Source organism: Pseudoalteromonas distincta (genome assembly GCF_000814675.1).
GTDB lineage: Bacteria > Pseudomonadota > Gammaproteobacteria > Enterobacterales > Alteromonadaceae > Pseudoalteromonas > Pseudoalteromonas distincta.
Genome location: NZ_JWIG01000022.1, coordinates 1 through 115343, shown reverse-complemented (window position 1 = coordinate 115343; position 115343 = coordinate 1). Strand labels below are relative to the sequence as shown.

Below are 115343 nucleotides of genomic sequence, written 5' to 3'. Positions count from 1 at the left end.
GGTATGCCTAGTAACTTAGCGCAAAAGTGATCCTCAAGTCCTGCTCGGGTAATTTCTTTACCATCAAACAAATATTCAGGGCCAATAAACCCCACCACGGTATTTACCAGTAACGGGTTAAACTTACGCGCAACGGCATAAGCGCGAGCTTCACACGTTTGCTGATCAAGCTCATGATGCGCATTTGCTGAAAGCGAACTGCCTTGCCCAGTTTCAAAATACATCACATTATTGCCAACAGTGCCACGCTTTAAACTCAAAGCGGCATCTTGCGCTTCAGCCAAGGTATTTAAATTAAAACCAAAACTTGAATTAGTAGCCTCTGTGCCACCAATCGACTGAAATACTAAATCAACTGGTGCGCCAGCTTCTATACATTCAATGGTGTTAGTAACATGGGTGAGTACGCAACTTTGGGTTGGTATGGCGTACTTTTGAATAACATCATCCATTAACGTCATTAATTTAATGGCTTGGGCAACGTTATCGGTTGCAGGGTTTATACCTATTACTGCATCGCCATTACCGTATAGCAAACCATCAAGCATGCACGCAGCAATACCATTAATATCGTCAGTTGGGTGATTTGGTTGTAAACGTGTAGATAAATGCCCGGGGAGGCCAATAGTATTTCTAAAAGCACTCGTAACATGGCACTTTTTAGCAATTAATATGAGATCTTGATTGCGCATTATTTTGCTAACTGCAGCAGCCATTTCCGGCGTAATACCTTGCCTTATACTTGCAAGTACAGCAGGTGTTGCAAAGTCACTTAAAAGCCAATTACGAAAATCGCCTACGGTTAAATGTGCAATAGCCATAAAGGCATTTGCATCGTGCTCGTCAATAATTAAGCGTGTAATTTCGTCATCTTCGTAGGGAATAAGTACCTCATTTAAAAATGTTTTAAGAGGAATATCCGCCAATGTCATTTGTGCCACAGCACGTTCTTGTGCTGATTGTGCAATTACGCCCGCTAAGCGATCACCCGAACGCTGCGGTGTAGCTTTAGCCATTAACTGGGCTAAGTTCTTGAATTTATAAGTATGTGTACCTAAAGTGTAACTGTACGCTTGCCCCATGATTTACTCCACATAACTAATATGATCAACCTTGGTATAGGTTTTGCTGCATCTTTAGCTATAAATCAATATTGAATAGTTACAAGACAGCTTATTTTGTACCAAGTAACTATCGAATTTCGGCAAAAGATTATTTATTAATCCAATTCAATTGGTTACACACGCAAAGCGGTGTTAACTTAAGCATAATGAAAGTGTAACGAAAAAGAGCATCCCCGATATGGCGCAGCAAACTAGCTTCAGCGCACCACTAAAGAGCAAGGTGCAAACACACGATATAGACGAGCAAGCGCATAGCCTTACTCAATGGCAGCAAAAATACGATCAAATGAGCGACGGCAGCTTTTATGGTTGTATTGAAGAAACGGATTACGCCAATATTCATGTGTTTAAAGAATACACTGAGCGAGCGCTTCGTCAGCAATGTAACATAGCCCCTAATTCGGTTTGGCTTGGCATTCCTTGTCAGTCACAGCAAAGTAAAATTAATGGTTTAAGTGTGGCAAGTAATCAATTTATGTGCCGTACAAGTGATAACGACTTTGAGCTGATAACCCCTGAGCAATTTAATATTTATGGTTTGGTAATCGATTGGAACTCAATTGAATATATGGCGCAGCTTCAAGGCGTAACATTGAAAAACCTGGCATCTGCACAATCAGCTCGTTTATCGGTGAGCAACTCATCTTTGCAAACGGCAAGACAAATAATTAATAGCATGGTTATAGGCAAGGGCTTTGGACTTAGAACCGAATCACAACAAGATATGCTAAACATGTTGGCACTACACTTATTACAAGCAGACAATCCGCAGCAAAATATTGCGCCAAGTTATAAACACCGCAAAGCCGTAGTAGATAAAGTAAAAGATTACGTGGCCACAAATCCACAAAACCCAATAACCATAACCGAGCTGTGCGAGCTTTCCTTTGTAAGTAGGCGCACACTTCAGTATAGCTTTGAGAGTATTTTAGGAATTAACCCTTTGCGGTTTTTACGTTTAACACGCTTAAATAATGTAAGGCGGGAACTAAAAAAACCAAACCAAGATAAGCCCATTTCAGTAATAGCAGCCAATTGGGGATTTTGGCACGCGGGACAATTTGCTAAAGATTACACGCAACTATTTGGTGAAAACCCATCACAAACAGTTAAAAATAATAGTTTTAAAGGTTAAAAACTACACTTCTAACTTGAGTATAAGCACCTGTAGACGCGCAGCTTGCTGGCGTTTAAAAGCACCGCTTTTACATTTAGTCGGATGCATTAGTAAATAAGTCACCTTCTACAGACCATACTCTAACTTGAGTATAAGCACCTGCAGACGCGCAGCTTGCTGGCGTTTAAAAGCACCGCTTTTGCATTTAGTCGGATGCATTAGTAAATAAGTTACTTTCTACAGACAATACTCTAACTTGAGTATAAGCACCTGTAGACGCGCAGCTTGCTAGCGTTTAAAAGCTAACATTACTCGTGTTTTCTCATTTACTCCTCTTTTTCTTCTCTTTGTGCATTCATATTTTAAGGGCTGTTATTCACAAAGAGGTTTAGAGGCGCTGCGCTTTTAGAGGGTAGCTAGGGAGTTAAAATAATAAAGAACTAAAAGTAACAGCGAGGTATAAAATCTCACCTATATTGTGCAAACCCATCACAAACAGTTAAAACACCTGTAGACGCGCAGCTTGCTGGCGTTTAAAAGCACCGCTTTTACCTTTAGTCGGATGCATTAGCAAACAAGTAATTAAATCACCACCGAGAAGTGAAGGAGAAAACAAGGAGCAGTGACTAACCATTACTCGTGTTTTCTCTGTGTAGCGCACAGCGCCTCGGTGGTGAAATATCATATAACTTAAACAAATGGACTTTGTCTGCTCATTTACTCCTCTTTTTCTTCTCTTTGTGCATTCATATTTTTAAGGGCTGTTATTCACAAAGAGGTTTAGAGTCGCTGCGCTTTTAGAGGATTGCTTGGGAGTTAAAATAATAAAGAACTAAAAGTGAAAGCGAGGTATAAAACCTCACCTACATCGTGCAAACCCATCACAAACAGTTAAAACACCTGTAGACGCGCAGCTTGCTGGCGTTTAAAAGCATCGCTTTTGCATTTAGTCGCATGCATTATTAAACAAGTAACCTTCTACAGACCATACTCTAACTTGAGTATAAGCACCTGTAGACGCGCAGCTTGCTGGCGTTTAAAAGCATCGCTTTTGCATTTAGTCGCATGCATTATTAAACAAGTAACCTTCTACAGACCATACTCTAACTTGAGTATAAGCACCTGTAGACGCGCAGCTTGCTAGCGTTTAAAAGCTAACATTACTCGTGTTTTCTCATTTACTCCTCTTTTTCTTCTCTTTGTGCATTCATATTTTTAAGGGCTGTTATTCACAAAGAGGTTTAGAGGCGCTGCGCTTTTAGAGGGTAGCTAGGGAGTTAAAATAATAAAGAGCTAAAAGTAAAAGCGAGGTATAAAACCTCACCTACATCGTGCAAACACCAAACCGGTAGGTGCGAATTTATTTCGCGCTCATGTAACAAACAGTTAAAAATAATAGTTTTAAAGGTTAAAAACTACACTTCTAACTTGAGTATAAACACCTGTAGACGCGCAGCTTGCTGGCGTTTAAAAACACCGCTTTTACATTTAGTCGGATGCATTAGTAAACAAGTAATTAAATCATCACCGAGAAATGAAGGAGAAAGCAAGGACCAGTGACTAACCATTACTCGTGTTTTCTCTGTGTAGCGCACAGCGCCTCGGTGGTGAAATATCATATAACTTAAACAAATGGACTTTGTCTGTTCATTTACTCCTCTTTTTCTTCTCTTTGTGCGTTCATATTTTAAGGGCTGTTATTCACAAAGAGGTTTAGAGGCGCTGCGCTTTTAGAGGGTAGTTTGGGAGTTAAAATAATAAAGAACTGAAAGTGAAAGCGAAGTATAAAACCTCACCTACATCGTGCAAACACCAAACTCGTAGGTGCGAATTTATTTCGCGCTCATGTAACATGGCTTCAATGCTTTAAAAGTAAAAGCGAGCTATAAAACCTCACCTACATCGTGCAAACACCAAACCCGTAGGTGCGAATTTATTTCGCGCTCATGTAACATGGCTTGTATTCTTTAAAAGTAAAAGCGAGGTATAAAACCTCGCTTATTATATTCAAAAGCCCTATTTGATCGGTGCTAATTAAGCCGCGATTAAATAGGACTCTTGTCCTGAATGTTTGTTGCTACGTTTAAACGAGCCTTTGCCTTTTTTAGCTTTAACCACTTGTGGTTTAAATAATTTAGAGGTGACCATTGCCGCTAGTGCATTGTGGTTTATAACGCCTCGTCCTGTGTCTACCGCGCTGGTGTTTGCGGTTTTTGCTTTAGATTTTTTAGTCATATATTTCCTATCAACTAAAGTTAAATAATAAAGAGGCTTTTATATTGGCCTATTTAAGAGATGGCGATTGTAGGCTTAATTTTCAACCGCGCAAGTATTTTTAACATCCATTTGGTAGTTTTTTAATAATAAAAAAGCGCAGTTAATAACTGCGCTTAATATTACTTAGTTTGCTTTACTTTTTTATAAGATAATTAAAAACTAAAGCTTACTTTTGCATAGTACGTTCTGCCGTCAAAACCGTATGGCAATGCACGTACTGGATATTTAAATGCGCCGTTGGTGATAAAATTAAGTACTTCGTCATCACCTAATTCGTCTGGTGTTTCGTCAAATACGTTATCGGCACCTACCGAAAGCGCAAACATGTCATTAATTTGGTAGCTAACATTTAAATCAACTAACACAGCAGACTCAACCGTACTTGTTGGTTTAAATGAACCCGTAGGCGAAAGCTCACCTGGTAATGAAATATGGTCGTTACCAAAGTATTTTACATCTGTTTCGCCAAAGTAGTTAAAGCGAATGGTTGATGTGTAGGCATCGCGTTCGTAGTCAAACGTAAGCGTTGCACGTTCGCTCGGTTGTCCGTCGGTAAAAAAGCTGCGTTGTAAATCGTCAAAAGCAACCGCTTCAGGAATACCGTCTTCTGCGTTTACGCTGTCAATTTTAGTATCGTTTAGGTTACCTGCAAAGGTTACTCCTAAATTACCGCCTTCAACTTCAGTGCGGTACGATGCAATAATATCAACACCTTGCGTAGTAGAATCAACCGAATTTGAGAAGTAGTTAGCTTGCACAGCTCCCGTTGCTTGTAGCGCTGCAACTGCTTCCGAGCTAAACGATACGTCGTCAGCCGAAAGCAAGCTGCCAAGTGTAATACGGTCTTCAATTTCTACACGGTAAAAATCAACCGTTAACGAAAGCTCGCTTGTTACATCGTAAACAAAACCTGCGCTGTAGTTTGTTGATGTTTCAAGCTCTAAGCTATCTACGCCTAACGCACTTGGGAAAGCGGTCCCTGTGTTTGCTGTGAACGACTGCGTTAATGTGCCGTCTGAGCCTAAGTTAGTTGTAAAAGCTGTATAACCACTTTGTTGAAGTGATGGCGCTCTAAAACCAGTAGACAGTGCACCACGTACTGCAAAGTCATCTGAAAATTCATAACGTGTTGCTAATTTACCAATTAAATCATCCCCAGCATCTGAGAAATCTTCATAGCGTAGTGCACCACTTACGTTCCATGCGTCGGTGATCATAGTTTCTACGTCTACATAAACTGCGTAGCTGTTACGGTCGCTGTCGTTAGCCGCTTCAGGGCGAAGGCCGTTATAAGCCTGAAAACCACACTGTGCAAATTGATCCGGATCGTTTACTGATGGGTACGAGGTATCCATATTTGCTAGTCCACAGGCGTATGATGCTTCATCGCCAGGCACTATCTCGTAGTTTTCTTTACGGTATTCGGCGCCTACTGTTACATATAAAGGCTCACTACGGCCAATATCTACAATACCGTTTACATCAAGGTTAACCGTTGTTTGATCGAATCTAAAACCACCTGAGTAACCGCCAGTAGGGCCTGAGTTTGCTGCAATGTCGGCATCGCTTGCATCTGGGTTATTAAATAAATATTCAGCCGCGTAAGAAGCATTTAATGTATTGCGTGATGTAAAATCGTATTGGTTTTCACCATAAACAGCCGATACATCGTAAGTCCAGTCTGTGTTTATATCGCCTTTAAACCCAAGCGCTACTGAAATATCTTGTGCTTCGTTATATATGCGCGGTAAAAAACCATCGCTGTATACTTGTGTTACGTTTTTAGACGCTTCGTTAAAGTTACGGTAAAAACCATTACCCAGCGCCGTGCGCTCAGAGTAGCCACCAAACGAGTAAAGCTCGCCGTCGCCCACTGGTAATGCCATGTTGTAAAATAACGACGTAAATTCACTTTCTGAGTTACCTTGGCCCCAGCGTACATCTTCACTTAGCGTACCTGGTTCAACATTAAGTGAACCACCCGTATCGCGCTCGGCGCGGTTAGTGCCGTCGGCATCACGGTACTCAAGCGATAGGTTAATAAAGCCGCCTTCGTTACCTAATTCAAAACCACGGTTTAAACCTGCTGAAATAGTGTCGCCGTCACCTTCACTTGTGCCGCCGTATTGTACAAAACCCGTTGTAATACCGGTTGAGTTATTAAGAGATAAGTTAATAACACCTGCAATCGCGTCAGAGCCATACTGCGCCGCTGCGCCGTCGCGTAATACTTCAACGCCTTTAAGCGCCGTTAGCGGAATGGCATTCATATCAGTACCCGCAGCGCCTGCGCCTACTGTACCGTTAAGGCCAAAAATTGATTGGTTATGACGACGTTTACCATTTACTAATACAAGGGTTTGATCTGGTTGTAAGCCACGAAGCGTTGCGGGTCTAAATAAATCAGAACCGTCTGATACTTGTGTACGCGAAAAGTTAAATGAAGGCGCTGTCGCTTGAAGGCTTTGGCCTAACTCGGTAAAACCACCTTTAGTTAAATCATCCGCGTCAATTAAATCAATAGGAGAAGAAGACTCTGTAGAGGTACGGTTAGATACACGCGATCCTAATACAGATATTTGCTCAATGTTTTTAGCAGCTTGTACAGGTGCTTCTTCTGCGTTAACAATGCTTGGTGCGCTAAACGCGAAAGCAACGGCTACAGCAAGTGTGTTTAAACGGTATGTTGACATAGTGACGACCCTGTTTTTTTGTATTCTTAATAATATGTGTGTGGTTATGATGCTCATAACCTGTTGCAAACATCCTAGCAACATATGCAAACAAAAAGAAATGAAAAAAACTAAATATTTGGTCTAAGTATGCAAATAAACTTCAAGATAAGAAAAAACCACATCAAATCGGTTAAAATGCATGCTAATAAAGGATTAAACATCAAGAAATAGAATGTTTAACACTTTATTTACAATGTGGTTTTGCTCGTTATTTTACCCTTTTAAAGGTAATAGGCAGCGAATGGTCGTACCTGTGCCTAATGTACTGTTAACTTCTATTTTTCCACCGTGATCGCTCACCATAGCGTATACAAGTGTCATACCCATACCGGTGCCTTTTCCGACTTCTTTTGTTGTATAAAAAGGGTCAAACATATGCGCTATTGTGTCTTCATTCATGCCACAACCGTTATCTTTTATTTCAATACAAATATTTGTGTGTAGTACAAAAATATTGACTTCAATAATGCAGCCTTTTTCTAAATCTAACTCGCAAGCTTGCCAAGCATTCATTAAAAGGTTTACAAAAATCTGATTAATTGACGATAAATTGCACCAAATGAGTGGTAGGGGTTCAAACCGCGTTTTTATTTCGCATAATTTAAGTTTGCTACTTAGTAATCTTAAAGCATTATTAGCACCCGTTGTTACATCGGCTAATTGTTTATCTTGCGAAGAGGTGGGGTGGGCAAAGTTTAATAAGTCATGCACTATTTGTTTTATACGTTTAAGTCCTTCAACGCTGTCGTTAATTTGCCCCTGCAAATTGTTATAAATCCACGCGTACGGATACTGTAAATTGAGTATGTCGATTTCGTGTTTAAAACGGCTCTCTTTAATTTCGTTATTTAAATATTGTTCGTTAAGTTTTAGCAGCGCTACAAGTAAAGGGCTTGCGTTTTGTAGGCTCTCTACGTTACTCATTGCATAGGCAAGCGGGGTATTTATTTCGTGGGCAACGCCTGCGCTCAGTGTACCTAAGGTCGCCATTTTTTCTGTTTGCACAAACAGCATTTGTTGGTGTTCTAAGTCGGCTACTTTTTTTTGTAGTTCATTATTTATGGCAACTAAAACGCTACTTTTATCTTTAAGTAATTGCTCTGCAGCTAAGCGCAGCTTTTGTTCGTTTAAAAAAGCACGTTCAAAATTACCATCTGATCCATCCATTCCCTTCATCCATATAGATAACTTTATACATAACGTTTAGTCGTCTGTATGCAAATTTGCAACTTTAGTGCAGCCAAGGCCTAATATTTTGCATAAGTAATTATCCACTTATTGCTAATAACTCCATTATGTAAATACCACTTAATATAAAAGGTAGGCACAAACACACCATAGAGTATTTTTTTAAGCTATTATTTAACCAGAAGTAATTTAAAGGCGACTCAATGACTCAAGTAACACCAAGCACACCAATAAATCAGGTTGATGTACTTTGCATTGATGATGATGAAATAGTACTACGCACGTTAACACGGCTACTTGAAGTAAATGGCCTTTCGGTTATTGTTTGCGATAACCCGCAAAGTGCACTAACGCTTTTTAAAAATCATGAGTTTGGTTTAATTATTAGCGATATGCGTATGCCGGTAATGAACGGTGCCGAGTTTTTAGAAAAAGCACGTGCGCTGGCACCCGACACCCAACGCATTTTATTAACCGGCTACGCCGACATACAAACCACCTTAGCGGCTGTTAACCAAGGCCAAATAAATGGTTATATTCAAAAGCCTTGGCAAAACGATTTATTACTTCGTAGCATTAGAGATAGCCTAGAAAAATTTGCACTAAAAAAACAAAATCAAAAATTAGAGGCACAAGTTAAAGCGCAAAACCAAGAGTTGCTAGAGCTTAATAATTCGCTTGAACAACGAGTAGAAAAACGCACCTTACAAATAAAACAGGTTTTAAAAAAGCTTGAAGACGCCAACGAGCGCGAAAAACAAGAGCATAAATCGACCGTAGAGCTGCTATATAATTTTGTTAACGCAAACCCTTACCTAGATGGCAACAAAGCACAAAATATTGCTAATACCTGCACACAAATAGCACTTTACTTAAACTTGTCGCAAAAAAGCATTGATCTTGCCCCTATGGCTGGTTACTTGGCGCAAATAGGCTTGCTTGCTATGGATCCTGATCTTTATAAAAAACCAGTTAACCGCTTAAGCGAGCAACAACGTAAAACCTTTTATACTCACCCAAGTACCGCACAATTAATGTTAATGCCAGCAATACATTTACATGACTTATCGGATGCTATTTATTATCAGTTTGAGCGCTTTAACGGAAACGGAATGCCCAAAGGCCTTGCCGGAAACGACATCCCTATAGGCGCTATGGTGCTAGGTTTAGCGCGCGACTATTGGGACGCGTTTGAGCAGAGCAATGCAAGTGATGAAAAGCAGCGCCACGATGACGCACTCGAAAGTGTAAAACTTTATAGTGGATCGTTTTATCATCCTAAAATTGTACGTGCACTTGAAGCAAGCCATGCAAAACTACACGAACAAAAAAGTTCAGCAGGATCAGTGCTAATTTGTAATGCCCATGAACTCAAAGAGCAAATGGTACTGGGCCATGCTCTACACAGCCATACGGGCATAATGTTGCTGCCCAAAGGTCATGTATTTGGCAGTAAATCGATAGAAAAACTCCAACAGCTAGAATCGAAAAAACCAACTCCGTTCAGAATAATGGTGAAAACTGCTAAATGATTGATCTAAACCGCAGTTTTTTTCGTTACAATGTGCATAAAATAGATTATTGAATTTGCTTGAAGGAGCACTCTGTGTCGCGATTTTCTGCGGTTACTGACAACCCCCATGATGGGCGTTTTAACCAAAAAACGGGAATACTGCTAACTAACTTAGGCAGCCCTGATGCACCAACAGCGGCTGCGCTTCGTACATATTTACGCGAATTTTTATCAGATCCACGCATTGTAGAAATACCACGCTTGGTATGGATGATAATTTTACATGGCATTATTTTACGCGTACGCCCTAAACGTTCGGCTAAATTATACGAGAGTATATGGACCGAAAACGGCTCACCACTTACCCACATTACTCGCCAGCAAAGTGTAAAGTTAAATACCTTATTAAAAGAGCAAGGTTATACCAATACAGAAGTAGTAATGGCAATGCGTTATGGCAACCCTTCAATAGAGGCAGGCCTTGAAGAGCTTCGTGATAAAGGCTTAACGCGTATAATTATTTTACCAATGTACCCGCAATATTCTAGCCCAACTACGGGTTCTACGTTTGATGCTGTATCGAGCGTACTGCGAAAATGGCGCTGGGTGCCAGAGCTTCATTTTATAAATGGCTATCATAAAAACACCCGTTATATTGAGTCACTTGCTAATAGTATTAGTGAGGATTTAGAAGCGAATGGTATGCCACAAAAAATTGTTTTTTCGTATCACGGTATGCCTAAATTGTTTTTAGATCGCGGCGATCCGTACCATTGCCTATGTTTACAAACCACGCGTTTAGTTGTTGAAAAACTAGGCCTTGATAAAGACAAAGTAATTAGTACTTTTCAAAGTCGATTTGGTAAAGCAGAGTGGTTAAAGCCTTATACCGACGCAACCCTTGCAGCCTTACCTGATGAAGGTATTACTGATGTAGCTATTATAAGTCCTGCTTTTAGCGCCGACTGCCTAGAAACACTTGAAGAGCTAGAAGGTGAAAACCGTGAAATATTCGAAAACGCAGGCGGCGAAAAATACCGTTACATAGCGGCACTAAACGACAGAGACGACCATATAGAAGCTGTGTTTGATGTTATAAAACCTATGTTGTAACCCAAGCTTACTAAAGCTAAATATATTACGCATTAAGCGGTGTTAAAATTAACACCGCTTTTTTGTTTTTAGGGCTTTTAAAATATTTAGTTAATTAATTCACAAAGAGGTTAAGAGGCGCTGCGCTTTTAGAGTGAGTGATAAAACATAAAAATACTGTTTTTGGCTTTTCTCATTTTCCCCTCTTTTACTTCTCATTGTGCAAATAGAAGCTTTTAAAGGGCGAATTATTCACAAAGAGGTTAAGAGGCGCTGCGCTTTTAGAGTAGTGATAAAACATAAAAATACTGGTTTTGGCTTTTCTCATTTACTCCTCTTTTACTTCTCATTGTGCAAATAAAGGCTTTTAAAGAGCTAATTATTCACAAAGAGGTTAAGAGGCGCTGCGCTTTTAGAGTGAGTGATAAAACATAACAATACTGTTTTTGTTTCGGGGTTTTTGGCTTCCCCTTTTACTTCTCATTGTGCAAATAAAAGCTTTTAAAGGGCGAATTATTCACAAAGAGGTTAAGAGGCGCTGCGCTTTTAGAGTGAGTTATAAAACATAACAATACTGTTTTCTTTTGGCTTCCTCATTTACTCCTCTTTTACTTCTCATTGTGCAAATAAAGGCTTTTAAAGAGCGGATTATTCACAAAGAGATTAAGAGGCGCTGCGCTTTTAGAGTAGTGATACATATTGGCTGGACTGGTTTTTCTCAGTTATTACTGATTACCTTATCTTTGTGAAAGAAATTACTTATATTATTTAATAGTAATTAAAATAAATAAAAATGTACGTTTGAGGGGAGGCAATATCTAAGCAACAGCAATTAAACGCTATCGCTTAAAGTATAAATCAATCGCTTTTGTGAGGAGCTCGTCGAGTTGTTCTTCAAATTCTTCAATATTAATATCAAAGTGCTTTAAGTAAGCCCGAGCCTGAGCAAGTGATAAATTACGGCTGTTAACGCTGTATTGTCGCTCGTCTATGGTTTTATCGTAACGTGGTAAAAATACAAATTGGCCATAAAAGGGGGATTTAATATGCTTGTTTGCAAAACGACAAAAATCTTCAATATGCTCAGCACCCTTAGGTCCAAGGCAACCTGGCTCAATGCGATACATTAAGCGAATTTTCTTGTCGTCATTTATTTGCATTTAAAGCCTTTATCTAAAAAACAGTACGCGTACTATTTTCCCATCTTTAATTTGATAACTCGAAATAAGTTCTGAGCGTTTATCAACTACGTTTTCGTCAGTTGAACAAGTTTCTGAAAGTTCGTGATCAATCACTATATCACCGTGCACTATGCGCTTAATTGGTGATGAGTGAATACACTTTAACTTTTTAAACATTAGCCCATAACGTTCTATTAGTTTTTCTTTACCTTTAAATAATAGCTCATTAGGGAAAATATAAAACTCAACATCTTCGGCATATACACGAAGAAACTCTTCAATGTTACGTGCGTTATATGCTTTAACTAGCTGCTCTACCACAGCAAGTGATTCGCGCGATTGTTTAGCTTTAGTTTGCTGCTTAACTGTAAGTGCTTCTTTTGCTTGCGTTACTGCTTTCTCAGCTTCGGCTACAGCCACTGCTTTTTCTATTTTATTTTTAGGCTTTTCAGCAGGTTTAATTTGCTCGTTACCTAATACTTTTGAATCGTCTGGTTTAGTCGCATCAATTGTTGGCTTTTTAAGCTCTGGCGCTTTGTATTCAAGCGTATTTACTTTGTCGTCAGTGTTGGTTTGAGTTACTGATTGCTCATTTTCAACTTTTGGCTTTTCAACGCTTGTTTGAGCTTCAACTTGCGGCTCTTTTTGCTCAGGCTCGCTTTGCTCTGCGGCATAAGTAATTAGCGCAACGGTAGTGACTAATGAGGCTAAAATAATAGATAACGGTTTCATAACTTTCCTAAAATGAACACTAAATACGTGTAATACCAATTACATTAAATAGGCGATCTATTATAGCGCTAAAAAATAGCACAATAACAACGCGAAAATTGTGACATATAGTTGTTCTATATGAATAATTTTTAACGCAGTTAGTGAGTTATTTAATGCGATAGAATGATCATATTTTTGATAAAATAGGCATAAGGGTGCAACATAGCAAATTTTAACGTTATCGGGTAGTTAATACCACCACTGAAGCCTACCAGTACTGCTCTACGGTAATATTGCCGGGGTTTTTACGGCGGTTACGCGTAAAGTTTTTATCGAGAAGTAGCGCGGTTGTGTCTTTTACCATTTGTGGATTTCCGCAAATCATAAATTGTGCATTACTGGGCTTTGGGTCTAACTTTACATATTCAAACAAGCGGTTGCTCTCAATTGCGTTAGTAATTCGCCCACTTAAGCCTTGTAATGGCTCCTCTCTACTTACAACAGGAATATAGTTGAGTTGTGCTGGGTATACTCTTAATAGCTCGTTAATAAGTGCCTGATAGCTTAAGTCGTTATTAAAACGTACGCCATGCACTAAATTTATAGTTTTGTATTTTTTCCATACATCGGGCTGTTGTAATATCGATAAAAAAGGCCCTATGGCAGTGCCAGTCCCTAACATCCAAAGCTGATCACTTTGTGGTATTTCATCAAGGGTAAAAAAGCCGGTTGCGTGTTGTTCTATTAATACTGTGTCGCCAGGTTGTAAGGTAGCTAAACGAGGAGAGAGCAAACCGTCAATAACGTTAATAAGGTAAAATTCGAGATCGGGGTTTTCAGGGGCATTCACATATGAATAAGCCCGAGCAATACGTTTGTCGCCATCCATTATTGAAAGCTTTGTAAATTGACCAGCTTTAAACGGCTCTACGTTTGCATTAACGGTTAAGCTAAAGAGTGTTTCGCTCCACCACGTGACATTTTTTACTGTTGCTTCAACCCAATTAGACATAGTTACCTCTTGGTTTAGCTATTAAAGTTTTAAATAATTCACTCCATCAACATTAGCATTAAGTGACAAAGACTTACAGGAGAATATGACTAGATTTAAAGCAGTGAGGTATGCAGAATTTACCAATAAAATAATGTGAATAATTAGCATCTGCGATGCTGTACACGTAGAGCTTGGTCACGCGAGAAGCGCAGCTTCTAATTACTTAACTCATGATCACAAAGATAAACACAATCCCAAAATGGATATTCACCAACATCATTTACAAGCTCAGCGCGTAACGGATTTGAAATGATATAGCGTGCTTGGTTAATTAAATCATCTTCTGCTCTAAGCTGGTGCTCAAAATAGTTTTGTTGCCAAACTGGCCCTGTAGAGCAATTGAGCTTATTTATTTTCACAGTGGTAATGCTTTTATACTGCTTCATAACATCAGCAAGCGGTAAATCTTTCAATTGAAATAACCAATGAAGATGATCTGGCATTAAGGTATAACAAATTGTATGCACCTTATTTTGCATATAAACCAAGCCTCTTGTCGCAGTACATGCATTTTCAAAGTTCTTAAATAACGGAATTCTTTGTTTTGTGCATATTGTTACAGAGTAAAATTTATTTTTAGAAGAGTGGCGCCCAACTAATAATTTTTTAGAGGAGTACATAAAGGTTTTAATTTATTGGTTTTTATAAATATAGATAAAAAAGGGTGTTCAACAAGTTAAATTAAACCACAGCGTTAAGTTTCACGGTGGGCGTAAAGCTTGCTCACGCGAGAAGCGCAGCTTCTAATTACTCAATCACCCATTTTAAAAACTGCGTTTTTAAACGCCAGCAAGCTGCACGTCTACAAGTTAAATCAAACCGCAGTGTTAAATTTTGTGGTAGGCGTAAAGCTTGCTCACGCGAGAAGCGCAGCTTCTAATTACTCAATCACCCATTGTAAAAACTGCGTTTTTAAACGCCAGCAAGCTGCGCGTCTACAAGTTAAATCAAACCGCAGTGTTAAATTTTGTTGTAGGCGTAGAGCTTGCTCACGCGAGAAGCGCAGCTTCTAACTACTCAACCACCTATTGTAAAAACTGCGTTTTTAAACGCTAGCAAGCTGCGCGTCTACAGGGGTTATGGCCTCTAAAAATTTAACTATTCACCACACATAAAAAACGGCGCTAAATTTAGCACCGCTTTATAAGCAATAAGAAAAAGTTTACGCTTTTTTCTCTTCACAACTTGCTAGGTATTCGTCAAACGTACCTTGGAAGTCGATTACTTTTTTATCTTTAATATCAATGATACGTGTAGCTAATGACGAAACAAACTCACGGTCATGGCTTACAAAAATAAGCGTACCTTGGAAATCTTTTAACGCGTTATTAAGCGCTTCAATGGCTTCCATATCCATGTGGTTAGTTGGTTCGTCCATAACAAGCACGTTAACGTCTTGCATCATTAACTTACCAAATAACAGGCGGTTTTTTTCACCACCAGAACAGTTACGCGCTTTTTTGTTTGAATCGTCAGCTGTAAACAACAAACGGCCTAACATGCCACGAACCATTAAATCGTTGTGCTTAGCTGTACGCCATTGCGACATCCAATCAAACAACGTTAAATCGTTATCAAAATCTTTAGTGCTGTCTTGCGGGCAATAACCAAAGCTCGCATTTTCAGACCATTTAATTTCGCCTTCATTACTTTTAAGCTCGTCTACTAAACAGCGTAAAAATGTAGTTTTACCCACACCGTTTTCGCCAATTACAGCAAGCTTAGCGCCAGCTTCAAGTAAAAAGTCGCCGCCGCTAAATAACGTTTCGCCATCAAAACCATGGCCAAGCTTATTAACTTCAAGTGCCTGACGGTACATTTTTTTACCTTCGTCAAACGAAAGCGATGGGCTCATACGGCTTGAAGATTTAACTTCATCAAGCTTAATTTTATCCATTTTTTTAGCGCGCGAACTTGCTTGCTTAGCTTTTGAAGCGTTAGCACCAAAACGGTTAACAAAGTCTTGTAGCTCGTCAATTTCAGCGCTCTTTTTAGCGTTTTCAGCTAAAAGTTGCTCGCGTTGTAAGCCCGCAGCTTCTAAAAATTTCTCATAGTTACCAGGGTAAATACGCAGCTCACCGTAATCAATATCGGCCATGTGTGTACATACCGAGTTTAAAAAGTGACGGTCATGCGAAATAATAATCATCGTACATTTACGTTTGTTAAGCTCGTTAGCAAGCCACGTAATTGTATGAATATCCAAGTTATTGGTAGGCTCATCAAGTAGCAAAATGTCAGGGTTTGCAAATAACGCCTGTGCTAAAAGCACACGTAGTTTCCAACCTGGGGCAACGTTTGCCATTAAACCGTAATGGAATTCTTTATCGATACCCGCTTCAAGCAAAATTTCTTCAGCGCGGCTTTCTGCCGTGTAACCATCCATTTCAGCAAATACACTTTCAAGATCGGCAACTTTCATACCGTCTTCTTCGCTCATTTCTGGTAACGAGTAAATACGTTCGCGTTCTTGCTTTACTTTCCAAAGCTCCACGTCGCCCATAATTACCGCGTCTACAACGCTGTATTGCTCAAAAGCAAACTGGTCTTGGCTTAGGTTACCTACTTTTAACCCTGGAGTAATAGACACATTACCCGCACTTGGAACAAGCGCACCGCTTAAAATTTTCATGAAAGTCGACTTGCCGCAGCCGTTAGCGCCAATTAAACCGTAACGGTTACCGTTACCAAATTTAGCTGAAATGTTTTCAAACAACGGCTCTGCGCCAAACTGCATCGTAATATTTGCGGTGGAGATCAAAAAAGGTAATCCTAGATTAGTACTGACAGGAGTACGCTGCAGCAAAACGCCACAAACAAGAACCAGACAATAGGGTAAATTAGCTGGCGAATTATACAGATCAGCCACAACGAATGAAAGATAAAAGGCAGCTAATTTATAACCAAGTAAAAATAACGGCAATTCTCGGTTTTAAGTTACTATTTTTAGCGTATGTAGTGTTGAATGTGCTTACAGCCACAATGTAAATAATTACTAATGCCAAGCAATACTAAAGAGGGGGCGCCAAATAGCTAAGTTATTAGCCATGCTTTAATGCACAGGTTGATAAATTGACTTTATAGCCGCCTCATTTTTGGTAATTAACTGATTAACAGTCGCCACGTCATCGAGTGTTAGCGACTCCTTGCTTAGCATAAAATGCACATTGTTAACGTTAATCGGTGTAATAGTTTTTACCTGCGAAATTGAGGAGTGTTTTTTCACAAAGTACTGCGCAACCACAGAATCTTCAATAACATAGTCGATTCGTTTTTTATCTAACATGCTAAATCGATTATTTGCTTGAGCAGTAAGCACGACCTGTTTTGAATATTTGGTTTTGAGTTGTTCAAGTTCATCACCAAAAAAGCTTCCTCGGTTAATACCTGCTGTAAAATCTTGACTAAAAAGATCAGCCAAGCTGGTTACATCAGCCGAATCTTTGTGTTTATAAAGCAGCATTATTTCTTCGCGATAAGGCAAACTAAAGTGCGCGTATTGAGCGCGTTGCTCTGTATAACTTGCTGCGTAGGTTATATCTACTCGACCATTTTTAAGCTCAGCTTGAACACGCGAAAAACTCGGAAAATAAGTCCATTTAATACAAAATTTTGAATCTTTAAAAATAGCCCTAACAGCATCCACTTCTGTGCCTAAAAATGTATCACCTTGTTTTACAAGATAAGGCGGCCAATTAGTTTCGTTAGTGCCCATTGCCAATGTTTTAGTGCACGCAAGGGCGTTAAACTGAGTAAATAGCAGCGTTGTAAACGCTAAAAATAAAGTTTTCATTACGCTCCTACTATTCAAACAGCGCTTTTAGTGCTGTTTTGTTTTTATTTATGTGCTCATTAATTATTGCAAGCTCAGTAACCGACACCGTTTGTTTGCTAAACATTAAATAAATATCGTCTTTATTTACATGCTCAATGTCGGTTACTAATTTGATATTTGAGCCTTTTTTGCCAAAATAAGCCCCCACTAACTCATCTTCAATAGCAAAATCAATACGTTGTTTATTAAGCATTTCAAAGCGTTTACTGGTTGCACTGGTGTATTCAATCTGCTTTTTATATTTAGTTTTATATTGCTCAAACTCCTCACCGTAATAGCTTCCAAAGTTAGCGCCAACAATAAAGCCTTGTTTAAAAATGTCTTCGAGGTTTTTAACGCTATGCTGATTATTTTTGTTTTCGTATAAGCGCATAACCTCAGTTCGGTAGTTATCACTAAAGTGCACATATTTAGCGCGTTCATCTGTATAACTTGCAGCCCACCCTAAATCAATACGGCCGTATTTAAGCTCAATAAAAGCCCGCTTAGAATTTGGCAGTAACTTAACTTCAAAACAAAAAGGGGAGTCAGCAAATATAATGTTGAGTGCATCAACCTCAGAGCCTTGCAGCTTACCGTTAATGCCCATTACATAAGGCGGCCAAAAAGCATCGTGCGATGCCACGCTAAAGGTTCTTTCACAAGCAAATACATTAAATGGAGCCGTAAACAGCAAACATAAAAATACGGTAATTAGTTTATTCATTACGCCTCATAGTTATTATTTTGCTCATTATTACAACAGTATAAACCAGCTTTTGTATTTTAGCGGCACGGGTTTGTTTAAATTTGTAAATATTTCGTTAAAAATTGATTTTAGGATAAAACAACCAAACTAGCGTTGTTGGTAACCTTATCTGTGGGTACACTAATAATAAATTTATACATAGCAGGGCACGTTATGTCGCCAACTAAAATTCGCAACAATGTTATAAAACTCAGTGAATTAAGCACTAAACAACCAAACTACTATTTTATACAAGGTTATTTAATGGGGTTAGGTGTATTACCTCAACTGCTTCCCCCAAGCGAGTGGCAACCTGATTTATTTGGAGATATTAACCTTCAAAAAGAGAGCGAGATAAAATACCTCGAAAGCTTAATGGCGTTGTATAACCAAAGCATGGATAAAGTAATTCAAAACGAATTAAAAATGCCAGCAAAATGCAGCCTATCTAAGCAAGACTATCGGGATTCGCTAAAGCCGAACATGCCCCTACCAAGTTACTGTAAAGGGGTTTTACAGGCGCTTAAAAATATAAATAAACGTATGCTTGATACAGGGCAAAAGCAGGCTCTTAATAACCTAAGCAGCGTTTTAAAAGCATTTTCTAATGAAAAAGCAGCAACAAAAGAATTTGGTGAATTTGCCCAATACAACGCCCAAGAATATAAACGTAATTATGTGTATTTTATGGCCGACGCTATTTTTGAACTTCGATTTAGTAACGACCTAACTTTAAGTGATGAAGATGAGGCTGAATTTAACAACAGCTTTTTAGACGAAGAACCGGATGAATTAGATGAGCTTGATGAATTACTTGAACTGGTACTTGCCGACACCGAGCTAAAAGCACTTGAGCCAATACAAATGTTGCTAGACATAATGGAAAGTGGGCTCATAACAAAGCAATTTATTAAAGACAACACTGGGCACTTTTGGGGCTTGCACGAAACCCGCCCTTATATGATGCTTCGCGCGCATCGAGCAAAAATACATGCGCTGCATGGTTATACCCAAAAAGCGCAGTCAGAACTCGAAGCGTTATTAACGCTAAACCCAAACGACAATCAAGCAAACCGCTTTTTATTAATGAACTGCCTAATCATCAATAAACAATGGGACAAGTTGGATGCTCTATTGGCCGACTTTGATTTTCAAGAACTACATGCAACAGCCAGCCGAGCGCTAAGTGCTTTTGTAAAGCATGGTGATTCAAAACCCGCTAACGATTACAAAAAAATGCTCCAGCAGCAAAATAAACACTTTACCAAAATACTCACCGGCCAAGAAAAACTAAAAGAACAACAATCGCCATACTTCAGCCCAGGCAGTAAAGAAGAAGTCGCTGTTTATCTTGATTCGTTAGGTAAGCAGGCGTGGATTTCGGTGCCTGCGAGTCTTTTTTGGCTAAGAAAAAAGTAATAACTAAAAGCGTAACTCAAAAAATGCTAAGCGCGATTTTATATCGCGCTCAGTGCTCAACATCAGCACTTAATAACAACGGCGTATTAATTTAAAAATTTCTACTTATTAAGCCTATATTTAATGCGCTTGTTCCTGTAGATTAAACAAATAATGAATGCAGTATTAACAGTGCCTTAGCTGTTAAACGATTAGCCAAGGAGCGGTGAGTCTCGTGTCAAACACCACACTTACTTATTACAACCAAAATGCCAAAGCCTTTAGCGACTCAACACTAAACGTTGATATGTCGGCGCTTTATGCTGAGTTTTTACCGCACGTTGCACAGCACGGGAGTATTTTAGATGCCGGTTGTGGCAGTGCGCGCGATGCCGCTTTTTTTAAAGCGCAGGGTTTTACTGTAAGTGCGTTTGACGCAAGCCCAGAGCTGGCAGAGTTGGCAAGCAGTTACTTACAGCAACCTGTGGCGGTTAAAACATTCCAAGAGCTAAATAGTGTAAATCAATACGACGGGATTTGGTGCTGCGCTAGTTTATTGCACGTTCCAAAGGCTGAGTTACCGCAGGTGTTTTTAAACCTACAAAATGCGCTTAAACCGAATGGCGTTTTGTATGTATCGTTTAAATATGGCGATACAGAGCGTGTGCATAATGGCCGTGAATTTACCGATTTAACCGAGCAATTATTAAGTGATTTAATCAATCAGCACACGCAATTGAGCATAATGAAGCACTGGCAAAGTGTTGATCAGCGGCCAGGGCGCGAAAGCGAAGTATGGTTGAATGCGTTAATGCAACGCGCTATCTGTAAAGGCTAATAACTGTAATGAATATGAGTATTAGAAATCAGTTTGAATATTGTGACCAAGTGCTTTTGGAGTATGGTTATAAGCTACATGACCAAAACACAGTAGGTAGGTTGTATACGAAAAATGATAGTCCTGCTGTATTTATTGATACTACTCTTTTTCACCTAGAGTTACCCAACTATCAATATGTTGATTACACTAGTTATCAAAATCAACTGATGCATAAGTACCAAGGTTTATATCGTTTTGTTTATGATTCACGTACTTCCTTATCAATTGAGACACAAGCGCAATTTAAAAACGATCTTGATGTTTTTCTTGGCTCAGAAGAACAACAATCAGATAAAATAAAAAAATTTGGAGCTGATCGCAACGAAACCCACACTGATCCAACACCACCTGAATATAATTTTACCTGCTTATTTGAAGACGTCTTTGGCGCTCAATATTTACACGCACTTGAAGCTGAAAGTAAATACATTGATAGTGCAGGGCACATTCGCTATATAGACTTTGTTCTAACAAGAAGTAACGATGTTAAAAACCAAAGTAATATAGCTATAGAGCTTAATGGAGAGCGTTATCATCACCCGCTTATAATTGGTTTAAAAAAATATCGTTCGCAATTATTTAAGCAAAACTCATTAGTTTACGATGGCTATTTAGTTTTTCGATGGTCAAGCAGAGGTATGAGCGATCATTACAAGTTTAGTGATCAAATGCGTGATTATTTTGGTGATCCTAAAAACTTTAGTGCCGCACCTAAATACTTAGCACAGCGTGATTTATCATTTCAGCTTTTAGCACATCAAGATCAAGCCGTAAATAGTATTTCAAATCAACGCATAAAAGGTAAAAGCACCTTTTTAGTTGTCCTACCCACTGGTACAGGTAAAACAGAAGTATTTATAGAAGATTTAAAAACTCAAATAGATGCGGGTATATGCAAAAAAGCATTGGCAGTAGTACCTAGCACAGCTTTAAAAAAGCAATTAAAAGAGCGATTAAATTTAAGACATCCCTTATTAAAAGTGGGTGAGTTATTAACAGACTCAACGCTTAATGTTGTAGTGCAAACCAGCGCTTATATGATGCGCCATTACAGCACCATGCAATCACAATCTTTTGATTATATTCTGATAGATGAAGCTCACCATGCAGTTGCAACAGGATTAAGAAAAGTAATTGAATACTTTAAACCTAAAACGTTATTAGGGCTCACTGCTACAGACGAAAGGCCCGATGCCCAAAAGCTGCAAGACATATTTGGTCGCTATAAAGTTGATTTAACTTTAGAACAAGCAATTAAAAAAGGACTTGCTCCGCAAATAAGAGCATACCGACTTGAGTCAAATATAGACTTATCGCAAGTGCGCTTTAACGGTAAAGATTATGTAAAGGCTGATTTAAATAAAACCGTACTTATACCCTCGCGCGATCAATTAATTGTAGATTTGATCAATAAATATTTTGCAGAACCTTTAATTGAGGGGCAATTATTAAAGCAAGGTGTTGTGTTTTGTACTGATATTAAACATGCCCAAAGAATGGCGCAGTTATTTAATAAACACGGAATTAGTGCGCAAGCAGTACATGGTTCAGACCGCAAAGGGCTTGAAGAATATCAAAAAGGAAACATACGCTTTTTATGTGCTTGCGACCTACTAAACGAAGGATGGGATGCTCCACAAACTGAAATTTTAGTTATGGCAAGACCCACAATGTCTAAAGTGCTTTATACCCAGCAGTTAGGGCGTGGGACGCGAAATTATAGAGACAAAGAAGCGCTTATTGTAATCGATGTTGTAGACAGCTATGGCGCAGCATTACAGCCAATGTCGGTACACGGCTTATTTAACTTTTCTACTTACAAGCCATTTGAAAATATAATAAAAACAGAAGTACCAACACCTGAAAACGAAGCGATTGAATTAGATCGTTTATACGAAGGTGAACGCCGTATTGAAAAGATAGACATATTTACTTTTGAACATGAATTCGGCGGTTTATTAAATGAAGAGCAGCTTGCTCGCGAGTTGTTTATTTCAACTGGCACGGTAAAAAGTTGGGTTAAAAAAGGAGATATTACCCCAGCAAAAACACACCCATTTGGTAAACACACATTAAACTATTTTAATGAATCACAATTAAAGCAAATCAAAATAGATAAAAATATTAAAGAGCGTACAGAAGATTCAAGGCGAGATGATTTTTTTGAGTTTTTACAGAGTCGGGATTACTCATTCTCATATAAAATTGCTTTTTTACTTGCCTTTATAAGTGAATGTAATGCACAAGGTGAAGCCGAGCTTTCAAAACTTGTGTTGCGATATGAAAATTTTTACAAGCAGTTACAACAAGAGTTCGGCCAAGCAGAAAAAGACAAAAACCCGCTTAATGATAAAGAACGCTTGAACGATACAGCTTATTTAACTCGTAGTTTATTAGCAAACCCGTTTGAAAAGTTTGAGCGTAAACGTTTTATTTATCATGCAAAAGATCTCAATATTATTTCGTTTGACTCAGTACTCTGGGAAAAGCTAGATGAAAACGCACTTGCCGAAATCAAGCAGCAATATATTCAAGACGGTAAAGATTATTACCAAAAAATAGGTTTTAAGCTTCAAAACCACCACTTTAAAGCATTACTGCAATTTGAAGAGCCAGTTGATAACACTCCCGTGAATATCGTTCCTACACAAATAAGTAATGATGAGACACTATTTACAAGCCAATTAAAAACTGTAAATGAAGTAATCAAGTTGCCGTACTTCCCTAATATCAAAATTGCCTGCGGACATTTTAAAACTGGGGATGAAAGTGATATGGAATTGATGGACGCACCATGTGGCGCAGGCAAGCTCGATCCGCAAGTACATTTTTTAGCACGCGCATCGGGTAATTCTATGAATGGCGGTAAACATCCAATACTTGATGGTGATTTACTGCTACTTGAACTGATAACACCCGATAAAGCGGGTTCGCTACGCGACCAAATAGTTGTTATAGAGCGAGATGAAATAAGCGGAGACGGACAGTATTTACTGCGTAAAGTTAATAAATTACCAAACGGGCAATATGAGCTAATCGCTCAAAACCCTGATTACGAAGTAATGATTGCAGATGAAAGCATGCGAACATTCGCCCGTTTTAAACAAGTGGTTGCATAGTCGTTGTAGTCGCGATTTTATGTCTCGCTTTAACGTGATTTTTAAAAGGGTTTAAAGGGTTTAACGGGGATTTGAAAGATTTATTAAACGTGAAATTTAATGTTTTTAGGATTGGAGAGTCAAATGGAAGAGCAAGAATGCTTAGCTTGTGGGTTGATTATTGAACTAGAACAAGGTGTTAAAGTTAAACAATGCCCGAGTTGTAAAAGGTTTTATGATAAAGTGAAACTACAGATTGAAAAAGGTAAAAGTTTTACGCAAATAACAATTAACCCATTAGATAAAAAAGTGATAGAGGTTGAACCAAAGGAACCGATCATAACTTTTGAAAAAGAATGCCCATTTTGCTCGGAATATATCAAGAATACAGCTAAGAAATGTAAGCATTGTGGTGAGATCTTAGATGTTGTTCTTAGGGCCGCAGATGAATCAAAAAGAGTTAATAATGTTTTTATGAATTCATCATCATCATCAGCTGCAGTAGCCGTTACTCAGTCTAAGTCTTTCCCACATCTGTTACACTTTGTGCTTTCTTTAATTACCGGTGGTCTTTGGATTATTGTTTGGATAATCCATTACTTAGCTAGGACAAGATAAAAAATATAACCGATATTGCTAAGTAAATAGATAATACACAGTTTTAAAAAGCTTCTATTCGAGGTTTTATCGCGTTGGCGATAGCAACCAAAGGGCGCCTGCCGCCGACCGCCCTTTGGAATCCCACGGCGCACCCGAGGATCACACTTTATCTTCAACTTACGTGAATGATGTGAACGTAACCAGCGTAGATAGGCCATCCGTGGCCAAGCTACGCTTTGTACAGCATCCATGCTGTAAATTACTCATCATTAACTCTGTTTCAGGTGTGATCACGGGGAATTGGAGTGTGTTGTGAGATTGGAGTTTATGAATGTAGGCGAGGTTTTTACTCTGTGCCATGACGTTGTAAGTGAGAAAGTAAGTTTTGGGTAATGAAGCTTTTTTGCTCTTTTTAGAAACAAGGCATATTTTTTTTCGGCAGCAAACGAAAACCGGACATTGAAAACGCTAAATTTATTCCCGCTCTTTTGAGTAGAAGCCTAATTTTGTCCCATAACATTATTAAACGCCGCTTTGGTGCAAAATAACAAGATTAATTCCTAGCTATTTTAATTACTTGTTTACAAAGGTAATTATTGATGAAATTATCAGAGTATGCAATAGACGCCGTTTTGATTTGTTAAGAACCACTAAAACGGCCTTCAATAAGCTGTTAACTTGCATTACTCTAGCAAGTTTTTGAACTTCTAAATCAAAGGAATAGATTTAAATGATTAACTCTCACGAATCAATATACGACTTTATACTCGACCTATTCACTTTATACCGCCGGTGTAACGATTTAAACGTCCAACACTCGTTTGCGAAATTTAAAGGATTTAATGTTACAGACGAAAATGATTACGTTGATTGTGTTAAGTATATTTTTATAAATGAAAGAAAATTTCAAGAACAAAAAAGAATACGTATTTCAGCTGATAACGTGATTAGTCAGGCTCCAATGCCGGGTAAGTACCAAAGAATGCTTTCTGAACGAAAAAGACTTTCTCAAAACTGGGAATTCAACATACAAGATGCTTATAAAATATTAGACGCATAAAGTATGCAAGTTAATAAAGTGTTTGGCGCAACATGGAAGTATGATGAGACTTGAAAATGGAAATATTGTAGATGCGAATGGTATAGTTACATTTGTTAGCATTGCAGCATTTGAATCTGACGTTTGTAGTTCAAATATATGTTTTATTTGTACGAAAGCTCTAAATTCAAAGAATCAGAATAAAGAGCACATCATACCTAATTGGATTCTAAAACGATTTGACCTTCACAATGAAACTGTGAATTTACCTAATGGTTCAAAATATAAATATAACCAATATGTAATCCCCTGTTGCATCGAATGTAATAGCCTACTTAGTACTGAGTTGGAAACTCCATTGAGTAAGGCGTTTTCAAGAGGTTTCGATGGTTTGGTTAATTATGTTGAGAAAGAAGGCTACTTGAACGTTTATTTGTGGATGGCGCTTCTATTTATTAAAACTCATGTTAAGGATCAGTCTCTACGAATGTGCTTAGATCGAAGAGTTGAGTATTCATCAATAGCGCAAGGGGTAGGCTATAAGTGGGAAAGTTTTCATCATGTTTATTGTTTAAGCCGTGTGCCCTATACCCAGACAACATTAGAACAAAATTGTGTAGGATCTTTCTTTATTGTTCCGGTTGAAAGTATTGATGCCAAAAAAGAGTTTGATTATATGGACGTCTCTTATGCAAACACTTCAGGAGTTATTATTGGGGGTATAGGCATTATTACTGTATTCGGCGATGCTGGCGCCGTATGTAATGAGATCCAACCAACAGTTATAAATAAGTTGAGTGGTTCAGTTACAAATATGCAATTTAGAGAACTTGTTGCTCACTTCGCCTGTTGTAGTTTACATCTAAAGAATAACCCTAAGCACTCTACTATTTCGGATTCCTCGGGAGCTCAACCTCCACGTATGATATGTACTTTGTTAAATTCAAAGCCTGAATTTGAAAATTATAATGATCTAGTTTTTGGTAGTTTAATGGATATGTTACTAGGCGATCTACTTGATGGTAAGGTTGCTGTACCTGAATTCCGAGAAAAGCTGAAGGCAGGTCAACTATCCATACTTTTTGATAGTTCTGGGAAGGTTATTACGCCTAACAAGAGCATTAGTCGCTAATAAACAATGAGTTACGTTTTATTCGCTACACTACTTTAGTCCGATTGAGCAAGTATTACCACCGTCTGCTACTGGCACTTTGGCGAAGTCCGCCTAGAGCGAATAGCAGATATTAAAAAATTAAATTTATTCTTTTTTTGAGTAAGAGCCTAATTTAGTCCGATAACATTATTAACCGCTGTTTTGGTGCAAAATAACGAGCTTAATTCCTAGCTATTTTTATCGCTTGTTTAAAACTGTAATTATTGATGAAATTATTAGGGTATGTAATATAAGCCGGTTTGGTGTGTTATAACCACTAAAATGATGTTCAATAAGCTGTTAGGGCACATAAAATGCAGCGTACAGTAACTTAAACTTTAGCAGTGTCCTCGCAAGGTTATGAATAACAAGAAAGGCAGTTGGAATGGATAAGAAAAAGCAAGACGATTTCCCTAGTGAAAAGTATTACAACAAAACAACACTCGCCATTTATTGCATAGCAATAGGCTTGTTACTACTTGAGAAAGAACCAAGTATGAGTATTTTTAAACTCCTTGTTGGTACAGGATTCATGGTTCTTTGGACACATATCGCAGGGTTGGCTATATACTTTGTAATAAAGCCTCTTATCGGCGTGTTTTTAGAAAAGAGTAAGTTAGATGAAATTACTACAGATTATGTTGCTTGGATTGCACCAGGCATTGGGTTTATTTTTTTTGTAGCAATTGTCATGAAATAGCCCTAACAATGCCGTTACCATGTCTACTGATGGCACTCACCAGCCAGCTATTAGAAATAGTATTGGTGTAAACCTATTAGTAAATTAGGCCCATTTCGTCCAAACTATTAAATTCAAATCCATCACCCAACCGCCAACTTTCCAGCCACATTCCACATTTCACTTGGCATGGGGCTTGTTAACTTCCACGTTATATTCATCGGCTGGCTGCCGTTGTGGCTTTGGTATTTTACCTCGCCGTAGTTTACAAATCCCATGGTTCTGCAGTTTTCATCTTTGCCTTGCTCACGCACAAATAACAGGATAGTTTTGCCTGTTTGCTGGTGTTCAATATAACTTAGGCCACGTCCGTGTTCTGGGCGGGCGCTGTTTTGCGTTTGCCAGTGGAACAGGGTAGGGCTGATTGCGTAGTCGTGATACAGCGTGGTTGGTGAATATGTTTTTTCGCACTTGTTAAGTGTTACAAATAACAGCTCTAGGTTTTGGTTTTTAAATTCTAGAACGCCTTCGCGGGCGGTCGATTTTTTATCAAACGTGTGAGCCCCAAAAGCTGCGAGTATTTGCTGGCGAGTGTAGCGGCTGTGTAATTTTATTGCGTGGTTTGGTAGGCACGCTAAATCACTTTCTTGCTGGTGAATACGGTTTATTAATAGCGTAATTACTTGTTCAAGCTCCTGCTGTAGCTCTTTGTGTTTAAGTGCTTGTAAGCTTTGTTCAAGGGCTTTAAACCCTAAGCTTGTACCTGTGTTATCCCAAAAGTTGTAATGCGCTATAAGCGCATACTGTTGATTTTGTGGTGTTTGGGTAAAGCTAAAGTTGTTATTACATAAATCACGTAAAAAGCATAAATAACTGATTGAGTCGCAGCCGAGTAATTGAGTGTTTATAGCGCGGTAATACGCGGCGTAAATATCGGCTTGTTCTGCTGGTATTTCATCGCCTTTAAGCCAGTGCCAACCGCCGAGCTTTTTATCTTTTGGTTTGTATATATCTTCAAGCGTGACTTGTGGGTTTATGCGTAAAAAGTTACTTAGCGTTAGCGCGTCATTAGTGTGTTGCGAATAGCTATTTATCAGCTGCTGTAAACGACGTTTAGAGTTTATAGCTTGCTGAATATTTTTTAATATTGTTTGTTGAGTATGCTTTTGTAGCTCTATACGGCAACCCAGCGGTAAATGCGGGAAGTTGTTTTCAATCTCGGCTTTTATAGGCTGGCTACTTTTACCAATGAGTGCGCGAAACTTACTGGCAAAGTCGTATTCTGGGCGGGCGTTGCCTACAAAATCGAGTACGGTGCAACACTGTTTTTGGCTGTTGTCGGGTAAACGCAAACCACGGCCGAGTTGCTGTAAAAACAGCGTTAGGCTTTCAGTTGGGCGTAAAAATAATAGTGTATCGACTTCTGGAATATCGACGCCTTCGTTAAAAATATCAACCACGCAAAGTACTTGTATTTCGCCTTGGCGTAGTGCTTGCTGTTTGGTCGCGCGCTCATTAGTGTTTTTGCTGGTGAGTACATCGGCGTTTATGCCTGCTAAGTTAAATTTAGAGGCCATGAATTCAGCGTGTTTTTGGCTTACGCAAAACGCGAGTGCTTTAATAGCGTGAACATTGGTTACGATATCAGCAAGGCTATATATAATTTTGTTAGCGCGGCTGTTTTCACCTGTATAAAGGTTACTTAGTTCGCTTATATCGTAACGGCCGCCTCGCCATGTTATTTGGCTTAGGTCGGTGTCGTCATCTAGTCCAAAGTATTGAAACGGGCATAAGTGGCGTTGATTTATTGCCTCTGGTAAGCGAATTTCAGCGGCTATTACTCCGCAAAAATCATCGAGTATATTTGCGCCATCTTGTCGCTCTGGTGTAGCGGTTAAGCCAAGCAATATTTTAGGCGTAAAGTGGTTTAATATAGCGCGATAACTGGTAGCGCTTACGTGATGTACTTCGTCGATTACTATGTAGTCGTAGTAATCGCGAGTTAAATTGAGCGATTCAATTTGGCTGTTCAGCGTTTGGATGGATGCAAATAATTGGTTGTAGCGTTGTGGTTTGTAGTTACCTACCCACAACTCACCAAAGTCGTTATTTTTAAGCACGCCACGGTAAGCGCTTTGCGCTTGTTTTAGTATTTCTTCGCGGTGGGCTACAAACAAAAAGTGTGCGTTTGGGTTTTTATCGTAAACAGTTTTAAAGTCGAACGCCGATATTATGGTTTTACCTGTGCCGGTTGCGGCAACTACTAAGTTTTTAAAGCGTTTATGTACGCTGCGCTCAGCACTTAGTTTTTCTAAGATAGCGAGTTGATGCGTTTTTGGTGTTATATCAAAATAAAACTGGCTGCTTGATTGCCCAACACCGCGTTGCTCGTTAAGTGAATTAATGAGCTTTTCTTTACACTCAACAGCGCCTGTAAATAGCTCGAAGTCTTTTGATTCCCAGTAGGTTTCAAACGTACTTTTGGTTTTAGCTATTATGTGCGGAATTTCTTGCGCGGTAATTTTTAAGTTCCATTCAAGGCCGCTGGTAAGCGCCGAATGCGATAAGTTAGACGAGCCAATATAGCCTGTATGAAAACCCGTATTGCGCATAAATAAGTATGATTTAGCGTGTAGACGTTCTTGTTGATTGTTATAACTTAGCTTTACTTCGGTATTTGGTAGGTTTGCTAAAAAATCAACGGCTTTAGCATCCGTTGCGCCCATGTACGAGGTTGTAATTACTTTGAGTTTATTACCGCTTTTAGTAAACGCTTCAAGCTCATTTTTAAAAATGCGCAAACCCGTCCATTTTATAAATGAGACAAGCCAGTAAATAGTGTCGGACGATTTAATCTCGCGCTTTAGCTCGCTTTCGAGCGATATCCCCTTTTTTGCGCCACAAAATAATTCACTTTGGGTAAGCCCTGTTATTGGGAATATATCGCTTGAGTAATCTTTAAGGTTGTCCGCAATCGGGTTTTGGGTATTAAATAGCGCGGTAAGTATTCGGCCTTGGCTGTCGATAAGGTTTTCGTTAATTAGCTCGTCATCACGAATATGATCTTTAAGCCAAAGTACAAGGCTATTAGCTAGGCTAATTTGTTCTTGTAGGCGCTCGTTTGAGTTAGGAATGGCATTTATGGCATGCTCAACAAGCTTACCTAAAAAACGTGAAAGCCATGTTGCCGCTTCGGCCGTTTCAAGCTGGCGCTCGCCCACATAAAATTGATCACGATCTAAGTTTTGCTTAATTACTTGCGTAATTAACTGCTCGTAAATACCAATTTGCTGCATTAAAACCACTCCCTGTTTGCGAGTAGTTAGTTTACTTAAATACGGTACAGCTACAAGTAATAATCGACTAAGTTACTAGTAATTAAGTACAAACGTGTGAGTTAAGTATTAGCCGAGAGAGTAATCAAATGATGATGCTAAGAAATTCCCCCCTTCAACTTCACCTGAGAACACATAATTAATGAGTAATTACCTCGCATGGATTCGAGGAAAGGGATGCTTGCACATGGATGTGCGTTCATCGCGTTTACGTTCATATTAATTATTTGTTTAAGGATAAGTGAAATTGAGGGGCGCCGTGGGGTTCCAAGGGGCGGTCGGCGGTATCCGCCCCTTGGTTGCCATCGCCAACGCGATATTTGTAAATTATTTTAAAAGCTTAGCTTTTCGCGCGAGCAAGCTGAGCGCCTACAGGTGTTTAGGTGGGCTTTGTAGTGTGGGTTTGAATGATGCGACATGTACCTGTTTTTAATGTATAAAGTAAACATTGTGATTATAGGAACTCATCATGGATGATTTATTAAACCAAGGTTTAAGCCTTTTATTTGTTATTGGTAGTGTTTATTCACTATTAGGTGTTTTATTTATCAAAATATGGATTCATCAGAAGAATGCAAAACTACCTGTAGATCGTAAAAAGCTTAAACGTGTTGCAGCGCAGACACTTAATGAACAAGTTAATGATAAAGTTTTAGATGTAATAGGCTTAGTCTTTTTGTCTGCTTTGATAGTCACCATGCCTTTTGCTTTGAAAGGAATTGCTGAAATGTTTGCCAGCGGCAAGCTCAATTACTTTTTAATTATCGTGATTGCATTGGGACTAACGTATGTGGCACGAAAGCTTTGGGTTAAATCTAACGACTTAATAAAGCTAAAACTAGGACGTGATGCAGAATTAGCAGTTGCTTCAGAGCTTATAGAATTACAGTCACACGGTTACCAGGTATTTCATGATATACAAGCAGATGGTTTTAATATTGACCATTTAGTTGTTGGGCCAAATGGAATATTTGCTATTGAAACCAAAGGCAGACATAAACGAATAAAAGACGATACAAATTACAAAGTTAAATTTGAGAATAACCATTTAGCATTTCCTTCTTGGTTTGAAAGCAAGCCATTAGAGCAAGCTCAAAACCAAGCTAATTGGGTGAATAAATGGCTTTATGAATCTACCGGTTTTAATACTCCGGTTTTACCTGTTTTATGCTTCCCTGGTTGGTTTGTGGAACTAAAGCAGAGACCAATCTTTCCAATCGTTTCTCATAAACAAATAGTTAAAACTATCCTTTCAATGCGACAAGTTAGCTTAAATCAAGAGCAGCAGCGTGCTATTTGCTATCAAGTGGTGCAGCGAGCCTTAAACGATAGTAAGGCAATTTAAAAGCTACGCTTTTCGCGCGAGCAAGCTGAGCGCCTACAGGTGTTTAGGTGGGCTTTGCTTGTTGATTGAGGTAATGAGCTAGTTACTAAAGAGAAAGCGCGATGTAAAATCGCACCTACGCTTTTGTTGAGTGCGATGGTTTAATTACTGTAGGTGAGGTTTTATACCTCGCGGGTGCTTTATAAAAACCAGACACAAGGTGCATTCCCACCCACAGCTTTAATTTTTGCTTTTTGGATTAGTAATGTTGATGTGTTTTTTCATATTTATAGGTACACTATTTTAAAGTTTTAATTCAGGGAATGAATAATGATTAAATGGATTTTACTGGTATTTATTAGCGTATTTACAACTTTTCCTCAAGCTGGTGAGGCTTACACACAAGCCCAATGCGATAGCATTAAAAAGCAGCGCGAAGCTATTCGCTCTCAATTTAGAAGTGGCTACAGTAATAAAGAAGGTGAGCGTTTAACTGCACGCGATAAAGCGCTATTTACCTTACTTGCTAATCACTGCAGTAAGCCTAAAAAGAGTGGTAGCGCTTATCAGGCTACTTCTTCTACCCCAACCCGTACGCCTAATAGCAATTGGTTACTCAATCAAAAAGTATCAAACATGTCTTTGCACAGCGATAGCTATAAAGATGCTGCTAAGCTTGATGCTTGGTCAAAATTTTATAAATTGCCTAAACGTTGCCGTAAAAAAGGGATGGAGTCGGCCGACTTTGTGTGGTGTAGCGAGTATCGGGGTAAGCAAAAAGAGTTGTTTGAAGCACAGTGGCAAGAGCGCCCATAAAGATGTTTAAAACAAAATTGCGCGTGGTGTTTGTATTTTTTGTGCTGCTAATAGCATCGGCGCTCATTGCTAATCATTTTACTGGACGGGTATTTAATTATTACGATCCTATAGGCGAGGTTAAACGAATTTATAATAGTTTATCGACGCAGTTAGCTACTGAACCGTTAGCAACTAAACAACTCAAAAATGTGAGCACGGCAACTTTACAAAATGTATCAGTATCTGCCGATAATCACTTATCGCAAGCTAACAATACGCGCTGCGTGGATGTGTCGTTGGGTAAGGTTAAATATAAACGAAGTAGCGATATATTTACGTGGATAGACAGTGACGGTGTACCGCATTTTAGTGATAAAAAACCGGACTTCGCAGTAGCAACTTACGATACTGGTTTTATTGAACCGTTAGATTACTTTGACCTCACTTTAAATACGCCTAATTTACCTTCGTCATTTAACCAAGAGTTACGCATAAAACTCAATACTGTATTTAAAGTATATGGACAGATTATTGGCGTACATGCACTTAAAAAGGTAAAGCTTAATTTAACGGTATTGCCTACGCGCCGCGCTTATGAGGCCGCAATAAAGCAACGCGGTGGTGACCCTACAAACACTGCGGGTATGTATTTTCACGCGAGTAATTCTGCTTTTATTCATTATGATAATGCACACAGTGCAATGCGAACTGCGGTACATGAAGCAGTGCACGCCATTAATAAAGCGGTCTTAGGTTACACCCCGAGATGGTTTAATGAGGGGTTTGCTGAATACTTTGAGCTTACTAAAAATAATATGCAAACAGCTATTGTTGAGCCGAATAGTTCATGGACGAAAAATAACAATATTACTAAAAGTGTATTTTCGATTGATTCGTTAGTGGGTTTGGATGACTCATGGAAAAAAGGTGACATCAGTAAGTTGTATGCAAGCAGTTGGGCTGCAATTTACTTTTTAATGGATACTCAAGCAGGGAGAGTGTTACTAAAGAATATAATGCTTGCTGAGCAAGAATCCCTCTGTAATAAGCTATCTGAAAAGCAATTAAAAACGATGATGTATAAGCAATTTCCTAATCTTAATCGCGAATATTCTCAGAGGTTAAAAAAGCCTTTAAAAGCGCATATATTTTAAATAAGGTAAAAATTTAAAAGCTGCGCTTTTCGCGCGAGCAAGCTTCGCGCCTACAGGTGTTGAGCTTGACCTTATTTAAAAGCCAAAGCGCGATATAAAATCTCACCTACGATTTTGTTGAAAGTGGTGTTTAAAATTATTGTAGGTGAGGTTTTATACCTCGCTTAAAAATACATTTTTTATCATTGAAAAGTGAATTATTGTTCAATGTAGCGCTTAAAAGTAATGAGGCAATTAACTCTTATATTCGCCTCATTGCATGAGGCAAATAAATAACATAGACTGAGGCTAATTACCTTTAGGACTAAAGACTATGTGGATATGGCAACAGCAAAACTGGCCAAACTTTACGTGGGATGCTGCAGCGCTTGCTCCTTTACTAAGGGATCTTTCATATAATCAAGGTTTATTAGTAGGGCGTATGGGCGTGCAAAGTGCTCAACAAAAGCAGCAAGCCCTTGATACTTTACTTGCAAATATTATTCACTCCAGTGCGATTGAGGGCGAAAAGCTTAATGCATTTTCGGTTCGCTCTTCTCTTGCTAAAAAGCTCAATATTAATGAGCAACCTTACCCAACAACAGTGCAAAGCGATAATCTTGCAGAGATTATGCTTGATGCAATAAATAACACAGACTCACCGCTTAATTTAGAGCGAGTGCTTAATTGGCATCGCTTATTGTTTGCAGGTGAGCAAAGCTTATTTACTAAAATTGAGGGCGGGCAATTGCGTGGTGACGAGCCAATGCAAGTGGTATCGGGGCGCTTAGATAAACCGGTATTACATTTTACGGCGCCTCCTAAAGAGCGAGTAAATAAAGAGCTTTCGCTATTTTTTAACTGGTTTAACAAAACGCAAAACGAACCTCAAATAGATCCTTTTATTCGGGCAGCTATCGCACATTTATGGTTTGTAACAATACATCCACTTGAGGATGGTAATGGGCGTATTACACGCCTTATAACCGACCTGGCATTAGCGCAAGAACATGCTGAGTCAATTCGATTTTACGCTATGTCGGTGGCTATTTTAGAAGACAGAAAAAGCTACTACGAGGTGCTTGAAGCCACTCAACGTGGAGATCTTTGTATTACCCAATGGATTAATTGGTTTTTATGTACGCTTAATAATGCGATACACCATACGCTTAATAATATTGAGCAAACAATTTTTAAAACCAATTACTGGGCAAGTAAAGATCAAACAAAGCTAGGTGAGCAGCAAGTAAAAGTGCTTAATAAGTTACTTGATGGCCAATTTGAACAGGGTATTAGTGCGAGTCAGTATCAAAAGGTAGCTAAGGTTAGCCGTGCAACCGCAACACGCCATTTATCGGACTTGCAAACGCTTGGATTTTTAACAAAAACCGCCGCAGGTGGGCGTAGTACACGTTACAAAATTGCCTAATGAGGCAATTACACATATTATTCACCTCATTGAGTGAGGCGAATAGGTATTTGAATTGTTGTAGGTGAGGTTTTATACCTCGCGGGTGTTTTTATAAGAACAAAGCGCGATGTAAAAACGCACCTACGGTTTTGTTCAGTGCAGTGGTTTAATTATTGTAGGTGAGGTTTTATCTATGAATCTTTGTTTAGCTCTGTAATCGCTTTAATACTAAATGCGTGCATAGTTGTGTAGTGTTGCTTTTTAATGATTGTTTTAACGATACTTTGGTCAATATTTAAGTAATCGTGAACAAGAGCATTTCGTAAGCCTATAATTTTACGCCATGACAGTAGTTCTGCCTCGCTCAAAAAGCCTAAATTAGTAAGTTCGCTAAATGTTTGATAGGCGTTGCTACTGGTACTACTTTTGTGCTGTTTTAGCCAATGCTTTGATAAACCAATACACACCTCGGTCATTAACTGTAGTAATCGCTCTGCAGCTCGGTAGTCTCTACTATTAAGTGAATCGATTTGACTGAGTTCGTCGAGTTCTTGCATATATTCGTCAATATGGCGTGTTACTTCACTTAAATAAAGTGTAATTCCGGTATCAGTCATGTTTACTCGCTATGGTTTCAAATTCGAACTGGCTATATATACGCTGCTGCTCTTTCATCGCTCTAACACTATTATTGCTTATAATTATTTTTCCATATTCAATAACGTTGAAAGCTAAATAACTTGGAATAATATTTATATCAACAATCGAAATAAGTTGTTCGTTAAGATTAAGTGCATTACTTATTTCAAGCTCAAGCTCTTTTGGCCTAAGGCGCTTATCGAACGATTCCAGATCAAAGTTTTTAAATGCTATGGCTAAGTCAATGTCACTATGAGGCTGAGCTGTCCCTTTTGCATGGGAGCCATATAGCCAAACTACATCAATGTCGGTGTTTTGATGTAAATACTCAATTATTTTTTGTATAACTTCATTTGCCACGAAAAAGTAACCATTGATAAAAACAGTAATAATAACCTATCAGTTTTATAGTGAACATTAAAACTGATATTTGTTTTATTTAATTTAAAAGCTTCGCTTTTCGCGCGAGCAAGCTGTGCGCCTACAGGTGTTTAGGCGGGCTTTGTAGTGTTGATTGTGGTGTTTGAATTATTGTAGGTGAGGTTTTATAGCTCGCATGGTGTTTTTTATAATGCCAAAGCGCGATGTAAAATCGCACCTACGGGTTTGTTCAGTGCAGTGGTTTAATTGTTGTAGATGAGGTTTTATACCTCGCGGGTGTTTTTATAAAGCCAAAGCGCGATGTAAAATCGCACCTACGGTTTAAAAGCTTCGCTTTTCGCGCGAGCAAGCTTTGCGCCTACAGGAGTTTAGGCGGGCTTTGTAGCGTTGATTGGGAGTTATGAGCCGTTACTAAAGAGCTAAGCGCGATGTAAAATCGCACCTACGGGTTTGTTGAGTGTGGTGTTTGAGTTGTTGTAGGTGAGGTTTTATACCTCGCATGGTGTTTTTATAAGAGCAAAGCGCGATGTAAATTCCCGCCTACGGTTTAAAAGCTTCGCTTTTCGCGCGAGCAAGCTTTGCGCCTACAGGTGTTTAGGCGGGCTTTGTAGCGTTGATTGGGAGTTATGAGCCGTTACTAAAGAACAAAGCGCGATGTAAAATCGCACCTACGGGTTTGTTGAGTGTGGTGTTTGAGTTGTTGTAGGTGAGGTTTTATACCTCGCATGGTGTTTTTATAAAGCCAAAGCGCGATGTAAATTCCAGCCTACAATTTAAAAGCTTCGGTTTCCTCTTATTCCAACCGCGTTACTTTCACTTTTATTTTTCCGGCATTAGCGCCATAAAAGCGGCTTAGGTCGTTTGCGAATGGGCAAAACTCGCCAGATTTATCCATTTTAATATCGGCGCCGTTGGCTATTTCAAAAAGGTGGTCGTCGTTTTTATTAATAGCACCAATGAGTGAAAACCATTGTGCGCGAGGAAATCGTCTAAATGGTTCAAGCACAGCCATGGGGATTTCTTTTACGCCAAGTTGTACGTTGTCGCGGTTCCAGCCTAATGGCGTGCACTTTATGCCATCGTCAAACCAGTATTGATTTGGGTAAGGGGTAAAGCGGTACGTAGCGCCTTGCTCTAGCATAAGGCCGGTTGCGTTGTATTGCTCAGAGGCAAATACCATTACATCTTGGCTTTGGTTAATGCTCAGCACATTCATGTTTTGATTAGCCAGTTCTATATGTTGGCTTAAACCAATAAAGCTAAGTGTGGTGTTGTCGTTATAGCTAATTTTGTAATGCAGTTTTTTTAGCGATTCTGGGCGGTAACTGGTTAGCTTATTAATGCGTTCGGCTACGCTGAAGTGCACTAAAGGCTCAAGGTTGCTGGCTTCGTCATCAATTAATACATAGCACTGCCTATCTACTAATTTAAAAAATGGGTTAAACCAAAAGTAATTTTGTTGATGGCTTAATGCGAGCGGATCGGGCGTTACGGTTACGTCATCTTGTGCTACTAAGTTGCTATCGGGGAGTAGGGTTTCGTAATCTATATCGTGGCTAGTGAGTAACGATATATTAAGCGGTTGTTCTATTAACCACTCAAGTGCGTAGCGCAAGCAAATATCGGCTAGGCCATCGCGGTAGTAACCGCCGCCAATGTCTGAATGCGCTCCTGCAAACCATAGCTCGGTAATATTGCTTTGATGGTTCATGAGTGTGGGTTCAAACGCACGGCGTTTTTCATCAAGGGCTACGCAGTGCAGCGCGTGAGTAATGTTGTTGGCTATGGTGTGGTTTTCAAAAATAACGTGCTCTGCGCCGCGTGTGGCTTTACTTACTTTTGATAAGCCAATAGAGGCGACAGTATCAAACACACATACGTAAACATTATCAGCAATTAAAGGCTCTAGAATTTTGGCAAAACGCCTAGCTAGTGCACCGCCTCGGCTAAAACCCGTTAGCAGTATGGTATCGCCTATTAGGTAGTGAGCTTTAAAGTCGCTTAACGCTTGATTTAAAATACTGGCTACGTCGTCGCCACGAGGTGCAAGAGTTTGGTTTAAAATGCGTTTAAGGCGGCTGCCTTTAGTGCCAATACCTTGATAATAAAAACTGAGTTGGTTAGCAAAAGGAGTAATGGGGGAGTCTTCTAATTTACCGCCAAGCAGTAAATGCAATTTTAGAATGTTGGTAATATTAGAGTCTTCTTTAAAATGCTCTGAGCTAAATTGCTCTGCATCACGGGGCTCGTTTCCTGTGCCGTCAAAGTTAAAAATTAGCGTTTTACCCGTCATAACCCAATTTCCTTAGTTGTTTTAAATACTCTACACAGACAATGTTAAATATTAAAGACAATATTTGGGTTAGTAACAAATACGCCAACTAATTTGTTGGCGTATTAAAAGTGCGGGTTATAGGTTATTAAAAGTATAGTGATTTAGCTGCGTGCCCTCTGCGGGTTTTAATGCGGGGTTTAACTTAATTAATTGCTCGTAAACCTCAGGATAAAACGTTTTTAATCGTGCTGCGCGAGAAAGGTGATTCGGTTCAATTTTTTCAACAAGCTGTAGGGCTAAAGGAATCATTGGGCTTAACTCCCCTTTGGTGTAGCTTTGCTCAAGCGCTAGGTCGAGTATATCTACGCCTAATTTTTCTGAATCAGCGGGTATTTTATTATCAATGAGAAATTGTACTACCTCGACAGAAGACGATGCAGCTTGTACATAAACGTCGCGCCCATACGTATCGGTAATCGAAAAATCAAAACCAGCTTGTTTAAGCTTTTGCCATTGACTAAGAGGAAAACGACTTAATCTTGCTAAATCACTCGGTGGCTTAGGTTCAACTCGGCTTTGCCAGATCGCTATAAAGTCATGAGGCTCTAATAGTAGGAATGAAAAAAGTGTATCGGTTTCTGTTTGAGTTAATGGTTTACTAAGGCTGTACTCATAAGCTTTTTGGTAATCTTTTTTAGACAAATATTGGCTGAACGCGCTATGACTTCTATCGTTTGAAAGCTGATTACTTAGTATACTCCACCAGTAATTAACTAATACGGGGTCTTGTTCTTGTAAAACATATTCGAAGTTATTACCGTGCTCTTTTTTTACCTCTAGCACCGTATTATATGCTCGCATAGTAGAGTGTAATTGCTCAGTAGCGCTTAACTGCTGCTGTAATAGTTCACAGTTTTGTCTTTTATTATCTAGATCTTTCTTTTGTTGCTTCAAATCTACTAAAAAACGTGCAACATCAGAATTATCGGGCTCACTCACTTGGGGCAATGTGGCGTTGTCTATTTTACCAATAGGGTTAAAGTAAGCATATTGCTCAGGGTTTTCCTGGCCATTAATATAGGCGCCTTGCTGGTAAATAAAATCACTTACAAAAAAAACGCCTTTGCTATTTAGGTAGTCACTAGCATTGCCGATATGAGCTTTATAGCCTTGCTCTGTAAGGTAGTTTAACATTTGAGTATGCTTTGCATCTAAAGGGGCTAGCGTTAAGTTACCACTTTTAGGCAGGCTTACTATTGCAACGTCTAAACCCGTAAATAAGCCTGGCTGATTGGTTGGTGTTACGCCTAGTTGCTGCAGTGCTTTTACAAGCGGTAAATTAAACTGGCTTACGGCAATATCAGCCATGTTATACAAAACAGAATTTTCTTCGTACAGCGGCATAGCATCCAGTGCCGGTACCTGCTTCATAAGCGCAAAAATATACTCATTAGGAATGTTATTTTTAATCGCAGTAGCTACTTCATTTACCGTAAATTGATTAGATGAAATTGCCTGCTCAAACTCTTTTGGCGTAAATTTATTTGCATTAAGCACAAACAATGTAGCCGGGGAAATAACCTCACTGCCTTCAAGTTTAATAAACGTTTTAGAGTAAGTGGTAAATGTATCTGTGTTGTTTAATAAAGCATAAAGGGTTTCTTTTTGTACATTTTCATCAAGGGGTACACTCAGAGTAAGTCCTGGAGGGCTATGCTTATTATCTCCAAGCTGTTGAATCATTTCTTTTATTTTATCATTGGTGAAGCCTTTAATTGCCTCAATGCCTTGCCAATTAGCTAATTCGTTTAAAGAGCTAGTAATATTAAGCTGCTGTTTTTGCTCAGTAACTATGGCATCTCTCAAAAAGGCAATGTATTGACGCTTATTGATTTCTGATAGGTTTGCATACTTTAAAATCGTAGGGACCGACGTCCCTTTTTTAAGCTCACTCACAAAAAATGAAACAAGCGATTGGTTTAAATTATTTATTTTTATATGTTGTTGCTGTGATTGATCTCTGCAAAGGCGAATATCTTTTTTTAGATCTGTGACTATTCGTAGCGGGGTGCCTTCTGCAGGCTGCTTTTTATTAACTAAGTTAGGCTCAGTGGCATTTGGTGCAGCCACGTTGGGCTGCTCTACAGCGGCTGTGTTAGGCTGGTTTTTAAATAGATATACTGCCAAAGCCGCTATAATTATAAGTCCGAGAAGTAGCTTTTTCATAACCGCCAATCCTTTGATGTTATTAAAATATTCTCACATCGTACTACTTTAGGTACGCAAAGTGCAAAAAAGCTTTAAGAGATAATACTTATTAACTCTTAAAGCTTTTTTGTGGTTTTGTGAGCGTACTTAATTTATTAGTGCAACTTCATTTTAGGGCGCACTACACGCAGCACTTTTTCGCTTATCCATAATGCAAAGGTTTTTGCGCTACCGTGTATGGCGCGTTGGTGCATACGGTATAAAGATATATACATAAAGCGGGCAATTTTACCTTCAATAAAAAAGGTATTGCTGGTTAGGTTGCCCATTAAATTACCCACAGTGCTGTAGCTTGATAAGTTAACCAACGAGCCATGGTCGCTGTATTTAAAGCCGCGTAGTGGTTGCTGCTTTAGCGTTGCGATTAGATTTTTTTCGACGCACTGCGCCATTTGATGCGCCGATTGTGCACGAGGTGGTACTTGCTTGCCATCGGCTTGGGTAAATGCGCAGCAATCGCCTAATACAAAAATGCTTTCGTCTACGGTGCTTTGTAAAAACTCGTTTACTTGAATTTGGTTGCTGCGCGTCAGCTCAAAAATACCTAAGTCTTTAATAAAATCAGGTGCTTTTACGCCCGCTGCCCACACCATAATATCGGCATCAATGTGTTCTTCGTCTTTGGTGATAAAGCCTTGTGCGGTGCCTTCTTTTACTTGTGTTTGCTCGCGCACGTTTACGCCAAGTTTTAATAGCTCACGTTTAGCACTTACGGCAATACGCTCAGGTAATGCTGGTAAAATACGTGGTCCGGCTTCTATTAAATGAATATGCAAACGCTTAGACGACATATTTGTTAAGCCATAAAGCTTTAATAGCTCAGACACATGGTAAAGCTCAGCTGAGAGTTCAACACCCGTAGCACCGCCGCCTACAATGGCAATATTAAGTGATTGCTGTTGGTTGTCGTCTTGGTGAAGGCGTGTAAAGCTGTCGAGTAATGAATGCTGAAAGCGCTCTGCTTGTTGGTTTGAGTCTAAAAAGTAGCAGTGATCTTTTATACCTGGGGTATTAAAGTCGTTACTTACGCTGCCAATGGCAATTACTAGGTGGTCGTAGCGCACGGTGCGCTCGGGTAAAATTGTGTGGCCTAGCTCGTCTAAAAGTGGTGCAAGGGTAACTGTTTTATTGCTTTGATCTATATTGCAAAAAGTACCAAGTTGAAAGTTATAGTGGTGTTTTGCAGCATGGGCTGAATACACAACGCCATCTAAATCGGGGTCAATAGAGCCTGTCGCTACTTCGTGCAGTAACGGCTTCCATATGTGGGTACGGTTTTTGTCTATTAGCAGAATTTCAGCTTGTTTTTTCTTTCCTAATTTATGACCTAATTGCGTTGCGAGTTCTAATCCGCCAGCACCACCGCCAATAACGACGATTTTAGGTGTAGTAATATTCATAACGTTGCCCTCAAAAATAATATACCCAAGTGATCTGTATTTTTATTAGTTTTTTAAGATGACTTGGGTATCAATAAATTATTTTGGCAACAAGCAGTTACTACTCATTTTATAGTGCTCTATTTTGCGCTTAAATAAAGGTGATGTCAGCAAAAAATGCTGAATAAAGGCATATAAGTTATACTCACTTTCTTATAGTTTAGCTGTGCAGTTAAATTGCTGTTAAAAACACCGAAAAGGACATTTATGACCACGCCACTAATTCAATCACTTGAGCAGCACTTTGGTTTTAGCCAATTTAGAACAGGGCAACAACAAACTATAGAGCAGCTTTTAAATGGTCAATCGTCGTTGGCTATATTTCCGACCGGCTCGGGTAAATCGTTGTGCTATCAATTAACTGCATTGCATTTACCAAATTTAACCTTGGTGGTTTCGCCTTTGCTTGCATTGATGAAAGATCAAATTAGCTTTTTAAATAGCAAAGGTATTTACGCGGCAAGCCTTGATTCTAGCCAAGATCAAATGCAAAGCAGCACCGTAATGAATGATGTGCGAAATGGTAAAATTAAAGTATTAATGGTGTCGGTTGAGCGCTTTAAAAACGAGCGTTTTAGAGAGTTTATAAGCCAGGTGGCGCTTTCGATGTTAGTGGTAGACGAAGCGCACTGTATATCTGAATGGGGCCATAACTTTAGACCCGACTACCTTAAACTGCCACGTTACCGCGAAGAGCTTAATATTCCTTTAGTATTGCTGCTTACGGCAACGGCGACTAAAAAAGTTAAACGCGATATGGCAGAGCGATTTGCTATATCGCCTGAGTGTATTGTGCAAACGGGCTTTTATCGTGCCAATTTAGATTTAAGTGTGTTGAGCGTTAAAACCGCCGATAAAAACACCGAGCTTACCAACATTGTGCGCGCGCAAAGTGGCCCTGGTATTGTGTATGTAACGCTACAGCAAAGCGCTGAGCAAGTTGCTAATGTGCTAAGTGCACAAGGTGTGCACGCGGTGGCGTATCATGCGGGGCTTGAAGATACGCTACGCTGGCAAATTCAAGATGACTTTATGGCGGGTAAAATTAACGTAGTGGTGGCAACCATAGCCTTTGGTATGGGCGTTGATAAATCGGATATTCGTTTTGTTATACATTACGATTTACCAAAATCGATTGAAAACTACAGCCAAGAAATTGGCCGAGCAGGGCGCGATGGCAATCCATCAAACTGCTACACCCTTGCCAATTTAGATGGGCTAAATACGGTTGAAAACTTTGTATATGGCGACACCCCTGAGCTTAGCGGTATTGAATACGTAATTAACGATATTCGCCAAAGCCACCAGCAATGGGAAATGCAAGAATACAGCTTATCAAGCGAAAGTAATATTCGCCAACTGGCACTTAAAACCTTACTCGTACAGCTTGAAATGCAAGGCGCTATAACGCCGCAATATGCCTACTACGCTGATTTTAAGTACAAATTTTTGGTTGATAAAAACGAGCTACTTGGTCATTTTGATGAGCAACGCCAAGCATTTTTAACACAAATATTTAGCCATACCGATTTTAAAAAAATATGGGGCACGCTAAATTTTGACTCCCTTACGCAAGCCGCGCAGGTTGATCGAAAACGCGTAGTGGCAGCCCTTGATTACCTAGCCGAAAAAAACCTAATAACGCTCGAAACCAAACGTATTACCCAAGTATACAAAGTGCATAGCGAGGTTATAAATAACCCAGAACTTGCCCAGCAACTACATGACTACTTCAGTGATAAAGAACAAGCCGAAATTAAACGTATTGCTGCACTTGTACGCTTTTTTGAGCTACAAAGTTGTTTAAGCTATAACTTAGCGCGCTATTTTGACGATCAAAATGCACCACAGCAATGTGGGCATTGTAGTGTGTGTAGAGGCCATGCGGTTAAGCTTGAATACTCTATAGAGCCTGCATATATTGACGAGCAACTTATTTATCAAAAGGTAGATGAGTTTTTAGCGCATATGGCAGACAAAGGTAATCACAATGTGGGTATTGAAACCCAATGCCGCTTTTTAGCAGGGATGAGTGTGCCGTTATTTGCACGTAATAAAGTACGCCAGCTGAGTGGTTTTGCACTGTGTGAGCAAATGCGTTACAGCGATATTAAAGCAAAACTACTAGCGCGTTAAATTAGTTACTGTATCCTAGTGGCTTATTCAAAAAAGTAAGCCACTATGCCTCATATTGTTATTCCTGTTGAAAATATTTCTACTACCCCAGAGCCCGTTACGTGTGCTAACTGCCAAGCCTGTTGTTGCCAATTAGAAGTGCGCATAGTAACCGACACCGGCGTGCCTTTTAACTATATAGAATATGATAAATGGGGCAGCGAAGTAATGAAACGCGCTGACGACGGCTGGTGCCAAGCACTCGACCGTAATACGCTTATGTGCTCTATTTACGAAAACCGCCCATTAGTATGTCGCGAGTTTGAAATGGCCTCGGGTGAGTGTATTACCGAGCGTGATTTAGCGGGTATATAGTCCGCTATTATTAATGTACATAAACAACAAAGGGGCTTAAAAGCCCCTTTGTTTATTGCTTACTATAAAAATTAAACTTTAAAGTAGCTAATATACTTTTTAAGTGTGTTTGAAAGGTCAGCTAATGCAACGGCTTCTTGTGCGTTACTGTTAAGCGACATGCTGGTTTCTTTGGACATACTGGCAATTTCTTCTACGCCAGTACTAATTTGCGCCACGGTGGCTACTTGGTTTGATGTTGATTCAACAATTTCAAGCACGTTACTTAATGAGTCGTTAGCTTGTTGCTGTATTTGATGCAGTAACTCGTTTGCTTCGTGAGTAAGCGTTAGGCCATTTTCTACTTGTGGTACTGTGGTTTCCATAGCTGTTACCGACGCTTGCGTGTTTTCTTGTACTTGCAAAATCATCTTTTCGATATCGCCTGTTGCGTCGCCAGTGCGCTGGGCAAGTTGTCTTACCTCGTCAGCAACAACAGCAAACCCTCGGCCTGTTTCGCCTGCTCTTGCAGCTTCTATTGCCGCATTTAGTGCAAGCAAGTTTGTTTGATCAGAAATACTGCGGATCACACTTAAAATATCGCCAATGTGTTTTACATGTTCTTGCAGCACGTTTACTTGGGTAACTGTGGCTTTTACGGTTACTGAGATTTGCTCAATTTCGGCCGCTACTTTTTGCACTGCAATACTACCTTGCTGCGATAATTGTGCGGTTATTTTTGAGTTATCTTCTGTTTGTTTAACAGAGCCTGCAACAGCATTAATACTGCGGCTCATTTCTTCTAGGCTGCTTACTGCCGAGTTTGTATAAGTTACTTGTGCGTCAGCGGCACTAAGTGCTTGCTGCGAGCCAGACGCTACGCTTGCAGAGTGCGTAGAAAGCTCTTCAGATGAGTTAATAATGCTATCTACAATGGTTTTTAGTTTAGATTGCATAACCCCTACAGAAGCCATCATGCTATTTGGGCAGCACGACTGCACATCACCTCTTAAGTCTCCTTGGGCAATAAGGGCAATTACTTCGGCGGCTTCTTGTGGTTCGCCACCTACTGACTTTCTGATCAGTTGGCTAATAACATACGCAACGCTTGCACCTATTAAAATTGCAAGCGCGGTGAGCGAAATCATCCAAATTTCAAATGAACTGGCAATATCGAGAGTATCAATAGTGGTGGTTTGATTTGCTTGCTCTTGCAGGTTTATAAATTGGTTTATAACATTTAGCCACTGAGTAAACGCAGGGCGCGCATCGGTTAATAAAATGCGTTTAGCTTCGTTTAGGTTTCCTGCATTTTTAGCGTTTATTACACCTTGAATGAAAGGCTGAGTGCGCTGCTCTATTTGATTTATTTTATTAATTAAAGCGCGCTCTTCACTATTCATATCACCCATTAGCTTAGCCATAGCGCGGCTTGACGTTTGGTAAAATGCGTTTAGCTCTTGTATGTTATTTAACACGGTACTTAAACTGCTTTGCTCGGTAATTAGCACTACGTCGCGCACGGCTATTGCTCTGTCGTGTACGCTGCCTCTGAAGTTAATTGCGTAACGTTGCTTTACCGAATTTACGTCGGTCATGTGGGTAATATTATTATTAATAAGGCTAACGCGCGAAATTCCAATAATGGTTAAAATAATCATCATTGATAAAATTACGCCAAAGCCGGTCGTTAAACGCATGTTTATGGTCATGGTTGATCCCAAGTGTGAGTCAATACGCGCAAGAGCAGCTTGTATTATTAGTGAAAATACTTAAACAATAGCAGCATTATGCCTTATTAATTAAAGTTTTATTAGCAATAAGGTAGGTGATTGTTAATTTAGTTTACAAGCGTAACTTTGGCGGGGCATATTTTACAGGCATTAAAAAAGGGGCTAAATGCCCCTAGTGTTATATAAAATATTATATAAAGGTTTAGTCGTACTTTGCTTCTAGCTCATTAGCTGTATGAAACTTCTCATGGCTTTGCAATTGCTCGTCGTATTTAACAAGGTTTTTAAAGTGCGCTAATTGACCTGAGTTTTTAACTATTTCAACAATAAACGACATCATAAAGTCAGCGCCCGTTAGGGTATCGCCCACTAAATAACGTTTACCTTCTAGGCGGTCGTTAAAGTAGCTAATTACTTTGGCTGTTTCAGCGTCGGCATAGCCTTCTAAAAACTGTGTTTTAGCGCCGTCTTTTAGTACAAACATTTTAAGTAAAAGCGGTAAAATTGCTGAGCTTTCTGCAAAGTGCAGCCATTGCTGGTAGTCAACATATTCAGCGGTATCTACTTTTGGAGCAAATTTACCGTTGCCGTATTTAGTAATAAGGTAGTCGGTAATAGCGCCTGATTCAGCAATAATTAAACCGCCATCTTCAATTACCGGTGACTTGCCAAGTTGATGAATATGCTTTAGTTCGTCAGGTGCTAGGAAGGTGTCTTTATTACGCTGATAAGCCACAATTTCGTAGTCAACATCTAGCTCTTCTAAAAGCCAAATTATACGTTTAGAACGGGATTTATTTAAATGGTGTAGTTTAATCATGTCAGTCCTTTTGTGGCTTGTAAGGGCTTTGCCTTACAAGCCGTATAAAATTAAAGTGGGTTATTAATTTTAACCACAGTTTTACCAAAGTTTTTACCGCATATCATATCGTTGAACGCGCCTACTGTATTTTCGATGCCTTCTACCATGTGCTCACGGTATTGAATTTTTCCGTCTTCTAGCCATTTTTGCATGTCTTGTGCAAACTCGTCGTAACGGTCGCCGTAATCATCAAAAATGATAAAGCCTTGCATTTTAATACGCTTAGTAAGCAATTGACCCATTAGCATACCTAAACGGTCTGGGCCTTCTGGCAAGCTAGTTGCGTTATATTGCGATACTAAACCACACAATGGTACGCGCGCTGCGGTATTTAGTAATGGTAATACGGCGTCGAATACTTTACCGCCCACATTTTCGTAGTAAACATCAATGCCTTTATCACAGGCTTTTTCTAACTGCTCTGCAAAGTCATCAGCTTTGTGATCAATACAGGCATCAAACCCTAGTTTTTCAACGGCATGTGCACATTTTTCGCTACCACCAGCAACACCCACTACTTTACAGCCTTTAATTTTAGCTATTTGACCAACCGTTGCGCCCACTGGGCCTGTTGCTGCTGCAACAACTACGGTTTCGCCTTCTTTAGGCTGGCCAATATCAAGTAAACCCATGTAAGCAGTAAAGCCAGGCATACCCATAATACCTAATGCGTATGAAGGGTTTGCAGGCTCTTTACCTAACTGCATTAAGCCTTCGCCGTCGGTAATGGCGTAGTCTTGCCAACCTGTGTAGGCAAGTACCCATTCGCCTTCGTTAAACTTATCGTTTTTAGACTCTTCTACTTGGCACACTGTTGCGCCAACCATTACATCGCCAATATTAACTGGGTCAGCGTACGACTTAGCATCGCTCATACGACCACGCATGTACGGGTCTAGCGATAGGTAAATAGTACGTAGTAAAACTTCGCCGTCTTTTAATGCAGGAAGCTCTACCGTTTTTAATTTAAAGTTTTCATCTGTTGGAGCGCCATTAGGGCGTGATTCAAGAGTAAGTTGGCGACTAGTCGTAGACATAAAAGATCTCCTATTAATATAAATAAACTACTTACCGAATGTTTACGCTTTAAAAATCGTGTTCAGCTAAACAATAATGCGCGGCTAAGCAGTATGAATATGTACAATGCGTACCTTAATAAAGGAGTTTTGGGCGGGTGGTTGATAATTCAACCTTTGCGCAAATTTAATTAGAGTAATTAGTCTGCTTTGAGCTTACTAAATATATGATTGTTGTAAAATACCCCGTTTTTATAAATGGCCTGTTTAAGCACAGCCTCTTGCTCAAAGCCGCTCTTAGTAAGTGCTTTCATAGAGCCGGTATTACCAGCAAACACGGCACCAAAAATTCTGTTTAAGTGTGAGCTTGCAAACGCTTCATTGCATATAAGTTCAATAGCGCGAGTAATAATACCTTGCCCCCAATAGACTGTATTAAGCCAATAACCAATTTCGCCACTGTGGCTGTATTCAAATTCGCCGGGAGTTATACCAATACAGCCCGCAAATTGCCCATTTACAACAATGGCCTTAATAATGCCGTTTTTTGAGCCTTGGCTTATCCACCACTCAGCATCGGCTTGCGTATACGGAAACGGAATTTTTGACGATAAATAACGCGTTACCTGTTCATCATTTAAGGTGTTAATAATAAAAGGCGCGTCTTGGGCTTTAAACTCTCTGAGGGTGATCATATTTTTTCATAAATTTTTAGTATGCACACTAACTTAACAATCATTTAAGAGTTAAACAATCAGAACCTAAATTAAACTCTTTACGGCTATTACTTTGTTTTAAAGTCCTCTAATATAAGCAAAATATTACACCTATTTTAGATGCCATTATGCACCCTCACATTAAAGCGCTTTATAACAGCGCCCTAAAACCAAGCCGTTTAATTATTGGTTTAATGAGCGGCACCTCGTTGGACGGGCTTGATGTTGCACTGTGTAAAGTAACGGGCGCAGGCTTAAATACTCACATTGAGGTTTTAAATTTTACCACCGTTGACTACAACGACGATTATAAAACTAAAATAAAGCAGGTATTTGCCAAACGAGAGTGCGATTTAGAGCTTGTAACTTTACTGCACCCGTGGGTAGGTAAACTCCATGGCAATATGGTTAATCAGTGCTTAGCTAAGTGGAATATAAACCCAGCAAGTATTGATGTAATAGCAAGCCATGGGCAATCCATTTACCACTGCCCGCAGTCGCAGCATAACCACAAAAGCTTTACTAATGGCACCTTACAAATTGGCGATAGCGACCAAATAGCCGTTACTACGGGTATTACAACCATTGGTGATTTTAGGCAAAAACACATAGCCGCAGGAGGCGAGGGCGCACCACTTGCTGTGTATGGCGATTATTTGTATTTTTCGAGCGCTGTGGAGAGTCGGGTTTTGCTAAATATGGGCGGCATAGCTAACTTAACGTTTTTACCCAAAAATGGTGATGCAAACGGCGTGTTTAGCTCCGACATTGGCCCCGGTAATACCATTATGGATGCCTACGTGCAGCAACATTTTAAAGATATGCATTATGACGATGGCGCAAAAATAGCAAAAGCAGGCAAGGTAAATACACCATTATTAAATGCATTATGTAATAACGCATTTTTTAAACTCCCAATGCCTAAAACTACAGGGCCAGAGGTATTTAACTTAGCGTATTTAAACGCCGCACAGCAGCTTACAAATACACAGCACTTAAGCCATGAAGATGTAATGGCCACCTTAAATACCTTTACAGCAACCGCTATAGCAAATGCATTAAACGAGTGTGCAGAGCGCGAACAAAATTGTGTGGTGTATGCAAGTGGTGGCGGTATTCATAACCCATTACTAATGGCGCAACTTACAGCGCTTTGCCCACGTATTAAGGCTTTTAAAAATACCGACGATTTAGGTATAAACCCCGATGCCAAAGAGGCCGTACTATTTGCCATTTTAGCAAACGAATGCCTAGCCGGAGAGCAGCAACACCTAAGTAATACCGCACAAGGTATTGCGGGAGTTACTATGGGTAAAGTAAGTTTTGCAGACTAATAACTTATAAGTCGCGTAATTTAAGTGCAGCCAGCATTAAAACAGCGATAAAAACGTAGAACCCATACTCGCAAAGTAGCTACGAACGCCCTGTGACTTGGTATGTTCAGTTTTTATTTGTTCAGGAATATAGCCTTGCTCAAATGCTTTAATGTACACATCGAGTTGCTGGCTTTCTTTTAAGGTCGTGTTTTTTCCGTGCAGCATCATTTGCACTACAAAACACTGGCTTTGTGTAATGTTACTTAAAGTAAGATTTACAGTACCAGATTCAAGGTCTGCATTGCTCAGCGTTTTTTCAGTAAAATACTGCGCCCCACGTGCACTGGGCTGCGTTGCACTTAGTGAAATAACATCGCTCTCATTTGCGCCATCAGGCAACACACACTGCAGCGTAATGTTATGCGCAGCATTGGCTTTTAGCGATAGCTTTTCATATTCCATAGCGTGGCTCATCGCCGCAGACATGGAATCATCAAATGATTGCAGTGCAAATGTTAGTTGCACTAAGGGTGTACTCATCTTACTTAATCTTCTTGAGTCTATTCATTTATCGGATAGAGATTATCGCGGATCAAAGTTACAGATTTATGACTAATTGCATTATTTAGTACAATTATTGAGTAGTTTGATCAAAGAGGATCTTTTATTCTTTCTCATTCGGTTTTGGAATGGTTTGTCACACATCTGGAATAAGAAGCCATATATGGCAGGAGTTGCAGAGATGGTGATACTGTTCCCCATTTGGGTTCTTTTCATAGGGGACAGAATTTTGTTGTTAGGCTTAAACTAATTAAAACATCAAAAATACTTTCCCCTTTTTTACATGTTTAAATAAGTTACATTGTGCATAATGTTTATACTTGGCAATAGCTTGCACTATTTGCTATTAATATAAGTTCCTTAATTAAGAATATTTTCGCGCTAAAATAGCGAAAGTGTCCTCTGATAAAGTTGTTAGCATTACAAGGAAGTTTATGTCTATTTGCCCTAATTGTACTAAAAACATCAAACCTTTCAGTTTGTCTTTTTCCGTATTTCCATTTTATTTTAAGTGTGCTGACTGTAATGTAAGATTGAAGTTGGTCAGTTCAAAATTATTTTGGGCTACATTTTTGCTTTATTCAATGATAATAATTGCATCAATAAATTATATCCCTTTACTCCGCGAGTATAATTTAGGAGTTATTATTGCCGTTTCAGGATGGTTTTTTGTTTATTATAAGATCTCACTTTATATACTCAGAAATGAAAATATTGATTTTTATCAGTAGCATAATGCTAACAGGACGTTCAAACGGACACATACAGCTGGCTGTGCTCGTTCCTCACAAATTATAGCCAGCGTTATTTAGCCACTTCTTAAAGTGGTGTTATAGCTCAAGGTAGGGTATGCGTAAACTCCTAATTTTTTTATTATTTTCTGTACCAAGTTATGCAACTAGTGTTTTCTATGAATTTATTGAATTGAAAAGTAGTGATTTCAAAAACTAAATATTTTTGCTTCGAACGGGAGTCGTTCAACGGAAATCCATGAATTTTTTGTGCATGCACCAAATTCATTGAACGGAAACAAGCTGCAATCGGTTTCTTTAGAGTTATGGCAGGATCAACAAATGCTTTTTGCATCTTCGTCTGAGTTTTCTATTTACAACGAGGGAAGTCGCTCTGCTTTTCCTGTATCTTTAAAGGTAGATACAGGGATAAGAGTTAAAGCAACGTTATGCTATGCCCATAAATGTTTAGACATAAATTCTATTAGTACTTTACCAATTAAAGATGCCGAGTAAATTGAGTTATGACAAGCGCCTAAACTCTGACAATGTTATGTTGTCATGGTTTGGCAAATAGCGAAAAAACCATGCCAAGACATTGCTTGTCATGCGGGCGTTATCAATGTCCGCTGCTGGCACATTAGCGAAGTTTGTAAGAGTACACCGATCAAATTAATTATATCTCTAAATGTTTTAATGTACTTGAGTGTTTAGCAAAGTACAGGCAGTCCAGTTAGATAAAAATAGTTGTTGAAAATATAAAAGGAATTAAAAATGAAAAACGTAAATCCATGGCTTATATCTGCTCTTATTTTAGCTTTATTAACTAGTGTTTTTAGGATCTGGTTTGGTAACACTATGATCGGCTTTTTTATTGCACTAATACTTTCTTTAGCATGTATACCTTTAATAAAAGCAGTGCAGGGGAAAGGCAATATAAAAGGTGACTAAATCGATTTTCTTATTTCATAGTTAAACTTTCTAAAAGCCGAACTAAGGCATTTAAGTTATTAGCATGATCTTCTTAATACCACGCTTTTGTGGGATGATTATCAGTCTGATAGGTTACCTTCGTAGAGTTTGTATTGTTTATAAAAGCTCTATATGAATAGCCCCTGTGCTAAACGCAAAAAAGCAGATACCTAATTAGCATCTGCTTTTTAATTTTTAACGAAGAATATTTAGTTAAGCTTGAAATAAAGGGGTCACCCATTAGAAAATTCCGGTCAAGCAGGCAGCTGTGTTTTCTTGATCTTTTTATTCAAAAACCAAGTGTTCTTATTATTTAAACTCAATTTAAATATGACTATGCACCTAGTAATGACGTCGATTGGTGTGAATATGCACCAGTCACCCATATGAATTTAGGCAGTTTAATTAAGCATTATTGATGATTAATTAAGGCCCTTGGCTTTCGCCTCAGTCATCGTTTAGTACCAATGTCAGTCCAGTTTCTGGCTGTGTTTACACACTGCGCTGTAACAAGTCTGTGGTTTATGCTTACACATAACCAACCCTTTGTGGCTCAAACATTGGGCATATCCAGTATTTAAAATATGAGCGGTTAACGTGCGGGCTCAATCAAATCTAATGGTTTTACCAACCCCATTACGAGCTCAACACGTTAACCTAATTTGTTTTATAGACGCTAAGCAAACGCCTTGTGTTCATCGAATGGTACATTGTCTTTAAGCACGTGATAACACGCTCTTGCGAGCTTATGTGCAACCGTTTTAATCGCAACTACCTTGTTTGTTTTAGCCAGTTTTCGTTGATAATATTTTTTAACTGTTGGGTTATAACGAATTGCAAAATTAGCGGCCTCAGTAAAAGCCCACGCTAAATAACGATTACCATTCTTCTGATTCGTAGCGCCTTTTTTCTTTCCATTACTGTACCTTGCCCCTTTAACACAGCGACAATACGATGAGAAATTTCCTGGGCTATCAAAACGTTTAATCGTGCCGGTTTCTAACATAATAGTCAGTGCTAAAGTATTTCCAATTCCATCAATACTGGATAGGTTTATAAATTCAGGGGAGAGTGATGTTTGTTTTAAAATAGCGCCCTCTATCACATTAATTTGCTGTTGAGCACAACGTATTAATGAGAGGTTAGAAATGACTGACAGTGCTGTATTCATTGAGCTAAAGTCTGCGTGTACTTGCTCAGTATCAACGCCTTTTCTGATAGCAGCCATTTGCTTTATTTTGTTGCTACTGAGCTTATAACCAAGATGACGCATGTAACAACTTTGCACCGATAATAAGTTTTTAGTGGACTGTTGAACAATGTCCATTCGTTTGCGCATTAAATCGTGAACAGCCCTGAGTTCACGGGGGTAAATATAGCCTTCAGGCAGAATATTTAGACGTAGCATTTCAGCTAGCCAACGTGCATCACTATGGTCGTCAGCATACTTCAACCCAGAATATTGCTGGATTGCAGCAGGGTTCGCTAAGTGTAGTTTAAATTCTGCATCCATTAATGCATCAACTAACCAATACCAATTAAATGTTGATTCAACAACAAGTCCTGCTAACTTGTCTTTATACGGGGCTAAAAAAGATAAAATGACAGAGATGTTATTATTTAAACGCTTGCAGCTAAGCGTTTCACCTTGTTCATTAATGATAGCAATAACACAATTATTTGAATGCAAGTCAATTCCACCATATAGTTTCATACTAAGTTCCTCGAGGTACAGTTTATGTTTTGGTCAACACAACTGTATCGAAAAACTCGAGGAGCTTTCTATATGATTATCAAATCTTGACTTCATACATCATGGTTTGCCAGTGCCTGCTGAAGTCGCACTAGCTAAGTTTGCCAGAGTACGCCTATCAAATTAACTATATCCTTAAACCTTAAATTTACTTGAATGCTGAGCAACACATGGGTGATCCCTTCCAGCGTTAATTGAGAAATAAGCTCAATTCCAGCATTGAATGGGAAATATTCCAAATTCCTATTGGAAATTCACTTATCAAAGCCTCGCCTTATATGAAGCCCTGCTCCAAGCTTAAAAGCCTCGCCTTATATGAAGCCCTGCTCCAAGCTTAAATGAGAAAGAACATAAGTGAGGTTGTTTTAGTAACTTATGGGAATAAGAAAATTGCATCCGGCGGTTTCAATAGCGATTACTTTATATATAAAACAAAGGAGCTATTGAAACAGTTAAGCAGTATTTAGCTGCTCAGAAATAATACTTAAAAGCTCTTCAGCATCACTATATTCAATTTGAACTGCTCTGCTTATATCTAGTACTAAATTGTCTACTTTGGACTCAATATTGAACAATTTTTCATTAATGAATGAAAGAACTTCTTCGTTAGCGATGCTGCAAGCATCAGTGGCTAGTTTCATTGTGCTCGCTTTATGTTCATCATAGTTTTGAGCGTCCATAAAGTCATCCTCATAAAGTGAATCTGCGATATCAGGTATTTTTGAGTAGTGCCTAGTGAGATAAAAAATATCCATTGCGTCTTTACGTCTAACGCTATGCTCCCTTTCTAGCCATGAAATTAACTTCAACAATAGCATCCCAGCAGGCGATGCAACTTTAATATTAAGATTGGGGTTATTGGCAATTTCTACGTCTAGGGCATGTTTAAATGCTTCGTTAAAGCCTGTTACTGACATTCCAATATCGTGCTGTGGCGGCCAAGTAATAGAGTTTCCATCACCAGCAATATTTCCAAATGGAATAATATCAATCTCCCAGCTCTCACCGTTAGGAACGGTAGTTACTAGCTGGTGTACTTTTGTTTGAGCAGGGGTAAAACCATTTTTTAGCAGATGCTCCTTTAACTGTTCAAACTGATCCCAGTTTTGGACTTGTATACCAAAATCAATATCTCTTGTACCTCGCTCAATTGCAGCACCGTAGCCATGGTGGAGTATAATGTCTCTGGCGGTAGCACCTATGACTAGGTAAGGGATCCCTAATGCTTCAGTATGGGCGTTTATTTTTTGATAAAGGTCAACTAACCCGCGTGGTAATTTACCAACGACATTAAGCGATGTGCTTTTCATAAAACCTCGTTGCAGCATCTATGTTTCTTGTGTCTCTACTAGCTAATAAATTAGCATAAATTAAATACGGGTGTGCTAAATGAGTCTTTGACCCAACAAGTTTTTCTATAGCTAAAAATGGCTCCACTAAAACTACTTTTGTTACTGCATCGTTTATATTATCTTCTGCTTTTACTTTTCGTAATCGTGCAGTTTTTAAAATGACTTTTTTATGTTCAGGGCTTACGTAAATTAGATAATTTTTTGTATTTAAATAATCATCATATTGTTGAACAGCATATTCGCCTCCCCATATGGCATTTACATTATTTAGTTCAAGTTTTTGTAGTCGCTGCGTGTTGTCAGTAGTGAAGACTTCTTGTTTTAATTTAGCTTCAACAGTTACAGGATAAGCGTCTAACCACTTCTCTAGTAAAGCTTTTGAATTGTTGATTGTTTTAGTGTGTTGGTCTTTTTGAACTATAAACTCTTGATATATTAAATCGTCAATTACTTGTTTAACCGTTCCCAGTGCAACCTCGGCCATCTTTGCAATTGTGCGCATGGGTTTATTTACCAGCTCCGGTTGCACTAAAAACATAAATACTACTTTCATACCCTTGGGTTGAAATGCCTTACCTAATTGTTTGGCTAAGGCTATTTCATTGTGGGCTTTTTCGGGCTTATTTCCCTGAATATCAATATAAATTGGGGAGCAATTAATATACGTGTTACCAACTCGGTCTATAAAGGATGTATTTTGCTCCTTTAATAGAGCTGCTTGATTAGGGTTGATGTACTCAGTAATTAATAGGGCATTGGTTATCTGATTTTTTATTTTTAATTCAGCAATATACTTTTGTAAGGTGGTTGTATTTAGGTGCTTTTTGCATTTAATAATTAAATTGCTTTTAACATTAGGCAAAGCGAGTTCGCCTTCAGTACACTCTTTTTTAAAAGCTTTATACTCTGCGCCTAAACTCGTCTGCAAGTTTAATTTCTCAATAGCTGCCTGTATTATCCCGTGGTCCATCATTTGTTCACTAAATTTAACTGTTCATTGTTTATGAACATAAATATAAATTGAACGCCAGTCAAGTTTTGTTCACTAATTTAAGTTGTTCATTTTTATTGAACGGCCGTCATTAATGAACGAGGAGGGGGCAAGCTCACAAGCTTAAATTGCCTTACTGTAATTAGTGGGATAAGTACCAGCCTGATAAGTTACCTTTAGAGAGTTTATAACAGCTCTATTAAAATAGCTCTGTGTTAAGCGTAACGTTTAGCACAGGGCTTTATAGTTTTAGATTAACTGGCTTAACACGCAAGCGCATTAAAACGAATATTGCAGCCTTAATGAGATTGCATTGCCCGATGTGATAGTACCACCGGCCTCAAAGTAGTCGGCTTTAATGTAGTCGGCCATAAATTTTATGTTTTTGTTTACGGTGTAGTTAACGCCAAGGGCGTAGGTTTTTGCGTCTTGGTTTTCTTGCTTGAGCTTAAGTAAGCTATAGCGACCAGTGAGCTCCCAGCCTGGCTCTGAGTTTGCGCCTAGTTTTGCGTTTTTATACTTGCGGTATCCGCCTGATAGCTGATAACCAAATTGCAAATAGCCGCCTTCGTAATCATTGGTTGACTCTTCAATACTGGTTATTTGTGCTTGTTGCCACTCGGCCATCATGGTCAATCTGTCTTTAAGCCATAATAGCTCTATACCTTGCTGCGAGAGGCTATCGGCATTAATTTTATCGCCTTCTATTAATGAGTCGGCGGTATAAACCTCAAGTGGCTCATTTACTCTAAATTCGTTACCGTCGTACTGCCTCTCACTAAATGCGACGCCTAAGTGTAATAGGTTAGTATCTTGCTGCCATGGCACCCAGGCTACCCGCCCTGTAATAGCAGATGTTGCTTCGTCTTCGTCGGGCTGATAATAACCAAGTTGCCAATTTACTGAGGCTATGTCTCCCGATAGGCTAATACCTAAACTTCGCCCTGGCGAAAATGCTTCGCTTATCATGCTGCGTTCAAGCATTAATAAATTACGAGAGCTAGTTATTTTTTCTAGGCCAAAACCTTCTTTTTGTTGGCCTATGGTTAAATCAGCATATTTCCAGCCTGAGTATTCTAGGTAGGCGTCTTTTATTTCGGTTTCGCCATCGGCAAAGCCAAGCTGAAATTTACTTTTCCAGTCTTTGCTTATGTCTGATTTAAAACTTAGGCGAGCGCGGCGTATTTCTGAGGTACTTTCTGAGCTGTTGCTGTCGTATTGATCCTCTAATAATGAGGTATCAAACTTGTTGTAGTCGAGCATGATATAGCCGCTTAGGTCTATATCATCGTTAATTTTGGCAAAGCTTGCGTTACTAACAAAACAACAAAGTGTTGAAAGCGCCACTGTAGAAATAGTTAGTTTAGAGGTCATGTTAGGCTACCTTTGTTTGTTTTTCGGCTAAGTAGCTCACTTTTAGTTGGGCTACATCTTTTAAAAAGTCGATGTGCTCTATGTCTACAGCAACTACGTTTAGGCCTGTGCGCAGTTTTAAATCGTTGATGAGTGTGGCTTGGTTTTGCGGAGTTATGTTTTCTATGCGCTCGTAGCAAACGCTTTGTACTTCGTAGCGTTTTACAAATACACTTGAGTCAATTAAAAAGGCAATTAAGCAAATTATGCCGTTAAGAATACTTAGCTCAATTAAGCTCATTTGCCCTACAGAGGTAAGTAAAGCAATGGCGGTAACGAGGAATAAGTAAGTCATTTCTTTAATCGAAATAGACTCAGTGCGGTACCTTAGCATGGTAAATACCGCAAATAGACCAAATGCAAATTCCATTGACATATCAACGCCATGCAGCAAAAAGGTAATAATAAAAACGCCTACGCCAAATAAAATAAACGAGCCTGCCACCACTGCATTTTTACTAATACGAAAGTAACAGCCATAGCAAAGTACAGCCAGCGATAGGATGTTTACTAAAAAACGGGAAAGAAAAATAAGATCTAATTTTGTCATTTTAATTATTCTCTAAAGGTAAAAGCGGGTTAGTGCGGTTAAGGTGTTTTAAACGGGCTAAAACGGGTTTAAAGCGGTTTACTTTTAAGCGCTCGGGGTAGAGCAAAGCACAGCCAATGCAGTATTTACTAAACGAGGCAGGGAATATGTGGTGTTTGCTCATCAGCTTATAAAATGGCGAGTGTTTTGTTTTTTTGCGTTGCTTAAGTTCGGCAATAAAAAAGCCCGGTAGGGTTATTTTGTTATCACCTTTTGGGGTGTTGTACCACAGGTTAAAATCAAGCGTTAAGCGCTCGGCTTTTTCTTCGTTGGCTAAGGCTATTCGGTTATAGCCGCTTTGTTGGGTTACGTTTAGATGTGCAAAGCTGTTTTTCATTTGTTCTTTCATAAACGCAGTACAATGAACTTGCTCGTTGTTTTTTTCGAGCTTGATACGTGTTTTAACCGTACGGCTTTGATTGTCTTTTAGTTTTACTTCTAGGTATTCGGTGGCGGTATCAACGTAGCGTCTTTGGCGCACTTTGTAGCGATTAAGCTTACCGTTATGGTGGGCTTTGTATAAATCAAGCTCGGGCGTATCAAAGTACTGATTATAGTAAGAAAATAAACGCTTACCTTGTATATCAAGCACACGGTATTGGCCATGTAAGTGAGTTAGTAGCTCAGGTAAAAAAGACAGTGGCAGCATAAACTTGCTATCTACACGGTTCATTAAGTTGGCGTTATTAAGGTCTTTTAATCCGTAGCCTTCAAACGGGGTGAGTAGCTCGTTAATTAATGTTGATAATGGGCTATCAGCGTTTGGCTTTTCAGGTTGGGCCTGCTTATTTTTAGTGTTTATTGCAGCAAGTGCTACAGGTGCAATTGAAGTATCCTTTTCAAAAAGTTCATCCTTTAAACGTGCTTGAATTGTCATAATTTTCTCAGATTATTAAATTGCAAAGTTACAGAGTGCAGTGCCAGCGTGCTGGCACTGCATGAAGGATGGGTTGTTTATCTAGAGCAAAAGCCGCTGCCGTCGCCGGCTGAGGGCAATGTGCCATCAAGCTGCGCGGTCATATTTGCTACGCGGTACTGCATAAACGACGTTAAACCGTAAAACTGCCCCGTAGTAGAGGTTAGGTTTTGCTCAAAATAATCTGAGCCGTAAAAACTAGTGGGGTCGTTTTGTACGTGCTCACGGATTAAGTCGGCTATTTCATTTACGCGGGCGCTAAATGTGTCGCTTGAAAGTGAACCATTAATAAGTTGCGTTAAGTAACTGTGGTACACATCAAGGTTGCTTTGCTCGGCAAATACATTAGCAATTAACGGGCGCTCGCTTAATGCGCCGCTTACTGGCTCATCAATGTAGAGCTCTCTTACATCTACGCCATTACAATTCATGTTAAAGGTGCCAAATGACTCGTTAAAATCCCATGGCAAAATGCTAAATACGCCATCGTCATCGTAAATATAATAGTTATGAGCAAGCGTACCGTGGTAGCTATCTAAATTAGAAAGCGAAGTGCTAACCGACATATAACGTAAAAGTGTATCTACCTCTATGGCGCTTGTTTCGCCGTCATCGAGCGATTCTACAAAGTTAATAAATGCGCCGTTATCGGTGGTGTCTTCGTTAGTTTGTAAGTTTATGTCGGTGTAGCTTTGTATGTCGTCACCTAGCCATAATAAATCGCTGCCTGTGCCATCAGGCTTGTATAAATCGCCGTTACTGTTGGCAAAGTGTTTTTCTACAAATTCTCCATCTATGGCTTCTACCATTAAGTACAAACCAAATAGTTCGCCGTTTACATAAAAGTTAACGTAAGCATGCTCAGGCGTTGGTACGCCCATTTCGTCCATTAGGTCGTAGGCAATTACTTCACGCATGTACGACGGGTCGTTAAACGAGTTTTGCAGTGTGAATTTTTTTAGCCCAAAAAACTTTTGGCCCGACACGTATTCGTTAATGTCGACCTTAAAGCTGTATCGGTCACTGCTAGAGTTGGCAACACTGCTTAAGCTTGAGCCGCCTTTAGTGCGAATAGCCACACTATCGAGTGTTACACCGTTAAAAGTAATAGCAGTTTCGTGATATTCCTCATCAAGTGGGTTATCTAGAATGTCTTGCCAGTTTTCGTCGGTAATTGTAATAGAAAGCGTATTAACAGCTGTGGGTGTAAATGCGGTTGCAACGGTATTCTCACTACCTGGAGTAGGGGTTAAAAACGCATGAGTAAAGTCGGTGCTGTTGCTTAGGCCGTAACTAAAGCCTGTGGCTACATCGCTTTCGTCCCAATCAATGTAGTCAATTACTTCATCGTTGAGTATTAAGCTTAACTCGTCTTCTTTACCTAGTTTAAAGGGTACGTAGTAAGTGCCTGGATCTTCATCGGTGGCATAAATAGTAATGTATTGGCCTGCGTATAAATCTATGTCGGGCAGGGTTACTGGGTCTATGTCGTCGCTTTCATCAATAACTTGGTAGTTGGCTAAGTTAATAGTATTTTCGCTGTTATTGTATAGCTCAAACCAGTCGTTACCATCGTCTGCGGCGCTTGCCACCACTTCGTTAATAACGAGTGGTCCGTGAGTTGCTTTGCTGTTTTGGCTAAGCTCTGTTGGAGTTAATACCGCTGTTGCATCGCTGCCATCTGGGTAGCGGCCATAGCTGTAACCACTCAAGGCTTGGCCTTTTTTCCACGATAACTGCTCTATAATTACATTGTTACTGTAAAGGCTTACGGTATCGCTTGAGCCTAATTTAAACGCTACGCTTGGGAGGTCGCCTAAATCATCGGTGCTGGCGTAAATGCGATAAAACTCACCGGGCGCTAAAGTAATGTCGGGTAGGGCAAATTGCTCGTTATTGTCATCACTTAGTGTGTAGTCAGCTAAATAAACATCGCTACTGCTTGTTACATAAAGCTCTATCCAGTCCTCGGAGCCGCTGCTGTCTTTTGCTACTACTTCGTTTATACGCAGTGGGGCATCTTCAGCAATTAGCGTGGTAACAAGTGTTGAGGTGTCGGCTGTTTGGTTAGCTGCGCCCTGTGTTGGTGTTAATGTTTGCGCGGTGCCGGTGCCATCGGTGTATAAACCGTAGCTAAAACCTTCAGCGGCTTCGCCTTCTTCCCAATCAAGTACAGACACCGCAGTGCCATTTTCATAAAGCGTAACAGCGTCGTCGCTACCTAGTTTAAAGGTAACGTAATAACCGTTGTCGGGCGGTGTGTCGGTTTCATCAATGGCTTGAATAACAATAAACTCACCTTGCGAAAGCGCTACTGCAGGCAATGCTTGAGGCTCTCTGTCGGCGTTATCATCAACAAGTGAAAATACCGACAAATCGGCTATATCTTCAGTGGCATATAGCTCAATCCAATCGTAGGAGGTATCACTTGGGCTTGCGACAATTTCGTTTATAACTAAGCCAGTTGACGTGATTGTTGATGATGAATCAGTACTTTGCTCTGTGCTAGTGTCGGTAGTTTGCTCAGTACCGCCGCAGCCATACAATAATGTAGTAGAGGCAATAACTGAATAAAATATAAAAGGTTTTATATTCATGTAGGCACGCTTATTATTTTATTAAAGTGGATAAACTATAAGAATAAAAGGTGCAAACAATGTGTAAACATTCAGTAAATTACGTTTTTGTGATGGTTTTATGACAGGCTTTTAAGGACGCGTTAACTGCAAACCTAGCAATAGTTGAGTGCGTATATTTAAACGTAAAAAAGCAGATACCAATTAGCATCTGCTTTTTAATTTTTAACGAAGAATATTTAATTAAGCTTGAGGTTTAATTAAGTACTTCTCGCCTGTAGCTTGTTTAGAATAAGCCGCGATTGACTGTAAATGTAACACCTCAGCTAATGACACTTCATGCGTGTAGTTGCTCGAAAATGTAGTGGTGATTTCATCAGCAACGCGTTTGCGCATTTTCATTACTGTATCTGTGCCTAATTTACCTAAGGCATTAAATAACAAGAACCCGTTTACAGCCCATGCAAAACCAAAGTTACGGTTTAATGTAATAGGGCCGCGGTCTAGTGCGCCATAAATGTACACTTGTTTAAATGTATCAGAGCCATAAATTGTGTGCTCTTTCATATCGCGCGCAGCTGCAACTTCCATACAGTTAAGAATGTCACTTGTTAGTTGGCCGCCACCAATAGGGTCAAACGCTATAGTTGCACCAGTTTCGATTATTGCAGCAGTTAGGTCAGCAAGAAAAGTGTCGCTGCTTGAGTTAACAATATATTTTGCACCCATATCGCGCAGTAATTTTTCTTGTTCTGGTTTGCGAACAATATTAATTAAATCAACGCCATCGGCAATACAAATACGGTTTAGCATTTGGCCAAGGTTAGAAGCCGCTGCGGCGTGAATAATGGCTTTATGGCCTTCAGCGCGCATGGTTTCTACCATTGCTAGTGCGGTAAGTGGGTTAACAAAAGATGATGCACCTTCTTTAGCGGTAGTCCCTTCTTTTAGCTCTAGGCAACTTTGTACATTGGCACATATAAATTGACGATACGTACCGCCGCCAATTACTGCAACGGTTTTACCCATTAATGCTTGTGCGGCTGGTGATGAGCCTGCTGCTACTACGGTGCCTGCGCCTTCATTACCTACGGGCGTTGCTTTTCCAACACGGGTTTTAAGTGATGGCATAAATTGAGCTGGAACATCGGCAGTAATTACTGGGTCTTCATCAGTACCCGATTGCTTTGCAGTAGACATATCAGCTGCGCTGAATAAAACGCCTAAGTCTGATGGGTTTAATGGTGCAGCTTCAATGCGAATAACCACTTCATCGGCATTCGGCTTTGGCATCTCGATGTTTTTTAAGGCAAGTGTAAGTTTATTGTCTTCGCTGATAGTTGAAGTAAGTTGGATATTTTTATCTGTCATAGGTGTCTCCTGCAAAGAATTAAATTTGTTAAGCCAATAGCATTATTGTATTGGCGATCTGTCTTAGTAATTAAAAATTAGAATAGATACTTTTATAGCTACGCGTTATTTGGCGTTTGCTGCTTGAATTTGCGCTTTCACTTTTTGCATAAATTCAGCCATATTTGATTGGCGATCGGCCTCTATGCTTTGGGCAATGGCTAATTGGCTCATTGATTCGTTCCACTCTTTCATGCCGGGTACTTGTGCAAGTACATCCCAATCAAGCTGGCTTGAGCCAAAGGCGCTAACTATGGTGTTTACGTAATAAACGTAAATGTCTGCCATTGTGAATTGCTCGCCTGCAATCCAAGGTGAAAACTTACACACGCTACTCAAAGCGGTTACGCCACGCGTTAATACTTGGCGTACTTCGCCTTTAGTTGTGTCGGTTACTTCAGCGCCTGAAAATACATAAGGGATAAACCGCCTGCTTGGCAGTTCAAAATAAAGCTCTGCCATTTTCATAATTTGACGTACAACTGCGCGCTCACCTGCATCTTCAGGATATAGCGGGGTTTGTGGGTACGACTCTTCAATAAAGTCGCAAATAACACTCGACTCAGAAATATTAAGGCCGTTAGCTGTTGTGATTGCAGGCACTTTGCCTGCAGGGCTGATTGCTAATAACTCTTCACTACCGCCGTAAACAAGGTGTTCTTTAAATGGCAGTTGTTTGTGTAAAAGTACATGTTTAACTAGGTTGTAATAGTTGCTAGCAGCAAAACCGTGCAAAGTAATCATAAGTCAGCTTTCCATCATTAACGTGAAGATACTCATTGCCAAAAAATGCAATTTAAGTCCCTGTCTTTAGGTTGAATACATTATTACTTGTTTTAATTTGCTTATATATAGGGGAAAATGCGAATCACTTTTGTCTTTAAGACAATAAAGCATTTTATTTAATGGAGAGGCGACTTGGATCAACTAAAAGCCATACGGTATTTTATTAAAGTGGTTGAAACGGGCAGTTTTACCAAAGCTGCCAAAGCTTTTGATGTGCCGCCCTCGTCGTTGTCGAGGCGAGTTGCTGATTTAGAAAAAAGCCTAGGTGCGACGCTTTTAAAGCGTTCGACCCGCATAGTTAAATTGACCGAAGTTGGGCAAATTTACTATAACGATGTTCAGCAAATATTAAATCAGCTAGAGCAAAGCCACGAAACTGTACGCAGTTATCAAACAACACCAATGGGGCGATTATGTATAAGCTCAATGGTAAGTTTTGGTGACAAAATATTACTGCCTCTGCTTGATGAATTTAGCGCGCTATACCCCGAAATTATATTAGATGTTAGCTTAAGTGATGAGCTGTCAACACTTGGGCGTGACGATGTTGATATTGCTATTCGCGGTGGCTATGCGCCAAATGAGCGCGTGCTAGCAATAAAACTAATGGATAACGGCTTTATTCCTGTCGCGTCACCCTGCTATCTACAAAAATATGGTGTGCCTACTAATGTTATGGAATTAAAGGGCCACAGTGGCCTTTATTTTAAAACGCCAGCGGGGCCAACGCCGTGGTTATGTAAAGTGGATGAGCAATGGCACGACGTTTCTGGGCCTGCGGTCGCTATTTCAAATAACGGATCGTGGCTCGCTAAAAAAGCGTGTAATGGCGAGGGCATTTTAATGTCAACTCGATGGGCGCTCGACTCATACCTTGAGTCTGGCCAGTTGCAAGAGCTTAAGTTTGAGCATGAATTAGCGATAAGTCAAAATGCGACTATGGCGGTTTATTTGTTGTATCAAAAGCAGCGCTATTTAGTACCAAAGGTAAAAGCGGCGGTCGACTTTTTAGTACAAAGAATAAAAGAAACAAATGAAGAGTAATGAGCGAGCAGAATAGCGCTTAAGACTCAGCTGGGTAGTAGATAAATAGAGTGGTGAATTGGTGAATTGTCGCATGGCGCTGCGCTTATTCGATTTAGATTTATGCTTATTTAATTTATTAATGGGTTGTTTGTATAGATAATAGGTAAAAAACGTCTCCTTAAGCTAAAGCTTTTAATGGTGCGTCCGATAAGTTACTTAATAGGGCTTAGCGATTAAGGATAATCATGGTTAATAATGTATTTGGCAGCCAGGCTAATTTAAGCACTTTGTTGGCCCAATCAGTTAATAACGCTAACCAAAGCTCTGTGAGTCCTTCGCTACACACCAGCAGCGACCTTCAAGCTATTAATGATTTACAAACTAACGAGTCAAAAATAACCGATGGGTTATTAAGCCAGTTAAATAATAAAACTCTTGAGGAAGCACTAGCCAGTAATCAAAAAGCAGGGGACGTGTTAAAGCAGCAACTTACCTCGTTATTTACTATTTCAAGCACGCCGAGCACGCTTAACTATAAACTCTCCGATGAAGAACTCGCCCTGCGCACCGTAATAAGCTCTCAGCATGAGGGGTTATTAAAAAACGAAAACAGCACCCAATTAATTGAACGATTAAATACATCAGTTAAAAATATTCAGGGTGCTTATGCTAATACCAGCGATATTTTATCGAGTTTAGGTCAGCTTGGGCATGAGCAAAAAACGTTTTTAGCCTCAAGCCAGCAACGTGTTGAGCGCTCGCTTAATCCTTACATGGAAAGCCTTAATCGCGCAAAATACGAGGATGACGATAACTACCTGTTTGAGCTCTCGGTAAAAACTAAAGAGGGTGATGTTATAAACATTACCTTTAACTCATCGCAAGGTTATGACGAAAAAACAGGTGAAGCGATAGATGGCTTTGGCATAAATTACGAAGTTAATGGCAATTTATCAGAGGCTGAACATGGCGCTTTAACGCAGGTTATGGCGGGTGTTGGTGAAATGGCCGATGAATTTTTTAAAGTGAGTGAAAATTCATTCAACCCTCTTATAGTGCCAAATCAAATAGACATGAGCTTAGATTTTTTAGCGGGCTTTAATAGTGAGCAGTTAGCCGGTTTTAATGTATCGTTTTCAACAACGCAAAACGATGCGCTTGATACTGCCCAGAACACGCTTGATTTAAGTTACTCCATTGATGAAGCATCAAACCAGCAAGCACTTGTGTTTAAAGCAGTAGGTGGGCAAAACGACATTGATTTTGCACTCGATATGTCAACCATTGGCGCTAAAGACACGCAGCAAATGCAGCGGTATTTAGCGTCGCTCGATCAAAGCCTAGAAGATAGCCGAGTAAACAGCACCAAAGACGATAAAGAGTCGGCATTTGGGCGCAAAGGCGACGAGGCAATGCAGCAAGGTTTTGCATTGTTTAAAGGCGCTTTTGCGAGTATGTCGTCGGCGGCTGAGCGTTATAGCAATTTGGAGTCACTTGCAGAACAGCACTTTAATGACGGGCGCGCCATGGTTGCCGATTTGGTTGATAACATGATTACAAACGATGCCCGTTACCAAGGGCTTGGTAATAAAGCCCCAAATACATTGGGTGCGAGTATTTCTAAGCTCGCTGATTTTGATGCCACTTTTTCATATGCGCTGGATAACGGCGATTATCAGCCTAAAAGTACAATTGAGCTAAGCCAAGCGACAGAGCAAAGCCAATTAGGGGAGCTTAGCGGTGTAACGCAAAGTAAAAATGTAAGTAGCCACTTTGATTATCAATACAGTCGCCCTGATTATTACGACAAAGAAGAGAGTTATAACGTAGGTACTGCGGTTAAAAATAAAGAACTTGTGGGGCTTGATCAGTCTCACGAGGTTGATGTTGATACAAAAATGTTTGAGTTTAATCCGCAAACCAATCAATACGAGCTGCAAATGACGATGCAAGAACAAACCGTTAGTAAAAGCAACATTCGCTTAATTGACGATATTTGGCTTGAAGAAAACGAAAACAGCTACAACATGAATAAAAAAGAGCGTGTTGAGAGTGACGAAAAGCAAGACGAGTTTAAAAAAACAAGCAGCCACTCCCATAATAAACTAGTTACCCTAATTGGTGATTTAGACAAGCTAGCTGATAATAAAGACGTAAGGCGAGAATATTTAACTAACTTATCGCAAGTTAACTTTTTTATGGATAAAAAGTAACGGTTTTGAGTTGTTCACTCCACACTCAATATTGGGTATAGTCGTTAAATGCCTCATTTAATACTTAATTAAATACCCAATTAAAGAGTACCTTATGTTTAAACAATTAATTTTACTGTGCGCTTTAAGCATGCCGCTTGTAAGCTGCGCTGCTACAGCGCCATTTTCGGGCGAGATAAGTACGCAAGTACTGCTGAGCGACTACGACAAGTTTAACGAGCAATACAAAGCGTTCACGCCAACAGCACAAGATATAGCCCTAATGCAAAAGCTAGAAGGCAAAGAGCTAATTGTATTATTTGGAACGTGGTGCCACGACAGTGAGCGCGAAGTTCCAAAACTCATTAAGTTACTTTCTACGTCGAAAGTACAACTTGCAAGCATTGAATACGTGGCAGTAGGTTACAACAAGCAAGACGATGCAGGCATTGCACAGGCTCACGACTTACAATACACGCCAACGTTTATTGTTAAACAAAATGGCAAAGAGTTGGTACGCGTAATTGAAAAGCCAACGGGTACGTTAGCGCAAGACTTAACGCAGGGTTTGTAAGGTCTATTCTCATGTTATGGCAATTCAATTAAAAGGATGTATAAAGTTTGGTTTTTTGTGATTTGCTGCTAATAACAGCTTGTCATTTAACATCAATTAGTTAAGCGTTATGTGAGCATCAACTCGCGATTTTTATAATTAATATGGATATTTATGAAGTGCAAAAAGTGTAAATCAGGAATTACCTCCCCAATAGTTAAAACGACAAATATTAACGGGACTCCAATCGCGTCATCATCTTGCCCAGTGTGTGGTGAAAATTTAGATGGTTCAAAAAGATATTGGGTTTTATTAATTATTTTACTTATCGGCGTTGGCGTAGCATTAAGATATTTTTCTTAATTTTTTGGTAACTTACACATAACAAACGCACTAGAACGAACTATGCTGTTGTGACTTCATTCAACATTTTAGCCCCTTATGCGGCGTTAAATTTTAAAGGAATTCTATGACGCTGATTGAGTTTGAAGCTCTAGCATCTGAAAAGCTCTCGATAAATAACGAAGAAAGCAGAACGGACTTTCTTCGATTGTTAAATGCTGGATTATTGTCAAAAGTTATTGAAAGCTTATTAGGTAATGAAAGAGAGCTTAACGAAGTAGCAAGCAGATCCTATTATCACAACAACGGGTTTTTAAAGGTTGTTTTAATAGAAAAGCGACCTCAATACTCAGTTAGATTTCACATTTGGCCAGAAGAGTCTTTTCAAGCACCTGACGTTCATAATCATCCTTGGGATATGACGGGGTTACTTTTGAATGGTTCATATGAGTGGCCAATTTATACCTTCAATCAAGCTTTGGGAAGCTGTGCAAGTGTTAATTTATTTGAGTGCCGGTATTTGGAAGATTACTCAGGACATTCGTTCCACAATCTTGATAAGGTTATTTTGAATCAGGTAGATAAAATAAGCTTTCAAGAAGGTGATATGTTTCAATTTCCTCAGACACAATACCATAGTGTAAGAAAAGAAAACTCCCAACCTGCAGAATCAATAGTCATAACTGGTGAGTCAGTCGGGTTAAGTGCAAATGTGATTACAAATAGGAATATGATGTGTAGTTCTATATTTAAAAACTCCCCTGTCGAGAGTGCTTTCTTACAAGATAAATTATCCTCATTTCTAGAACGGAGGCTGTTTTGATCGTTAAAGATATAATAAAAAGTCCCACAAAATTAAGGGTTTACTTTATTGTTCTAGCAGTGTTTTTAGTATTCATGATTATTGCTAATTATTACTTGTTACCGGAGGCATTTATTTACTTTGGAGGACAATATGATGGTGCGATTCCTTCATTTATAAATAATTTAATAGCGTTACTTGGTTCAAGCTTGATTGCTTCAGGATTTATATGGTTTTTTACACCCAGTGGATTAGATAGTAGTGATGTGAATGTAATTTCCTCGCATGATATTAAAGATTCTCTTAATTCCATGCTCAATAGAACAGAACGCTTTTCGTACTATGGTCATACGGCTAGGTGGAACAGAGCTGTTACATTCCCCAAAATTCTAGAGCAGGCCAAAGATTTAAGAGTTACTAAGTATATTGATTTGATAATAATCGACCCTGATGATGCAAGTGCTTGCGATCTCTACGCTTCATTCGGGCATGGCGAAAGAAACAAAGGTAGAAAAATACAGACAGCAACAGATGTAAGAATTGAACTGCTTACAACTTTTTTGTGTTGCCTAGAAATCAATAAATCACCATTTATCGAAATCGGTTTATATGTAACAAATAGGGTTTCAATATCCAGGTATGATATTTCCGATAACGCATTGATGATGACTAAGCCATATCAAGGTGATCCCGCTCTTTATTTTCCTAAAAATACATTCTTTTACTCTTCTTATAAAGAAGAGTTTAATGTCGCCAAGCAGCAATGTAAGAAGATTAATTTGAACATCTCGGAAAAAGATATCAATGTATCGAATCTAAATAAGGCTCTATGCGAGGCGGGTTTTCAGATAGACTATGTTAATAATGAATTTGAGACAGAACTATTAAAAGCATTTGGCAAAGTAGAGAGGCCATATTGATTTTACAATCGCATGTTGAAGAACTGCTTTTCCGCTATGCTCCAAACCAGCCGAAAATGCGGCTGTTAAGTTTTTTGGGAGGTTTTGGTGATTGTTAGGAAAATGGATGTGAAGGATATTGAAGCTGTAAGTTCAATTTGTTGTGCTTCGTTTTCTTACTCTATTGCACACACTTTGTCAGAGGAGGGGAAGGAAACCTTTGCGAATATTGCTGCGAACAATGCTTTTCTTGGTAGAATGAAAGGCGACAACTTAATGTTAGTTTCCGAAAACGATAAGAAAATTGAGGGCATAATTGAGCTAAAGGAAGGTCGTCATATTGCCATGCTTTTTATTAGCCCTGAACGTCAGAAAAAAGGCATTGGCAGAAAACTGCTTTCATCAGCCCTAAAGCATGCAAAGGTTGACACCGTCACTGTGAGTGCGTCTCTATCTTCAATACCTGCTTACGAGAAGTATGGGTTTGAGTGCAAGGGCGAGGCGAAAGAATCAGCGGGTTTAGTCTATCAACCTATGGAGATAAAGCTTAATGGGGCAAAACAAACAATAAAATAATAGAGTGTAAATATTAAATTAATTCACCACGATTTATCAACGCTTGCTATTTGTACATAGGCTACTTTCAGCTCAATTCTAATTTTACTCACATAATCACTATTCACTAAACAGGCTTTTTTCGAATGCTTGCGCTGCATGTGAAGACGGTCTGTCTTTATAATGCAGTTGATACAGTGGCCGAGAGAGTTGTTCGTTATTTTTTTGGCTCAGGCGCGTTAATTTACCTAGCTGCACTAAATCTTCTGTGACTACATTTGGCAATAATGCGACCCCCATACCTTGAGCGACGGCCCTTGCTATGGCTTCGTTGCTACCTAATTGCATACTTTGCTCTGCTTGTACGCCATGTTGGGCTAATAATTTTACCGACATTTCTAAAGTGCCAGAGCCTGGCTCGCGTAATAACCAAAATTGCTCGTTTAACCATGCTTTTAAGTTTTTAGTGGGCTTAAAGTTACTGGGTATAACGATACTCATTAAATCGTTTTGCCAGTGTTTGCTTATTATATGCGGCTCGGTAGGTGTGCCCTCAACCAGTGCTAAATCGATAGTGCATTCTAGTAGGGCGAGCTCAATTTGCGCGGTATTAGCCACTTGTACTTCTACTTTAATATGGGGGTACTGCGCGCAAAACTTAGCTAAGTAGGGCGGTAGCCAATAACTGGCAATGGTGGTGCTGGTGCCTATAACGAGCGTGCCACGCTTAAGCCCTGTGCGTGATTTAATATCTTCAATGGCGGCTTTTTCAATGGAAAAAATGCTACGTGCATGATCATACAAGGCTTGGCCGCCCTCGCTTAAGGTAAGTTTTTTGCCTTTAGATGCACGCTCTATAAGTTGAATATTTAATTGGTGCTCAAGCTCTTTTAGCGCTTTAGATACAGCCGGTTGGCTTATAAAAAGCGCCTCGGCTGCGCCTGAAAAACTACCAAGCTTTGCTACCGTATAAAACACCCTAAGTGCATGCAAGTTCATTATGCCTCTCAAATCACATAACTTTAAGTTATCGAATCATGATTTTAATGTATTGGAGTTATATTTTGCGCTTTCTTAAAATGAAGTCAACAGTTTAACGTTGTTCAATTGAGAGAATATTATGCTTAGCGCTATTAAAAATTTGGGTATTAATACTAAGCAATACGGCGATACGCGCTGGTGGTTAGGTATGCTGCTGGTGGTTGTTTTGGCGGGAGCATCTGTTGCATTAAGTAAGTTACCCATAATGCAAAGTGCGCAATTTAGCTCTTTAACTATTGGTATAGTGCTTGGCATTATTGTGGGTAACAGTGTGTTTTCGCGTATTGCTACGCAAACCGATATAGGTGTTGATTACGCTAAAAGTATATTGCTTAAAGCGGGGGTTGTGTTGTTTGGGTTTAGAATTACCTTTGCGCAAGTAGCGGGTGTAGGCTGGGAAGGCTTATTAATCGATGTTGTAATGCTGTTAGGCACATTTATTTTGGCAGTGCAGCTAGGTAAGCGCGTATTTAAGCTTGATGAACAAACAACCATATTAATTGGCGCGGGTAGTTCTATTTGTGGTGCCGCTGCGGTTATGGCAACTGAGCCTGTAATAAAAGCGCAGGCGCATAAAGTATCGGTAGCGGTGGCAACGGTGGTGGTGTTTGGCACGTTAAGCATGTTCGCCTACCCAATAATGTTTGAGTACATGGGGCTGAGTGAACACGCTTACGGTATTTTTGTAGGCTCAACCATTCATGAAGTAGCGCAAGTGGTTGCAGCGGGTACAGCTGTAAGCGCCAATGCTGCAGATACCGCCGTTATAGAAAAAATGCTAAGGGTGATGATGCTTGCGCCATTTTTAGTGGGCTTATCGTTTTGGCAAAGTAAAAAGCATGCTAAAACAAACAATAACGTGCATGGCGGCGAGCAAAAAGCGGGTATTACAATCCCTTGGTTTGCGGTGTTATTTATTGTGGCAAGTGGTGTACATTCGCTATCAGTTATTCCTCAAGTCGCTACAAGCGCAGTTGTTTGGTTTGATAATATATTACTCACCATTGCCATGGTCGCACTTGGGCTGCGTACACATGTTGGTGCTATTCGCCAAGCGGGTATAAAACCACTGTTATTAGCAGGCTGTTTATTTTTGTTTTTAACCTTGGGTGGTTACGCTATTAATATAGGCATTGCTGAGCTGTTTTAAACGTTACTTGGTAAAAGTTGATTGGCGGCTTAAATTGGCCAATCAACTTCGTTTAAAGTATCTAGCTGTGTGCAGGTATTTTCATTGCCTTGCCATTTATTAGTGTAAACAGCGTGCGGGTCAAACTGTAACGTTTGTTTTTGTATATTAAAGTGCCTACCACCACGCGGATCTACGCCTACACCTGCTATATATTGCCAATTACCCCAATTAGCGGCTACATCGTAATCAATCAATTGTTGTTCAAAATAAGCCGCGCCGTAGCGCCAATCAAGACCAAGTTCGTTAACTAAGCAGCTTGCGGCAATTTGCCTTGCTCTATTTGATATATAACCCGTAGCGTTAAGCTCATTCATAATGGCATTGACTAATGGGTAGGGTGTTGAGCCATTACACCACGTAGCAAAGCGGTTTGGCATAAATGTAGTAAGTGGTTTTGTTTGCCTTTGGCCTTTAAAGCTAAACAGGCTTTTATCTGCCTTAAGTGCATGCCATTTAAAATACTCTCGCCATAGCAATTCAAATTTAATCCAGTAGGTAGACTCGTTTGTTATTTGACTATGTTCGTACGCCTCAACTGCTTTATAAACTTGCCGCGCACTTACACAGCCAAAAGCAAGCCAGCTACTAAATTTTGTGGTGTTATTAAAGCCATCAAGCTCGTTTCGAGTTATTTTATAAGTACTTGGCAGCAAGCCTGAAAAGTATTGCTTTAAGTGTGTTTGCGCACTTTTAAACCCGCCATGCATTACACCATTATTTGCTATACGCTCTAAAGGTTTTTTAGCGCACAGGGTTATTGGCTGAGGGAGCAAACCGTTTGGTAATGTTGAAAGTGAAATGGGGCTAGTGGCGGCCTCTACCTTTTTACGAAACGGGGTAAAGTGTTTAGGTAATTCGTTTAAATCAAAGGGGAGGTCACTTTGTTTAAAGAGCGTGTCTTGCTGCGACCCTGTAAATTTAGTATTAGGACAATGTGCTTTGAGTAAGTTTATTTGGCGTTGCTCGTACAGGCCAAATTGCTCGCTGTATACAACTTCATCTATATTTTGCTCATTAATACGCGCTTTTAAAAGCGATACAGGTTCGCCTTCAAGCACATGCAGGGTTTGCCCGCGCTCAATAAGTGCTTGTTGTAGTTCGTACAAGCATTGCATTAAAAACTGCTGTTTGTGCACGCCATATGGCTTTTGTTGATAGTTATTATTTTTAAACCAGTGCGGGTTTATAACAAATACAATATCGAGCGCGCATTGCTGCGACGCAAGGTCACTAAAAATAGCGTTGTCGGTTAGACGTAAATCGTTTTGTAGCCAATATAAAATGCGTTTGCTCATAGGTTTGCTCAGGTTTTTAAACTCTAAAGCTTTACGAAGCAAAAGCGGGTAGGGATTGATTTTCACTTGTATTTAATTAAGAAAGGATGAGCAAGTGTGACTTGCTCATATAGGTTTACTTAGAAGAATGAGTTGCTTGGCGTATATTTTTAGATATATAGGCAATTAAATAAACAAAAATAGTTAGTGGTAAACCAAGTACAAATAAGGCAATTTTATACTTATTTGCAATGGTTGATTTAGGTAATGTTATTGCGAAGCAAACGCTCATGGCTAACCAAAAGAAAGCTAAAAGTGGTGATATGTTTGATTGAGAGTTAGCTAAATCACATGTGCCAAATGAAATACTGGCAATAGATGCGTTACCTATTTCTATACACTCGTTGCTGTTGATAAGGCTTAATGTAATTACTGTTATGGTTAATACTAATAATAGAGGTAATAAGTGTTTCATATTTTCTTCCTTAATTGTTTAATTTTATGGGTTGCACTACAGCGCCTAAACAAATTAAAACGATTGGCAAAAAATAACGATAACAAAGCCATTAACTAGTTATTATAAAGTTATAACCATGGTATTACCTTGGTTATAACTTTTATAAGTCATTATTATTCAATAGGTTGTGTTTTTACTTCAGCTATAAGCTGATAACCTCGCTTCATTACAGACTTTATATATTTGGGGTTTTTTGTGTCGTTGTCATTGAGGGCCACACGTAGTTTGCTAATAACTCGTCTAACTGCGGTGTCGGTTACTATTTGATTCTCCCATACATTATTGTGTAACTCTTCAAGGCTAACTATTCTTGGTTGTTGCTCTATTAAATAGCTAAGTACCTGCATGCATTTGGGCTCTAATGTGTAGAGGTTATCTTCTTTAATTAAAGACTGCTGCAGACTGTCAAAAGTGTACTCGCCAATTGTTAGTTGATTCACCCTAGTTTTATCAATGACGGATTTTGCATAATCAGGGTTAGGTTGGGTTTTATTTTCTGTCGTATTTATGTGTTTTTTATAAAGCCGAGATACCATTATTCCGGCTAAATTCATTAAAAGCACTAGCGGGCTGAGTGGGAATGCACAGAGAAAAAGTAAATATTTAAAACCTACGTGTATATTTGGTTTATTAAGAGTCTGTCCGAATAACACGTTTAAAAGCATCCATATAATAAAATAAGGCGTAAGGGAAATTGAATCTGTTTGCTCCCCACAAACGCCATATTTTACGCCCTCTATGTAGTTTGGTGCGTCTAAACAAAAAGCATTCGCTTGGCTGCTAAATAAAATGAGTAACATAAAAATAAGTAGTTGTTTCATCATAAAGTCCATTTAGAAAGAGGCGGCAAATAATACCGCCTCCTTTAATGTTTAAATAGCTGATTTTTGCTCTGCTATCCAATCGTTTATTACGTCTTCTAGTACTTCCATAGGGAGTGACCCTTGGCCGATTACGGTGTCGTGAAAGCTGCGAATATCAAACTTAGCCCCGAGTTCTTTTTCAGCTTTTGCGCGCAGTTCGCGTATTTTTATTTCGCCCATTTTGTACGAAAGCGCTTGGCCTGGCCATGAAATATAACGATCTATTTGATCCTCCACCGCACTTTGTGGCAAAGCAGTGTGATCTGCCAAGTAGTCAATAGCCTTTTGGCGGCTCCAACCAAAGGCATGAATACCGGTATCAACAACAAGCCTAACTGCACGCCACATTTCGTAGCCTAAACGACCAAAGTCGCTGTACGGGCTTTGATAAAAGCCGGCTTCTTTACCTAAGCGTTCGGTGTAAAGTGCCCAGCCTTCGCCAAATGCTGAGTGGCTAAGTGTGCGTCTAAACTGGGGTACATCTAACTCCATTGCAATAGCGTTTTGTAAATGATGCCCTGGTATTGCCTCGTGCAGGCTTAGCGCTTCTAAATTATACAAAGGTTGCAATTTAGGTGTTGAGGCTAAAAAGTAAGTGCCAGGGGAACGATTATCAGCAGGTGGCATATAAAACGCGCCGCGACTCGCTGAGCCTTTTATTGTAAAGGTGTTGCGCGGTAAATGATTAAAGTAGGTTGGTAACTTGCCATACATTTTTTGCGTAATAAAAGCGGTTTTTTCTAGCAAGTCTTGCGCGTCTGTTGCGTAAAATTGCTCATCGGTCGCTAAAAATTCTAAAAAATCGCTGTATGTGCCATCAAAACCTACTTTATCAATAATGTTTTGCATCTGCGCTTTAATACGCGCGACTTCTTTAAGGCCTAGTTCGTGTATTTTCTTTGGTGTGGCATTGGTTGTGGTGTAGTAATTAACTGTGTATTTGTAATAATCAAGCCCGCCTTTAACGCTTGCAATACCCGGCTGGGCTCTACAGTTAGGCATGTAATCGTTTTCAAAAAAGTCGTAAAAATGCTGATAAGCAGGGACTACTTTTGAGCTGATTAAGGCCTTTGCTTTATTTTGGTATGTGGCTTTTTGCTCTGCTGTAAACGTGTTTGGTATACGTGTAAAGGGCTCGTAAAGGGCACTGTTTTCAGGTTGTTTAACAATATGCGCGCTAATGCTTTGGCTGTAATTTTCAAAGGTTTTGCAGTAATGAGTAAAGCCTGTTTTTATACCTTCTTTCATTAAATCAATATTTTGCTGATTAAATCGAGGGTAGTCGGCAAGGCTGATTAAAAATGCGTTGTAATCGTCGGGTGTTAAAAATGCCATGTTAGCGGGGGCTTCGGCAAAATAAGTATGCCAGCCACTTAAAAAATTAACCGGAAAATACTTATCTTGATAAAGGTAGCTTTGCTGCTCTGTTTCTCGCTCATATTTAAATAAGCGGTAGTTCATTAGCTGCTCGTTGTTGAGCGTTTTTGGGTCAATGCTGGCTAAGCTTTTTAGTACGCTGTTGTTATAAGCTTGGCGCTTTGCAATGGCTTGCTCGCTCCAATTTGGCAATGTACCGTTTGGCTTCCAGCCATCTGGATCGGTACGAAAAAATATTTTTTCAGCTTTAGCGTTTTGCCAGTGGTTATCAATAATGGTTTTTAAATCAGTGTTACTGTCGGCTAAGCTTGGTAGCGATGCAACCGCTAAGCATATAGCTAGAATACTTTTTTTAAACATAGTCATCCGTTATTGGCGAGTTTGTTATTATTTATCGCGCTTTTTTATTTTAATTTGTGCTCAATATAGTACCAAGTTAACTTAATCAATGCGCTTACTTTTATAACTAGTACCTTTTGGTTTTACTTTTTGATTGAACAAATTTCACTGCGTAACTGATTGGCGTACTAGTTTATTGTTTTATCAGCGTTTAGAATGACTAAAACTTATTATAAAAAATGACCGTCATGTTTAATAAAGTAATTACCTTAATTGATGAAGCAAACAACCAAGACCCAAATACTGAGCAGCACAATGGACAAAGCTTTCCAAAAGAAAGTTTATACGCCTTGCGCATGAGCGAAATGTTAACTCGTTTTAAACCAGATGCCGATGAACTCATGCAAATTGCAGTGCGTGCACAGCATATTCAGCGTTGGAAGTCGCCACGTAGTGATTTTGAAATGAACAAACAGGGCTATCATCAGTGGCGCAGTGCACTTTATATATTTCATGCTAGCAGCGTGGTTGCGCTCATGAAGCAAGCTGGTTACGGTGAAGCTGAGCAAAACCGAGTGTACGATGCGGTCGCTAAAAAAAATATTAAACGTAACCCAGACAGCCAATTAGTAGAGGATGTAGCAAGCCTTGTATTTATTGAACATTATATGCTTGGATTTGCCAATGCAAAACCAGATTACAATGAAGAAAAATGGATTGGTATTATTCGCCGTACATGGCAAAAAATGTCAGATGAAGCCCATGAGTTTGTACTTGCAGGTAATATTACATTGCCCGGGCCGCTTGTTGGGCTTATTCATAAAGCACTTGAGTAAAGTAGTGTAAGTTAAGTATTAAAATAAAAAGGATTTTTAGAATGTTATGCCCACGTACAAATACCTCTCTTGAACCTTTACTTGTTGGCGGCATTACTGTTTTTACGTCAGCGCAAGGCGGCGTATTTTTTGATAACAGCCAAATTTTTAAGTTTAGCTCGCCGGAGTTAAAGCATGGTCAGGTTTTACTTAAGTATTTGAGTAATTATACCGAAGGTGAGGGCGAAGTCTCATCGCGAGTAAATTGCCCTAAATGTTTAAGTATTGTGATGATGCGCCGGTATTTTTCGCCGCTTAAAGTGGTTGAAATAGACGAATGCCCAGGTTGTGCAGGCATATGGCTTGATAGCGGCGAGCTGGCAAAAATACACGAAAACCATTTAACCCCCCGAGAGCGAAAGCTGTTAGCCCACGAAATGGCCACCAATCATGGGTTTATAACTATTAAGTCGCCAAAATCAAAGTATTACCCCAAAGCGCCTAAAAATGTTCAAGACACCACAGTTGAACGGCTGGTGCAATTAGCATTACTTAACTTTGAATAATAAAGTAGTCTTGAACGCTACATTAATTTTAAGCTCGCAAGTGCTGCTAATAAAAGCATGACTTGCCAAGAACATATTTTAAAGCCAAGGGAAGCTGAATATGAAGGATTATAAGTGTAAAACTGCACTGCAATTTTACTGTGTGCTACTGGCGTGTTTTTTGACATCAGGCTGTGATTTTTTATTTGATAAAGCACATGGCTATCGTGGGCCCATTGTTGTGACGATTGAAACAGAAGATGGCTCAGTGCCAGAATTGCCTTTTTTGATAAAGTCGGCCTATTCAGAGTCGTGTGGTCATAGTAGCTGTGGTATTGATTTTGGTTATAAGTATTTTAAAGCTGCCTATGCTAATGAGCCAATTACCTTCCCACGGGAGCGTTTGGATTTATTACAGCCCAACGCCTATGCATCGATTGAGTTTACGGTTACCCATCCTAATTATCACCAAGGCGGATTTCCGCGAGGTTTTGGGCCCACCGATGCTGATGACCCTATTCATATTACGTTTACCGTTAAGCCGTTTGCTGAACAAATGAATAAAGTAGCTGGCTGGGCGACTGGCCCTAAACAAAACATGCAAAACTTTACACCTGATAGCAGGGAATATAAAAAAGCAGACATAAGGTATCGCCAAGCGCGCTTTAATTTAGGAAAGACGATTAAAAGGCACATTACGGTGATCAAAACTATGTACTTACCCCATTTTTCAAAACGTATGCAACAACGGGTGATTGAAAAGTATCAACCGATATTTAGAGCCTGGTATTACGGCGTACCTGAAACGGATTGTTGGAGTATGGTTAAATGTAGAAAGCAAATTTTAAAACCAAGGGAAGCTGAATATGAAGGATTATAAGCGTACTTATCTGCAATAATACTTAATCATTTTGCGGAGCTAAATATGTCGCTCCCTGCGTTAAAAATTCTCATTTTGAACCACTAAATAGCGAATTTTTTGCCTAGCTAGCAACACGTTTTTCAAATCTCAAAATAGATCGCTTAATTAAGCTAATTGGTATAAAGCATAAAAAACGGCGTACTAAAAAGTACGCCGTTTTTCTGTAATAGATTAACGCTTATGCAGTTTATTTATTACGGTTTTCTTTTGCAAAGGCACGTATTTTACGTTTTTGCGAAAGCGTTACTTTATTCGTACGCCCTGCAAATGGGTTATCACCTTCTCTAAATTCAATTTTGATTGGGGTGCCCATAATTTTAAGTGCTTTACGGTAATAGTTCATCAGGTAGCGTTTGTAGCTATCTGGTAAATCGTGAACTTGGTTACCATGAATTACAATACGTGGCGGGTTATAACCACCGGCATGCGCATATTTAAGCTTAACACGACGACCACGAACAAGTGGCGGCTGGTGATCGGCCTGTGCCATATCCATAATACGGCGAAGCATTGCGGTGCTAATACGCTTAGTTGCTGACTCGTACGCTTCATCAACCGATTCAAATAAATGACCAACACCTGTACCGTGAAGTGCAGATATAAAGTGTAAGCGTGCAAAGTCAATAAAGCCTAAACGGCGATCAAGCTCTGTTTTAATACGATCTTTAACGTAGTCGTCAAGGCCATCCCATTTATTAACGGCAATAACCAGCGAACGACCTGAGTTAAGCGCAAAACCTAATAAGCTTAAGTCTTGATCAGAAATACCATCGCGCGCATCCACAACAAGTAAAACCACGTTACAATCTTCGATTGCTTGTAATGTTTTAATTACTGAGAACTTTTCAACTACGTCACTTACTTTTTTACGCTTACGAACACCGGCTGTGTCAATTAACACATACTCTTTGTCGTTACGCGTCATTGGAATATAAATAGAATCGCGCGTTGTACCTGGCATATCATATACAATTACACGATCTTCACCCAATATACGGTTTGTAAGTGTTGACTTACCAACGTTAGGGCGACCAATAATAGCAAGCTTTACAGGTTTGTCAGCAAACGCTTGATGATCGGTATCATCACCTTCGCCTTCTTCGTAAAGATCGATTAATTCTTCGTCATCACCTGTTACTTCTTCATCTTGAGCAGCTAGTTCAGCAATAAGCGGCTGAAGTGTTTGTTCAAGTAATAGGGTAATACCACGGCCATGTGCAGCTGCAATGTGATGTATTTCACCTAATGATAATTGGTAAAATTCAGCACAGTTTGAATCTGCATCAATGCCATCGGTTTTATTGGCAACAACAAAGCACTTTTTCTCTTGTTTACGCAAGTGATTAGCAATGGCTTGGTCAGCTACGGTCATACCTACACGAGCATCTACTAAAAACAGAACAATGTCGGCTTCTTCAATGGCTAGCAGAGATTGATCTGCCATTTCGATTTCGATGCCTTCTTCTGAGCCATCAATACCGCCCGTGTCTACCACGATAAATTCATAGCCATCGTAACTAGCTTGGCCATATTTTCTATCTCGTGTTAAACCTGGAAAATCGGCTACGAGTGCATCACGAGTACGTGTTAAACGGTTAAATAATGTGGACTTGCCCACATTGGGTCGCCCAACTAGAGCGATCACGGGAAGCATAAACTACCTCTTTAAAAAACAACAAAAGGCTTCGCAGTGCGAAGCCTTACAAAAAACAATTAACTATTAGCAGGTTATACTAATAGCAGTCAGTTAGTTTGGTATTTTTACCATACTAACTTCACCATCGCGGGTGTATAAAATTAGCTTATCGTCGGCAACAACTGGCTCAACAAAAAAGCCCGAGCTGTCAAAGTCTTCACGAGATACTAGCTCGCCAGTTTCTTTATTTAGCCAATGTAGGTTACCTTCTTGGTCGCCTAAAGCTAAGTGGCTACCTGCAACTGCAGGGCCTGTTAGGTACCAACCACGTAGAGCGGGTTGGCTCCAACGTTCAATACCTGAATTTTTATCTAATGCGTAAATAACACCATCGCTATCTACTAAATAAATTGTTTGTGCATCCATCGCAATTTCGCGGTAGCTGCTGTACTCACGTTTCCACACTACGTTGCCAGAGCGAATATCTACAGCAGCTAAGTTGCCGTTGTAAGCTATAGCGTAAGCGTATGGACCGCTAATAAGTGGTTGAGTGTCTACGTCAACTAGGCGTTCAAATTCTGATGCGCCTTTAGCAACCGCAATTTCTGCGCTCCATGCTGAGTAACCACTGTCTGAAATTAAAACGCTTAGCTTGCCTGTTTCAAGGCCTACTAATACACCACCGTTAGCAACAGTTGGCGAGCTTTGTCCGCGTAATGTTAGTGGTGGAACTTCTTGTTCAAAACTCCAACGCTCTTCGCCCGTATCTGGGTGAAGGGCTAACAATTTACCAGAGCCTAAATTTACAAATATTAAGCCATCGCCTGCTGTTGGTTTAGACAGTGATTCGCCTGGTACATTCTTACGCCAAACTTCTTCACCGGTTTCGCGATCTAAGGCAATAATAAAGCCGTGTTCAGAACCTATATAAATTTTACCATAGGCTTGCAAAATACCACCTGATAATTTTGCATTACCGTTGTCAGCCCATGGCCAAAACGATAAATCTTGGCGTACATCGGTTTCCCACTTGGTATCGCCGTTAGTAAGCGAAAGCGCTTCTACTTGGCCTTCGCGGCTAGCAACATATACAGTATCTTTGTAAACAGCTGGTGTTAAACGAGAAAAGTAATGCTCTACGCCATCACCTACAGATTCTTGCCAAACAACGTCAGTTTCAAATTGGTTTACAATTTCAGGAAGTACTAGTTCATCTTCATCATCACTTGATGAACAACCCATCAGTGTTGCCATACATAGGGCAAGGGCTGCTGTTGTAAATTTTTTCATGCCTAAAACCTTATGCCGCTGGGCTAGTTACTGCTAGGTCATCTAACTTAATTTGTAATAGTGGGTTACTTGTTAATCCACCCGCATCTATTGCTGCTTGGTATGCAGTACGTGCTTGATCTTTGTTACCTTGCTGTGTGTAAATGTCGCCTTTAAGCTCGGCAACGTTTGCATTGAATGCTTCAGGTAATGGTGCATTTAATGTAGTTAATGCATCGTCATAGTTAGTTTGTGCAATTTGAATTCGCGCTAAACGTGTAATCGCAATTGCTTTTAATTCTGTATTTTCAGTATTAGACACTATCCAGCTTAGCTTTTCGCTTGCTACATCTAATTTTTTTGCTTCTACAGCGTCTTTTGCAGCAACAAATGCAGCAAGTGTTGCGTAGTTTGTATCTTTATTTTCGCTAATAAACGCATCAGCTGAAGATAATACATCATCACTTTCAACAAGCGCTGTATATGAATCTGATGCTTTTTCAGCGGTAGTAATTTGGTTTTGGTTATATGCTTTCCAGCCATATAAGCCACCAAGGCCAACAAGTATGCCTAGTGCAAGTGAAATGCCGTTTTCACGGAAAAAGCGTTTAATGGCTTCTGCTTGTTGTTCTTCTGTTGAATAAATATCCATTCTTACCTCTAATGTTCGCTTAGCCGTTAATAAGCTCAGCTAATAGCGCTTTAGCTTGTTCTAATTCTAATGTGACTTGTTCTTTACGCTCGCGTAAATACTTGATGGTCACAACGCCTTTTTCTAATTCATCTTCACCAATAATCACTGCAACAAGTGCATCGCTTTTATCAGCACGTTTTAATTGTTTTTTAAAGTTGCCGCCGCCCGCATGCACCATAACGCGTAAACCCGGTACGTCTTTACGTAGTTGCGCTGCAATTGCAGGAGCTTGAATGCTTGCTTTGTCGCCCATTGCTGCTAAATATACATCAGCATTACGACGAATGTCACCTACACACTCAAGCGCTTGTAGTAATAACACTAAGCGCTCTAGACCCATTGCAAAACCAACTGCTGGGGTTGCTTTGCCGCCAAGCTGTTCAACTAAGCCGTCGTAACGACCACCAGCACATACTGTGCCTTGTGCGCCTAAGCTGTCGGTTACCCATTCAAATACGGTACGGTTGTAGTAGTCTAAACCACGTACTAACTTTTCATTAACCGTATATGAGACGCCAGCAGCGTCTAAACGTTCACATAAATTTTCAAAATGTTCTTTTGATTCAGCGTCTAAGTTTTCAGACAATTTAGGCGCATCAGTTAAAATTGCTTGTACGTCTGGGTTTTTGCTATCAAGTACGCGTAATGGGTTTGAATACATACGACGTTTTGAGTCTTCATCAAGCACATCAATGTGTTGCTCAAGGTAGGCTACTAACGCATCACGGTAATCTGCACGCGCTTCGTTAGAGCCTAAAGAATTTAGCTCTAAACGAACGTGGTCAGTAATACCAAAGGCTTCCCATAGTTGCGCTGTTAATAAAATAACTTCTGCGTCTATGTCGGCTGTGGCAATACCAAATGTTTCTAAACCAAATTGGTGAAACTGACGGTAACGACCTTTTTGCGGACGTTCGTGACGAAACATTGGACCCATGTACCAAAGGCGTTGTTCTTGGTTATATAGTAAGCCATTTTGGTTGCCAGCACGTACGCATACTGCGGTGCCTTCTGGGCGAAGTGTTAATAAGTCGCCATTGCGATCGGCAAAGGTGTACATTTCTTTTTCTACTATATCGGTAACTTCACCAATAGAGCGTTTAAATAAGTCGGTTGATTCTACAATAGGAAAACGAATTTCTTGATAACCGAACGATGCTACTGTCTCGCGTAAAATGCTTTCTACTTTCTGCCAAACTTGTGTATCGCCCGGCAGACAATCGTTCATACCGCGAACTGCCTGAATTTGTTTTGCCACTGATAAATCCTAAATGCTGTTTATGTGTAATAAAAAATGCTTACACAACAAGAATGCTAAAAATTGACCCGCTATTATAGCGTTCTGGTCATAAAGGTAAACGCCAAACACCGCTGTTTGGCGCTTTATACGGTATTTATTCGACTATTTTAATATCGATAGGTGTTTGCTGCTCTTTTTGAGCAATAAAGTCGCGCACGTAGCCTTCGAGCTGGTCAACAATATTGTTGTTGTCAATACGTGCTTTTTGGCGCTCACCATTAATGTATAAACCTGAGCGACGGTTTGCACCGGCAAGGCCAATATCACTGACAAGGGCTTCACCCGGGCCGTTTACAACACAACCAATTACCGAAACCGATACAGGCTCAATAATATCTTCAAGGCGCTCTTCTAGCTGGTTCATGGTGCTTACTACATCAAATTCTTGACGAGAACAGCTTGGGCAGGCAATAAAGTTAATACCGCGCGAACGTATGCGCAGCGATTTTAAAATATCAAAACCTACTTTAATTTCTTGAACAGGGTCAGCTGCAAGCGACACTCGCAGTGTATCGCCAATACCTTCGGCAAGTAGCATACCTAAACCTACGGCTGATTTAACCGAGCCAGATCGCATGCCGCCCGCTTCGGTAATACCCAAATGCAGTGGTTGGTCTATTTCTTTAGCGAGTAAGCGATAGGCGCCTACCGCTAAAAATACGTCTGATGCTTTTACCGATATTTTAAATTGGTCAAAATCAAGGCGGCGTAATATATCTACATGGCGCATTGCTGATTCTAATAAGGCTTCAGGTGTAGGCTCGCCATATTTTTCTTGTAAGTCGCGCTCAAGTGAGCCGCCATTTACACCAATACGAATAGGTATGTTATGCTCGCGAGCCGAATCGACCACAGCTCTGATACGCTCTTCGCTACCTATATTACCTGGGTTTATGCGCAGACAATCTACGCCGTACTTTGCCACTTTTAAGGCTATACGGTAATCAAAGTGAATATCGGCTACTAGCGGAATAGTCACTTGTTCTTTAATACTTTTAAACGCTTCAGCTGCGTCCATAGTCGGTACTGATACACGCACTATGTCGGCACCTGCATCTTGAATTGCCTTAATTTGTGCAACGGTTGCATCAACATCCATAGTGTCGGTGTTGGTCATTGATTGCACAGCAATAGGGGCGCCGTCACCAATAGGGACGTTACCTACATTGATACGGGTGGATTTTCTGCGTTTAATTGGAGATTCTGAAAACATAGCGACTACTCTGCTAGTGGTAATGTAAATTTGGCTAAACGGTTTTTAGGAAATGCAGAAACATCTACAGGTTCGCCGTTTAAAGTAATGTCTACAGCGTCATGCTTACCAAGCACAACTGAAAAAGGAGGCGTTCCGCTTACGGTCATAATGTAGCCTGCTTTTTTAACGCCGAATGCTATTTTTTCGCCTTCGCCATCGTAAATTTCAACCCAACTTTCGCCGTTAAAGTTCATAACAATTGTACTGCTAGCATCTTCTTGGCTTTCGTTGTTAGATGTAATAGGAGCCGTTTCTGTAACGGCTTCTGAGCTTGTTGATGTTTCAAGCGTATCTTTTGATTCTAATAGTGATTCGTCGTTAATTTCGGCTTGTTGCTGTTGCTGTAAAATACTGGGTTGAGCTGCTTGTCGTTCACTCATTATTGAGTTGGCAACGTTTATTTTACTGGTTTGCTCTTCAATGGGGGTGGCGTTTTGCCAAAACCATAAAGCAGATGAGCCAATAACAATCGCTAAAATTAAATAACTAAAAAACATTAAACGGCTGTCGCTTGCTTCTTTTTCTGTTCGGCGCGAAAAGCTTTGCATATTAGCGGGCTTGGTCGGCTCTGGTGGGGCCGGCATCATTGCTAATATAGGTGCGCTATCGACTTTTAATTCACGGCAATAATTTTTTATATAGCCTTTAACAAAAGTGATAGGGCCTAGTAACGCAAATTCATCATTTTCAAGGCGTTTAATTTGAAGTTCAGACAGCTTTAACGGTGCAGCAATAGTTGCGATGCTAACGTTTGCTTGCTCTCTATGATTTTTTAGTATTTGGCCTACAGTTGGCTGTTCGCTCTGTGTTTGCGTATTTTCTTCATTCATAATGTGTATGAGTCTGGATCCACTAGTAAAAGTCTGTGCCCTGGTTTTAATGCTATATCAGGACTTAATTTATTCCATCGCATTAATTCATCAATTAATACATGCCGCTGGGTAGCTATATCGTAAAGGGAATCACCAGCTTTAATTTCGTAATAAATATTAGGATCGTTTAGGTATATTTTACTTCCATTCATTACCCGATCCGACTCTTTTAAACCATTCCATTGCAGGAGTTTTTGTAGTTTAACATTGTATCGCACCGAAATGCTAAATAGGTTTTCGCCAACAGCAATTACATGAAATGGCACGCGTAAAGGCGATACTTTAGGATTAAGCATTGGAAGCTCAGCTTTTTGCACTGCTTCGTAGCTTTTAAATTCAATATCAGCATTATTTTGATAGTTGCTGTTTTCAAAAACGGTTGTATTTTTAGTCGCTTCGTAGAATACCACGTCACTACTGTTTTTTTGATTCGTAACTGCAGGTGCAGAATTACTGTAGTTACTAGTTTGCTGCGAATTAAACTGGCCTGTTTTAGGTGCGCCAAACGAGATTATTGTTACCTCGTCATCGGCTTTAGCCGCTTGTTTTGTTGCTATAACTTCTTTTTGAGGTTCTAAAACAGGTTGTGCTTTTTCAGGCGCTGCTACTATAGAATCTGCAGAGTCGTGCTCAGTAGTAAGTGCAAGCATAACAGCCGATGTATCGGTAGGATTGCTTGGTGCGACGACTTTAGGAGCCTCTTCTTTTTGGGTCGTTACTTGTTTTGCTATTACGGTTGCTTCGTCGGCTTGCGTACTGAGCGTATTTGGCAATGCTTGAGCTTGCTCTTCTCTTGCTATAACTGGATTTACATCTTGGTTATTTGCTGTTGCGAGCTTTTTATCTGTTTTTTGCTCGTTGTTTGTTACCAAGCTTGTTGAACCGTCCTCTGGCGAACGTTTCTTTCTAATAACTTTTATTTTTGGTTTTGAACTAACGTGCGCGCCGCTTGCGTCATTTTTTAGTTCTTTTAACTGCGCTTTACGGTATTTTTCTCGCAGTATTTCAAACTCATTAAAACGTGTTCTTTTCTCTTTTAACGCATAGGCTTCGTTGCTGGTAGAGTAAGTTTGCAAAATAGTGTTGGAAATTTTTTCAGCTTCTTCAATTCTGCCCATTCGGTTTTTTACAAGATAGCTAAGCATTAATGCGCGAGAAGATACTCGGCCCGTACTTTCATAGCGTTTTAAAAGTTCACTGGCTTTGTATAAGTCACTTTTTGCGTAATACAGTGCGGCTAAGCTAATTAATGTAGATGTACGCTGAGAGCTGTGATTAAGTGCCTGTTGAAAGTAGCTTTCTGCATTTTCAAAATCATCAAATTCAATAGCACATAAGGCTAAATTTTCGTAGCTTTCGGCAACGCGAATATAACTTGGTACTTCAATCGCTTTTAAAAATTGATCAGTTGCACGATCGTATTCATCAATACCACATAAAAACACACCGTAGTTATTGAGGGTGTTAGGATCGTCTGGCTTGATTTCAAGTGCTTTTTGGTAGGCTTTATCAGCTAGCGGGTTTTCGCCCACTTGTTGGTAGTAATAAGCAAGAGAGTAATGTACTTCAGGTAGGTCAGGAGCAAATGCTGCTGCACGTTCTAAATTGTATTTGGCTTGAGAATTATTACCCGTTTTTAAATACTGTAGGGCTAAAGCAATTCGTGTTCGTGCTGCACCAGTATTATTAACTTTATTTTCGACGACGGGTTTATTACTGCCGTTATAACTACTTTCACTCACACAGCCACTTAGGGCAAGTGTTGATAGTGTTATAGCAAGTATAGATCGCATTACCTTATCTCTTTATTTTTAGTCCATGTCGCCTATCTTACCTAAAAGCTTTACTCTTGCATCATTTATTTAAAAATAAACAACTTAACAGCCTTATATGGTTTATTCATATAAGGCTGTTACAGATTATGCTTGGTGGATATTAACGGCAATCGCGTTATCGTCGCGGATTTTCTTTTTAGCTAAGCGTTTAGTACGGTCAACTACGTCACCGACTAACTGACCGCAAGCTGCGTCAATATCATCGCCGCGAGTACGGCGAACAATACAGGTTACACCTGCAGCTTGTAGTACTTTTGAAAAGCGGTCGATACGGCTATTGCTTGAGCGTGTGTACTCGTTACCCGGGAACGGGTTAAACGGAATAAGGTTTACCTTAGACGGTGTGCCTTTTAACGTTTGTACTAATGCATGCGCTTGGTCAGTGCTGTCGTTAATGCCATTAAGCATAACGTATTCAACTGTTACGTCTTTATTAGCTTTTGAACCGTCGATATAACGACGACACGCCGCTAAAAACTCTTCAATAGGGTACTTTTTATTAACAGGCACTAAAATATCACGCAGTGCGTTATCTGGTGCGTGAAGAGATATAGCCAGTGCTACGTCAATTTTTTCTTTTAGTAAATCAAGAGCAGGTACAACGCCTGACGTACTTAATGTTACGCGGCGCTTAGATAAACCAAAGCCCCAATCGTCCATCATTAGTTCCATTGCTGGCACTACGTTTTTAAGATTAAGTAAAGGCTCGCCCATACCCATCATTACAACATTAGTCACTGGGCGCTTTTCGCTATGACCATCAAGGCCTATATCTTTAGCTACACGCCAAACTTGGCCAATAATTTCAGATACTTTTAAGTTACGGTTAAAGCCTTGTTGAGCAGTAGAACAAAAAGTACATTCAAGCGCACAACCCACTTGTGATGATACACATAACGTAGCACGCTCTTTTTCAGGGATCCAAACGGCTTCTACTTCTTGGCCGCCTTCAAGAATAAGCGCGTACTTAATAGTACCGTCGCTTGCTTGTTGGCGAACTGTTATTTCTGGCGCTACAATTTCGCACTCAGCTTTAAGCTTTTCTTTAAGCTTTTTATTTACGTTAGTCATTTCGTCGAAGTTATCTACGCCAAAATGATAAATCCATTTCATCACCTGGTCACTACGAAACGGCTTTTCACCGAACGATGCAAATAGCTCGCGCATTGCATCTCGGTTTAAATCTAATAAGTTAATCTTTTTTTGCTCGGTCATGAAACAACCTCAATCGGTGACGGTGGAGATAAAAATTTACGAGGACGAATTGTACACAATTCACTCACTTTAATCATTAAGTAAAATATCAAAAAATGCACTTATGGATACTTTGCGTAATGACTAAAAAAGGGCCCGAAAGCCCTTTTCATTTTGTTAACGAATTCGAATTAACGAGTACGTGAACAAAGCTCTTCGTCAGCGAAGAAGTACGCGATTTCGCGAGCAGCAGACTCAACAGCATCAGAACCGTGAACAGCGTTTTCGTCGATGCTATCAGCGTAGTCTGCACGTAAAGTGCCAGCTAGTGCTTCAGCAGGGTTAGTAGCACCCATGATTTCACGGTTTTTAAGAACAGCGTTTTCGCCTTCAAGAACTGTAACCATTACTGGACCAGATGTCATGAAAGATACTAAAGCGCCAAAGAAAGGACGTTCGCTATGTTCTGCGTAGAAACCTTCAGCTTTCTCTTGTGAAAGGTGAACCATTTTAGCTGCAACGATTTTAAGGCCAGCAGTTTCGAAACGGTTGTAGATAGCGCCAATGTGGTTTTTAGCAACTGCATCAGGTTTTACGATTGAGAAAGTACGCTCTAAAGCCATCTTTATGCTCCAATAATTTTAAGTAAAAGTGTGAATATTAACGGGCGCGAATTATACGCGTTTTAAGTGAAAAATCCTAATTTTATTAAAAACCAGTTTGATTGCTGTTTTATGATCTCGATCAAATTTAAATTATTAGCCATATTTATACTGCTGCGCTTGTGTTTATGTATTTTTCAATAACACCAATTTCACTGGATTAATGCTTAATTTTTCAATCAAATTGGTAAAACTCATGCAACTGGTTTAAACCCAGTTCGATGTATGGAGCGCACATGTTACCCGTTATTTCTTCAATGCCTTTTATTCCTGAATTATTATGCCCCGCAGGCAGTTTAAAAAACATGCGCTACGCGTTTGCTTATGGCGCAGATGCGGTTTATGCGGGGCAGCCTCGTTATAGTTTGCGTGTGCGTAATAATGAGTTTGACCTAGAGACCCTGCAAATAGGCATTAGTGAGGCGCATGCGCAAAATAAAAAGTTTTATGTGGTGTCTAATATTGCGCCGCATAACGCTAAAGTTAAATCGTATTTACGTGATATAGAGCCAGTTATTGCGATGCAGCCCGATGCGCTGATTATGTCGGACCCTGGTTTAATTATGCTTGTTCGTGAAAAATGGCCTGCCATGCCAATCCACTTATCAGTACAGGCAAATGCGGTAAATTACGCGAGTGTACAATTTTGGGCAAAGCAGGGGATCGAACGGGTTATTTTATCAAGAGAGCTGTCGCTCGAAGAAATAACCGAAATACGCACACTCTGCCCAGACACCGAACTTGAAGTATTTGTACATGGCGCACTGTGTATGGCGTATTCGGGACGTTGTTTGCTCTCTGGTTACATAAATAAGCGCGATCCAAATCAAGGCACGTGTACTAATGCATGTCGCTGGGATTACGATGTAAAACCTGGTGTTGAGAACGAAACTGGCGAAATGGTACATAAAATTGACCCCAAACAGGTGATTCCTACACTGGGTGAAGGCGCGCCAAGCAACGATGTATTTATTTTAGAGGAACAAGGTCGCCCTGGTGAGTATATGCCTGCGTTTGAGGATGAACACGGCACCTATATTATGAATTCCAAAGATTTACGCGCTGTGCAATACGTAGAGCAGTTAACAAAAATGGGTGTACATAGTTTAAAAATAGAAGGGCGTACTAAGTCATTTTATTATGTGGCGCGCACTGCACAAGTTTATCGTAAAGCAATAGACGATGCGGCTGTGGGTAAACCATTTGATACTAGCTTATTTAAAACATTAGAAAACTTGGCGCATCGTGGGTATACCGAAGGCTTTTTAAAACGCCATGCCCACCAAGATTATCAAAACTATGAATACGGTCACTCTGTATCAACTAAGCAGCAATTTGTGGGTGAAGTACTTGGGCGCTGCGAAAATGGATTAGTTGAAATAGACGTTAAAAATAAATTTTGTACTGGTCACTCTTTAGAGCTTATGACACCACAAGGTAACATTACTTTTAAGCTTGAATATATGGAAAACAAAAGAGGCGAAAGTATTAGCGATGCTAAAGGTTCTGGTCACATTGTAAAAATCCAGCTAGATGAGGGCATTAATTTAGATCACGCTATTTTAATGCGTAATCTTGAGGATCACCAAGATACCCGTAATCCATTCAAAGAGGTCAGTTAGGATCCACTCTAATAACTGCTCAAAGCTATTTTATTAAATAGAGTGACGCTGAGCAGTTATATCTTCATCTGCTATTTTTTAAATACCATTTATGGAATTTATCTTATCATTAATGCTTATTTATAAAATTTTAAAAGCGAATATAATGGATATTCGTACTTAACACGTGTTGTTAAATCGCTCCTCACTGTTACCCCATTACTTTTTAAAGGAATCATTTTTGTATGTGGATAATTTTTGCATTACTCGCAACCGTTTTTTTTGGTGCTCGAGGAGTGTTGTATCAATGGACGTCGCAAAAAAAAATTAACCGTAACTTATTATTATTCGGTGTGTTTTTTGTAGGATTTGTTGTTAGTGCGCTAGGTACAGTGGTATTTGAACATACATGGTATGGCTGGGCAGACATTACGGTTGGGCTAGCGTTAGGTTTTGGCTCTTTTGCTGCTAATGGTTTGTTGCATAAGGGGTTTTCGGTTGGTAAAGCGTCTTTAATTAGTATTTTATCGGGATTAACGCCTTTGTTTGTCCTTTTATTTGCTTTTTTATTGTGGCAGGAGACCTTAACAACAATTCAATTAATTGGCTTTTTCATTATTTTTGGTGGCCTTTATATCATTCGTTATTCAAGCGATATTTCGTTGAACAACCTACAAGGTGCGCAATGGGGATTACTCGCTGCACTTGCCTTTGCATTTAATGATTTAATGGGCAAGCAATCAACACTTCTTGAGGCCGATACGTTTGCAACGCTAACGTCTATGTTTGGTTTTGGTAGTTTTCTCTTTGCTGTTAGTTGGTTAGTAAAGCGAAAAAAAATGCTAGCAGAGCAAGGCACTTCTCAAGGGTATTGGTCTGCGAGTAAAACATTTTCATGCGGGTTACTGATTGGATTAACAAACGTGGCAGGTATGGTGGCAATAATATCGGCTTTTGTAATTGGTAATACAGGGCTCGTTTCGGCAATTTCAGGGATGAACATTTTAATTATTTTATTGTACTCACGCATCATCCTAAAAGAGTCTTTTACACGCCAAGAAGTGATAGGATTAGCAACAGCATTTTTAGGTGTAATTGTACTTAGGCTTAGTTTTTAAACGTTTAAAGCTTTCTTTTTAAAAGCATACATTGCTACTTTTCGTTGAAGTGTTGCAATGTATGCTCTATTAATAGTCGTACCCGATAAGGTACTTGTTTTCTGTCGCGATAAAGCATAGAAAATGGCTGCCCTTCACTTTGCCAGTCAGGAAGAATACGTTTAAGCTTTGTGGCTTCAATAAGAGGCAATGCTATATAATCAGGAATGTAGCTAATGCCCACACCAGACTCAACGGCTTGTTTCATCATTTGAATTTCATCAACTTCTAACCGGACATGCGTGTTTGGATTAAAACTGTATTCTTCACTCGTTTGCTGATTTTTTAACTGCCACGGAACTAACCCAAGGCACGTAACTTTTGGGTGTTCTTCTAATTGCTTCGGATGAGTGATGGGATGATGAGCATAATTTTGGTGAGCACACAGCAGGTTATGAGTAAGCTTAAGTTCTCTAATAACCCAATTATCGATGGCTGGGTTTCTTACTCTAAACGCGATATCAATCCCTTCTTTTTCAATATCAATAAGATTATTTGAAAAGCGTAAATCTAATTGAATATCGGGATATTGCAGTAAAAATTCACAAAAAATAGCACTTAAAAAGTGTTTACCTATGTAAATGGGTGCAGAGATCCTAATTTTTCCTTTAGGTTGGTCTTTCTCATCACAAAGTGCTTGCTCAATACACTCTACTTCGTCAAATAACTTGCGGTAGCGGTCGTAATATAATTCGCCAGTATGCGTAAGTGTTACCCGATGAGCATCTCGATTTAGTAACGTTAATTGCAGAGCTTGCTCTAATAAACGTATTCTACGGCTTAAAGTTGATAGTGACATACCAAGGTTTATGGATGCTTTTTTAAAGCTACCTAGTTTTACTATGGTGCAAAAGTAACGTAAATCATCAAGAGAATAACTAGCTGCCATTAGAACTACTTTATTATTTAGGATTTAGGCAATATTAACAGCGGCACTTTAAAATTTCATTAGAGATTAAGGGGTAAGAACTGAAGTTAGGCAATAAAATTTTATATAACTTTGATTTCATAATTCTTCATGAAGGTACTGGTAAACAACGTAACTCAATCTGTTCAGCAAATAAATTAAAAGTAGTTTTAAGTCATGCTTGTTAAAGCCATTGAAAATAGATTTACATCAAGTGCTTTATTTAATTAAGTGAATTTATAAGTCGTCTTTTTTGATGAGCCCCTTAAGAATAATGAGAGGCTCCACACAAAAGTGGAGCCTCACTTTTATAATTTAGAAGCGATAACTTGCACCTAAATAAACAGTACGGCCATTAACCGTCGTATTGTACAAACGATCATTGGAGTCTGAATACTGCTCTTCTCGTTCATTAGTCAAATTACTTGCTTCTATAGTGAGCTTTAGCTTTTCATTAACCTGATAAAATGCTGATGCATCTATGTATGTACTGGCATGAAAACCATTTTCGTCTTCATCGCCGTTACCGGCTTGTACCGATGCAATATAGTCACTTCTATAAGCTGCTGCAACGCGTGCGCCCCATGAATCAGAATCGTAATATACTGTAAAGTTGCCCGAATGCTCTGACAGGCCAGGGAATGATTTATATTGATCAATACCTGAATTACCTACATTACGGTACAGTGCTTCACCATCAGCAAATGTATAATTAGCAATAACACCTAAGTTATTAAACGGGGCAGGTAAAAAGTCTAGGTCACGTTGAAAAGCGAGTTCCCAGCCACTAATATCACTTTCATCTAAGTTTTGAGGCTGAATAACAGTAAAAACAGTATTTGATGTTTGCGGATTACCGTTTTCGTCTACGTCGCCTAAAAAGCTAAGAGGATATCCGGTTTGGCTGTATGGGATATCATATGTTTCGGTGATAATGAAGTTATCGATAGATTTATGAAAGTAACTTACGGCCGCATACCCAATGTTTTCAAAATAGTACTCGACTGAAAAGTCGAAGTTAACTGATTCGTAGGGTTTAAGGTTTGGGTTTCCTGAGCTGATACTAAGGCCATTGGTTGATGTGGCATCATTTTGAACAACGCCTGTTGGCACTAATGCACCGAGCGAAGGGCGGGTGAGATTTTCGCCATAGCTTGCACGAAGTACTAAACTGTTATTACTATCCCAAACTAAATTTATAGCAGGCAAAAGTCCTGAGTAGGTGTTTTCAACATCAACTACTTCTCCATTTATTAAACCTACGGCGTTGGTTTTAGTATCGTAATGGCGTACACCAGCATTACCCATTAAATAACCTGAGCCCAATTCCCATTCAGCTTCGTATTGCAAATAAGCCCCAAAGGTTTTTTCTTGTACGTTATCGGTAAAATCAGGATTATCTAAATTAGGATCGATATTCATACTTGCTAGGGTGCCTAGTACATCGACACTTACCCATTGCTGTTTATTGTGCGCGGTATTTGTAAATGTCAGGCTTGGATCTACCGTGTCATCCAGTACGCCATTTTCCCAATCGCTGCGGTTAACGTTATCAGATTTAGTTTCACCGTTTTCACTTTCAAACTTTTTATTAGATACACCGAACTTTATATTTGAAGTATTGTTAAGCGTGTAATTAAAATCTAATTTTATAGAATCAAATGTATTGGTGATTTCTTCTTCAGATATATCAATTTCGTGATAGCGGAACAAACTACTGTCAGTAGGATCAAACCCGTATGTATTTTCCCCATAATAAGCATCCTTGCGATAATCAATAGTTTCATCGCCAAATGTTTCTAGGTAAACTTTAACACTGCCTGTATTGAACTTGGTTTGTGAACGCCCGACTAAGGCGGTCATATTTAAATCTTCTGTAATTTGCCAATCGCTATTTAATACAAACTGACTAATTTGAGTATCAGCATATTGGCTACGACTTTCTGAATGAATAGCGGCGTCTTCGTATACCGAATAAATAGCGTCGTTATTTTCATTTATTTCAAGAGTTGTTAGCTTTGAGCATATTTGCTCGTTGTTATAAGCTGGTCCAGTACAACCAATAGCTGTTGAACTAGAACCTCTATTTTGTAAGTGATATTCACTGCGGTCATTATTCAGTTCACCATATAGAGCGTCAAAACCGAATTCAAGGTTATTACTCGGGCGATACTGCAGGGCAAGTGTTGTCCCTAGGCGCTCCTGTTGGTTTTCAAATAACGAATAACGGCTACCACGTGAAAAGCTCACTTCTTCGTTGTTAATTTTGTCTTGTAACTCATCTGATAGCTCGGATATATCTGAGCCTGAAGCATTTTTTTTGCGCCAGCGATATGTATTGTAACCTTGCTCATTTACATCACGTTTGCTGTATGCAATTGAAAATAATGCGCCAAATTTATCATCCCAAGTATCTGAGATCAGAGCTGCAAAACGTGGACTAACATCATCAGTTTGTGAATTGTCACCAAGTTGACCTGATATTGCAGTATTAAACCCATCAAAATCAAATGGTTTTGCTGTATGAAGTCCAACAGTTCCACCTATACCACCTTCATCCATTTCGGCTGAGAAGGATTTTTTCACATCAACGCGCTGAAATAACTCAGAAGCAAATATGTTAAAATCAAAAGCGCGTGATCTGCTTACTGAGCCTCGGCTATCCATTGCCGAAGAAGACGTACCCAAAGCCTCCATACCGTTAAGTTGTACTTGTGTAAAGTTTGGTCCTAAACCTCGTAATGAAATTTGTCGGCCTTCGCCACCTTCTCGGGTAATCGCAATGCCAGGAACTCGTTGTAGTGAGTCAGCTAAGTTTAGATCGGGAAAATCTGCAATATCTTCAGCGACAATAGAGTCTTGTGCGCCCACAGCATTTCGTTTTAAATCTTTTGCTTTTAACAAACTGTTGCGATAACCCTGTACAACTATTTCTTCTACTTCTGTTTGAGCAGATTGTTCTGCATACACATAATTAGACGCGCCTAATGAGCTCATTATAGCCGTTGCTAAAAGCGTACGAGATGGTTTGTTCAACATAATGCTTCCTTGGTTTTTAATTTAAAGTTGATTATTAATAAAAGGGTTTGTGCGCACTAAATGACCTTCGTCAAATTGCACCACATAGTTAAAGCGCGCCTGCTGTGGCGAGCTGGGTATAAAATCGGTCGAAATTACTTGTGCGCCGCTATTTTTCGCGGCATTAAATTGGATTGCTCGCTGAGAATTGGTTGCACTTAAGGTTGCATCTGCGCGGGTGCGCACCATGTAACCTTTAAGTACAAGTTGCTGAATTTTATAAAAGTCGCGTGTAGGGTTGTTTACAATCATAAAAGCAGCTTCGGGCTGGTTTTCATCATAATTGGCAAACATGCTTGCCCCTTTTAACGAAGGCCTATTTTGTTTATAAAGTGCCGATTGCTGTGTATTGCCATCAAATAAGAATATGAACTTACCAGCTAAGGCACGTGTACTTGGCCACCCAAACCTAACGACTGTTTGGTTTAAAGATAACGGTATTTTACGTAAGTTATCGGGCGTGAATAATGAGTTAGGTAACGATTTTTGAATTACTTCATCGAGTAAATAATAATCGTTCGGTGTAAATTTAAGTGGATTATTGCCCAGCACTACATCTGATCGCGTTTCTTTTACATTGAGCATTACAACAATAGGAAAGTGCTGCGGGTTTGCCTCTGACCATGTTTTAAGTGTATTCAAACATCCACTAAGCAATACACAATGGCTTTGCACATCAATATCGGGAATGTGCATTACTTTAAATCCAGGGGTAGCTAATTGCTTTTTTTCTAACTCATTAAATAAAGGAGTCGTTGCAAAAGTATTAGCCCAAGGTTTTATGTATAAGTCACCATTAGGGTCTTTTAAAACGTCAATTTCTAAATAGCGAACACCGCTATTTAACTGTTTAATAATGGGAGAATGACCGTAATCAATACGGGCCATTAGTTTAGGATTTAGAGTGTTTAATTTATTTTTAACGCCTACGTTTAATGTTTTTTTATAGCTGTTATGTGAGCCAATCATTTGAAAGGTATTTAATGGCATAGCGTTAATGCTAGTTACATAACCTGCAAAAATAATAAAAATAAAAAGTGGCATACCACGTCTCAATTGTTGTGTTTGCTATCTAAGAGCGAGCATTTATAAATTAGGGGACACAAAAATATGGATTTAATAAAAGCTTCATAATTGAAAAGCATGTTTATAAAATTTTATGTCCCCTTTTATCCATTACCGCGCTCTAAATAATAAGTTGAGTGAAAACTGGATAAAGCCATCATGATTAGACTCAAAGCACTATGGTTAGCACTATGGATTGGGTTATGTATTACATTTAAAGTGAGTGCTATTGAGTACTACGAGGTTAAAAGTGCAGTGAAGGTGGAGACGGTTAAAGTTGCATTTTTAGCTGATATTCATCTACATGATATTTTTGCTAATTTACATAATACAGACAATATAGGCTTACCAAAGGATGTAGGGTCAAAGCAACCATTATTGGTACGAAGTATGTATGCGCAGCTTCACTCAACGCGACTTTTCAATGAAAATTATTTTGTTTTTTTACATGTATTAGATGAGCTAGTAGAAAAAGAAATTAAGCTAGTCGTTTTACCTGGCGATTTTACTGATGACGGCCAACCCATTAATGTAAGTGCTCTGGCACGTATTTTAGGCCATTATGAAAAAACATATGGGATGCGTTTTTTTGCGATTCCAGGCAATCATGATCCTGTAAAGCCATTTACAACACCGGCAGGTAAAGCTGACTTCTTAACGGCTCAAGGTAAAGAGTTTGGCGTTTATAGTTACCAACATGAAAAGTGTATGACTAAGCAGTCTGTATGTGATGATGGTTTAAAAAACTGGGGTTACACTGAAATATTAAGCACACTCAGTGACTTTGGATTTAGCAAACATAAAAGTGACGTGCTATATGAAACGCCTTATGAAAACCGAGAGTTTATATGGTGTGACCCTAATGATGTTAATCATTGTATAACGATGCCAGATGCGAGCTACTTAGTTGAGCCCATAAAAGGTGTTTGGTTAATGGCAATAGATGCCAATGTGTATGCACCACAATGGCAAAATTCGCCACTCACTTTTAAGGGTTCGTCTAGTGCCGGCTATAATGCTTTAATTGATGCAAAGCCTTTACTGTTAAAGTGGATAAAAACGGTTGTAAAAAGGTCAAAAGAGCAAAACAAAACACTGATCGCATTTAGCCACTTTCCAATGGGAGAGTTTTACGATAATGCGAATGATGAATTACATAAAGTGTTTAGTCGTGGCCATTTTTCCCTACCTAGAGTGCCTACACCCCGTACGACACAAATACTTGCAGATACAGGATTAACACTACATTTTGCAGGACATATGCATCTTAATGATACGGCGCTGGTAACAAGTAATCGAGACTCTCAGTTAGTTAATGTACAAGTGCCAAGTTTAGCTGCTTATAAAGCTGCATATAAGATTGCAGAGCTAAACTTAGTAAAGCACACCGCATTGGTAAGTACTCATACATTAGACGATGTTCCTGGTTTCAATGATTTATTTGGTTTATATGAAAAGGAATGGGTATATCGTGAACAACATAATCTTAGTAATTTTGACCGTACTATTTTGAGCTCAGAAAGTTATGGTGATTTTACTAAACAGCATTTATTTGGACTTATTAGTCAGCGTTTTTTAAAACGCGATTGGCCAAAAAGTTTAGTGGCATGGCTAAACGATAATCACTATTTAGCAGATTGGTTTACAGATATGCAGTGTTTAAATAAAGTCTCGCCTAATTTGCTAATTCAACTTAAAGCTGTATCTACAAAAGAATGGCTTCGAGATTTTTATTTATTAAGAAATGGTGATGTAACTGCAGATATAACACCTCAAAAGCGTATTACTTATCAACAGCTAAATGAGTTTTTAGCTCAATCGACTTGTAAAACAGATACGCAAACACAGCAGTACTTGGCTTTGTTAATAAAAATAATGGCAAAATTTAGTAAGCATACCCAAGGTGAGAATTTTAGCGTTGATTTGAAAACGGGGGAGATTATCTAATACTGATAACTCAACCCCAAGTAATAAGTGCGACCACTTGTGGTTGAGTTATAGGCTCTTAGTGTTGAGTTACTGTATTGTCGCTCTTGTTCATTGCTGAGATTAAATGCGCTAAATTTAAGTTTCCAATGATTAGAAAAATAATAATTTAGGTTTGCATCCCAATAAACAGTCGGCATAAACCCTGTTTCGTTTTCATCGAGCAAAAGACTGCCTGCCCGAACTAAATATTTATCTCTAAAAATAGCGCCTAGTTTAAAATTGAACTTAGGATGATCGTAAAAGATCATACTTGAAGCGGTTATTTTAGATAAAAAAGGTAGGTTTTTTTTAAATAAAGCTGAGCCATTATTTGAGTCGTAATACGTGACTTTGCCTTTATTGTAAGTTGTTTGTAGGTTGATACCCCAGTCAGAATTATGTATTAAATAATTTAAACTTATTTCCGCTCCCCACTGATAAGCTGATTCTGCATTACTTAGCCAAAGGTTATTTATATTGGGGACTGTAGACTCTGAAGTTTTTGATAAAGGGACTTGTGTGGTAACTATGTAATCATCTAAATCTTTATAAAAGAGTGATATATTAAACGTACTACGACTACTAAAATCTGCCTCTAAAGAAATATCGGTATTATAAGATAAGTAAGGTTTTAGATTTGAGTTAAATGTATATTTTGTATTATTTGGGGTATCGTTTGAACCATTAAAACTTAGTGAGTTCAGTAATGGTTTTGAATAGTTTTTAGAAAGTCCTACACGTAATCGCCAATGATCGTTTATAAAATATGAGCCATTAAACGTTGGCAGCCATAAATTATACAAAATAGGAGAGTGGGGCGCTTGAGTGTGAGATGTTATGGATTCTGCTTGGTAACGCACACCTATATGGGCCTCCCATTTTTCCTGCTCTGTGCTTATTAAAGTATAAGCTCCTCTGCTATATTCTTGTATATGCTCGGCTTCAGTGGTGATTGATGAACTATTATTTTGTATGTTGAATGGGTCGATGCCATAAAGTTTAAGTGCCTCATTAGTGTTTATTTTTAACCATTGTAGGCTTTTATGTGCATTTTGCGGTGAAACATACGACGCAGGAAGGTCAGTTAATTGTTGTGGTGCGTTGGTTAATTCATTAAAAAAAATATCGTTTTGCTGTGCGTTATACATTTTATTTTCAAACAAAGTCCAATCAGCTCCAAATTGCAGTTTTATTAAACTATTAATGTCATATTTAAAATCTAATTTTGCGAAGGTGTATTCACTATTTGAATTGTATTGTTCTATATCACCATGATGCATTTGCCACATGGTCGGATCTTTTAAATTTTCACTGTAGTTAATATCAGCATAAAATGGCGTTTGACGATAATCAATCGTAACGTCACTTATGCCTTGGGTATAAATCTTATTGCTGTAAGGAATGTCATACTTTGATTGTTCTTTTCCTAATATGGCGCTTACTTTCCAATTTTTATTCACTTGTTGCGTAAGTGATAGCACACCTTGCTGATATGCCGTATTTATTTCTTGGGTTCTACTTTCGGTTGCAACTCGTGCATTTTCGTAACGTGCATACACTAGCTCATTATTTTCATTCGTTTGAATGTCTGTAATTGTTGTTAGCCCTTTAATTATAGGCGTAGACTGCTCCCCTCTAGGGTATAAATGATATTCATACCGATCTCCTTTTAAAAAACCTGAGAGCATATCAAAATCAAAATGGGTGGTTTCATTTTTATACTCTACAGATAGATTTGCCCCAAATCGCTGCTGTGTAGCTTGCCATACCGAGTACCGATTACCACGAGGAACTATATAATCGCCTTGAGTCAAATGCAGTGCTTGTGATTGGGTTAAAGCCGATAGGTCAGCCCCATCTATTGCAATATTACGCCAGCGAAATGTATTAGCACCTTGCTCTAACGACTCTCTGGTTGTGTATGCAACGCTTGCAAGTACCCCCCAATTATTCCACGTGTTAGAAATTAAGCTTGAATAGCGTTTTGCGCCTGTACCCACATAGTCGTTGTAGCCAACTTCTGGGGTAATAATAAATTTAAACCCCTCATTATCTAGAGGGTTTATAGTTTGTAATGCCATTGTTCCAGATATTCCACCTGCAATTTTATCGGCGGAATATGCTTTAATTACATGGATTTGTTTAAAAAGCTCGGCAGGTAAAATATTGAAATCGAAAGAACGATCGCGCTGTTTTTGCACTCGGCTATCCATAGGTGAATCATTATTTGCTAACACAGGCATACCGTTGAGTGTCACCAAACTAAAATCAGGATAGTTACCTCGTATTGATACTTGGCGACCTTCGCCTGCTTCGCGAGTAATTGCTATGCCAGGAATATACTGTAAGGCCTCGGCCAAGTTAGTATTGGGAATATCGGTAATATCTTGTGCTGAAATTGCTTCACTAATCGTTTTATTATTGTGTTTTAAATTTCGTGAGCTAGCTAATGAATAGCGAATACCCTTTACTGTTATTTCTTCAAGTATTTCGCTATTGGTTGTTATTTTTTTTTGAAAAATAACAAAACCCTTGTCTTGAATTTTATATGTTAACTCGCTGCCTCTTAATAAAAAATCTAGTGCTTGAGCAAGTGTATGATCGCCCACTAAGGTGGACGTAGTTTTGTCGTTGATAAGTGAAGGGTTACTACTAAAAGAGACTGCATATGCATTTGCTACCTCTCTTAAGCTATCACTGAGAGAACCCGCTGGTATATAAATAAAGGTATTTATATTTTTTGCCGCACTAGGCAACGTTGTTAAACAACTAGCACCGATAAAAAAGTACACTAAAATACTTTTATTTAATGTACGTACCTGTTTTAGCATAATCATTTAATCAAAGTAATACAGTCATATTTTTTACTCATTTAAGGTAACGTTAAATGAAGTACGTTGTTCTTCTTATCTACTTTCCAGTTATAAGTTGATGCAATGAGCATAAGGCTTTGTTGTGGCGTTTCGAGATTAAATCGTCCGCTAATTAGTGTATTATTTAGTGTGTTATCCACTTTAATTACCATAGGGCTGTAACGCTGCAATTGTTTAATAACACTGGTTAGAGGTTCTTTTTCTGCATCAATCCAACCCATTCGCCAAGCAGGGAGTTGTGCTAACTGCTGGCTATAATCTACAGTTATATGGCCATTTTTTATAACAGCTTGTTGAGAGGGAGTTAATATCACTTTATCTAAAGCCGAGACTTCTACTTTGCCTTCGTACACAGTTACCACTACTTCATCTTTATTGCGCTCTACATCAAAAGAAGTACCCAGTACTTTAATGCTTGCTTGTCCTGAATTTATTATAAATGGCCGTGTTTTATCTTTGGCTACATCAAAAAAAACCTGTCCTTTTTTTAATTCGATTTGCCTTGAGTGTGGTAGCAAGTGCGCAGTTAACTCACTATCTGCATTTAAGTGCAAATATGAACCGTCATCTAATAACTGCGATACACGTTTACCTAAATGTGCTTCTAAAAGCTGAGGCAGGCTAGATTTAACTGCGGTTTTTGCAATCGGTGTTGGTGTAAATGTCTGTTGAGATATAGCAAGCCAGTACACTGCAAAAGCAATAGCGCTAAAACTAGCTGCTAAGGCGAGCATAGGGAAAGTTCTAGAGCGTTTAGCATTAGGCGTAATTATTGGAGTCGGTAAACTATATTGTTTAGTGTAAATGTGTAAAGCCTGTTTAACAGCAGGATCGCCAAATACATTAGCTATTTTTTCAAATGCATTCTTATTTTCTGTGCATTTTAACCAAAGCGATAGTTCTTCACGGTCATGATCATTTAAATCATTAATCCGATCTACCCAATCTGCTGCCTGTTCTAAGCGTTGTTCGTTCATTAAAAAACCTAACCTGCGTTGATTAAATATAAAGAGCGTAAAAGTGTAATAAAGGGGACATTTTTATTGATTTTTTTCTATGTGAAGCGTTATTTGTATCATTGCGCGCGTAATATGTTTTTTTACAGATTCTTGGCTCATATTTAACTGCAGACTAATTTCTTCGCGACTTAATCCGTCAATACGTCGAAGCTTAAATACTTTTCTTCTTAAAGGTGGTAACTCTTGCAACGCACTTTTAACAAGCTCGAGCTTTTGCTCTGTAATAGACTGCGCTTCTGGATCGCTATTATCATTTGTAAAAAGCTCAATATCTTCTGCATTATTTGGTTGGCTTTTATTTTTTTGCCAATCACTATACATAACAGACTTTGCGACTTGATTTATGTACGCCTGAAAGTTTTCAATTTCTAATGTGTCATTTCTATTTAATGTTCTTAGTAGAGCTTCTTGCACAAGATCGTCTACGTCATCTGTATTATTGGTTCGACGACTAATGAATTTACGAATATGGCTGATAACGTTTTTTACATCGCTTTGTTCAGAAAAAATATTTAAATTCGATGGCAGGGGGCTTTTAAAAGTCTTCATTACTCAGTCTAGAATTTTATTTTAAATAAATACTAAGTGAATAATATGACCAATTGATTACAGCCAGGTTGATAGCGATTAAGTAAATTGAAGTGATGGTACGAAGAGTAAAGCATCATTTAGATCATCTTAACGCTTTAAATAGGGTTTAATTTTAGGCATAGAGTATTTGCGAAAATAACACTTTGAAAAAGGCTAAATTCTTGGAGGTACTATATTCACTTGTTATCCTTATTTGAATGTTCTTTTGACGGGATTAGCATATAAGTAGAGGGCCTAAGCGCTTTTTGGCAGGTCAGCTAATTTTATATTAATTTAAATAAATAACTTAGGAAAGTTAAAATAATAATATCAAATTTAGTAAAAGTGCGGCTATTTCTATTGATTAAGATCAACAAAGCAACAGAGAAAGATAGGCATAATTCGCGGTTGTAATTTACACCCAAAAGTAAAATGGGGTGCTACAAATGTGTGTTACGATTTAATAAAAAATAGTGGCTTTTTATTAAACTAGAGCTGCACAAAAGTTAGCCTTTACACACCTTTGTTTTTACTTATCTTTTTGTTTTATAATGATATTAATTGAAAAGGCTAAAAAATGGCTCTACTCATAAATAGTAAATGCATTAACTGCGATAGTTATAAGGTTTTCAATTAAAGTCTTTAAAAACAGTCTGTTACTTTGTTGTGCTATGGCTTGTGCTACGACTTTACGTAACTCGTTAACACTAAGCTAGTATCTTAAAAACAGTCTTAAAAGGCAAATTGTATTAACTGAATAGTTGAAAACTTTAGACTTATAGAGTCTTTGAATCTTATATTTATGTTTTGTAGGTTAAAGAATTAATTTGGAAAAGAGAATTGAGAGTTAATAAAAGCAAAACTTAGATTTTTCTTTTTTATGACACAACTATAAAGTGCCTTTTAGGGATCTTTAAGCTGCATTTTGGGTTTTAAAGTGACTTATTGGTCACTTTAGCTATAGTCGGCTATACCCAAGAAGTTTTCTATTGCTTTAACTTAATCTACCTTCTTTGTTTGTTTAATAAGCCTAATTAATATTACGGTCAGCACAGTAGCCGGTAACAACCATATAAAGTCGCTCATTTCTACACCTTAACATTTGAAGTTATACTCTAACCTTAATGCTTTTGATGTGTTTTGCAAATTTACGTCTCTTATCTTATTACCTTTCAATTTTTCTCCTCACTTATGCCTAGTTAGTTTTAGGACAAATTAACGAGGAAAAGTCATGAAAGACCAAAAATCGCCGTTTATTCGCCAATATGTACGCGCTAGTAGATCACCGTGGGATGACAGCTCTACAATTTTGCTACTAGCTGATGTTGTTGATAAGCAAACACTAGAACTAGGTTTCACCAATTACGTTTATTTACACCGAGATAGCGTGGGGTGTGTGCTGGGTATTAGTATTTCTCAACAGTTACTAGCTGCTAATCCTGAGTTCTCGGAGAGGTATTTGGAAGGTATTGAGATGTATGCTTTTTTACTCATACATATTGAAGACATAACAAACTTTTGCAGCTTGTTTAGTGCAGAATTTGAGCAGCTATTTATGCTAAAACCCAACGTATATTTTGCAGCTGCAGAAGACAGTTGGTTACGGTTAATAGAAAGCTCATAAACTCTGGCGAGCCTTTAGGCTCGCTTTTTAGTTTTAAAGATTCTGATCCAATTGTGTTTTAAATAAATAATTTAAACTCACAAAAAAAGTCACTATTTCTCCCTAAGAGTGCCTATTTATAAATAACCTCATAATAAGGGGAGTAAGTAATTATTAACGGATAATAATTATCAAAATTAATTTACGATAAGGAAATTCTATGACTTGCAGATATACCTCTACTCTAGACATTATCACCCTGTTAGAAGATGTCAAAACGGTTGTAAGGGATAACGATCATAAAATAAACAAACTCATGCTAAGTGCAGATAACCCTAACTTTAAAGGCTTTTGGGCTATTGTAGAGCCTCAAGTTTTTAATAAAAAACATCTTAATTATCGTGGCGTAAAATTGTTGATGTATAAATTAATGATTTGTTTAATAAACGATGTACACCAACCCGTACCAGCATATCCTGATTACGATGACGAGTTTTATGAAGAGCCAGAGCAAGCATTTAGTGATGCGCCAGAAGAGCGCTTTGATTCAGTTTTTGATAGTAAGTTCGAGGATGAATTTGAAGACGACTATAAAAATGATATTGAAAATGAATTTGTTGACGAGTTTGAACAAGATCGTATTGATCGTAATATCCAAGATTCAATAAACAGTCTTCTAAATAAATAATAAAGGACAAATATAAGTTATTTTAATAATAAAATAACTGCCTAATCATTACCCCTAAAATATGCCATGAGTCATTATTTGCAGGCTCACTACTTAAGCTGAAAACTGGTTTAAGCAGCTCAATCTCATTAATAGAGATTACACCTCTAGGGGAAGGCGTGACGCAAATATAGCGCCTTGTTATTACTTCACAAAAGCGTGTTTTTAATAATAATGTTGGCAAGGCTTTAAATAGGCCAAAAGCAAAGGGGGAATGGATTACTATCCATTCCCCCTTTGCTTATCTATCGTTTATTGATAAAACATTTCATTAATTTCTTCACATAATTTAGTGCGGAAAATAATAGACGAGTGAAGTAATTCAGCATCGCTTTCACTGAGAAGTGGTGCTCGTGTCTTCTTGTCAAAACGTTGCGGCATTTCCTCAAATAACTGTTCGTGGAGTCGCTTAATGTCATCAAAAATTTTGACTGATTGGGAGAATAAAAAAATCTTACTGTAATCGCCCTTTTTTAAAGACGACAAATATTTTAGTAAAATGGCCTGTCGTGCAGTTTTGTTTTTAAAAGAGTGTTCCACCTCAATAGCGACTATTGAGCCATCAGGAAGTAGCACAGCGCCATCCACAGTTCGTGTATCAGATAGGTTATTGATACGTTTAAATTCAGGCTCGGTAATAAACCCATTCCACATTGGTGCGTACGTTTCATCACTGTGGTAATTATGTATACCGCGCAGCATGACAAATGCATTAATCAGGTTATGCATTACATTGTTTTGATTGAACTGCAGAGCAGGGTTTCTATTCGCTCTAAAATGTATATCGATGCCCATTAACTCCTCTGCAAATTTGGCTGCAGTGTAGGTAGGTACATAGACTCGACCGTCTGGGCTTCGGTGTGTTTTTACCACCCGCAAAAAACCATCGTTTTCTAGCCGGTTTAAATGCTCTAAAGCTAACCGATGATTGATGGCATATAACCAACGAACAATGCCTGGGGTAATAATGGAAAATCGAATCGCGATTAATACGGTCAACCTAGTTCGGTTAACCCCTTTTTGATGATTGTTTGCGCCTGGATAATACCGCATATCAATATCAAAATAGCGAGGGTAGTGAGTGAGGAGTAGGTTGTTCGTTTCTAAATCTTTTGATGGTTTCTGAGTCAATTCAAAAGTCCTTTTGATGAGTTAATTAGTAAAATTAACTAGCACCGCAACACAAAAATTATCATCATTTTATAATTACATTGCCGTTTTTCATTCCGAGATGCTCTGACAGCATGCACGGAATCATTGTCGCGATAATTATCGCAACAAAAGCCGCTTTCAGCGGATGGTCTCTCAACTTCGTTGTTTAACCATAGGGACTAAAACGCCCGCCAGCTCTGGTGTTGCTCCGCAACGAGCTGACTCGACGCGCTATCGCGCTAGCGTTGTAGACCCAGCGCGAATGTACGAGCTACGCTCCGTACTAACCGCCATACTGCCGCTTCAGACAATGCGATGGGTGCCCCATTATCCGCATTTTTCTTCGCTTTTATTTTCTGACGAAAATAGATGGTTCGATATCAATTTGTGCCAAATTAATATCGAATTTCGCTGATGCGAAACATTATCGCGGTTAGTACAGACCAGCCTGTACATTCGCGCTGTCTCCATGTGTCTACGGCTTCGCCTACGCCACATTACGCGCTTGTTGGCCTCATTCTGAGGCGCTATTTTTGCAGTTTGTCGTGCCGAAAAATGCGTTTTAAAAAACCTGTCTTGCAGACAAAAGCCGCTTCCAAATTAAACTTATTAATGAATTTTTTAGAAAAGAATAAAAGGTTTTTACTTAATAAAATTAGGTGGAATAAGGGAAGGGCTAATTACTTAATTCAAACTGTTTGTTGCTGAGCTGCGCAGTCAAACAAGTTTGTTTTTTATCACGAAATCATTAAATTTGATAGCAGAAATTAATGATTAATAAGGTTTGAAAAATGAAAAACAATGACGTTACTGATATCGCTATTAACCCAACAACAGGATTACCTATCACAAATGCCAGCACTAATATCGTAGATGTTGGTGGCAATGTGGTGGGCCAGCCTAATAGAGTAATGACTGTTTATGAAATTGAAGAATCGATAAGTGATTCAAGTAATGGTGACTGTTTTGATGCATTTGACTCGTTTGATGATGGCTTTTAATGCTCAAAATATTGAAAGCAATTAGTCGGTATCGAATAGAAATCGTATATTCGACCATTACATTTGGTGGCTCAGAGTTACTGTTTACACTGTACCAATCAACTGAAGACTTAGCTTGGTTTATAGCTCTGAGTTTGTTTTGCACTAAGATGGCTATTGGCATAATTAACTACGAGAAATATTGCCAAAGTAATGGGCGTAGTATGAGAATCATGCTCAAATATTTGCTATTTAAATTTGTATAACCCTTGTTTATTTGTCCTAAACACAAAGCGCCCTGACTTTATCAAGGCGCTTTTTTTACGTTCCGTAGTATGAAAAATGAAATTTTGCATACTATAGATTCATCAAATTTCAATGCGCTTACTTACTCAATGGAAATTAAATACCCTAGCTATAAAAAGTTCAGAGTGATTATAGCTGATACTCTTTTAATCTAATTTCAACCTCAAAATGGATGTATTAACATCAGCTTCACCTAAATATAGAATATCGTCCTCATAGGAAATAAGCTTTGTAAATCTGGCGCGTGATTTTGTTTTTTCTATTACTTTACCAGTATTGATATCCACAATATGTGTTTGTTCCTTAACATTGTAGCGGTGTGCAAGTATACCTTTATGTTCAATTAATAGCCTTCTCTTTGTTTGCTTACTTATTATTTCACGACTTTCATTAACAATATTCCCAGTAAGAGTATCAACAAATAAACACCCTTGCTCACTTTGAAATGCTCTTTCACCTTGTTCTACTATTTTTATGAAAGTATGTGTTCTTTTGTCAAGTAAATGAATACCTTCACCTTCTGCGATCATACATTTACCGTTAGACACGAGCTCAGTAGTTTTTATATTGCTAATCTGAATCAGTTTATTTTCAACTAACTTATAAACACCATCAGCACCAGCTAAGAATATTTCGTTTTTAAAAAAAGCTATATGCCTAAGGCTCAGGTTTGAATCGAAGTAAATAGTATTAAATACAAGTCCATCTTTGAGTTGTTCTATTGCGTAACCACTATTGGTTAATGCTAAAACTGTAAGCACCTTATCAGTATAGGTGAAGTCTCTTACACCATTTTCTAAACTATAAGTAAAATCCCCAGATGAACTATATATAACTTCCTTGGAAACGTTACCTAAAGAGAAATAGAGTTGTTCTTCAAGAACTAAAGGGTCATCAATCTTGGTAGCTTGTGATGCCATCAATAGCGATAAATTTATATCTTGAGATAATATGTCATCTGATAAGGGCAACATAAATAGTTCATTATTATTACCTACAAAGAATAGGTTTTGTTGTGCAACTGCAACGGAATAAGGTTTAGCTCTAAATTTATAAAGTGTTCTCCTATTATTACCTTCAAAGTAAGTCAAAGACATTTTATCTAAATGATTTTCTCTTAATGAAAATACGCCATCATTGTGTCCTTTAATGTATGCATCAATAAAATTTTTATTATTTTCTGACTCAAAATTGGTACTAAAAACCTCTTCTAATCGTTTAGTTGTCAGGTCATATATAAAAGGTTTAATTGATGAACTCGGATCAACGTTAAAAGTAATGTAAAACCTATTTTCATCAATCCAATCAAAAGAGGGAAATGCATTTTGCCTGTTACAGGGAATCTCATCTATTTGGTCTTCAACAGGCTTTTGGAAGATTTTAATTTTGCATTTTGAATCTTCAACTACATGCATTATTGTGCGGCCACTTTTATGAATTTCTAAGCCGCGATAAGCACCAGAATAACTCTCCGACATTAACACTGTGTTTTGACGATTTAAAACTTTGTATAATTTTGATGTGTTTTTGTCTCGCGCAGTAACAAATAGCGAATTGTTATGAGTTGCATAGTCCAAAATATAATCTTTAGATTCAAAAACGGTTTGGGTAGAAACCTTCGGTAACGCTTCAATCTTCCCCTTATAGCTATAAGATAAAATTGCCACAATACATATCAAAATAATAAATAGTAAAGTGAACAAGTACTTATAATCATTTACTTTTTTTTGAGCAACCTTTGAGGGTTCAATCGATTCAAATTTGAGTTTGTAGCCTCTACCTCTTATGTTTTTAAATGACTCACTATCACCAAATTTTAAACGTAGATCACTTATTAGCTTGCGAAGAGAGTTTTTGGTTACAATGCGCTCCCCCCAAATTTCTGATTCAAGAGTTTGCGTATCAACAAAACCATCATCGGATGAAAAAAACAGCTTAAGTGCAATTATTTCTTGAGAGGTCAGTTCAAATTTTTCGTTGTTTTTTGATGCTGAATTAATATTTGGTGAGATTAAAAAGTCATTGATTTTATAGTTCACAGGACGAGCTTTATTATTTTTTCGGGGAGTTTAACCATTTGTTTTGATTATTTCAACAATATCCATGATATTTATAACTATTTAATAATTATGATATTTCACACTAAATCACACTGTTTTATATTTATTCACTACCTCCCTTTTAAAAAATCATAGATATTCCTTTCGTGAAAAAACATGCTTCAAAACCATTGTATATAAGTTTACAAAATCGCATTTAATTAAACTTTAAATAAGAAGGAATTATTAATAATGAACTTAAAAAGACTTGCTGTAATCGCTGTTATTTTATCTTTTGTTTCGGGTTGTAAGTCAACTCCCGATATCAGGGATATCCCGTTGAGTCTAACGGCTAAAAATAAAACACTTGAATATAAAAAACTACCAGGCGTTGCAAGTAATGTTGTCACTTTAGGGACTGTGAAAAATGCTTTAAGGGAGCATGTTTCAGCTCATACTGGATATACGCAATGCGATATCGAATGTGGAAAGTGGCAAACGGCAGACATAAAATCAATATGGGGTAAAAAAGTTTCTCTAACTGATTCTGAAGTGAAGATTACCTACTTTCGCGGGGATAAATTTCGCTCAGGCAGTACTTACCTTTCAAAAGTTCACACTGCATTTCCTTACCAAATTGAAGAAACAACTGAATCTTTTAAAGTTAACCTTTTACCTGCAATGACTGCGACTGCAGAAGATGCTTCTGACGCATTGTTTATTCCAATATCTTCCCCAATAAGCGACAAAACACTTCAAGAGTTACTCGATAATGTGATGGATAAACCGGGTAAAGATATTGATAGATATGTTTATTCAAGTGGCTCATTTGATGTTGATTTTGACCCTGCATCTGTTCAAACAAGTTTTGAGAGGAAGTTAAAGCAGCGACCTAATGAAAACAAGTCAAATAAGCGAGTTTACAAGAATAGTTTTGCATTTAATTCAGGTGGTACGGTTGCGAATGTAGATTTGGAAATCTTTTTGTATCGCGGTAAGTCAAAAGTTGAATATCGTTTAAGTCATCCTGTTTCTGTAAGCCCTGACGGGACATCACAATACGATGAAAAGTTAATGGGAATTTTACTAGAACATCTTAAAAGTGTAGCCAACAGCTGAGTTGTTGTAAGTCGTTTAAAGAGAGCTCTAAGTGGAGCGCGCTTACAAACAAAAAATAGGCTAAAAATCAAAGTTTAATCTTCAGGCACCCCAGTTGCTTACCTACCTTAAAAATATTGGAATATAAAAATGAAAAAATTAATTACCTTATCTCTTTGTAGTCTACTTGCGGCTTGTGGTGGTGGTTCTGGTTCTGGCTCTGGCTCTGAAACGCAGGTACCGGACTCGACTGGTGACACATCAACTGGCGTTGTTACCAATGTTGATTTTGTTATTGGTACTGTAGGACCACTAAGCGATGCTCGCGTTTGTGCAGACGTAAACCAAAACTTAGTGTGTGAAGAATCTGAGTTTTTAGGCCTAACATCAGCATCAGGTGCATTTACAGTGTCAGGTGACTACACAGATACAGCAATTATTATTGATGCAGTGTCAGAGAAAACAGCGAACGTAAATGAGGGCAACATTGTGGGTCACTCATACACTATGTATGCAGAAGCTGGCTCAGCGAATGTAAGCCCTGTAACAACGATGGCTGTAGACTCTGGTTACTCTGTTGAGTCAATCGCAGATTTATGGTCGGTTGATGTGAGTTTGTTTGAAGGTGACTACACGGCGCTAGATGATAGCAATGCACAAGCTGTTTTGGTTGGCTTGGCATCTGACTATGCAATTAAATTATTACAAGAAGGTGTGGCCTTAACGGATGTGCCGTATGACGTCTCTCTTGCTGCTGATACTGTTTATGCAGCGCTTGAGTCGGGTGTTGTTGCCAGTGAGATTTCATTTGAACTTGATGAAAATGGTTTGCTTTATTTAAAGGTACCTAGCGTAGAGGTTGACGTTGTAGAAGGTGATTTCATCCAAGGTACCACGCTCTCTTCGTTTGTGGGTGATTGGAGTGCATACCATTTTGACCGCCTTGATGGTGATCAGTATGGCCAAGTAACTATTAAAGCAGAGAGTTCTTGGGAGCAGTTTTGTATAAAAAATGCGTTTGTTGATTCAGGGCAACCTTTAAACGCTGATGTGGATGCTGATTGTTATAATTTTAACGTTGATCTTGATGGTTCGATGGTTCTAACAAGCCAAGATAGTCACACTTTAATTTACAACTTAATTTATGGCCATAAATCAGATGCGGGTACCGCGCTATTGTTTAAAGTAGAAAAGATAGTAAACGGAAGAAGATATGGTGGTGGCTTCATGTGGATGGATGACTATTCTGCAGCTGTGAATGAAGGTATGGGTCTTCGAGATCGTGATTGGTACCATTCTATTTATACGGGCTTAGCGGATGATAGTGCAGGTGAATTTGATGGTGTTGCTTATGAAGTTGATTTTGAAGAGCGTATGTCTGTTGAATATGACAGTGGTGAAGCAGTTGATACGCGTTTTTCGTATGTCCAAGATCTAGCGTTCTCGCCAGTATTTGAAATGAACCAGACTTCATTAGTTTACTCAGATGGTGTTGCTTATAATCGAACGGGGATGCTTCGTGTAGATGATTATATTGGACTTGCTTTGTTTAAGCGTGACCAAAAGTTAACACTAGGCCTATTATCTCCGAATGCAGAAATTATAGAGTCTGTTGATAATTGGAAAATGTATAACGGCACTGCTGCAGATTTGAAAACCTTAGTAAAATAAATTTTGTTTGTATGAGAGCAAAGGGGCTTCTATTAGAAGCCCTTTTTGATTGTACTAGCTAAAATCTTTCCGTGTAAAAAACTAGTATTGCCAATCTTCATAAGCTAAAGTGTATTAGTTCAGACAAGATCTGACACATCAACTTGAAAAAGTGAGAGTTACCCGTTTTGATAAAAGGTGTCGAATCTTTAAATCAAAACATATAAGAGGTAACTCTCATGCTACATACTAACAATCCAATTATTAAACACAAAGCGGGTTTACTTAATCTTGCAGAAGAACTTGGCAACGTATCAAGAGCCTGCAAAGTGATGGGCGTATCCCGTGATACATTTTATCGATATCAAGAACTCGTCGAAGACGGTGGACTTGATGCGTTAATTGATAAAAGTCGTAGAGCGCCAAACTTAAAAAATAGAGTTGATGAAGCAACTGAACAAGCCGTCATTAAATACGCTGTCGATTATCCAGCTCATGGCCAACACAGAACGAGTAATGAACTCAGAAAACAAGGCGTATTCGTTTCTGGCAGCGGTGTTCGTTCAATATGGCTACGTCATGACCTAGAGAACTTCAAAAAGCGTCTCAAGGCACTAGAAAATAAAGTTGCTAACGAAGGTATCATTCTCACCGACGCTCAAGTAGCTGCGCTTGAAAAGAAAAAACATGATGACGAAGCGTGTGGTGAAATTGAAACGGCTCACCCAGGTTATCTAGGCTCTCAAGATACATTTTACGTGGGTAATCTCAAAGGCGTTGGGCGTATCTACCAACAAACCTTCGTTGATACATACAGCAAAGTAGCGTTCGCTAAGCTCTACACCACGAAAACGCCAATTACTGCGGCTGACATACTCAACGACAAAGTACTGCCGTACTTCGAACAGTACGAGCTTCCCATGCTACGTATTCTAACCGATAGAGGCACTGAATATTGTGGCAAAGTCGAACATCATGATTACCAGTTATATCTGGCTATTAATGATATC

The 115343-nt window shown here is 39.0% G+C and carries 91 protein-coding genes (1 of these 91 running past the window's edge); 38 read left to right on the top strand and 53 right to left on the bottom strand.

Features of this window, described 5'->3' with window-relative positions; translation table 11 throughout:
* Positions 1 to 1082 carry the 5' portion of an ethanolamine ammonia-lyase subunit EutB gene (locus tag QT16_RS14125; protein ID WP_039488801.1) on the bottom strand. The gene continues 325 nt to the left of window position 1, outside the view, so the window shows 1082 of its 1407 coding nt (coding positions 1-1082); its start codon is at positions 1080 to 1082; its stop codon lies beyond the left edge, outside the window.
* A 220-nt stretch (positions 1083 to 1302) separates the two neighbouring features.
* Between QT16_RS14125 and QT16_RS14120 the strand changes: the two genes are divergently transcribed.
* A complete protein-coding gene (locus QT16_RS14120; RefSeq protein ID WP_039488800.1) occupies positions 1303 to 2259 on the top strand; it encodes a helix-turn-helix domain-containing protein in 957 nt (318 codons plus the stop codon).
* Positions 2260 to 4275: 2016 nt separating this feature from the next.
* Here QT16_RS14120 and arfA read toward each other — a convergent pair.
* The 3 genes from arfA to QT16_RS14105 form a co-directional block, all read right to left on the bottom strand.
* On the bottom strand, positions 4276 to 4476 hold the full coding sequence (gene arfA, locus QT16_RS14115; RefSeq protein ID WP_007583517.1) for a ribosome alternative rescue factor ArfA: 201 nt from the start codon (positions 4474 to 4476) through the stop codon (positions 4276 to 4278).
* 194 nt (positions 4477 to 4670) lie between these two features.
* Positions 4671 to 7211 carry a TonB-dependent receptor plug domain-containing protein gene (locus QT16_RS14110; RefSeq protein ID WP_039488799.1) on the bottom strand — a complete coding sequence of 847 codons (2541 nt, stop codon included), beginning with the start codon at positions 7209 to 7211 and terminating at the stop codon, positions 4671 to 4673.
* Between the two features lie 255 nt (positions 7212 to 7466).
* The gene (locus QT16_RS14105; RefSeq protein WP_039488798.1) at positions 7467 to 8420 is read right to left on the bottom strand and encodes a sensor histidine kinase; all 954 of its coding nucleotides are present in this window, start codon (positions 8418 to 8420) and stop codon (positions 7467 to 7469) included.
* Between the two features lie 224 nt (positions 8421 to 8644).
* Between QT16_RS14105 and nosR the strand changes: the two genes are divergently transcribed.
* Together nosR and hemH are read left to right on the top strand one after the other, a co-directional pair.
* Entirely contained in the window at positions 8645 to 9973 is a 1329-nt protein-coding gene (gene nosR / locus QT16_RS14100) for a response regulator c-di-GMP phosphodiesterase, NosR family (RefSeq protein WP_039488797.1), read from the top strand.
* A 74-nt stretch (positions 9974 to 10047) separates the two neighbouring features.
* A complete protein-coding gene (gene hemH, locus QT16_RS14095) occupies positions 10048 to 11067 on the top strand; it encodes a ferrochelatase (protein WP_024597461.1) in 1020 nt (339 codons plus the stop codon).
* 818 nt (positions 11068 to 11885) lie between these two features.
* Here hemH and QT16_RS14090 read toward each other — a convergent pair.
* From QT16_RS14090 to QT16_RS14055, 7 genes are all read right to left on the bottom strand, one after another.
* Positions 11886 to 12206, bottom strand: a complete 321-nt coding sequence (locus tag QT16_RS14090; protein WP_002962108.1) for a hypothetical protein — start codon at positions 12204 to 12206, stop codon at positions 11886 to 11888.
* 9 nt (positions 12207 to 12215) lie between these two features.
* On the bottom strand, positions 12216 to 12959 hold the full coding sequence (locus QT16_RS14085; RefSeq protein WP_002962106.1) for a nuclear transport factor 2 family protein: 744 nt from the start codon (positions 12957 to 12959) through the stop codon (positions 12216 to 12218).
* A gap of 250 nt (positions 12960 to 13209) precedes the next feature.
* A complete protein-coding gene (locus QT16_RS14080) occupies positions 13210 to 13953 on the bottom strand; it encodes a ferredoxin--NADP reductase (protein ID WP_039488796.1) in 744 nt (247 codons plus the stop codon).
* 197 nt (positions 13954 to 14150) lie between these two features.
* Positions 14151 to 14615, bottom strand: coding sequence for an REP-associated tyrosine transposase (locus QT16_RS14075; protein WP_082007379.1), 465 nt, complete (start codon positions 14613 to 14615; stop codon positions 14151 to 14153).
* A 542-nt stretch (positions 14616 to 15157) separates the two neighbouring features.
* Positions 15158 to 16756, bottom strand: a complete 1599-nt coding sequence (locus tag QT16_RS14065) for an ABC-F family ATPase (RefSeq protein ID WP_076914907.1) — start codon at positions 16754 to 16756, stop codon at positions 15158 to 15160.
* Between the two features lie 291 nt (positions 16757 to 17047).
* Positions 17048 to 17788 carry a substrate-binding periplasmic protein gene (locus QT16_RS14060; RefSeq protein ID WP_039488793.1) on the bottom strand — a complete coding sequence of 247 codons (741 nt, stop codon included), beginning with the start codon at positions 17786 to 17788 and terminating at the stop codon, positions 17048 to 17050.
* Between the two features lie 10 nt (positions 17789 to 17798).
* Positions 17799 to 18536, bottom strand: a complete 738-nt coding sequence (locus QT16_RS14055; protein ID WP_039488792.1) for a substrate-binding periplasmic protein — start codon at positions 18534 to 18536, stop codon at positions 17799 to 17801.
* A gap of 195 nt (positions 18537 to 18731) precedes the next feature.
* Between QT16_RS14055 and QT16_RS14050 the strand changes: the two genes are divergently transcribed.
* The 7 genes from QT16_RS14050 to QT16_RS14020 all read left to right on the top strand — a co-directional run bounded on the left by QT16_RS14050 (position 18732) and on the right by QT16_RS14020 (position 27425).
* Positions 18732 to 19976 (top strand): UPF0149 family protein, encoded by a 1245-nt coding sequence (locus tag QT16_RS14050; protein WP_039488791.1) that lies wholly within the window; start codon positions 18732 to 18734, stop codon positions 19974 to 19976.
* Between the two features lie 214 nt (positions 19977 to 20190).
* Positions 20191 to 20793: a class I SAM-dependent methyltransferase gene (locus QT16_RS14045; RefSeq protein WP_039488790.1), complete on the top strand. Its 603-nt coding sequence runs from the start codon at positions 20191 to 20193 to the stop codon at positions 20791 to 20793.
* An 8-nt stretch (positions 20794 to 20801) separates the two neighbouring features.
* Entirely contained in the window at positions 20802 to 23954 is a 3153-nt protein-coding gene (locus QT16_RS14040) for a DEAD/DEAH box helicase (RefSeq protein ID WP_052201251.1), read from the top strand.
* A 123-nt stretch (positions 23955 to 24077) separates the two neighbouring features.
* Positions 24078 to 24551, top strand: a complete 474-nt coding sequence (locus QT16_RS20940) for a hypothetical protein (protein ID WP_052201250.1) — start codon at positions 24078 to 24080, stop codon at positions 24549 to 24551.
* A gap of 712 nt (positions 24552 to 25263) precedes the next feature.
* Entirely contained in the window at positions 25264 to 25593 is a 330-nt protein-coding gene (locus tag QT16_RS14030; protein WP_039488789.1) for a YfbU family protein, read from the top strand.
* A 40-nt stretch (positions 25594 to 25633) separates the two neighbouring features.
* The gene (locus tag QT16_RS14025; protein ID WP_152609345.1) at positions 25634 to 26704 is read left to right on the top strand and encodes a hypothetical protein; all 1071 of its coding nucleotides are present in this window, start codon (positions 25634 to 25636) and stop codon (positions 26702 to 26704) included.
* A 406-nt stretch (positions 26705 to 27110) separates the two neighbouring features.
* On the top strand, positions 27111 to 27425 hold the full coding sequence (locus tag QT16_RS14020) for a hypothetical protein (protein ID WP_039488787.1): 315 nt from the start codon (positions 27111 to 27113) through the stop codon (positions 27423 to 27425).
* A gap of 122 nt (positions 27426 to 27547) precedes the next feature.
* On the opposite strand, the gene QT16_RS14015 is transcribed toward QT16_RS14020, so the two are convergent.
* Complete coding sequence (locus QT16_RS14015; protein WP_039488786.1) at positions 27548 to 30700, bottom strand: DEAD/DEAH box helicase; 3153 nt, start codon at positions 30698 to 30700, stop codon at positions 27548 to 27550.
* A 508-nt stretch (positions 30701 to 31208) separates the two neighbouring features.
* Between QT16_RS14015 and QT16_RS14010 the strand changes: the two genes are divergently transcribed.
* From QT16_RS14010 to QT16_RS13995, 4 genes are all read left to right on the top strand, one after another.
* Positions 31209 to 32084: a nuclease-related domain-containing protein gene (locus QT16_RS14010; protein WP_039488785.1), complete on the top strand. Its 876-nt coding sequence runs from the start codon at positions 31209 to 31211 to the stop codon at positions 32082 to 32084.
* Positions 32085 to 32393: 309 nt separating this feature from the next.
* On the top strand, positions 32394 to 32879 hold the full coding sequence (locus QT16_RS14005; RefSeq protein WP_039488784.1) for a hypothetical protein: 486 nt from the start codon (positions 32394 to 32396) through the stop codon (positions 32877 to 32879).
* Between the two features lie 2 nt (positions 32880 to 32881).
* Positions 32882 to 34015 (top strand): DUF1570 domain-containing protein, encoded by a 1134-nt coding sequence (locus QT16_RS14000; RefSeq protein WP_039488783.1) that lies wholly within the window; start codon positions 32882 to 32884, stop codon positions 34013 to 34015.
* Positions 34016 to 34328: 313 nt separating this feature from the next.
* Positions 34329 to 35423, top strand: coding sequence for a Fic family protein (locus QT16_RS13995; RefSeq protein WP_039488782.1), 1095 nt, complete (start codon positions 34329 to 34331; stop codon positions 35421 to 35423).
* Between the two features lie 173 nt (positions 35424 to 35596).
* Here the strand turns inward: QT16_RS13995 and hepT are convergent, their stop codons facing one another.
* From hepT to QT16_RS13970, 5 genes are all read right to left on the bottom strand, one after another.
* Complete coding sequence (gene hepT, locus QT16_RS13990) at positions 35597 to 36022, bottom strand: type VII toxin-antitoxin system HepT family RNase toxin (protein WP_002962076.1); 426 nt, start codon at positions 36020 to 36022, stop codon at positions 35597 to 35599.
* A complete protein-coding gene (gene mntA / locus QT16_RS13985) occupies positions 36015 to 36404 on the bottom strand; it encodes a type VII toxin-antitoxin system MntA family adenylyltransferase antitoxin (protein WP_002962075.1) in 390 nt (129 codons plus the stop codon). The genes hepT and mntA overlap by 8 nt, the downstream gene beginning before the upstream one ends.
* 814 nt (positions 36405 to 37218) lie before the next feature.
* The gene (locus QT16_RS13980) at positions 37219 to 38718 is read right to left on the bottom strand and encodes a phospholipase effector Tle1 domain-containing protein (protein ID WP_039488781.1); all 1500 of its coding nucleotides are present in this window, start codon (positions 38716 to 38718) and stop codon (positions 37219 to 37221) included.
* A 117-nt stretch (positions 38719 to 38835) separates the two neighbouring features.
* Positions 38836 to 40926, bottom strand: a complete 2091-nt coding sequence (locus QT16_RS13975) for a hypothetical protein (RefSeq protein WP_039488780.1) — start codon at positions 40924 to 40926, stop codon at positions 38836 to 38838.
* 137 nt (positions 40927 to 41063) lie between these two features.
* Positions 41064 to 42368: an NAD(P)/FAD-dependent oxidoreductase gene (locus QT16_RS13970; protein WP_002962796.1), complete on the bottom strand. Its 1305-nt coding sequence runs from the start codon at positions 42366 to 42368 to the stop codon at positions 41064 to 41066.
* 246 nt (positions 42369 to 42614) lie between these two features.
* On the opposite strand from QT16_RS13970, the gene QT16_RS13965 reads away from it, so the two are divergent.
* Positions 42615 to 44543, top strand: coding sequence for a RecQ family ATP-dependent DNA helicase (locus QT16_RS13965; protein ID WP_039488779.1), 1929 nt, complete (start codon positions 42615 to 42617; stop codon positions 44541 to 44543).
* Positions 44544 to 44588: 45 nt separating this feature from the next.
* Positions 44589 to 44897 carry a YkgJ family cysteine cluster protein gene (locus QT16_RS13960; RefSeq protein ID WP_010554993.1) on the top strand — a complete coding sequence of 103 codons (309 nt, stop codon included), beginning with the start codon at positions 44589 to 44591 and terminating at the stop codon, positions 44895 to 44897.
* A gap of 71 nt (positions 44898 to 44968) precedes the next feature.
* Here the strand turns inward: QT16_RS13960 and QT16_RS13955 are convergent, their stop codons facing one another.
* From QT16_RS13955 to QT16_RS13940, 4 genes are all read right to left on the bottom strand, one after another.
* Entirely contained in the window at positions 44969 to 46588 is a 1620-nt protein-coding gene (locus tag QT16_RS13955) for a methyl-accepting chemotaxis protein (protein WP_039488778.1), read from the bottom strand.
* 223 nt (positions 46589 to 46811) lie between these two features.
* A complete protein-coding gene (locus QT16_RS13950) occupies positions 46812 to 47429 on the bottom strand; it encodes a glutathione S-transferase family protein (RefSeq protein ID WP_024597791.1) in 618 nt (205 codons plus the stop codon).
* Between the two features lie 50 nt (positions 47430 to 47479).
* Positions 47480 to 48508 (bottom strand): NADPH-dependent curcumin/dihydrocurcumin reductase, encoded by a 1029-nt coding sequence (gene curA, locus QT16_RS13945; protein WP_039488777.1) that lies wholly within the window; start codon positions 48506 to 48508, stop codon positions 47480 to 47482.
* 179 nt (positions 48509 to 48687) lie between these two features.
* A complete protein-coding gene (locus QT16_RS13940) occupies positions 48688 to 49182 on the bottom strand; it encodes a GNAT family N-acetyltransferase (RefSeq protein ID WP_039488776.1) in 495 nt (164 codons plus the stop codon).
* Between the two features lie 149 nt (positions 49183 to 49331).
* Here QT16_RS13940 and QT16_RS13935 point away from each other — a divergent pair, with 149 nt between their 5' ends.
* Positions 49332 to 50537 (top strand): anhydro-N-acetylmuramic acid kinase, encoded by a 1206-nt coding sequence (locus QT16_RS13935; RefSeq protein ID WP_039488775.1) that lies wholly within the window; start codon positions 49332 to 49334, stop codon positions 50535 to 50537.
* Between the two features lie 36 nt (positions 50538 to 50573).
* On the opposite strand, the gene QT16_RS13930 is transcribed toward QT16_RS13935, so the two are convergent.
* Positions 50574 to 51059 carry a hypothetical protein gene (locus QT16_RS13930; RefSeq protein ID WP_010554987.1) on the bottom strand — a complete coding sequence of 162 codons (486 nt, stop codon included), beginning with the start codon at positions 51057 to 51059 and terminating at the stop codon, positions 50574 to 50576.
* 1094 nt (positions 51060 to 52153) lie between these two features.
* On the opposite strand from QT16_RS13930, the gene QT16_RS20845 reads away from it, so the two are divergent.
* Positions 52154 to 52327, top strand: coding sequence for a hypothetical protein (locus tag QT16_RS20845; RefSeq protein ID WP_161792778.1), 174 nt, complete (start codon positions 52154 to 52156; stop codon positions 52325 to 52327).
* A gap of 258 nt (positions 52328 to 52585) precedes the next feature.
* Positions 52586 to 52762, top strand: coding sequence for a hypothetical protein (locus QT16_RS20840; protein ID WP_161792777.1), 177 nt, complete (start codon positions 52586 to 52588; stop codon positions 52760 to 52762).
* 697 nt (positions 52763 to 53459) lie between these two features.
* Here QT16_RS20840 and QT16_RS13920 read toward each other — a convergent pair.
* The 9 genes from QT16_RS13920 to QT16_RS13880 all read right to left on the bottom strand — a co-directional run bounded on the left by QT16_RS13920 (position 53460) and on the right by QT16_RS13880 (position 64527).
* Positions 53460 to 54497 (bottom strand): IS110 family RNA-guided transposase, encoded by a 1038-nt coding sequence (locus tag QT16_RS13920; RefSeq protein ID WP_039488773.1) that lies wholly within the window; start codon positions 54495 to 54497, stop codon positions 53460 to 53462.
* A 491-nt stretch (positions 54498 to 54988) separates the two neighbouring features.
* Positions 54989 to 55846: a nucleotidyl transferase AbiEii/AbiGii toxin family protein gene (locus QT16_RS20465; protein WP_052201249.1), complete on the bottom strand. Its 858-nt coding sequence runs from the start codon at positions 55844 to 55846 to the stop codon at positions 54989 to 54991.
* Complete coding sequence (locus tag QT16_RS13910) at positions 55827 to 56861, bottom strand: type IV toxin-antitoxin system AbiEi family antitoxin (RefSeq protein WP_039488772.1); 1035 nt, start codon at positions 56859 to 56861, stop codon at positions 55827 to 55829. The genes QT16_RS20465 and QT16_RS13910 overlap by 20 nt, the downstream gene beginning before the upstream one ends.
* A 297-nt stretch (positions 56862 to 57158) precedes the next feature.
* Complete coding sequence (locus QT16_RS13905) at positions 57159 to 58253, bottom strand: OprO/OprP family phosphate-selective porin (RefSeq protein ID WP_039488771.1); 1095 nt, start codon at positions 58251 to 58253, stop codon at positions 57159 to 57161.
* Position 58254: 1 nt separating this feature from the next.
* Complete coding sequence (locus QT16_RS13900) at positions 58255 to 58842, bottom strand: DUF4956 domain-containing protein (protein WP_039488770.1); 588 nt, start codon at positions 58840 to 58842, stop codon at positions 58255 to 58257.
* A 1-nt stretch (position 58843) separates the two neighbouring features.
* On the bottom strand, positions 58844 to 59758 hold the full coding sequence (locus QT16_RS13895; RefSeq protein WP_039488769.1) for a polyphosphate polymerase domain-containing protein: 915 nt from the start codon (positions 59756 to 59758) through the stop codon (positions 58844 to 58846).
* A gap of 77 nt (positions 59759 to 59835) precedes the next feature.
* Positions 59836 to 62394: a CotH kinase family protein gene (locus QT16_RS13890; protein ID WP_039488768.1), complete on the bottom strand. Its 2559-nt coding sequence runs from the start codon at positions 62392 to 62394 to the stop codon at positions 59836 to 59838.
* Positions 62395 to 62616: 222 nt separating this feature from the next.
* Positions 62617 to 63744 (bottom strand): zinc-binding dehydrogenase, encoded by a 1128-nt coding sequence (locus QT16_RS13885; RefSeq protein WP_039488767.1) that lies wholly within the window; start codon positions 63742 to 63744, stop codon positions 62617 to 62619.
* A gap of 105 nt (positions 63745 to 63849) precedes the next feature.
* Positions 63850 to 64527: a glutathione S-transferase family protein gene (locus tag QT16_RS13880; protein ID WP_039488766.1), complete on the bottom strand. Its 678-nt coding sequence runs from the start codon at positions 64525 to 64527 to the stop codon at positions 63850 to 63852.
* A gap of 174 nt (positions 64528 to 64701) precedes the next feature.
* Between QT16_RS13880 and QT16_RS13875 the strand changes: the two genes are divergently transcribed.
* From QT16_RS13875 to QT16_RS13850, 6 genes are all read left to right on the top strand, one after another.
* The gene (locus tag QT16_RS13875; protein WP_039488765.1) at positions 64702 to 65613 is read left to right on the top strand and encodes a LysR family transcriptional regulator; all 912 of its coding nucleotides are present in this window, start codon (positions 64702 to 64704) and stop codon (positions 65611 to 65613) included.
* Between the two features lie 227 nt (positions 65614 to 65840).
* Complete coding sequence (locus tag QT16_RS13870) at positions 65841 to 67808, top strand: hypothetical protein (protein ID WP_039488764.1); 1968 nt, start codon at positions 65841 to 65843, stop codon at positions 67806 to 67808.
* Positions 67809 to 67902: 94 nt separating this feature from the next.
* Positions 67903 to 68361 (top strand): TlpA family protein disulfide reductase, encoded by a 459-nt coding sequence (locus QT16_RS13865; protein ID WP_039488763.1) that lies wholly within the window; start codon positions 67903 to 67905, stop codon positions 68359 to 68361.
* Between the two features lie 448 nt (positions 68362 to 68809).
* Entirely contained in the window at positions 68810 to 69505 is a 696-nt protein-coding gene (locus QT16_RS20460) for a hypothetical protein (RefSeq protein ID WP_052201248.1), read from the top strand.
* Positions 69502 to 70404 (top strand): hypothetical protein, encoded by a 903-nt coding sequence (locus tag QT16_RS13855; RefSeq protein WP_039488762.1) that lies wholly within the window; start codon positions 69502 to 69504, stop codon positions 70402 to 70404. The genes QT16_RS20460 and QT16_RS13855 overlap by 4 nt, the downstream gene beginning before the upstream one ends.
* Positions 70405 to 70506: 102 nt before the next feature.
* Positions 70507 to 70959 (top strand): GNAT family N-acetyltransferase, encoded by a 453-nt coding sequence (locus QT16_RS13850; protein ID WP_039488761.1) that lies wholly within the window; start codon positions 70507 to 70509, stop codon positions 70957 to 70959.
* 99 nt (positions 70960 to 71058) lie between these two features.
* Here the strand turns inward: QT16_RS13850 and QT16_RS13845 are convergent, their stop codons facing one another.
* Positions 71059 to 71937: a LysR family transcriptional regulator gene (locus QT16_RS13845; protein WP_039488760.1), complete on the bottom strand. Its 879-nt coding sequence runs from the start codon at positions 71935 to 71937 to the stop codon at positions 71059 to 71061.
* A 121-nt stretch (positions 71938 to 72058) separates the two neighbouring features.
* Here QT16_RS13845 and QT16_RS13840 point away from each other — a divergent pair, with 121 nt between their 5' ends.
* Entirely contained in the window at positions 72059 to 73129 is a 1071-nt protein-coding gene (locus QT16_RS13840) for a YeiH family protein (RefSeq protein WP_039488759.1), read from the top strand.
* Between the two features lie 29 nt (positions 73130 to 73158).
* Here the strand turns inward: QT16_RS13840 and QT16_RS13835 are convergent, their stop codons facing one another.
* The 4 genes from QT16_RS13835 to QT16_RS13820 all read right to left on the bottom strand — a co-directional run bounded on the left by QT16_RS13835 (position 73159) and on the right by QT16_RS13820 (position 77562).
* Positions 73159 to 74466 (bottom strand): DASH family cryptochrome, encoded by a 1308-nt coding sequence (locus QT16_RS13835; protein ID WP_039488758.1) that lies wholly within the window; start codon positions 74464 to 74466, stop codon positions 73159 to 73161.
* A 115-nt stretch (positions 74467 to 74581) separates the two neighbouring features.
* A complete protein-coding gene (locus tag QT16_RS13830; RefSeq protein ID WP_002961307.1) occupies positions 74582 to 74920 on the bottom strand; it encodes a hypothetical protein in 339 nt (112 codons plus the stop codon).
* A 155-nt stretch (positions 74921 to 75075) separates the two neighbouring features.
* Positions 75076 to 75786, bottom strand: a complete 711-nt coding sequence (locus QT16_RS13825; protein ID WP_238719448.1) for a winged helix-turn-helix domain-containing protein — start codon at positions 75784 to 75786, stop codon at positions 75076 to 75078.
* A 48-nt stretch (positions 75787 to 75834) separates the two neighbouring features.
* Complete coding sequence (locus tag QT16_RS13820) at positions 75835 to 77562, bottom strand: DUF885 domain-containing protein (protein WP_039488757.1); 1728 nt, start codon at positions 77560 to 77562, stop codon at positions 75835 to 75837.
* Between the two features lie 227 nt (positions 77563 to 77789).
* On the opposite strand from QT16_RS13820, the gene QT16_RS13815 reads away from it, so the two are divergent.
* The 3 genes from QT16_RS13815 to QT16_RS13805 all read left to right on the top strand — a co-directional run bounded on the left by QT16_RS13815 (position 77790) and on the right by QT16_RS13805 (position 79781).
* Entirely contained in the window at positions 77790 to 78377 is a 588-nt protein-coding gene (locus tag QT16_RS13815; RefSeq protein WP_024595261.1) for a DUF4202 domain-containing protein, read from the top strand.
* A 41-nt stretch (positions 78378 to 78418) separates the two neighbouring features.
* A complete protein-coding gene (locus QT16_RS13810; protein WP_039488755.1) occupies positions 78419 to 78922 on the top strand; it encodes a TFIIB-type zinc ribbon-containing protein in 504 nt (167 codons plus the stop codon).
* 100 nt (positions 78923 to 79022) lie between these two features.
* Positions 79023 to 79781, top strand: a complete 759-nt coding sequence (locus QT16_RS13805; RefSeq protein WP_039488754.1) for a hypothetical protein — start codon at positions 79023 to 79025, stop codon at positions 79779 to 79781.
* A 229-nt stretch (positions 79782 to 80010) separates the two neighbouring features.
* Here the strand turns inward: QT16_RS13805 and der are convergent, their stop codons facing one another.
* The 9 genes from der to ndk form a co-directional block, all read right to left on the bottom strand.
* Positions 80011 to 81477 carry a ribosome biogenesis GTPase Der gene (gene der / locus QT16_RS13800; RefSeq protein ID WP_024597862.1) on the bottom strand — a complete coding sequence of 489 codons (1467 nt, stop codon included), beginning with the start codon at positions 81475 to 81477 and terminating at the stop codon, positions 80011 to 80013.
* Positions 81478 to 81570: 93 nt separating this feature from the next.
* Positions 81571 to 82749, bottom strand: coding sequence for an outer membrane protein assembly factor BamB (gene bamB, locus QT16_RS13795; protein ID WP_002961301.1), 1179 nt, complete (start codon positions 82747 to 82749; stop codon positions 81571 to 81573).
* 10 nt (positions 82750 to 82759) lie between these two features.
* Entirely contained in the window at positions 82760 to 83380 is a 621-nt protein-coding gene (locus QT16_RS13790) for a YfgM family protein (protein WP_002961300.1), read from the bottom strand.
* Positions 83381 to 83399: 19 nt separating this feature from the next.
* A complete protein-coding gene (hisS, locus tag QT16_RS13785; protein ID WP_008168943.1) occupies positions 83400 to 84680 on the bottom strand; it encodes a histidine--tRNA ligase in 1281 nt (426 codons plus the stop codon).
* Between the two features lie 136 nt (positions 84681 to 84816).
* Positions 84817 to 85935: a flavodoxin-dependent (E)-4-hydroxy-3-methylbut-2-enyl-diphosphate synthase gene (gene ispG, locus QT16_RS13780; protein WP_039488753.1), complete on the bottom strand. Its 1119-nt coding sequence runs from the start codon at positions 85933 to 85935 to the stop codon at positions 84817 to 84819.
* 5 nt (positions 85936 to 85940) lie between these two features.
* Positions 85941 to 86807: a RodZ domain-containing protein gene (locus tag QT16_RS13775; protein ID WP_002961292.1), complete on the bottom strand. Its 867-nt coding sequence runs from the start codon at positions 86805 to 86807 to the stop codon at positions 85941 to 85943.
* Positions 86804 to 88642, bottom strand: a complete 1839-nt coding sequence (pilW, locus tag QT16_RS13770; RefSeq protein WP_039488752.1) for a type IV pilus biogenesis/stability protein PilW — start codon at positions 88640 to 88642, stop codon at positions 86804 to 86806. The genes QT16_RS13775 and pilW overlap by 4 nt, the downstream gene beginning before the upstream one ends.
* 126 nt (positions 88643 to 88768) lie before the next feature.
* On the bottom strand, positions 88769 to 89899 hold the full coding sequence (gene rlmN / locus QT16_RS13765) for a dual-specificity RNA methyltransferase RlmN (protein ID WP_002961289.1): 1131 nt from the start codon (positions 89897 to 89899) through the stop codon (positions 88769 to 88771).
* Positions 89900 to 90069: 170 nt separating this feature from the next.
* The gene (ndk, locus tag QT16_RS13760) at positions 90070 to 90501 is read right to left on the bottom strand and encodes a nucleoside-diphosphate kinase (protein WP_002961288.1); all 432 of its coding nucleotides are present in this window, start codon (positions 90499 to 90501) and stop codon (positions 90070 to 90072) included.
* A 275-nt stretch (positions 90502 to 90776) separates the two neighbouring features.
* Here ndk and trhP point away from each other — a divergent pair, with 275 nt between their 5' ends.
* The gene (gene trhP / locus QT16_RS13755) at positions 90777 to 92162 is read left to right on the top strand and encodes a prephenate-dependent tRNA uridine(34) hydroxylase TrhP (protein WP_039488751.1); all 1386 of its coding nucleotides are present in this window, start codon (positions 90777 to 90779) and stop codon (positions 92160 to 92162) included.
* A gap of 224 nt (positions 92163 to 92386) precedes the next feature.
* The gene (locus QT16_RS13750) at positions 92387 to 93259 is read left to right on the top strand and encodes an EamA family transporter (protein WP_039488750.1); all 873 of its coding nucleotides are present in this window, start codon (positions 92387 to 92389) and stop codon (positions 93257 to 93259) included.
* Positions 93260 to 93293: 34 nt separating this feature from the next.
* On the opposite strand, the gene QT16_RS13745 is transcribed toward QT16_RS13750, so the two are convergent.
* The 3 genes from QT16_RS13745 to QT16_RS13735 all read right to left on the bottom strand — a co-directional run bounded on the left by QT16_RS13745 (position 93294) and on the right by QT16_RS13735 (position 98327).
* Positions 93294 to 94187: a LysR family transcriptional regulator gene (locus QT16_RS13745; RefSeq protein WP_039488749.1), complete on the bottom strand. Its 894-nt coding sequence runs from the start codon at positions 94185 to 94187 to the stop codon at positions 93294 to 93296.
* 333 nt (positions 94188 to 94520) lie between these two features.
* A complete protein-coding gene (locus QT16_RS13740) occupies positions 94521 to 97244 on the bottom strand; it encodes a TonB-dependent receptor (RefSeq protein WP_039488748.1) in 2724 nt (907 codons plus the stop codon).
* Positions 97245 to 97265: 21 nt separating this feature from the next.
* The gene (locus tag QT16_RS13735) at positions 97266 to 98327 is read right to left on the bottom strand and encodes a Ca2+-dependent phosphoinositide-specific phospholipase C (RefSeq protein WP_039488747.1); all 1062 of its coding nucleotides are present in this window, start codon (positions 98325 to 98327) and stop codon (positions 97266 to 97268) included.
* Between the two features lie 180 nt (positions 98328 to 98507).
* On the opposite strand from QT16_RS13735, the gene QT16_RS13730 reads away from it, so the two are divergent.
* A complete protein-coding gene (locus QT16_RS13730) occupies positions 98508 to 100295 on the top strand; it encodes a metallophosphoesterase (RefSeq protein ID WP_238719447.1) in 1788 nt (595 codons plus the stop codon).
* On the opposite strand, the gene QT16_RS13725 is transcribed toward QT16_RS13730, so the two are convergent.
* The 3 genes from QT16_RS13725 to QT16_RS13715 form a co-directional block, all read right to left on the bottom strand.
* Positions 100292 to 103147 carry a TonB-dependent receptor gene (locus QT16_RS13725; protein WP_039488942.1) on the bottom strand — a complete coding sequence of 952 codons (2856 nt, stop codon included), beginning with the start codon at positions 103145 to 103147 and terminating at the stop codon, positions 100292 to 100294. The two genes, QT16_RS13730 and QT16_RS13725, sit on opposite strands and share 4 nt — an antisense overlap.
* 41 nt (positions 103148 to 103188) lie before the next feature.
* Positions 103189 to 104166 (bottom strand): FecR family protein, encoded by a 978-nt coding sequence (locus QT16_RS13720; RefSeq protein WP_039488746.1) that lies wholly within the window; start codon positions 104164 to 104166, stop codon positions 103189 to 103191.
* Between the two features lie 63 nt (positions 104167 to 104229).
* Positions 104230 to 104757 carry an RNA polymerase sigma factor gene (locus QT16_RS13715; RefSeq protein WP_238719446.1) on the bottom strand — a complete coding sequence of 176 codons (528 nt, stop codon included), beginning with the start codon at positions 104755 to 104757 and terminating at the stop codon, positions 104230 to 104232.
* A gap of 1252 nt (positions 104758 to 106009) precedes the next feature.
* On the opposite strand from QT16_RS13715, the gene QT16_RS13710 reads away from it, so the two are divergent.
* Together QT16_RS13710 and QT16_RS13705 are read left to right on the top strand one after the other, a co-directional pair.
* Positions 106010 to 106402, top strand: coding sequence for a hypothetical protein (locus tag QT16_RS13710; protein ID WP_039488745.1), 393 nt, complete (start codon positions 106010 to 106012; stop codon positions 106400 to 106402).
* 199 nt (positions 106403 to 106601) lie between these two features.
* Complete coding sequence (locus QT16_RS13705; protein ID WP_238719445.1) at positions 106602 to 107069, top strand: hypothetical protein; 468 nt, start codon at positions 106602 to 106604, stop codon at positions 107067 to 107069.
* A gap of 291 nt (positions 107070 to 107360) precedes the next feature.
* On the opposite strand, the gene QT16_RS13700 is transcribed toward QT16_RS13705, so the two are convergent.
* Positions 107361 to 108239, bottom strand: coding sequence for a hypothetical protein (locus tag QT16_RS13700; protein ID WP_039488743.1), 879 nt, complete (start codon positions 108237 to 108239; stop codon positions 107361 to 107363).
* Positions 108240 to 109051: 812 nt separating this feature from the next.
* Between QT16_RS13700 and QT16_RS13695 the strand changes: the two genes are divergently transcribed.
* Positions 109052 to 109261, top strand: coding sequence for a hypothetical protein (locus tag QT16_RS13695; RefSeq protein WP_039488742.1), 210 nt, complete (start codon positions 109052 to 109054; stop codon positions 109259 to 109261).
* A gap of 431 nt (positions 109262 to 109692) precedes the next feature.
* Here the strand turns inward: QT16_RS13695 and QT16_RS13685 are convergent, their stop codons facing one another.
* Entirely contained in the window at positions 109693 to 111585 is a 1893-nt protein-coding gene (locus tag QT16_RS13685) for a winged helix-turn-helix domain-containing protein (protein ID WP_039488740.1), read from the bottom strand.
* Between the two features lie 252 nt (positions 111586 to 111837).
* Here QT16_RS13685 and QT16_RS13680 point away from each other — a divergent pair, with 252 nt between their 5' ends.
* The 3 genes from QT16_RS13680 to QT16_RS13670 form a co-directional block, all read left to right on the top strand.
* On the top strand, positions 111838 to 112704 hold the full coding sequence (locus tag QT16_RS13680; protein WP_024597939.1) for a hypothetical protein: 867 nt from the start codon (positions 111838 to 111840) through the stop codon (positions 112702 to 112704).
* 129 nt (positions 112705 to 112833) lie between these two features.
* Positions 112834 to 114354 carry a hypothetical protein gene (locus tag QT16_RS13675; RefSeq protein ID WP_039488739.1) on the top strand — a complete coding sequence of 507 codons (1521 nt, stop codon included), beginning with the start codon at positions 112834 to 112836 and terminating at the stop codon, positions 114352 to 114354.
* A gap of 218 nt (positions 114355 to 114572) precedes the next feature.
* Positions 114573 to 115343 (top strand): IS481 family transposase (locus QT16_RS13670; RefSeq protein WP_039488738.1); only part of this gene is annotated, 771 nt, incomplete at its 3' end.

What these genes read in the sequence shown, in the direction of transcription:
- QT16_RS14020 (WP_039488787.1), top strand. Translation starts at nt 27,111, where the DNA reads ATGGATAAGAAAAAGCAAGACGATTTCCCTAGTGAAAAGTATTACAAC.
- QT16_RS13865 (WP_039488763.1), top strand. Translation starts at nt 67,903, where the DNA reads ATGTTTAAACAATTAATTTTACTGTGCGCTTTAAGCATGCCGCTTGTA.
- QT16_RS13885 (WP_039488767.1), bottom strand. Translation starts at nt 63,744, where the DNA reads ATGACAGATAAAAATATCCAACTTACTTCAACTATCAGCGAAGACAAT.
- QT16_RS13880 (WP_039488766.1), bottom strand. Translation starts at nt 64,527, where the DNA reads ATGATTACTTTGCACGGTTTTGCTGCTAGCAACTATTACAACCTAGTT.
- QT16_RS13960 (WP_010554993.1), top strand. Translation starts at nt 44,589, where the DNA reads ATGCCTCATATTGTTATTCCTGTTGAAAATATTTCTACTACCCCAGAG.
- QT16_RS14105 (WP_039488798.1), bottom strand. Translation starts at nt 8,420, where the DNA reads ATGGATGGATCAGATGGTAATTTTGAACGTGCTTTTTTAAACGAACAA.
- hepT (WP_002962076.1), bottom strand. Translation starts at nt 36,022, where the DNA reads ATGACTGATACCGGAATTACACTTTATTTAAGTGAAGTAACACGCCAT.
- QT16_RS13815 (WP_024595261.1), top strand. Translation starts at nt 77,790, where the DNA reads ATGTTTAATAAAGTAATTACCTTAATTGATGAAGCAAACAACCAAGAC.
- QT16_RS13750 (WP_039488750.1), top strand. Translation starts at nt 92,387, where the DNA reads ATGTGGATAATTTTTGCATTACTCGCAACCGTTTTTTTTGGTGCTCGA.
- QT16_RS13825 (WP_238719448.1), bottom strand. Translation starts at nt 75,786, where the DNA reads ATGATGAAACAACTACTTATTTTTATGTTACTCATTTTATTTAGCAGC.
- der (WP_024597862.1), bottom strand. Translation starts at nt 81,477, where the DNA reads ATGCTTCCCGTGATCGCTCTAGTTGGGCGACCCAATGTGGGCAAGTCC.
- QT16_RS14075 (WP_082007379.1), bottom strand. Translation starts at nt 14,615, where the DNA reads ATGTACTCCTCTAAAAAATTATTAGTTGGGCGCCACTCTTCTAAAAAT.
- QT16_RS14090 (WP_002962108.1), bottom strand. Translation starts at nt 12,206, where the DNA reads ATGCAAATAAATGACGACAAGAAAATTCGCTTAATGTATCGCATTGAG.
- bamB (WP_002961301.1), bottom strand. Translation starts at nt 82,749, where the DNA reads ATGAAAAAATTTACAACAGCAGCCCTTGCCCTATGTATGGCAACACTG.
- QT16_RS14055 (WP_039488792.1), bottom strand. Translation starts at nt 18,536, where the DNA reads ATGAATAAACTAATTACCGTATTTTTATGTTTGCTGTTTACGGCTCCA.
- QT16_RS13735 (WP_039488747.1), bottom strand. Translation starts at nt 98,327, where the DNA reads ATGCCACTTTTTATTTTTATTATTTTTGCAGGTTATGTAACTAGCATT.
- QT16_RS14080 (WP_039488796.1), bottom strand. Translation starts at nt 13,953, where the DNA reads ATGTCTAATTGGGTTGAAGCAACAGTAAAAAATGTCACGTGGTGGAGC.
- arfA (WP_007583517.1), bottom strand. Translation starts at nt 4,476, where the DNA reads ATGACTAAAAAATCTAAAGCAAAAACCGCAAACACCAGCGCGGTAGAC.
- QT16_RS13715 (WP_238719446.1), bottom strand. Translation starts at nt 104,757, where the DNA reads ATGAAGACTTTTAAAAGCCCCCTGCCATCGAATTTAAATATTTTTTCT.
- QT16_RS13850 (WP_039488761.1), top strand. Translation starts at nt 70,507, where the DNA reads ATGGATGTGAAGGATATTGAAGCTGTAAGTTCAATTTGTTGTGCTTCG.
- QT16_RS14040 (WP_052201251.1), top strand. Translation starts at nt 20,802, where the DNA reads ATGAATATGAGTATTAGAAATCAGTTTGAATATTGTGACCAAGTGCTT.
- QT16_RS14050 (WP_039488791.1), top strand. Translation starts at nt 18,732, where the DNA reads ATGTCGCCAACTAAAATTCGCAACAATGTTATAAAACTCAGTGAATTA.
- QT16_RS13710 (WP_039488745.1), top strand. Translation starts at nt 106,010, where the DNA reads ATGAAAGACCAAAAATCGCCGTTTATTCGCCAATATGTACGCGCTAGT.
- QT16_RS20460 (WP_052201248.1), top strand. Translation starts at nt 68,810, where the DNA reads ATGACGCTGATTGAGTTTGAAGCTCTAGCATCTGAAAAGCTCTCGATA.
- QT16_RS13695 (WP_039488742.1), top strand. Translation starts at nt 109,052, where the DNA reads ATGAAAAACAATGACGTTACTGATATCGCTATTAACCCAACAACAGGA.
- QT16_RS13820 (WP_039488757.1), bottom strand. Translation starts at nt 77,562, where the DNA reads ATGTTTAAAAAAAGTATTCTAGCTATATGCTTAGCGGTTGCATCGCTA.
- curA (WP_039488777.1), bottom strand. Translation starts at nt 48,508, where the DNA reads ATGTCTACGACTAGTCGCCAACTTACTCTTGAATCACGCCCTAATGGC.
- nosR (WP_039488797.1), top strand. Translation starts at nt 8,645, where the DNA reads ATGACTCAAGTAACACCAAGCACACCAATAAATCAGGTTGATGTACTT.
- QT16_RS14060 (WP_039488793.1), bottom strand. Translation starts at nt 17,788, where the DNA reads ATGAAAACTTTATTTTTAGCGTTTACAACGCTGCTATTTACTCAGTTT.
- QT16_RS20840 (WP_161792777.1), top strand. Translation starts at nt 52,586, where the DNA reads ATGAAAAACGTAAATCCATGGCTTATATCTGCTCTTATTTTAGCTTTA.
- QT16_RS13845 (WP_039488760.1), bottom strand. Translation starts at nt 71,937, where the DNA reads ATGAACTTGCATGCACTTAGGGTGTTTTATACGGTAGCAAAGCTTGGT.
- QT16_RS13870 (WP_039488764.1), top strand. Translation starts at nt 65,841, where the DNA reads ATGGTTAATAATGTATTTGGCAGCCAGGCTAATTTAAGCACTTTGTTG.
- QT16_RS13730 (WP_238719447.1), top strand. Translation starts at nt 98,508, where the DNA reads ATGATTAGACTCAAAGCACTATGGTTAGCACTATGGATTGGGTTATGT.
- QT16_RS13905 (WP_039488771.1), bottom strand. Translation starts at nt 58,253, where the DNA reads ATGACCTCTAAACTAACTATTTCTACAGTGGCGCTTTCAACACTTTGT.
- QT16_RS13680 (WP_024597939.1), top strand. Translation starts at nt 111,838, where the DNA reads ATGAACTTAAAAAGACTTGCTGTAATCGCTGTTATTTTATCTTTTGTT.
- QT16_RS13745 (WP_039488749.1), bottom strand. Translation starts at nt 94,187, where the DNA reads ATGGCAGCTAGTTATTCTCTTGATGATTTACGTTACTTTTGCACCATA.
- QT16_RS13930 (WP_010554987.1), bottom strand. Translation starts at nt 51,059, where the DNA reads ATGAGTACACCCTTAGTGCAACTAACATTTGCACTGCAATCATTTGAT.
- QT16_RS13830 (WP_002961307.1), bottom strand. Translation starts at nt 74,920, where the DNA reads ATGAAACACTTATTACCTCTATTATTAGTATTAACCATAACAGTAATT.
- QT16_RS13775 (WP_002961292.1), bottom strand. Translation starts at nt 86,807, where the DNA reads ATGAATGAAGAAAATACGCAAACACAGAGCGAACAGCCAACTGTAGGC.
- QT16_RS13705 (WP_238719445.1), top strand. Translation starts at nt 106,602, where the DNA reads ATGACTTGCAGATATACCTCTACTCTAGACATTATCACCCTGTTAGAA.
- QT16_RS13890 (WP_039488768.1), bottom strand. Translation starts at nt 62,394, where the DNA reads ATGAATATAAAACCTTTTATATTTTATTCAGTTATTGCCTCTACTACA.
- QT16_RS13840 (WP_039488759.1), top strand. Translation starts at nt 72,059, where the DNA reads ATGCTTAGCGCTATTAAAAATTTGGGTATTAATACTAAGCAATACGGC.
- QT16_RS13975 (WP_039488780.1), bottom strand. Translation starts at nt 40,926, where the DNA reads ATGAAAAAGCTACTTCTCGGACTTATAATTATAGCGGCTTTGGCAGTA.
- QT16_RS13675 (WP_039488739.1), top strand. Translation starts at nt 112,834, where the DNA reads ATGAAAAAATTAATTACCTTATCTCTTTGTAGTCTACTTGCGGCTTGT.
- QT16_RS14010 (WP_039488785.1), top strand. Translation starts at nt 31,209, where the DNA reads ATGGATGATTTATTAAACCAAGGTTTAAGCCTTTTATTTGTTATTGGT.
- QT16_RS13740 (WP_039488748.1), bottom strand. Translation starts at nt 97,244, where the DNA reads ATGTTGAACAAACCATCTCGTACGCTTTTAGCAACGGCTATAATGAGC.
- QT16_RS13790 (WP_002961300.1), bottom strand. Translation starts at nt 83,380, where the DNA reads ATGGATATTTATTCAACAGAAGAACAACAAGCAGAAGCCATTAAACGC.
- QT16_RS13965 (WP_039488779.1), top strand. Translation starts at nt 42,615, where the DNA reads ATGACCACGCCACTAATTCAATCACTTGAGCAGCACTTTGGTTTTAGC.
- QT16_RS13805 (WP_039488754.1), top strand. Translation starts at nt 79,023, where the DNA reads ATGAAGGATTATAAGTGTAAAACTGCACTGCAATTTTACTGTGTGCTA.
- QT16_RS13920 (WP_039488773.1), bottom strand. Translation starts at nt 54,497, where the DNA reads ATGAAACTATATGGTGGAATTGACTTGCATTCAAATAATTGTGTTATT.
- ispG (WP_039488753.1), bottom strand. Translation starts at nt 85,935, where the DNA reads ATGTTTTCAGAATCTCCAATTAAACGCAGAAAATCCACCCGTATCAAT.
- QT16_RS13835 (WP_039488758.1), bottom strand. Translation starts at nt 74,466, where the DNA reads ATGAGCAAACGCATTTTATATTGGCTACAAAACGATTTACGTCTAACC.
- QT16_RS13935 (WP_039488775.1), top strand. Translation starts at nt 49,332, where the DNA reads ATGCACCCTCACATTAAAGCGCTTTATAACAGCGCCCTAAAACCAAGC.
- QT16_RS14085 (WP_002962106.1), bottom strand. Translation starts at nt 12,959, where the DNA reads ATGAAACCGTTATCTATTATTTTAGCCTCATTAGTCACTACCGTTGCG.
- QT16_RS13980 (WP_039488781.1), bottom strand. Translation starts at nt 38,718, where the DNA reads ATGACGGGTAAAACGCTAATTTTTAACTTTGACGGCACAGGAAACGAG.
- QT16_RS13940 (WP_039488776.1), bottom strand. Translation starts at nt 49,182, where the DNA reads ATGATCACCCTCAGAGAGTTTAAAGCCCAAGACGCGCCTTTTATTATT.
- QT16_RS20845 (WP_161792778.1), top strand. Translation starts at nt 52,154, where the DNA reads ATGCTTTTTGCATCTTCGTCTGAGTTTTCTATTTACAACGAGGGAAGT.
- QT16_RS13900 (WP_039488770.1), bottom strand. Translation starts at nt 58,842, where the DNA reads ATGACAAAATTAGATCTTATTTTTCTTTCCCGTTTTTTAGTAAACATC.
- rlmN (WP_002961289.1), bottom strand. Translation starts at nt 89,899, where the DNA reads ATGACCGAGCAAAAAAAGATTAACTTATTAGATTTAAACCGAGATGCA.
- QT16_RS14110 (WP_039488799.1), bottom strand. Translation starts at nt 7,211, where the DNA reads ATGTCAACATACCGTTTAAACACACTTGCTGTAGCCGTTGCTTTCGCG.
- QT16_RS20940 (WP_052201250.1), top strand. Translation starts at nt 24,078, where the DNA reads ATGGAAGAGCAAGAATGCTTAGCTTGTGGGTTGATTATTGAACTAGAA.
- QT16_RS13955 (WP_039488778.1), bottom strand. Translation starts at nt 46,588, where the DNA reads ATGACCATAAACATGCGTTTAACGACCGGCTTTGGCGTAATTTTATCA.
- QT16_RS13910 (WP_039488772.1), bottom strand. Translation starts at nt 56,861, where the DNA reads ATGATGGACCACGGGATAATACAGGCAGCTATTGAGAAATTAAACTTG.
- trhP (WP_039488751.1), top strand. Translation starts at nt 90,777, where the DNA reads ATGTTACCCGTTATTTCTTCAATGCCTTTTATTCCTGAATTATTATGC.
- QT16_RS13720 (WP_039488746.1), bottom strand. Translation starts at nt 104,166, where the DNA reads ATGAACGAACAACGCTTAGAACAGGCAGCAGATTGGGTAGATCGGATT.
- QT16_RS20465 (WP_052201249.1), bottom strand. Translation starts at nt 55,846, where the DNA reads ATGAAAAGCACATCGCTTAATGTCGTTGGTAAATTACCACGCGGGTTA.
- QT16_RS14015 (WP_039488786.1), bottom strand. Translation starts at nt 30,700, where the DNA reads ATGCAGCAAATTGGTATTTACGAGCAGTTAATTACGCAAGTAATTAAG.
- QT16_RS13895 (WP_039488769.1), bottom strand. Translation starts at nt 59,758, where the DNA reads ATGACAATTCAAGCACGTTTAAAGGATGAACTTTTTGAAAAGGATACT.
- QT16_RS14120 (WP_039488800.1), top strand. Translation starts at nt 1,303, where the DNA reads ATGGCGCAGCAAACTAGCTTCAGCGCACCACTAAAGAGCAAGGTGCAA.
- QT16_RS13725 (WP_039488942.1), bottom strand. Translation starts at nt 103,147, where the DNA reads ATGCTAAAACAGGTACGTACATTAAATAAAAGTATTTTAGTGTACTTT.
- QT16_RS13970 (WP_002962796.1), bottom strand. Translation starts at nt 42,368, where the DNA reads ATGAATATTACTACACCTAAAATCGTCGTTATTGGCGGTGGTGCTGGC.
- QT16_RS14005 (WP_039488784.1), top strand. Translation starts at nt 32,394, where the DNA reads ATGATTAAATGGATTTTACTGGTATTTATTAGCGTATTTACAACTTTT.
- QT16_RS13995 (WP_039488782.1), top strand. Translation starts at nt 34,329, where the DNA reads ATGTGGATATGGCAACAGCAAAACTGGCCAAACTTTACGTGGGATGCT.
- QT16_RS13950 (WP_024597791.1), bottom strand. Translation starts at nt 47,429, where the DNA reads ATGATTAAACTACACCATTTAAATAAATCCCGTTCTAAACGTATAATT.
- QT16_RS14025 (WP_152609345.1), top strand. Translation starts at nt 25,634, where the DNA reads ATGATGAGACTTGAAAATGGAAATATTGTAGATGCGAATGGTATAGTT.
- QT16_RS14000 (WP_039488783.1), top strand. Translation starts at nt 32,882, where the DNA reads ATGTTTAAAACAAAATTGCGCGTGGTGTTTGTATTTTTTGTGCTGCTA.
- QT16_RS14030 (WP_039488789.1), top strand. Translation starts at nt 25,264, where the DNA reads ATGATTAACTCTCACGAATCAATATACGACTTTATACTCGACCTATTC.
- ndk (WP_002961288.1), bottom strand. Translation starts at nt 90,501, where the DNA reads ATGGCTTTAGAGCGTACTTTCTCAATCGTAAAACCTGATGCAGTTGCT.
- QT16_RS13810 (WP_039488755.1), top strand. Translation starts at nt 78,419, where the DNA reads ATGTTATGCCCACGTACAAATACCTCTCTTGAACCTTTACTTGTTGGC.
- pilW (WP_039488752.1), bottom strand. Translation starts at nt 88,642, where the DNA reads ATGCGATCTATACTTGCTATAACACTATCAACACTTGCCCTAAGTGGC.